We start from the raw sequence: 115,343 nt of genomic DNA on the forward strand, positions 1-115,343 counted from the left end.
CGTCGTCGAGACCCGCGCCGTGCTCGTCGCGGGCGTCGAGCAGCATGGACAGCACGTCGTCGCGGGCGGCGCGCCCGGGCCGGGCGGAGCGGCCCGCCACGCCCCCGCCCCGGCCGGCCGTTCCGCCGACGCGGCCGGCGCCGCCGGTGCTTCCGGACTCCGCCCGGCGCAGCGCGATCTCCGTACGCGTCAGGTCCCGGACGGTCGCGCGCAGCCGCGCGAAGCGGCCGCCCGGGGAGAGGGGGCCGAGGTCGCGCTGCAACGGCCGCGGCAGGAACAGCACGGCGACGTTGTCCATCGCCACGAACGCGGTCAGCGCCCGCCGGAAGACCGCCACCCGCCCGGGGTCGGTCAGGCCGAAGACGACCCGCAGGATGACGTCGAGGGCCAGCCGCTGGGCCCACGGGCGTACGGCCACGCCGTCGCCGGTCAGCAGGTCCGGCAGCCCGGCGCGCACCAGTTCCCGCATCCGCTCGGCCCAGCGGGTGACCCGCTCGCCGTGGAACGGCGGCAGCAGCAGCTTGCGGTGCCGCAGGTGGCGGGGCGGCGGGGTGCAGATGAGCGATCCGGCGCCGACCGCGGGCCGCAGTAGGGCCGCGCCGTGGCCGCCGACGAACCGCTCGTGGTCGGTCAGCACCTCCCGGTTGGCGCCGAGGTCGGCCGCGCACACCAGCGCCGCCCGGTACGGGTGGGCCCGCAGCGAGAACACCGGGCCCAACTGCTCCCGCAGGGCGAGCCCGTAGCCCTGCGGGTCGTACAGCATCCGCAGCGTCTGGACGGCGCGGGGCGCGCGGGGCGCGGGCGGGAAGCGCCGCGGGTCCCACGAGGGCTCACGGGCGAACGCATTGCTCATGGCGGACGTCACTCCTCACATGGCCTGCGGCTGGCGGTGTACGCCGCCCCGCCCCTCCCCCCGATCGGCGCTCCCGCCGCCCCGCCCCTCAGCCGACGACCACCTCCTGGTGCCACGGACCCGCCGGGTCGTCGTAGACCGCGCCGAAGCCCTCCGTCGCGATCGGTGCCTCCAGGACCTCGTCCGGGATGGCGAAGGCGTCCACGAGCGTGAGCGCGTGCGGCGCCAGTTCGGCGGTGATCCGGTCCACGGCGGGGCCGATGCCGCGCACGGCCTCGGCGGTGAGGTGGCCGTCCGCCAGGAGTTCCCCCGCGTGGGGCGCGAGGCGTTGCAGCGCGAACAGTTGGAAGAGGCGGTCGAGCGTCCCGCGCGTCGCCGCGTCGCCGATCCGGTCGACCGCGGCAAGATACGCCTCCGCCGCCCGCCGGGTGGCGTACGCGTCGACGAGGTCGAGCGCCGGGTTCACCGCGTGGTTCCAACGGTCCATCGGACCGGTGCTGGGGCGGCCGAGCCGGTCCCGGGCGCGCCGCAGGCACTGCGCCTCATGGCGCGACAGCACACCGAGGAGCAGGCGCGAGTCGGTCAGCGTGCCGGTCGGCGGACCGGGCGGCACGGCGGCGCCGGCGGGTGGCCGGTAGCCGCGGCCGGTCAGCATGTCCGCGGCGGCCTTGGTCCAGATGACGAGGTTGTCCCCCTCCGCCGTGATGGTGCTCTCGATGGGAGTGATCAGGTCGACGATCCGGTTGGCGGACAGCAGGCCCTGGGCGCCGCAGCGTTCACGGCACTCCATCGCGATGTCCCGTGACTGCCAGGTGATCCAGCCCTTCGCCGCGGCGACGAGCACGTCCACCTCCGCCGAGTCGACGGAGTCGCCGGGGCCGCCGGAGCCGCGGGAACCGCCGGGGCCGCCGTCCGGCTCGTCGATCCCGGTCGGCTCGCCGGGGACCGTATCCGCCGTGCTCCCCGTGCCCGTGCTCCCCGCGCCCGCCCAGGTTTCCGCGAACTCGCCGTCGTCCCTGCGGCCGCAGTCCCGCACCGCCTCCCGCAGCAGGAACGTCGCCGCGTACGCACGCGCCACCGCTCCCAGCAGCCTGGTCTGGTGGCAGCGGTAGGCGAACACGCTGACCCCGGCCCGGCCGGCGGGGGCGAAGGTCTGCCGGTGGTGGGCGTACCGCACCGCGATGGCCAGCGCCGACCGGGCGCCGCCCACCGCCGCCCCGCTGAGGCACAACTTGCCGGTGGTGACGCGCTGGATGGACCGGAGGAACCGGCGGCGCCTGCTGCCCACCGCGCTGTGGAAGGCTCCCTCGGCGGTCAACTCCGCGTCCTCGCCCGCCAGCAGCGCCGACCTCGGCAGCACCACCCTGTCGAACGACGTGATGGCGTGGTCGACGGCGGAGCCCGGGATCTCCGACAGCCTGCGTATGCGGATGCCGGGCAGCGGTCCCCGGTCGTCGCGCAGCGGCACGAAGAACAGGTGGATGCCGCAGTTCTGGCCGCGGACGATCAGCCGGGCCGCGACCAGCCCGCTCTTGCGGCCGCCGGAGGGGCCGGTGTTGGGCATGAACTTCTGCGCGCCCGCAGTCGGGGTGTGCAGGACGAGGTCGTCCGTCTCCGGGCGGTAGGTCGCGGTGGTCTCCAGGTCCGCCGCGTTGTTGCCGTAGCCGAGTTCCGTGATCAGGACCGCGCCGTAGTCGTGGAGCCGGACGAACGGGGCCGGGTCGAGCGCGCGCCCGGGGTCCAGCCGGAGGAGGCTGCCCAGGAAGAGGTTGTAGTGGATGGTCGCCAGCGTGGTCACCGATCCGTCGACCATTCCCAGCCATTCGTGCAGCGCGACCAACCGCGTGGTCGAGCCGACGAATTCCTCGACGGAGCCGATCGTGTCGTTGACGACCCGCAGGCGCTCGTAGGCGAGTTCGGAGCGATCGGGCAGCGACGAACCGTCGCGATAACGGAACACCTTCCGGCGGAGCACCTCCGCCCAGTGGCGGTGCGCCGCGTCGAAACGCCCGTCGAAGAGCACGTCGGTCAGCGGCTCCGCCAGCACCGGGCCCACCGGTTCGGCGTCCCCCGCACCGACCGGAGTGTCCGGGGCGCCCGGGGCGCCCGGCGGATCCTGCGCGTCAGGCGGGCCCTGCGTGTCCGGCGGGCCGTCCCCACCGCGGGGCATCGGCATCCACGCGGTCGCGGTCACCGTGCGGTCCTGGCTCACAGGGGGCCGAAAAGCTGGTGGCTCGCCCCGTTGGCCGGGTCCTCGTCGCAGTAGTACTGCGCGGCCGCGGTCATCAACTGCTCCAGGGTGAGGGTGCCGCTCGGCCCCGACAGCAGGTCGAAGGTGTGTCCCGCGTGGTCCGCGGGGACGCCGACGGCCGCGACGACCGCGGCGAACTCGCCCCTGTCGACCAGCCCGTCGTCGTCGCGGTCGGCGAAGTGGAAGCCCGCTGAGTACAGCGGGCCGATCAGCGTGTCGAAGTTGTCGCTCACGTGCCGCACGGCACGGCGGAACTCGTCCTTGTCGATCCGGCCGTTCCCGTCGGCGTCGGCCGTCGCGCGCAGGGCGTGCCAGTAGTCCGCCATCGCGTCGGAATACCGCTGCCCCTTGGCGAGGCTGCGCTCATCACCGAACGAGGCGCGCACGCGATCGGCCATCGCCACGAAGTCGTCCTCCGCGATGGCGCCGTCGCCGTTGACGTCCAGGAGCGAGAAAAGCCGCTCGTACTTCTGGTCCAGCAACTCCCCCATCAATCCCCTCCACCCTCCCAGTGCGGCCGCTCGGCCACATCAGGAATTTTCCCCGTGCATACCCGGGAATAATCACACTCGATCGAGTGAATCGGATTTTCGCCACACCTTGTTGACGATTAATAATCTCTTCCTATTTACATCCGGGAGAATTCGACGGGCGCCCGACCGCGCAGCGCCACCAGTGCGGCCAGTTCGCCGTCGCCGAGTTCGCTGAACGCCGCCTCGCCCGATCCCAGGACGGCGTCGGCGAGTTCGCGCTTCCGCCGGAGCAGGGCGGCGACCCGCTCCTCCACGGTGCCCTCGGTGATCAGCTTGTGCACCTGTACCGGCCGGGTCTGCCCGATCCGGTAGGCGCGGTCGGTGGCCTGGTCCTCGACGGCCGGGTTCCACCAGCGGTCGTAGTGCACGACATGGCTCGCGCGGGTGAGGTTCAGCCCGGTCCCCGCGGCCTTGAGGGACAGCAGGAAGACCTTCTCGCGGCCGGACTGGAAGGCGTCCACCATCTGCTCGCGCCGGGCGACCGGGGTGCCGCCGTGCAGGAGCAGGCTGGGGACGCCGCGCCGCGCGAGGTGCCGTTCGATCAGCCGCGCCATGGCCACGTACTGCGTGAACACCAGCACCGAGTCGTCCTCCGCGAGCACCACGTCGAGGAGGTCGTCCAGCAGCGCCAACTTCCCCGACCGGCCGCCGAGTCGCCCGCCGTCCGGCTCCTTCAGGTACTGCGCGGGGTGGTTGCACACCTGCTTGAGCCCGGTGAGCAGCCTCATCACCAGCCCGCGCCGCGCCATGCCGTCGGCGGACCCGATCTCGGCCATCAACTCCCGTACCAGCACGTCGTAGAGCGCCGCCTGCTCCTTCGTGAGGGGCGCCGGCCGGTCGGTCTCCGTCTTCGGCGGCAGCTCGGGGGCGACCCCGGGGTCGGACTTGCGGCGTCGCAGCAGGAACGGCCGGACGAGCGCGGCCAGTTGCCGGGCCGCCTCGGCGTCGCGGTCGCCCTCGACGGCCCTGGCGTAGCGGTCCCGGAACACGCCCAGGGGGCCGAGCAGTCCGGGCGTGGTCCAGTCGAGCAGCGCCCACAGCTCGGACAGGTTGTTCTCGACCGGGGTACCGGTCAGCGCGACCCGGCCGCGCGAGGGGATACGGCGCAGGGCGCGGGCGGTCTGCGCGTGCGGGTTCTTGACGTGCTGGGCCTCGTCGGCGACGACCAGCGACCAGTCGCGTGCGGCGAGGAGCTCGGCGTCGCGGCGCATCGTCCCGTACGTCGTCAGCACGAAGCCGCCCGTTTCGAGCCCGGCGAGGTCGCGGCCGGGACCGTGGTGGCGGCGCACGGGCGCGGTCGGCGCGAACCGGCCGATCTCCCGCGCCCAGTTGCCGAGCAGCGAGGCCGGGCAGACCACCAGGGTCGGGCCCGCGGTGGCCCGCCGCTCCTGGCGGCGCAGGTGGAGCGCGATGAGCGTGACGGTCTTGCCGAGGCCCATGTCGTCCGCCAGGCAGGCGCCGAGGCCGAGCGAGGTCATCCGGTGCAGCCAGTTCAGGCCGCGGAACTGGTAGTCGCGCAGCGTCGCCGCGAGGGCCTTCGGCTGCCGGCGCGGCTCGCGGGCGGCGCGCGCCTCGGGGTCGGCGATCCGCGCGCGCAGTTCCTCCAGTTCGGCGCCGGCGGTGACCGCGACCTGCTCCCCGTCCACCTCCAGGCTGCCGGTCAGCGCGGCGCGCAGTGCCTCGACCGGCGCCGGCGACGGCGTGCCGCGGTGCGCCGCCGTCCTCAGCCGCCGCACCAGGTCCGGGTCGAGCAGCACCCACCGGCCGCGCAGCCGTACGACCGGCCGGTGGGCGCGGACCAGCCGCTCGATCTCCGCGCCGGTCAACTCCTCACCGCCGAGGGCGATCCTCCAGCGGAAGTCCACCAAGGCGCCGGAGGACAGGAAGGACCCGGCCGCGGACGTCGTGATCCGGCGGCGGTCGGGGGCCGGCTCCAGGACGCCCGTCGCGGTCAGCGCGCGGACCAGGTCTCCGGGCCAGTGCACCGCGACGCCGGCCGCCGCGAGCCGTTCGGCGGCCCCGCCGAGCAGGTCCCGCGCCTCCCCGTCGGACAGGTCGAGCCCGGTCGGGGCGGCGGCCGCCGACAGCCGTGCGAGCGGCGGCCACGTACGCGCGGCGCCGCGCAGCAGCCTGCGTGCGTCCGACCGCGCGCGCGGACCGAGGAGTTCGGGCGCCGCGGCCGTCCCCGCCCACACGTCGGCGGCGTCGGCGAGCACCGACGGGTCGGCGAGGCCGTGCAGTTGGACCACGGCGCGGAAGGAGGCGTCGTCGTCCCCGCCGGCGACCTCGACGCGCAGCGACACCCGCAGCCCGGGGGCGAGGCGTTCGGGTACCGCCTCCCGAGGTGCCTCCTCCCGAGGTGTCTCCCGAGACGCCCCCTCCCGAGGCGCCAGCACCGTCCGGGGCGGTCGCCCGTCCCGGTCCCGCACGGTTCGCGGGCCGCCGGCGACGTACGGCGAAGCTCCGGCCCCGTGCCGCGCGGGAGGCGTGCGCGTCAACGCGTCGGCCATGGCGTCGAGGAACGCCCGCAGCGTCGCTTCGGCGGCCGGGAGGACCGAGGGCGGACGGCCCGCGACCGGTACGGCCCTGGCGCCCGGCGGCATCGCGGCGGCCAGGGACACCACCCGCTTCTCGTCCGCGCCCTCCAGCCGGCCGATCCGCCACGCACCGTGTCCGGCCGGCGTCACCCAGGACTCCGCCCGCCCCTTGGCCAGCAGGCCCAGACCCAGCGTGGCCGCGGCGCCCCAGAACGCCATGCCCGACGACGCCCGCCCGCTCGCGCCGAGGCCGCGGCAGCGGGTCAGCACCGGCACGGCCCACTCCACCGGCACGCTCACCGCCGGCACCGTCTCCTCCCGCAGTCCGTCCCCGTCCGGCAGCACCACGGTCACCCACTCCGGCGCCACCCCCAGGTCCGGAACCGCGCCGCCTGCCGCCCAGAACGCGACCCGCCCCCGCCGCGCCGGGTCGCCGGCCACGAACAGGGCCTCCCCGCCCGCGAGTTCCGTCACTCCGGCCACCAGCCGCCCGCGATCCACCTCCACCTCCACCGACGCGAGCACCCCGTCCGGGCCGACCGGTACCGCACCCGCGCCACCGTCGCCGCCCGCACGAACCCCTGCCACCACCTACCACCCACCGCCTCGAAAGCCCGACCGTCCCGCCGCCCGGCCGCCGCACCACGCCGCCGCCCGGCCCGTCCAGGCTATCCACGGCCACCGACACGTCCCGCCCGGCCCCGCCGCCCCACGGGACCGGCACGTGCGGTAGACCTGGGAGCCGGCGACGACGAGGGGGACGTACGGTGCGGGCGGCGACGGGGGCGTTGGTGGGGCTGGCGATCGGGGACGCGATGGGGTTCCCGACCGAGTTCAACACCATGGAGCAGATCGGGGCGAAGTGCGGCCCGTGGCGGGAGATGCCGCTGCCGGTCGCCTCAGGACGGGCGTACGTCACGGACGACACGCAGATGACGCTCGCGCTGGGTGAGGGGCTGGTGGAGGCGCTGGCCGAAGGGCCGTTGACGGCCACGCGGTTGGAGGGCCCGGTCCGCGCGCGCTTCGTCGAGTGGTGCCACTCGCCCGAGAACGACCGCGCACCGGGCAGGACGTGCCTGAGCGCGTGCGAGGCACTGGGCCGGGGCGGCAGGTGGCAGGAGGCGAGCGAGGTCGGCTCGAAGGGGTGCGGGGCGAACATGAGGGTCGCCCCGCTCGGCCTGGTACCGGGGCTCGATCCCGCACAGCGCGCCGGTGCGGCCCAGTTGCAGGCGGCCCTCACGCACGGCCATCCGACCGCGCTGGCCGCGAGCGACCTGACCGCGCACGCCGTGTGGCTGCTCGCCGCCGGCCTGCGGCCGGACGCGCTGCCGGCGGAGTTGCGCGCGTACGCCCGGGCGGCGCGGGGCCGGTACCCGGCCGACTGGCTGGGCGACCTGGCCGACCACGCGCAGGACCCGGACCGCGCGTCGTTCGCCACCCGGGGCTGGGACGAGTGCCTGGCCGCGCTGGACCGGCTGGAGGCGGCGCTCCGCCGCCCCGACCCGGAGGCCGATCCCTGCGCGGCCACCGGGGCCGGATGGGTGGCGGAGGAGACGCTGGCCACCGCGCTGCACTGCTTCCTCCTGCTGCCCGACGACCCCGTGGCGGTGGTGCGCCGGGCGGCGTTCTCCTCGGGGGACTCCGACTCGGTCGCCGCCGTCGCCGGGGCGTTGGCCGGCGCGCGCCACGGCATCGCGGCGTGGCCGGACCGGTGGGTCGAGGTCATCGAGTACCGGGAGCGCCTGCTCGCGCTGGGCGCCGCCTGGGACGCGTGATCCCGGGAAGGCGGCGCCGCGCGCGGCAGGTCAGAGGGTGCGCTCCAGGCGGTCGGCCATCAGCTTGACGAAGCGGGCCGGGTCGGCCAGTTCGCCGCCCTCGGCCAGCAGCGCCATGGAGTGCACGAGTTCGGCCGTCTCCTTGAGCGCCGGGTCGTCCTCGCGCTCGCCGTGCGCCCGGTTGAGGCCGGTCACCAGGGCGTGCTTGGGGTTGAGTTCGAGGATCCGCTTCACCGGGGGCAGTTCCTGCCCCATGGCGCGGTAGATGTTCTCCAGCGCCGGCGTCATGTCGTTGGTGTCGGAGACGATGCAGGCCGGCGAGACGGTGAGGCGGGAGGACAGCCGCACCTCCTTGACGCTGTCGCCCAGCTCGGCCGTCATCCAGGTGAGCAGGCCGGCGAACTCCTCCTGCTGCTTCTCGCGTTCGGAGCCGGCCTCCGCCTTCTCCTCCTCGGTGCCGAGGTCCACCTCGCCCTTGGCGACCGAGCGGAACTTCCGCCCGTCGAACTCGGGCACCGCGTCCACCCACACCTCGTCGACCGGGTCGGTGAGCAGCAGCACCTCGATGCCCTTGGCCTGGAACGCCTCCATGTGGGGCGAGTTCTCGATGGACTGCCGGGACTCGCCGGTGAGGTAGAAGATGTGCTCCTGGCCGTCCTTCATGCGCTCCACGTACTGCGCCAGGGTGGTCGGGGCGTCCTTGTCGTGGGTCGTGGCGAAGGAGGACACGCCGAGGATCGCCTCGCGGTTGTCGGCGTCGTCGAGCAGCCCCTCCTTCAGCACGCGGCCGAACTCCCGCCACAAGGTGGCGTACCGGTCGGGCGCGGAGGACATCAGGTCCTTCACCGTCGACAGCACCTTCTTGGCCAGGCGGCGGTGCATCAACTGGATCTGGCGGTCCTGCTGGAGGATCTCGCGCGAGACGTTGAGCGACAGGTCCTGCGCGTCCACGACGCCCTTGACGAACCGCAGGTAGGACGGCATCAGCGCTTCGCAGTCGTCCATGATGAACACGCGCTTGACGTAGAGCTGCACGCCGCGCTGGTAGCCCTGCATGAAGAGGTCCTGCGGCGCGTGCGACGGGATGAACAGCAGCGCCTGGTACTCGAAGGTGCCCTCCGCCTGGAGGCGGATGACCTCCAGCGGGTCGACCCAGTCGTGGCTGATGTGCTTGTACAGCTCGTGGTACTCGTCGTCGCTCACCTCGTCGCGCGAGCGGGCCCACAGCGCCTTCATCGAGTTGAGCACCTCGGGCTCGGCCCCGGACTTCCCGTCCTCGGGAGCCTCGGCGTCGGCGTCGGTGTCGCCCCCGTCCGCCGCCGCGCCCGGCGCGGGCTGCGCGGCCATCCTGATCGGCCACGTGATGAAGTCCGAGTACCGCTTGACGATGTCGCGGATCTTCCACGAGGACGTGTAGTCGTGGAGCTGGTCCTCGGAGTCCTCCGGCTTGAGCCGCAGCAGGATCGACGTGCCCTGCGGCGCGTCCTCGACGGTCTCGACGGTGTACGTGCCCTCGCCGTCGGAGGTCCAGCGGGTGCCCTCGCTCTCACCCGCCCGCCGGGTCAGCAGCGTCACCTCGTCGGCCACCATGAAGCTGGAGTAGAAGCCGACACCGAACTGGCCGATCAGGCCCTCCGCCGCCGCGGAGCCCTCGGCCTCCTTCAGCTCCCGCAGGAACTTCGCGGTGCCCGAGTTGGCGATGGTGCCGATGAGCTGCACCACCTCCTCCCGCGACATGCCGATGCCGTTGTCGCGCACGGTCAGCGTGCGCGCCTGCGGGTCCGTCTCCAACTCGATGTGGAGGTCGGAGACGTCCGCGCCGAGGGAGTCGTCGCGGAGTGCTTCGAGCCGCAGCTTGTCGAGTGCGTCGGAGGCGTTGGAGACGAGTTCCCGCAGGAACACGTCCTTGTTGGAGTAGATCGAGTGGATCATCAACTGGAGGAGCTGGCGCGCTTCCACCTGGAACTCGAACGTCTCGGTCGGCATTGTCCGTTGGTCCTTCGCAGATCACCGGGTGACAGGTACTGACCGAAGCACTGTAGATCAGCCGGGCCGCCGGTGGCCGGCCCACCGCGCAACGGCCCCGCGGGCGGGCGCCCGCGGAGCCGCTCGTCGCCCGGTCGGCTCAGGTGTAGATCCCGAACTCGTAGAGCGAGTAGCCGTACCCGGTGCCGCGCTGGGTGCCCAGGACCCGGACGTAGCGGCCGGTGCCGTTCACGTCGAGGTCGTCGATGTTGCCGTCCCCGTCCGTGACCGACCTCACCGTCGTCCAGTTGGTGCCGTCCTGCGAGGTCTGGACGGAGTACGCCTTCGCGTACGCGGCCTCCCAGTAGAGCTGCACGTGGCTGAACGTGGTGCTCCGGCCCAGGTCGACCTGGAGCCACTGCGGGTCGCTCCAGTCGCTGGACCAGCGGGTGCCGGTGTTGCCGTCGACCGCGTCGGCCGCGGTGCAGGGGCAGCCGCCGGTCGGGTCGGTCTGGTACGACGACGCCGTCGCGGGCCTGCCGAGCGCCACGTTCGTGCCGTTCTCCTTCGGAGGGACCACCTTCAGCGACCTGGAGCCGTAACTCACGTTGCCGTGGCCGTCGGTGGCCTTGACGTAGACCTTCCACACACCCGGCCGGTCGGGGGCCTTGGTGGTGAGGGTGTTGCCGCTCACGGTGGAGGCGGCCGGCACCAGCGCGCCGTTGCCGTCGATGGAGATGCTGCTGAAGAGCACCTGGTAGCCGATCGACTCGTGCTCGGGGTCCGTGGTGTCCGTGGTGATCGTCACGTCGCCGCCGGCCGGCACGCCGGAGGTGGCGTTGCCGACGGTCATGTCGGAGACCAGCGGTGCCTGGTCGTCGCCCGAGGTGTCGCCGCCGTACGCCCGCTTCACCGCGTAGTACGACGGGCGCTTGAGGCCGTCGGGCACCAGGTTGAACCAGATGCCGCCGAAGTCGTCCTCGTTGCCGTAGTGGAAGAGGGTGGCGCCGAGCGCGACACCCGGGTGGGCGGTGACGCAGTTCCAGGCGGTGGTGTAGCCGTCGGCCTTCTGCTGGTCGGTCGGCTCGTCGGGCACCCCGTTGGCGTCGTTCGGCACCTCCCAGGAGCCGGCCGGACCACCCTCGGTGACGATGTACGGCTTGTCGTAGCCCCCGGCCTGCCAGGCGGACTTGACGTTGCACACGTCCTTGTACGAGTTGACGGCGTACAGGTCGAGGTGCGGCGCGTACTTCTTGAAGTACGGCCAGGCGCCGGTCCACGCGTCGGTGGAGGTCACCGGGTGGTTCGGATCGACGGCGTGGATCTTCTGCGCGATCTGGTCGACGAAGCTGACGTACGCGTCGCGCTGCTGCTCCAACGCGTCGCCGCTGTAGCAGTTCTGGAGGCCCAGCACCGACTCGTTGCCGACGTCCCACATGAGCACGCCCGGGTTGTCCTTGTAGGTGTCCACCCACTTGGGGAACTCGGCGAGCATGTCGTTCTTGTAGGTGTCGTCGGTCAGGTAGTTGACGCAGCCGCCGGAGCCGGGGCCGCCGCCGGGCTGGAGCCAGAACCCGGCGATCACCTTGATGCCGTTGGCCGCGGCGGCGTCGAGGAGCGGCGCGCTGGTCGCGTCGGTGCCCCAGGTGCGGACCGTGTTGACACCCATCCTCTTGAGGTCGGGCAGGTCCTTCGCCGCGTCGGTCGCCGCCGGCCCCCAGGTCAGGCCCTTCACCTCGTACGGCGCTCCGTCCACGGTGAGCTGCCAGTCGCCCTGCGCGCCGGTCACCTTCACCACGCTCCCCGCCGCGTGCGCGGCCGGCGCCTGGATCGCGGCGAGCCCGGCGACGGCGAGCGCGGTCGCCGCGAGCGGGGCGAGGACGCGGCGCGCCCGCCCCTTCCGGAAGGGTCGCTGCATGTCTTCCTCCTTGGTGCGAGCGGTGCGGGCAGTGCGGGCAGTGCGAGCGGTACGGGCACCACGGGTGGGCGCGGTGCGGGTGGGCGCGGTCCCGGGGTCGCGGCCGTCGGAGGACGGCTCGTCCGGCACCCGGGGAGGTGAGGAGGACGGCGGAGCCGGGGACGTCGGGGTGCGGTGCGCGCGGCGTGGGGGGGTTCGCATGTCTCACCTGCGGTGTCGAGGGGGGAGGTGTCGGGCGGAGAACTGGGAGAGCGCTCTCCCAGCGGGGCGCGGGGCGGCCCGCCGGGAGAGGCCCGCGGACGGGTTACGGGATCAGCTCGTAGTCGTCGTCAAGCACGGCGCCCTTCCCGGGCTGGCTCTGGTCGTAGCCGTGGTCGTCGCACTGCAGGCCGCCGTTGATGCAGTGGGCCACCATCGCGGACAGCGTCGCGTCGTCCCAGTCGGCGAAGAAGTCGTAGTGGAACGAGAAGCCGGCCCCGCTGGACAGGTGGACCTGCGACATGTCCCCGTTGACCGGGAACGCCATCTTGAACTCGATCATCGGCAGCGCGACCGGGTGGTCGGCCGGGCAGACGTTCTCGTTGGCGCCCGACGCGACCGGGTACGCCATGTGGCTCTGGTGGTCCGGGGTGTCCAGGTGGACGCCGTCCCAGCAGCTCGGCGCCTGGAGGCGGATGTTGAGCTGCACGTCAGGGGTGTCGGGACAGGAGACCGGGATGTCGAAGTTGCCGTAGCTGTTCCCGCACTCCCAACCCTCCACCGTGCCCTTGAGGTTCCTGAACTGGTCCTCGGTCTGCATCGGGTTGCCGACCACGAACCGCAGCCCCTTGGGGAACGGCCGGACGCTGGTGTAGTCGTTGACGGCCGACTTGTAGTAGATCGTCTGCGGGCCGACGGGCAGGACCTTCCGGGTGCCGTCGAACAGGCTCGGCATCCAGTAGGCCGACTTGTCGCCGGGCGCGTTGCACGTCGTCCCGCTCGCCGCCTCCAGCGAGGCGGTGGTCGAGTTGCCGTCGGTGCCGACGTTGCCCATGAACGTGTGGTCGTGCGACTTGCCCGGCTGCCCGGGGAAGACGATCGGGTCGTCCGGCAGGGTGTGGGACGGCGCGCACTTCGCCTGGAACTCGTGGAAGTACGCGTGCGGCGGGTCGTACGTCGACGGTGTCACGCCGGTGACCGGCGGATCGGCCATGACGTAGCCGTCCCCGTCGGGGTCGTCGCCCGACGTCTTCGTGGACACCGGCATGTCCATCGGCATCGCCTGGCCGCCCTGGTGCGTGGAGGCGGCGGGTGCGGTGTGCGACGACGGGGCGGCGGAAGCGTTTCCGGTGAGTACCACCGCACCGCCGACCGCGGTCATCGCGAGGGCTGTGAGCAGCCCCGGAAGTGTCTTCGACCTGCGTGCCACGGAGACCTCCTCGTTCTCCTGGCTCCGGCGGATGTCAGGCGGCGGCCGTTCCGCTTCCCGGTGCGCGCGGGGGCCTGCCGCCAGGCCGCGGGAGGTTCGGAGAGCGCTCTCCCGCGTCACGGCATGTTGCGCTTCCGGTTCGGGAGTGTCAACAGTTCTTGAAGTGGGTGGAGCGCGGAGGGCAGTCGTGCAAGGGCGTCCGGAGCGGGCTGGCCTGGCGCTTCACAGGTCGTGGTGATTCCGTGGAGAATGTGGGGGAGATGTGTGCTTCCCACGCCTTGGCACGTGGCCGGGCGGGCCGGTTGCGGGTGGGGCGGAAGGGACCGCGGGGGGGCGGGAGTTGCGGCGACGCGCCGTCCCGCCGCGCGTGCCCGTGCCGGGCATTTACGGGGGCCCGGTGCAGGATGGGAGTGGACGTCCCGCCGCGCGTGCCCGTGCCGGGCGGGGTGGGGCCGGGCGCGGCTCGGCGCTCCCTGAACGTCCCCTGCGCGACGTGCCGTTGGCCGCAGGCGCCCGCAACGCGCCCGCCACCGAGCCCGCGGCGGGCCCCTGCGGGCGTCCGGGGTCCGTTCCCGGCGCCGACGGGCGCGGCGCCGGACCCGTCCTCCCGCGGTCTCCCCGGCACACCCCGCGCACCCGGGCCGTGGGGGTTGCCGACGCGGCGACGAATCCGTTCGGGTTACTCCGCCGCGGTCGCCACCGCCAGGGCCGCGTCGCGCACGTCGGGATCGGGGTGGCGGCGCAGCGCGCGCAGACGGGCCCGCCAGTCGTCGCCCCAGCCGGTACGGGCGCCCAGTGCCCTGGTGAGGGCCACCGCGAGATGACCCGCCGCGGCACCGGTGCCGGCCGCGGGGCCGGTGCCGGCCCTGGTGCCGGCCGCGCCGAGCCGGTCGACCGCGGCCAGCAGGACGAGCGGGTCCCCGGGACGGCGCGCGCTGGTGAGCCGTGCGTACAGCACCTCCGCGGTACGGACGGCGAGCGCAGGACGGTCGGTGTGCAGCGCCGCGAGGCGTTCCAGGGCGTCGGCCGGCCCGGAGCACCGTCCGGCTGCCGAATCGGCGCCCGGGTCGGCGTCCGGGTCGGCGTTCAGGTCGGCGTCCAGGTCGAGCGCGGTCGCCAGGAGCCGGGTGCCGTGCGGCACGAAGTCGCCTTCCGCCGCCAGGAGTTCGCCCGCGGCGCGGACGGCGGCCCGCCGCGCCCGGCCGCCGACAACGGCGACGGTGCCCGACAGCCGGCTGACGACGTGCCCGATCCGTTGCCGGGCGGGGCGGTCCCGCTCGCCTCCCGCGTCGAGGTCGGGCGCGGCCGCCCGCGCGTCGTCGGCCATGAGGCGGGAGAGGGCTTCGAGGAGCGGGCGGGCGCCGTCGGCGGCGGAGGCGAGCGTCACCAGCCCGTCGGCGGCCGCCCGCCAGGACGTCCGGTTGTCCGGGTCGACCGCCGCGGCGACCAGGATCTCCGCGGCCCCGGGGTACCAGGGTGCCCAGGCGCCGAGCCGCGCGGTGGCCGCGTCGGCGGTCTCCGGGTCGGCGCTGTCCCGTACCCGCGCCACCAACCGCGCGTAGCGGGCGCGTTCGGGCTCGGCGAGCTCGAAGGGCATGGTCCGCAGGACGGCGGCTGCGGTGGCCGGTGTCCCGCCCGCGGCCTGTTCGAGCAGGTCCCAGGCGGCCGGGGCGCGCAGCAGCCGCCCGGCCGCCAACGGCACGCAGGCCGCCCGCACGTCCGGATGCTGCCCGTCCAGGCGGTACGCGGCGGCGACGATCGCGGCCGCGGTCCCGACGGGCAGCCGGGTCGCGGCCAGCCGGACCATCTCCTTGCGGCTGGTGACCTTGGCCGCGGGCGGGGGCGTGCCGTCGGCCGCCGGGAGCAGCGCGGCCCGCAGCAGGGCCTCCAGCCGGGACGGCGGCACGAACCGCGCGACGCGTCCCGCGGCGTACAGCGCGCCCCGGGCACGGTCGTCGGCGGCGTGCGCGAGCAGGATCGGAAGCGCCTCGGCGGGCCGGTCGGTCCAGGCGAGGGCTCCGAGCGCGGCCTCGGCGAGAACCGTGTCGGTCGCGTCGAGGTGCCGTCGGACGAGGTCGAGACCGGCGTCCGGGAGGGCGGCCGCCGCGCGGATGTGGTGGGCCCGCCGGTGGCGGGGCAGGGACGCGTCGCCGGCCGCGCGCCGCAGCAGCCGTGCCGCGTCGGCCTGTTGTCGCGGAAGCCACCGGTCCGCGGCGTCGGTGGGCGGCAGCCAGCGGGTGCCGGAGGTCAGGAAGCGGCCGTAGGGCGGCCGGTCCGAGAGCAGCATGTCGAGCAGGTCGGTGCGCCGGCGGGTGAGGACGCGCAGCACCGGGTCGAGGACGGCGGCGGACGGTTCGACCTCCAGCACCCGGACGGCCCGCTCGTCCCGGGTCCCCGGGTCGTCCAGCCAGAGGGCCACGGCGCCGCGCACCGTCACGTCGTTCCCGAACCGCACGGCCCGCCACAGCAGTTCCTGCAGTTCCGGCAGCCCGCGCGCCCGGCGGCCCAGCGCGTGGGCCAGCACGAGGGTCAGCGAGTGGTCGGCCCGGTCGGCGCCGGACTCCAGCCAGGGCCGCAGCACCTTGAGGACCTCGGCCTCCTGTCCCCGCCGCAGCACCGTGTCCAGCCGGCCCAGGTCCGCGCCCCCGGTGCCGCCCGACAACCGTCCGAGCGTCCTCAACGCGAAGGCCACCAGCGGTTCCCCGCCGCCGACCGCGTGCTCCCGCAGCAGCGCGACGGCGAGTCGGGACAGCGCGTGGCGGGTGCCGTACGAACTGTCGCGGGCCTCCACCGCGTCGGTGGCGATCCGGTCGAGCGCGGCGGCGTCCGCCCCGGCGAACAGCCACGGCGGGACCTGCGCGAGCGCGGCGAGCGCGGGGGTGCGCACCGGCTCCTGCTCGTTGCGCAACCGCCCCAGTTCGTCGATGAGTTCCGCGACCGCCGCCGGCCGGTGCGAGCGAGCGGCATTGGCCACGAGCATCGGGTACGCCTGTGCGCGGTCCTCGGCCGCGGGCCGGCGGACGGCGGCCAGCAGCCGGGGGCGGGCCTCGGCGACCGGCAGGTGGGCCACGGCGGACAGCACCACGTTCCAGGCCGCGCCGCCGCGTTCCAACTGCTGCGCCATGCGCCGGGCCTCGGTCCGGGCCCGGGAGCGCGGCAGCACGTCGAGCAGGGCGTCGGACAGTTCGGCGCGGGACATGTCCCGGCCGGCCGTCGCGGCGTCGTAGCAGGCTTCGCGGCGCGACGGCGGCAGGGCGCGCAGCAGGTCGGCGAGGGCGCCCTGGCTGTGGCTCCATGCCCGGCCGAGGTCGGCGAGTTCGGGCGGCGCGTGGCGGGCGACGCGCGCCAGGGCCGTGCGGGAGAGCAGCCCCGGGGCGGGAGGCGCGCCGCGCCCGGACGCGGTGATCAGCCGGATCGTACGACCCGGTGCGGACCTGGCCAGCAGGCCGACGGTGTTCCGTACCGGCAGAGGCAGTTGGGGCGGGCAGTGCGCGTCCAGCAGGTCGAGGACCCGCAGCGGACGGGCCTCGGCGACCGCCGGGAAGACGTCCGCGTTGCGGGCCCACCAGGCGGCGCGGGACGGCCGCGGCAGCGCCGCGAGTTGGCGGGCGACCTCGGCCAGCACCTCGTCCGGGTGACTGCGGCCGAGCGCACGCCAGTTCGCCACCGCGCGGAACAGCTCGGGCAGCATCCGCGCCACGGTCGCGCCGCCGCAGGCGGGCAGCAACCGCGCGGCCTCCTCGTCGTCCCACTCCTCCCGCAGCACCGGCAGCAGCCGCTCGGCGAGCGCGGTCCGCCCGCTCGCCACCACCGCGTGGACGAGCTGCCGGCGTGCGTTCTCCGGGGCGTCGTGCAGCGCGCGTTCCAGCGCGTCGTCGTCCAACGGCAGCCGGGCCGCCGCCTTCAGCGCGTGGCGCCGCACCGCGGGGTCCGGGTCGAGGAGGCGTCCCTCCAGGAAGGCGAGGTCGCGCCCGACCACGGCCGCGACCCCCGCGAGCCGGCGGCCGTGGCTCCCGCGCCCGTCCAACTCGCGGAGCAGGGCGCCCAGACCGGGTGCCGTGGCCGGGTCGCCCTGCGCCCGTCCGCGCGCCCAAGCGGCCAGCGCCCGCATCCGCTCGCGGTACGGCAACGGTTCGAGGGAGGCGAGCAGTTCGTCGACGGCGGCGCGTACGTGCCGGGGTGCGGTGGGCATGTCCTCATCCTCCCGGCACGGCGCCTGGTCGTCGTACGGGTTTTCGGCGGTGGACGGGCGGGGGCCCTGAGGGGCGGGCTCCGCGGAGGGGCGGGCTCTGCGGAGGGGCGGGCTCCGGGGCGAGGCGAACTGCGGGGCGGGGCGGGGCGCTCGGGAAGGCCGCCTCGCCGCGGGCTCAGTGGGCCGGCGTGAGGGTGAGGTAGGCGATGCCGAGGTAACCGCGGTACCCGCGCAGCCAGTTGGCGCGGTGGGTGTCGAGGCGGGTCCGGGTCTCCGCGGCGAGCGGATGGCCGGGGTGCGCGGCGAGCCAGTCCTCGGCGCCGGACTGGTAGCCGGACTCGAAGTCGTGCCACTCGTCGCAGGACGCGGTCTCGATCCAGGACGGGCGGAAGCCGGCGGCCACCGCCAGGTCCACCAGTCCGGCGAGGTCCGGGAGTTCGCCGGCGAAGGCTCCGGGCCACATCGCGGCCAGGCGCTCGGGCGGCGGGGGCTGCTCCCAGAAGCCCTCGCCGAACAGCACGCGTCCGTGCGGTGTCACGAGACCGCGCAGGGCCTCGAGCGCCGCGCGGATGTGGTCGGGCGGGCTCTGGTCGGTGAGCGCGTGGCCGGCGCTCAGGCACACCACCAGGTCGGCGGGGCCGCGGGTGGTGCCGACGCCGGACTCCTCGACGAAGGCCACGCGGTCGGCCAGCCCCCGCCGTTCGGCCTCGGCACGCCCCCGGGCGGTGTCCTCCGCGTTCAGGTCGACGCCGACGCCGGTCGCGCCGGGCACGGCTTCGAGGAGGCGGAGCATGAACGCGCCCCAGCCGCAGCCGATGTCGAGCACGGTCCGCGGCGGCGCGGTGCCGGCCAACCGGTCGATCATGCGCGCCGCCCGGGCCTCGGAGAGCGGGCCGTGGAAGGTGAGCCTGTCCAGGCGCGGTGGCGTGTTCCGGTCGTCGTCCATGGGGCGGCACGTTAGGCGGTGGGCGACGGTGGCCGGAAACGGTTTTCCGGGTGGCCCCGAGCGCGACCCCGGCCGATGAGCGCGGGACGGCGGGACGGCGGGACGGCGGGACGGCGGGACGGCGGGACGGCGGCCGGGAGGATATCCGCCGCCGCGAGCCCCGGCAGCCGCGAGCCGGCGGGGCCGCGGCCGGGAACGGCCGGTGGGGCGCGCCGCGGTCAGGAGGCGACGGTCCCGGTCGCGGCCCGCGACTCCGCCGGTTCCTCGCCCCGCGCCCCGGTCGGGGCGGGGTCGCGCGGCTCGTCCCGCGGCTCGCCCCGGGCCTCTCCCTCCGCCCGCGTCCGGGCCTCGACGGCGCGCAGCACCGCCACCATGTCCTCGCCGCCGTGGCCGAGTCGGGCGGTCTGGGCGAAGAGGGCGTGGCAGACGTCGAGCAGCGGCGAGGCGACTGCGGCCCGTCTGGCGGCGGACGCGATCAGCTCGTTGTTCTTCAGCACGTCCCACACCCCCGCCTGGACGGCGAAGTCGTGGTCCTTGAGTTTCGGAGCCTTCATCCGGGACACCCCGCTCGCCATCGGTCCGGCATCGACCACGGCGAGGAAGCGATCGAGGTCGAGCCCGTGCCGCTCGGCGAAGTGGAACGCCTCCACCAGGCCGGTGACGGTGGTGATCAGGAAGATGTTGACCGCGAGCTTCGTCAGCAGCGCCTCGGGCACGGCGCCGCACACGAACACCTCGTGGCACATCGGCGCGAGCAACGGCCGTACGGCTGCCACGGCCCCCTCGTCGCCGGCCAGCATCGCCACCAACCGCCCCTGCTCCGCGGGCACCCGGGACCCGGACACCGGCGCCTCCGCGTAACCGCCGCCCGCCGCGCGGATGTCGGCCGCCAGCTCCCGCGAGTACTCCGGCGACGTCGTGCCCATGTGGACGATCACCCGACCGGCCACGCGCGCGGCGAACCCGGGGGTGCCGCGGCCGAGCACGGCGTCGATCGCGGCGCCGTCGGCGAGCATCAGCAGCACCGTTCGGCAGCGGTCGAAGACCTCGGCCGGGTCCGCGGCGACGCTCGCCCCGGCCGCGCGCAGCGGCTCGCAGCGGGCCGGGGTGCGGTTCCACACGACGAGCGGGACGCCGGCCCGGGCGAGGTTGAGAGCCATCGGCCGACCCATGACACCGAGGCCGACGAACCCCGTGGGGCCGCCACCGCCCCCGCCCCGGTCGGCGCCGGCACCGGCACCGGCGCCCGCACCCGCACCCGCACCCGCACCCGCACCGACCACGGTCTCGCCGCCCCGGTCGCCGGCCTCCGCCGTACCACCCGTGCGGTCTGCGTCCACCACGGTCCACCCCGTCTCGTCCGCCATCCCTTGCGATCTATGACAGCCGTCATAATACTGGTGGCCATGACGACTGTCATAACGGGTACGCCGCAGTTCCCACCCGGCCCGCCGCCGTCCGGACGGGCCCCCGGCGGCAGCGCCGAATACGACGGCGGACCCGTCGGCGCGCACGACCCGCGCCCCGCGCCGCGCTGGCGGATCGAACCCGTACGGCCCGAGGACGGGCCCGCGCTCGCCGCGCTGTTCGACCGCTGCTCCGCCGAGACCGTCCGGCTGCGCTTCTTCGGGCTGCCGAGGGAGTTGCCCCGCCCGTACCTGGACGCGGTGCTCGCCGGCCGCCCCGCGTCGCACGACGCGGTCGTCGCGTACCCGCGGCCACCCGGCGGGCCCGATGCCCCCGCCTTCGAGGGCGGCCGCCCGGCGCCGGTGGGCCTCGGCAGCTTCGCGGCCGATCGCGGCGACGAGGCGGCAGACCCGCACCGGACCCCGGGCACCGACCTGGATTACGGCCGGCACCCCTGCCCGGTCGGCGAGTTGGGCCTGCTCGTCGTCGACGGCTGGCAGCGGCAGGGCGCCGGCGCGGCCATGCTCGACGTGCTGCTCGACCGGGCCCGGACACGCGGCGCGCGGCTCGTGTCGGCGTCGGTACTCCCGGGGCGGCAGGCGCTGTTGGGCGCGCTGGCCCGCCGGCTGCGGCCGGTGCGGACATCGTGGGAGGCGGACGCGCTGACCGGCGTCTATAGGCTGGACCCGGAGCGGCGGACGGAGGCGGCACACCATGGGAGCGACGGACGGACCGGGAACGGACGGCGGCCCGGCAACTGACCGGGCACCGGCGGACGATGGCGCTCCGACCCCGAGCGGAACGCGCCCGGAGGGGAACACGCCGGCGCCGACGCGGGCGTACGGCCCGCGCGAGCGCATGGTGTTCAGCGCGGCCCAGCTCATCCGCCGCGACGGCGTGAACGCCACCGGGATGCGCGAGGTCGCCGTCCACGCGGGCGCGCCGCGCGGCTCGCTCCAGCACTACTTCCCCGGCGGCAAGGAGCAGTTGGTCAACGAGGCCGTGGCGTGGGCCGGCCGCTACGCCGCCGGGCGGATCGGCCGTTTCCTGGCCGGGATGCCCGAGCCGACGCCGAGCGCCCTGTTCACCGCGATGGTCGGGCAGTGGACGCGGGAGTTCGACGCCGACGGGTTCCGCGCGGGGTGTCCGGTGGCCGCGGCCACCGTCGACTGCGCGGACTCCGCCGCCTCCACCCGCGAGGCCGCGGCCGCCGCCTTCGCCACCTGGAACGCGCCGCTCGCCGCCGCCCTCGCCGACCTCGGCGTACCCGCCGTGCAGGCACCCGCCCTGGCCACCCTCATGATCAGCGCCCTCGAAGGCGCGCTGCTCATCGCCCGGGCCGAGCAGTCGTCGGCGCCGCTGCACGCGGTCGCCCGCGAGCTGGGCCCGCTGCTCGACCTGCGCGCGGGCCTGCCGGCCCGTCCGGCCGCCGGCTGAGCCGCCCGAGCGCGCCGGGCGGTCCGTTCCGCCCCGCGCTCCATCCCGTCCGACACCACGTCCAACACCACGCCCGTTCCGTCCGGCAATGCGACGCGATGTCCCCTAGGGTGCTGCGTGCAGGGGCCGGACAGCGGTCCGGGTGCGGACCTCGCGGCGCGGCCGCGGAACGTAGCGCGTGAGGAGCAGGCCATGACGGAGCCGGTCGCCGGGCAGAGCGAGGCCACCAGTGCGCCCACCAGCGAGTCCGCGACGGAACACGGCCGGATCGTGGTCGGCGTCGACGGCTCCGACCCCTCCCTGCACGCGCTGCGCTGGGCCGACCGCCAGGCCGCGCTGACCGGGGCGTCCCTGGAGGCGGTGATGGCGTGGGAGATGCCCGCGTCGTTCGGCTGGGGCGGTGCGGTGCCCGGCCTCCCGGAGGACTACGACCTGGGCGGATCGGCGGCGCGGGCGCTCGGGGAGGCACTGGAGAAGGCCCTGCCGCCCGAGCGCGCCGCCACCGTGAACCCGGTGACCGTCATGGGCAACCCGGCGCAGGTCATCCTCGACCGCGGCGAGGGGGCGGAGCTGATCGTGGTCGGCGTCCGCGGCCACGGCACCTTCCGCGCGACCCTGCTCGGCTCGGTCAGCCACACCGTGACGCTGCACGCGTCCTGCCCGGTCGTCGTGGTGCGGGGCGAGGCGGAGCAGTCCGACTGAGGGGCTCGCGGCATCGGGGGCCGGCGGCGCCCGGGCCGGCACACGTCCCACCTGCGGCGTCACGAAGTTATCCACAGGCTGTGCGGGGAGCGGCACCGAAGGCGGGCCCGGCGGAGCATGATGGGGTCATGAACGAGATCACCGGGTCCGCCGTCGGGCCCATGTCGGAGACCGGCGCCATGCCGGCGTGGGAGACGCGGTTCCGCGCACCCCGGGTGGGGCTGCCGGAGTGGGCCGAGGACGCCCCGGACCGCAGCCTGTTCGTGTCGAACGTCACGGGGACGTACGAGCTGTACGCGTGGGACCGCACCACCGGCGGCCGCCGCCAGGTCACCGATCGGCCGAACGGCACGACGGACGGCACCCTCAGCAGGGACGGCGCCTGGGTGTGGTGGTTCTCCGACACCGACGGCGACGAGTTCGGCGTGTGGATGAAGCAGCCGTTCGGCGGCGGTGACGACATACCGGCCGCGCCCGGCCTTCCCCCCTCCTACCCCGCGGGCCTCGCGCTGGGCGTCGGCGGACTCGCCGTGATAGGCCGCTCCAGCGACGACGAGGGCACCTCCGTGCACGTCGTGCCCGAGTCCGGCGAGGGATACGAGATCTATCGGCACCCGGAGTCCGCGGGCGTCGGCGACCTGTCCGAGGACGGCACGCTGGTCGTGATCGAGCACACCGAGCACGGCGACGCGATGCACAGCGCGCTGCGGGTGCTGCGCGTCGCCGACGGCGGCGCGGTCGCGGAACTGGACGACACCGACGGCGGGCGGCGCGAGCTGGGCCTCGACTGCCTCGGCTTCGCCCCGGTGCCGGGCGACACCCGGCTCCTGGTCGGCCACCAGCGCACCGGCCGCTGGCTGCCGATGCTGTGGGACGTGGCCGACGGCACGCAGACCGAGCTGGCCTTCGACCTGCCCGGCGACGTGCACGCCGAGTGGTACCCGGACGGCTCCGCGCTGCTGGTGGTGCACGACTTCCACGCCCGCGGCGAGCTGTTCCGGTACGACCTGGCGGAGGGGACGCTGACCCGGCTGGACACCCCGGCGGGGTCGGTGAGCGGGGCGACCGCGCGGCCCGACGGCAGCGTGGAGTACCTGTGGTCGTCGGCCCAGTTGCCCCCGGCGGTGCGCTCGACCGCGGGCGGCGTCGTCCTGGAGGCGCCGGGGCTGCGCGCCCCCGAGTCGGTGCCCGTGGAGGACGTGTGGGTCGACGGACCGGGCGGGCCGATCCACGCACTCGTGCAGCGGCCGCCACGGCGGCCGGGCGAGGAGGGCGCGGCGCAGGCCCCGTTCCCGACGGTGTTCGAGATCCACGGCGGCCCCACCTGGCACGACTCGGACTCGTTCGCCGCGGGCCCCGCCGCCTGGCTCGACCACGGCTTCGCGGTCGTCCGGGTCAACTACCGCGGCTCCACCGGATACGGCCGGGAGTGGACCGACGCCCTCAAGCACCGGGTCGGCCTGATCGAGCTGGAGGACATCGCCGCGGTGCGGGAGTGGGCGGTCGGGTCCGGCCTCGCCGACCCGTCCCGGCTGGTGCTCACCGGCGGCTCGTGGGGCGGCTACCTGACCCTGCTCGGCCTCGGCACCCAGCCCGAGGCGTGGACGGTCGGCATCGCGGCGGTCCCCGTCGCGGACTACGCGACGGCGTACGCGGACGAGATGGAGGCGCTCAAGGCCCTGGACCGCACCCTGTTCGGCGGCTCCCCGCAGGAGGTCCCCGAGCGGTACGAGGCGTCCTCCCCGATCAGCCACGTCGAGAAGGTCGCCGCTCCGGTCTACATCAGCGCGGGCATGAACGACCCGCGCTGCCCGATACGCCAGATCGACAACTACGTGGAGCGGCTGCGCGCCCTCGACAAGCCGCACGAGGTGTACCGGTACGACGCGGGCCACGGCTCGCTGGTGGTCGAGGAGCGGATCAAGCAGGTCCGGCTGGAGCTGGCCTTCGCGCTACGCCACGTGGGCGGCTGACCCGACCGGCTCGGCGTCCCGGGTGCCCGCGGCCTTCCCGGGCTCCCGCTCCCCCGGGTCCCCCGGCCCGCCGTCCACGGCGTGCGGGGCGGGGGCGGCGGGGCCACCCGGCCGGCCGGAGCCGCCGGGTCCGCCCGGGCCGTCCGGTCCGTCCGGCTGGTCCGGAAGGATGCCGAGCGCGGCGTCGGCACGCGCCTCGGCCTCCCGGCGGACGAACCGGAACCACATGAAGACGACGAAGCCCGCGAAGACGAACCACTGCCCGGTGTAGCCGAGGTTCTGGAACGCCTTGAGGTCGAGGCCGCTGTTCGGCGCCGCCGCCGGGGGCACGGCGACCAGCGGCTTCGCGGGGTGGTTGGCGGTGATCCATCCGTTGTAGACGGAGTAGGGCAGCACGTTGACCAGGGATGCGCCGCTGATGATGCCGATCTGGTCGGTGGGCAGCGCGCCGCTGGTGTCCACGCCGCTGGTCTCGGTGGTCTCCGGGTACTGCACGGCTCCGGTGACCGTCACCTGCCCGGCGGGCGGGGCCGGCACGCTGCCGGCGCGGGCGGCGGTGCCGGCCTTGCCCGGCAGCCAGCCGCGGACCACCGGGAGCGCGGCGCCGTCGGACAGGCGCAGCGGGGTGAGGACGTAGTAGCCGTCGCGGCCGTCGAGGAGGCGGTCCGGGACGAGGAGTTGGTGGGCGGCGTCGTAGCGGCCGGTGGCGCTGACGATCCGGCCGGTGTCGTCGCTGCCGACGGTGGAGCCGGTCGTCGGCAGCACCCGCGCCAGGGGCACCGGCGCCGCGGCGGCGGTCCGCTTCTCGTCGTGCTCGGCGGTCTTGTGCTGGTCGACCCGCATGTCGAACCGGCTGAGCTGCCAACTGCCCATGAACACGCAGACCGGTACGGCCAGCAGTGCGAGCAGGCTGACGGCCAGCCATCGCGGGGTGAGCAGGAACCGGTACACGCCACCACGTTACGGGGCGGGCCCGGGCGGGCCGCAACCGCCCCCGGCGGCCCCGGGCGGGCCTGCCGCCGCGGCCGGCCCCGCGCCTGCTCACGGGCGTGACGGCCTGATCCGCCGCCCCGACCGTGCCCCGTCCCGCCGCTCGACCCGCCGTCCCGACCCGCCGGCCGGGACCGCCGCCCCGACCCCGCGGCCGGGACCGTCCCAGACCGGCGGCGTGGGTGGAGCGCGTGCCCGGCGCGGGGGTCAGGTTCGTGCCTGCCCTCCCGGCGGGCCGGGAGGAGGCCGGCTACGGGACGACCCCGCCGCTCGGCTCGGCGATCGGGGGCGTCGTGTAGACGGTGCCCGCGCAGGCGCCCTGGATGACCGGGCCGACGACCAGGGGCGCGCCCGCGGCCGGGGTGTGGTCCAGGGTGACGCTGGGCGGGGAGGACGTGGGGGGGACGCCGTCGGCGGGCAGGGCGCTGCCGCTGGAGGAGCCCGTCCCGGTTCCCTGGTCGCTGCCCTGCGTGCTGGTCGTGGTCGGCGTCGGGGTCGAGGAGGTGGGAGGCGTCGAGGTGGCGACGCACCCGGCGGCGCTCCCGGTCGGCACCCAGGCGAAGGCGACCTCGTAGTCCTGGCCGGGGCCGAGGACGATCGGGGTCCCCGACATGGCGGCGGGCAGGCCGGACGCCGGGTCGCCCTGGGTGTGGCTGACGACCTGTATGGCGGCCTGCTCCGCGGAGCCGTGCGCCACGGCGCGGACGACACCGGCGCTGGGCACGGTGCAGGACGTGGCGGAGACGTTGCTGACGCGGAACCAGCCGTAGACGCGGCCGTCGGCGTCGGGGCTGTCCGCCGCGCTGGCGCCCTGGCCGAGCTGGCTGCTGGAGCAGTCCGGCACCGTGGAGCCGGTCGTGGACGGGGGGCTGCTGGGGCCGGTCGGCTCGTCGGAGGGCGTGGGCGAACTGCCGGGCGCGTGCGTGACCGAGCCGGACGGGTTCACGGAGCCGCCCTTGTGGTGGCCGCCGGTGCCGGGCACGACCGTGTAGGAACTCCCGACGCCGACCGGGGCGGCCGCGGTGTGGTGCGTGCGGTCGGCGACCCGGAGGACGGCGGGCACGGACACGCACACCAGCAGCACGGCAGCGGCGGCGCCGAGCATCGCCTGGCGGCGGCGCTGCCGGCGCAGCGGGACGGCCCGCCGCAGGTGTTCCAGGGCGTCCGGGGAGGCGTGCAGCCCGTCGACGGCCTGGTGCATGAGGGCCCGCAGCGCGGCCTCGTCCGAGGTCAGGTCGTCCAGGTCGGTGACCGCGCCGTCGGGCGTCACGTCATGGGTGGCGGGTGCGGCGGGTGCCGCCGGTGCCGCGGGAGTGGCCGGGGTGGCGGACAGGGCACGGGCCGGGGCCGGCTGCTCCGACTTCGGAGCCGTCGACTCCTCCCGCGCGGTCGCCTCGTCGGGCCGCGCCTCGTCCGGCCGGGCGCCGTCCGACTGTGCCTCGGCCGACTGTGCTTCGTCCGGCCGCGCCTTGCCCGGCCGCAGGCCGGAGGGCATCGCCTCGTCGGGCTGCGCGTCGTGCGGGTCTCGGGGGGTCTGCTCGTCCATCTCGGGTGCGTCGTCGTCGGGGCCCTCGGGGCCGTGGGTACCGCTGGGGCCGCCGGAATCGCCGGAATCGCCGCAACCGCCGGAGCCGATCGGCCCCTTGAGGTCACGGGGCTCGCCGAGCACGCGGGGTTCGCGGGCGTCGCCGGGCTCGCGGGATTCGTGCCGAGGTGTCATGACGTCGCCTCCATCGCGACCCTCAGCGCGGCAAGACCACGCGAACCGTACGCCTTCACCGAGCCGAGCGAAATCCCCAGGGTCTCCGCGACCTGCGCCTCGGTCATGTCCACGAAGTAGCGCAGCACGAGCACCTCGCGCTGGCGCCGCTGCAACGTGCGCATCGCGGCCTTGAGCTGGTCGCGCTCCAGGATCTCGTACGCGCCCTCCTCCGCGCTGGCCATGTCGGGCATCGGCTTGGCCAGCAGCTTGAGGCCGAGGATGCGGCGGCGCAGCGCCGAGCGGGAGAGGTTGACCACGGTCTGCCGCAGGTAGGCGAGGGTCTTCTCGGGGTCGCGCACCCGGCTGCGGGCGGAGTGCACCCGGATGAACGCCTCCTGGACCACGTCCTCGCAGGAGGCGGTGTCGTCCAGCAGCAGCGCGGCCAGCCCGAGCAGCGAGCGGTAGTGGGCGCGGTAGGTCTCGGTGAGGTGGTCCACAGTGGTGCCGACGGCCGTCGCCGCGTCCGTACCGTCCCGGCCGACTCCGTCCTGCTGGGCACCGGCCACCCGTACCGGCCAGGGCGCGATCACCGGCAGACCGCCGGTCGCCGCACGCGAGGGCCGCGGAGGCGCGATCGTTCCCCCGCGCCGCCCGAATCCCGTCTCGATCCCCCATGCGTCCGCCACGCCAGTTGGACACGCATCCCCCGGCGAGGGTTGTACGGGCACGGCACTTCGCTCGACGGAGTGCCACATATCGCCATGCGTACCAGCTCTTCCTCAATGCCGCGCGTCGCCGCGTGGTGCTCCGCGTCGCCACACCTCACCACGCGATGCCCCACCCGCACCGACCGCCCCCGGGCCGGCGTTCGGTGTGCACCACCCTAGGGGAGCCGCTGTGCGCCCCGCCGGTCTCCTGAGCCCCAGCACCCCTACGGCCGTGCGTCGACACAAAGACGCTCCCCCGCGGCCATCGGTTGCGGCCGCGGGGGAGTCGATCGTCCGGCAACGCGCCCCGGACCGGCCCTAGCGGCCGGTACCGCCGTACACGACCGCCTCGTCGCTGTCGCTGTCGAGCCCGAACGCCGAGTGCACCGCCTGCACCGCCGGCTTCACGTCGTCGATCCGGGTGACCACGGAGATCCGGATCTCCGAGGTCGAGATCAGCTCGATGTTCACCCCGGCGTTCGACAGCGCCTCGAAGAAGGTCGCCGTCACGCCCGGGTTGGTCTTCATCCCGGCGCCGACCAGCGACAGCTTGCCGATCTGGTCGTCGTAGCGCAGGGAGTCGAAGGCGATCACCGTCTGCGCCTTGGTGAGCGCCTCGATCGCCTTGTGCCCCTCGGCCTTCGGCAGGGTGAAGGAGATGTCGGTGAGGCCGGTGGCCGCGGCCGACACGTTCTGCACCACCATGTCGATGTTGATCTCGGCGTCCGCGATCGCCCGGAAGATCGTCGCCGCCTCGCCCGGCTTGTCCGGAACGCCGACGACGGTGATCTTCGCCTCGGTCGTGTCGTGGGAAACGCCGGAGATGATCGCCTGCTCCACTGGCCTGTCTCCTTGGGGTGGTTCGTTGCTGACCCAGGTGCCCGGAAGCCCGGAGAACGAGGAACGGACGTGGATCGGGATGTTGTAGCGGCGGGCGTACTCCACGCAGCGGTGCAGCAGCACCTTCGAACCGGAGCTGGCCAGCTCCAGCATGTCCTCGAAGGCGATCCAGTCCATCTTGCGGGCCGTCTTCACCACCCGCGGGTCGGCGGTGAACACCCCGTCGACGTCCGTGTAGATCTCGCACACCTCGGCGTCCAGGGCCGCGGCCAGCGCCACCGCGGTGGTGTCGGAGCCGCCGCGCCCCAGCGTGGTGATGTCCTTCTTGTCCTGCGAGACGCCCTGGAAGCCGGCCACGATCGCGATGTTGCCCTCGTCGAGCGCGGTCCTGATCCGGCCCGGCGTCACATCGATGATCCGCGCCTTGTTGTGCACCGAGTCGGTGATCACGCCCGCCTGGCTGCCGGTGAAGGACTGCGCCTCGTGGCCGAGGTTCTTGATCGCCATCGCCAGCAGCGCCATCGAGATGCGCTCGCCGGCGGTCAGCAGCATGTCGAACTCGCGGCCGGACGGGATCGGCGAGATCTGCTCGGCCAGATCGATCAGTTCGTCCGTCGTGTCGCCCATCGCCGACACCACGACGACCACGCGGTGGCCGGCCTTCTTGGTGTCCACGATGCGGCGGGCGACCCGCTTGATGCCTTCGGCATCGGCGACTGAGGAGCCGCCGTACTTCTGCACGACAAGGCCCACGTGCGCTCCTCGCTCAGGGTGGATCAAGGGTGAATGCGGTCGGCCCAGTTTAACGAGCCACCGCCGACCGCCCCGCCCTTATCACATACTGAGACATGAGGTTCACCTGTTGATCAGGTTCGCGTGGCCGGGCCGCCCCCGTACACCGGCCCACCGGCTCACCGGTCCGGCCTCGTCCACCGGTAAGCCGGTCAGCCGGTGCGCCGGTGCGCCCGCCCCTCAGCGGCCGCCGCGGCGGCGCAACCCCATCGTGCCCAGCTCCGCCTCCATCACCCGGCCCGCCTCGCGCGCCAGCTGCTCCTCGTCCTCGTCACCGCCCGTGTCCAGTCCGTCCAGCTCGTCCAGCGGGCTGTCCTGCCGCACGTGTGCCACCAGCGACTGGAGGGCCCGCAGCGACGCGCTCGCCGTCATCCCCCAGCTCGACAGGTAGGAGAACTGCCACCACCACAGCGCCTCCGACACCCGGCCGGCCCGGAAGTGGGTCAGGCCGTGGGCCAGGTTCGCCACCACGTCGGCGAGGTCGTCGGAGATCCGGCAGGCCACCGGCGTCGACCTCGGGACGTACGGGTCGAAGACCTCCGAGTACACGTCGATCGGCTCCAGCAGCGTGGCCAGCCGCTGCCGCAGGTCGTCCTCGTCGGGCTCCGGTCCGGCGTCCGGTTCGTACCGCTCGTCCGGCACGATGTCCTCGTGCGCGCCGAGCCGGCCGCCGGCCAGCAGCAGTTGTGAGACCTCCAGCAGCAGGTAGGGCACCGCGCTGTCCGGGTCGTCGCCCTTGGCGACCTCGCGGACCGAGAGGATGAAGCTCTCGATCTGGTCGCCGATCTGCACGGCGAACTCGTCCGGCTCCTGCGGCACCGGCACCGGTCCCGGCGCGTCCGGCCGCCCCAGGGCGCCGCCCTGGTCCGCGCCCGCGCTCCCGGTCCCGCCCTCGGCCGTCGCGCCCGCGCCCGTACCTGCTCCCGCCACGCTCACGTTCCCACCGCTCCCGTCTCCACGGCTTCCCTCTCCACGGGGGCCCTTCCCGGGCGTCCCGCTCCTCCTCGCCCGCGCGCCCTCGCCCACCGTCGCGTCAGACATCCAGCAACCGCCTTCCTTCGAAGGCCCGCCCCAGCGTGACCTCGTCCGCGTACTCCAGGTCGCCGCCCACAGGAAGCCCACTGGCCAGTCTCGTGACGCGCAAACCCATGGGTTTCACCATGCGGGCCAGATACGTCGCCGTCGCCTCGCCCTCGAGGTTCGGGTCGGTGGCCAGGATCAGCTCGGTGACGGTGCCGTCGGCGAGGCGGGCGAGCAGTTCCCGTATCCGCAGGTCGTCGGGGCCGACGCCCTCGATCGGGCTGATCGCGCCGCCCAGCACGTGGTACCGCCCGCGGAACTCCCGGGTGCGCTCGACCGCCACCACGTCCTTGGGCTCCTCGACCACGCAGATCACCGCCGGGTCGCGCCGCGGGTCACTGCACACCCGGCACCGCTCCTCCTGCGCGACGTTCCCGCACACCGCGCAGAACCGCACCTTCGCCTTCACCTCGGACAGCGCGTGCGCCAGGCGGCGCACGTCGGCCGGGTCGGCCTGCAGGATGTGGAAGGCGATCCGCTGCGCACTCTTGGGACCCACGCCAGGCAGCCTGCCCAGCTCGTCGATCAGGTCCTGCACCACGCCTTCGTACACGCCGTGCCTTCCTTCGGATCTGCCGGGCCCGCGGGCCTGCGGGGCGGGGAAACGGTGAGGGATGAGTAGGGGTTCGGGGTTCGGGGTTCGGGGGTCGGGAGCCGGAGGTCTGACGGGGCGGACGCGAAACGGGTTCCCCGGGTCCGGTGGTCGGGTCCTCCGGATCCGTCCGGGTCGGGTCCCTCCGGATCAGGTCCGCCCGGGTCCGTCCGGGTCCGGTGGCCGGTCACCGGCAGCCGGGCGGCCGACCGGTCAGGCGGCACCCGGTCGCGGAGCCCGCGGCCGGACGCCCCGCGAGGTCAGAACGGCAGCCCGGGCATCCCGCCCAGCCCCTGCGCGAGCGGGCCGAGCTTGTCCTGCTGGAGCTTCTGCGCCGACTCGTTCGCGTGGTGCACCGCGGCCACCACCAGGTCGGCGAGGGTCTCGGTGTCGTCGGGGTCGACCGCCTTCGGGTCGATGACCAGTCCGCGCAGATCGCCCGCCCCCGTCACCGTCGCCCGCACCAGGCCGCCGCCCGCCGTGCCCTCCACCGTCGTCTCGGCCAGCTCCTGCTGGGCCGCCGCGAGATCCTGCTGCATCTTCTGCGCCTGCTGGAGCAGTGCCTGCATGTTCGGCTGACCACCACCGGGGATCACGGAATCGCTCCTGCCTGTGCCGTCTGTTGTCGACGCCCTGCGAGTCCTACGGCTCTACGGGCGACCACGGGACTGCCGCGTGTTTTACGTGACAGGGCGAGCCTACGTGCTCGTACGGCCCAGCGCCCTACGCCGTACGGAGGATCGGCGCGGCGCGCACCCCTCCGCGGGGCGCGGGCACGCCCCGCCCCGTGTCGCACCCCCGGGGCGGGAGCCGTACCGCGCTCCGGGGTGGGAGCCGTGCCCACGTCCGCGCCGGGCCCGGGCGGACGTCGGCTCAGTCGTTGCTGATCTCCTCGATGACGGTCGCGCCGAGGCCCTTGATGAACAGGTCGTGGCCGCTGAGCACCGTCTCCACCAGCTCCGGGTCGTCCTCCTCGGGGATGTCGTCCTCAAGGGGCGGGGGCTCGCCGAAGGCGGGACCGCCGGCGTACGACCGCGCGTCGCCCGCTCCCGGGCCGCCGCCCTGGCCGCCACCGGCGGGGCCGGGCGCGCCGCCCCCCTGGCCCTCCCTGCGGGGCGCGGGCGGGGCGGGGGACGTCGGGGCCGAGCCGTAGCCGGAGGAGCCTCCCGGCGCGCCGCCCTGGCCGTACGGTGCCTGGCCCGCGGGAGGCTGGCCGGGTGTCTGGGCCGCCGGGCCGGGGCCTTGCGGCTGCCCCTGCGCCTGGCCCTGCTGCTGACCGGGGCCCTGGCCCGGTGCGCCCGGTGCGGGACCGCCCGGGCCGCCCCCCTGGCCGGGGCCACCGGGTGCCTGCGTCCGCGGGGAGCCGCCACGGCCTCCCCCGCCCGCGGGACCACCGCGCCCGCCGAGGTCTCCCCCGCCGCCCGGGTCCACCAGGGTCTCGATCTTCCAGTTCGCCCCGGTCACCGTGCCGATCGCCTGCTTCAGCACGTCCTCGCTGTCGCCGTTGGCGAAGCTGTTGCGGGCACCGGGGTTGTCGAAGCCGAGTTGGAGCGTCTCGCCGTCGAAGCCGACGACCCGGGCGTTGTTGAGCAGCAGGATCCAGGTGAGGCGGCGGTGCTTGACGGCGTCCAGGATCTGCGGCCACAGCTCGCGGACGCGCGTGGGGTCGCCGATGGGGGCGCCGGACGCCCCGGACGGGGGCCCGCCGGCCGGCGGGCCGGAGGGCGCCGGCCGGTACGGCGCGGGCGGGGGCGGAGAGGAGGGGGAGGACGGGGAGGACGGCTGGGACGGGCCGGCCGTGGTCGGCCACGCGCCCGGGCGGGCGGGGCCTGACGGGCCGGCCGGACCGGTGGGGGCCGCGGGCGCGGCCGGGGCGCCCGGGGAGGCGGCCGTCGGCCACGCGCCCGGGCGGGGGGCGGCGGGAGCGGGGCCCGTCAGCGCGGAGGGCTGCTGGGGTGTTTCCTGCGCGGGGGCCGGAGCCGGAGCCGAGGCCGGGGTGGGGCTCGGCGCGGGGGCGGCGGGCGGGGGTCCGGTGGGTGCGGGCGCGGTGGGTCCGGGCGCGGGCGCTCCTGGGCCCGCCGCCGTACGGCCCAGGGCCGCCCTCGCCGCGGCCGGGCCGGAGGGACCGGCGGGGACGGACGGAGCGCCGCCGTATCCCGCGCCGCCACCGCCACCGCCACTGCCAGCGCCACCGACATCGCCGCTGTCGCCGCCCGCGCCGTACACCCCGCCGCCGGGCGCCGCCGGGCCGCCGCCCGCGGGGGCACCGCCGCCGAGGCTGACCCCGCGTTCCAGCCGCTCCAGCCGCGCCTGCAACGAGCGCTCGTCGTCGTACGCGGCCGGGAGCAGCACCCGGGCGCAGATCAGCTCCAACTGGAGCCGGGGCGAGGTCGCGCCGCGCATCTCCGTCAGCCCGGTGTTGACCAGGTCGGCCGCGCGGCTCAGCTCGGCGGCGCCGAAGACCGACGCCTGCGCCTGCATCCGCTCGACCACGTCCCGGGGCGCGTCGATCAGCCCCTTCTCCACCGCGTCCGGCACCGCGGCGATGATCACCAGGTCGCGCAGCCGCTCCAGCAGGTCCGTGACGAACCGGCGCGGGTCGTGCCCGCCCTCGATCACCCGGTCCACGATCCCGTAGACCGCCGCGCCGTCGCCGGCCGCGAAGGCGTCCACCACCTCGTCGAGCAGCGCGGCGTCGGTGTAGCCGAGCAGCGCCGTGGCCATCGCGTACGTGACGCCGTCGGCGGCCGCGCCGGCCAGCAACTGGTCCATCACCGACATCGAGTCGCGCACCGAGCCGGCCCCGGCGCGCACCACCAGCGGGTAGACCCCGTCCTCGACCCGGATCTCCTCGCGCCCGCACACCTCGGCGAGGTAGTCCCGCAGGGTCCCGGGCGGCACCAGCCGGAAGGGGTAGTGGTGCGTCCGCGACCGGATCGTGCCGATGACCTTCTCGGGCTCGGTGGTCGCGAAGATGAACTTCAGGTGCTCCGGCGGCTCCTCGACCACCTTGAGCAGCGCGTTGAACCCCGCCGACGTGACCATGTGGGCCTCGTCGATGATGTAGATCTTGTAGCGGCTCCCGGCCGGCCCGAAGAACGCCTTCTCGCGCAGGTCGCGGGCGTCGTCCACACCGCCGTGCGAGGCCGCGTCGATCTCGATCACGTCGATCGACCCGGGGCCGTTCCGCGCCAGGTCCCGGCAGGACCGGCACTCACCGCACGGCGTCGGCGTCGGCCCCTGCTCGCAGTTCAGGCAGCGGGCCAGGATCCGCGCGCTCGTCGTCTTGCCGCAGCCGCGCGGACCGCTGAACAGGTACGCGTGGTTGACCCTGTTGTTGCGCAGCGCCTGCTGCAACGGGTCGGTGACATGCTCCTGCCCGATGACCTCGGCGAAGGTCTCCGGCCGGTAGCGGCGATACAGAGCGAGGGACACGCTCCCGAGGGTATCCGGGCCCACCGACACCGCGCCCCACCCCGCGTCCCGCCACCCACACGAAGCGGCTGCGCCGCGGCTTCCCCACCCCCCGCGGCCCCGTACGAGCGGACCGCGTCGGCGCCGCCTCCGCGCGGGTACGAGGTATGCGGGTACGACATATACGGAGCGGCCGCGCGGAACCGTACGGGCGTGTTCCCGCGGCCTTCCCGGGTCGGTCGTTCCGCGTGCGGCGCCCTGGCAGCCAGGCGTCCCGTCCATCCGGCACCCGGTTCGGGAACCCCGCGCCCGCCGGCCGGCACCCGCCACCAGCATCCGCCGCCGACACCCGGCACCCACCGGCACCCGGCACCCGGCACCCGGCACCCGGCGGCCCTCATCGACCCCCGGACATGCGAAGACCCCTCACGCACCCGCCAGAGCTCACCTACCCTTGCTGCCTTCCGGCCCTGGGGGAGTTCAGCGAGATAGCGCCACGCGAGGGGCTGTGCCCACCCTACCCCACCCGCCCCCCGCCGAACGAGTTCGCAACCACCCCCGTCCACCCTGTAATGTCTCCCCCGGAGGATTCGCCTAGTGGCCTAGGGCGCACGCTTGGAAAGCGTGTTGGGGGCAACCCCTCACGAGTTCGAATCTCGTATCCTCCGCCAGTGCCTCACCGGGCACGACGTCGAAGGGCCCCACCGCTCGCGGTGGGGTCCTTCGACGTCGAGGGTTGCAGTTTGGGTTGCAGTTGGCCTTCGGGGAAGCCGCTGCTTCCAGGCGTGAACAGCAGCTACGGTCCAGCCATGGAAATCCGCTCAGAGGTACAGCTGGCTCCCGTTGCCGACGAGGTGTCGGCGATCACCGCCGTGGTCCGGCCGATTCTGGAGGGCATCCTCTACTCCCTGAAGCAGGACGTCGTAGCAGAAGCCGGTGGCTACGACGAGCTCAAGTTGCACATGCTTGCTCGTCTGCAGCGCCCTGGTGACGGCGACTGCGGGATCTGCTTCGAGTACGCGGTTCACGACGCCCTCAACCGCCAAGAAGCGGGGGTGGTCGAGCGAGTATCTGACGCCTTGGGCCTGTGCAAGGTGCCGGGGCAGACAATCGACTCGATCCTCTTCGGAGCCGAGAAGACGGGCTCTCTGCAGTTGATCGACACCGTCGAAGAGCGATTGACCTGGGACTCCTCGCTTCTCTCGGGAACGAAGGGCCGACCCGTGAAGCTCAAGCGGCACATCAATGCGGTAGCCGCCGCCCTCCGTAAGAAGTCGGCCCGCGACTTGCTGCCCCAGAGCATCGCAGGGTTGTGGAAGGCTGACCTGTTCCTGGGGTCAAGCGACTCTGACAAGTGGGTCGGGACGACGGTGAAGATCAACCCGAGCGCACTAGAAGGGGCTCGCGGGCTGCGCATCGGGGTCGTGCCGTCCCGGCAGGGCACTTCCGATGCAATCAAGATAGACGCAGGAAAGAACCTCGTCGTCTGCCCCATACCTTACGACGGCAGCTTCATGGAGGTCTTCTACCAAGGGTGGGAAGTCGTGCGGCAGTTCATCGCAGCCGACGCACGGCTGCCGCAGGAGGTTAACCTCCCTCGGCCAGCACAGCGCGAGGTGGCACGGTACTTGGCGGATCGTCGGGCGTACCCCGTCCTCGCAGTAGTCCAGGCGCTTCAACCGCTCTCGCAGCCACATCTGCTGGAAACCAGTGAGTCGGCCGCCAGGCTCGTTCGGGCCGGCGGTGTCTCTGACGTGATCGAGACGTCGTCATTCATTGCCCCAGTTCCGAAGTCAGACTGAGCCGCGGGGTGCGCGAACCTATCTCACCCATAGGCACACGCACCCCGTAACATCCGCCGGAGCAAGGTCAGCGGACTTCTGACCACAGCAGTCCGCCGACCTTGGCGGCGGTGTCCTTGAGGACGCGGTTGGTCAGGTGCTGGTAGCGGCGGCGCATGCGGGCGGACTGGCCGGGTTCCCAGCCCATGATCGCGTCGACGACGGTGTCGGGGACGCCGAGGATGAGCAGGATGGTGCCGGCGGTGTGGCGCGCGTCGTGCAGTCGGCCGTCGCGGAGACCGGCCGCCTCCAGCAGCTCTTTCCACTTGTGGTGGTCGGTGTTGGGGTTGAGCGGCTCCCCCGTCGGTGAGGTGAAGACGTATCCCTTCTCGACCCACAGGTCGCGGGCAATGCTGCGCTCCCTGTCCTGTTTGTCGCGGTGCTGGAGGAGGAGCTTCATCAGCTCGTCGGGGACGCCGACGGGCCGACGTCCGGCGCGGGACTTGGTCTCCTTCGTCTCGCGCCGGACGTTGATCTTCTGCGGGCAATAGCCGGGCTTGCGACCGCACGTGTCGCCGCAGCCGTGCTGGTAACGGGGCCGCAGCCGACCGCGGTGGACGACGAGCACCCCGTGGTCGAAGTCGACGTCCGTCCACTTGAGGCCGAGCACCTCGCCCTGCCGAAGCCCGAGCGCGAGGGCGATGACCCACCGCGCGGCGTTCCGCTGTCGGCCAGCCACCTCCAAGAGGCGCTGCACCTCCTCCACGGTGTAGGGCACCACCTCTTCCTCGACCAAACGAGGTGCCTTGGCGATGGTGGCCGGGTTCTCGGTCAGGTGGCGGCGGCGCCTGGCCTCGTTGAGGGCGGCGCGCACGGTCCGGTGAACCTGGTGGGCGGTCCCTGCCGAACTACCGTTGGCCTGCATCTTCTTGTAGAAGCGCTCCAGGTGCTCAGGCTCCAGCTTCGCCAGGCGGTGTGCGCCCAGGCCGGGTATGAGGTGGTGATAGACGGCGACGCGGTAGCCGTCGATGGTGTTCTCGGAGACGTGAAGGGCCGCGATGTTCTCGACCCAGTGGGTCAGCCAGGACTCGACCGTCCAGGTCTGGCCGGCCTTGCGGACACGGCCCGCGTCGCGCTCCTTCTCCAGCGCGCGGACGGCCTTGGTGGTGTCGGCGCGGGTCTTGCGCTTGATGTGGCGGCGGTCGGGCTTGCCATTGTCCTTGACGCCGACGGTGACGTAGCCGTGCCAGTTGCCGTCCTTGCCGAGGTAGATGGATGAGGCGCCGTTGGGCTGTCGGGACTTGGTCATGACAGCCCCCTCAAGCCGCGAGGGCGACGGTCGAACGGGCAGGCTGCGTGCGGGCGGCGACGTACTCGTTCAGCGCCTCGGCCGGGATACGGCACAGGCGGCCTATGGTCACGGACGGGATCTCACCGGAGGCGAGGAGCGCGTACATCGTGGTCCGGCCGACGCCGAGCCGACGAGCGGCCTCCTCGACGGTGAGCGCGACCAGTGTGGGGTCGGACGCGTCGGGAGCGCTGGCCCGGATGAGGTCCAGGAGGGCCTGCGGGCTGACGCCGAGGGCGTCCGCGAGCAGGGAGATAGGCAGAGGTGTTGCAGACATGGGGGTACCTCTCGGCGGCGCGAGGGCAACGCGCCGTCGTGGTTGCTGTGCGGGATGGGCGGTGTGGAAAAAGGTCCGCCGGTCGGCCCTCGGCGTTCGTAGCGCCGGGGGCCAAGCGGGAGCGGCTACTCGGAGGCGGAGGGACCCGCGTCCTTGCGGAGGGGGTCGCCGGGCGAGTTGGGGGCCGGGTAGAACGTCAGCGCGTCCCCGGAGGGCGTGACATCGACGCCGAGACGTTCGGCGATCTCGTCGTACTCGCGCTCGGCTTCTTCGAGGCGCCCCTTCGCGGCGTCCGCGAGGTCCTGGGCGGCTCTCCACTCCTTCTCGAGGTCCTGGAGGCGGAAGCCTGCCTCCTGCAGCTCGTAGTGGGGATCGTCCGGGTTGGCCACGGCCTGGGTCATGAAGTACTCGGCTGGCAGGTTCAGCGCCTTCGCCAGGCCGATGACCTCGTCGAACTGGATGGCCCGGGTGCCGTTCTCGATCTTGGCGACCTGGGTCTGGTGGAACTTGAAGCCGAGGCGCCTCATGCGCTCGGCGACATCGTCCTGGGACAGCCGGGCGGCCTTCCGCATGACCTTCAGGTTGTGCGCCACCAGGGCCTCCCCCTCGCTGGGGATGAGGTGGCGCTCCTTGGGCTGTTTCATGCTCGCCTCCTCTCGGTCGAACCGACGCCACACTGGATGATCGTCAAACTGTACCAGCATGGAATTGCCAACCGCAAGTCGCATACACCGATAAGCGACCCAGATCACACACACATCCCACCTGCTTATATGCGCTGTCGGAAACGTAGAGTCAACCGCTCATCGGTTTGACTGGCGGACGTCGGTCGTGATAGAAATGTTCTCACAGCCTGAAAATCCCAACCTGAAGGAGGTTGAACGCGGCGGTCCCGCCGCCGGAGAACGACAAAACCCCCGGCGCTACGAACACCGGGGGCCGATCGGAAGCCTCGACACCGCCCATCCCTGGACAGCAGAACCAACGACGGACCGGGTTGCCCCCCGGAGCCGTCGGGTGAGGAATCTCCATGCACGACGATACCCGCCCCAAGCCCGTCCGCCCAGACGAACCGGAGCACGCGGCCACCACCGGCCACGGCGCGGTCCTCCTGGACCAGCTCAAGGCGGCGATGGCCGACTTCGTGATCCTGCCCAGCGAGGAGTCGCTGGACGCCGTCGTGCTGTGGGCCGCCGCGACCCACCTGCAGCCCTCCTGGCAGCACGCCCCGCGCCTGGCCGTGGTCGGCCCCGCGAAGCGCTGCGGCAAGTCCCGCCTCCTGGACATCCTGACCGAGACCGTCCACAACCCCGTCATCACGGTCAACTCCACCGCAGCCGCCATCTTCCGCTCCATCACCGAGGAGCCCCCGACCCTGCTCGTGGACGAAGCCGACACCATCTTCGGCAGCCCGAAAGTGGCCGAGAAGAACGAGGAGATGCGCGGCCTGCTCAACGCCGGGCACCAGCGCGACCGCTACGTCCTGCGCGTGGTCGGCAACGACCACACCCCGCACCGCTTCCACACCTTCGCCATGGCCGCGCTCGCAGGAATCGGCGACCTCCCCGACACGATCATGGACCGCTCCATCGTGGTCCGCATGCGCCGCCGCGCCGCAGGCGAGCGCGTCAGCCCCTACCGCACCAAACGCGACAGCCCCACCCTGCACGAACTCCGCGCCCGCCTCGCCCAGTGGGCAGCCTCCCTGACCGAGCATGCCCTCCGCCTGGAGCCGCCCATGCCGGTCGAGGACCGCGCCGCCGACACCTGGGAACCCCTGGTGATCGTCGCCGACCTCGCAGGCGGCCTCTGGCCCGACCGCGCCCGGCACGCCTGCGCCCACATGGTCGCGGCCGAAGCCGCAGCGGAGCAGGACAACCCCAGCAACGCCCGTATCCTCGCCGACATACGGCGGATCTTCCACGCCAAGGGCGAGCAGGAGCACCTGAGCACCGACGAGATCCTGTTCGCGCTGAACGGCGACCCCGAGGCTCCCTGGGCCGAGTACGGACGCGGCGGTCTGACACCGCGCGGCCTCGGCGCGATGCTGCGCGAGTACGGCATCAGCTCGGGCAACGTGCGCGTGGGCGAGATCCAGCGCAAGGGCTACACGCGCGGCAAGTTCACCGACGCCTGGAAGCGCTACTGCCCCGGCGTCCACCCCCTCGGCGCCCCGCAGGCCGACGCGGGCTGACCGGCCACCGGTTCCCCTGCCGCCCGAGCGACCACCGCGCGAGCGCGGCCGGGACCGGCCCGAGCCGCACACCCGTCTTCTGCCGTCCCAGCCGTCCCAGCCGCAAAACCGCAGCTCACAGGCCCCGAAGGCGGGACGGCTATCCGTCCCAAGACGGATGACGATCCGTCCCACCGCCTCGGCGGACAGCCCGCACGCACCGAGCCACCGGCTCCTCCGGTCGCGTCCGCGTGCCGTCCCGGACGGCAGCCGCACCGCTGGCCGTACCGCCCCTGACCTGCGGTTGCAACGGCAAGACGGCAAATACGGCACACCGCACCTCCCCCATACGCCTCCCCCGCAAGGACACCTTCATCATGCCCGACACCGCCATACCCACCGCCGATCCGGCAGGGCCGGCCAGCCCCCACCGAGCCACCTGGTGGGACCGGCTCGCGATCATCCTGCTCGGCTTCGCCGGTTGCGCCCTGTCCTTCGACGCGCTGCGGCAGATGGCCACCGCCGTCCACGTCCGCCCCCAACTGACCTACCTCTTTCCCATCGTGATCGACGGCTTCATCGCCTACGGCGTACGCGCCCTGCTCGTCCTGCGCGCAGCCCCGCTGCCCGCCCGCCTGTACGCCTGGTCCCTGTTCATCACCGCCACCGCCGCCAGCATCTGGGCCAACGGTCTGCACGCCCTCGACCTCAACCAGCCCGGCACCGTCAACCTCCACCTCGGCGACACCACCGTCACCGTCCTGTCCGCCATCGCACCCCTCGCCCTGGCCGGTGCCACCCACCTCCACATCCTGATCACCCGCTACGGCGGCGGCACCGCCCACGCCCACAACCCGGCGTACGGAACCGCCCCGCCGGTTCCGTACCAGCGCCACCAGGCCGACGAAACGCCCCCTCCGGCCGCTCACCAGGTACCGAAGCACCTCGCGCCGTACGACCCGCCGGAGCCCCGGCAGGCCCCGTCCGCGCAGACCGCCGACGTGGATACGGCGGCCAGCCGGAATGCCGGAGACGTCGATCAGGACAGCGCCGCGGGAAGCACAGCACCGGCCGGAACACCGCTGGACGAGCCCGAAGACGCAGATGGGGAGCAGGACGGGGATTCCGTACCGCGCGCCCAGCGGCAGGGCGGGCGCCCCCCGATGGCGACGCTGGAGCAACTGGCCGAGGTGATCGCAGCCGCCCACCCGGACCCCGACTCGATCACACGCGACAGCGCCCGCGCAGCCGTGATCGAAGCCCAACTGGGCGCCGGAACCAACCGCCTCACCGAGGCCATCACCCTGGTCCGCACCGCAGCCCAGCCCCGCCAGCACCCCGACCGGCCGGACGACCAGCAGCCACTCGCTGAACAGACCTGAACCCCATCCGGACCACCACAGCCCCCACGGACCAGTAGGCCGGCGCGGCTGCCGACACCTCGGCAGCCGCGCCCCCACCGGCCCCTATCCCACAACCCCGGTCTGGCCAAACCGTCGATCCCGGCAACCATCGCCAGCACCGCCGACCCACGAACGGAGCCACCTCGTGCGCAACCCCTTCCGCACCCAGCACGACACCCACGCCACTCCCCTCAACCCACAACGCCAGAACGGGGAGCAGGCCCTCAGCACTCCGATAACCTCCCGGAGCAGCAGTGGCGTTGACCTGGGGAACGACAACGACGGAGCAAGTTGTGCGATCGGACACTCCCCCGTAGGGGGAGCGCCCGGTACGCGGTCCTGCGCCCCGGGGGTGGCGCAGGAGTCCGGCCGCCAGGGGGCGGCCGGGGCGGGGTGCGGGGCCGAGGACGGCCCCGCACCAGGGACAAGCGCGACGCGTGCGCGTTCGCAGCGCCGTACCCGTGCGCGTCAGAACAAGCAGCGCGCCGCCGTCAGTGTCCGCCTGAGCACCACCGAGCGCGCTTCGGTGAAGGCTGCCGCCGACCACGTCGGTGCGAGCCTGGCGAAGTTCATGGCGAACGCCTCGCTCGCCGCCGCCCACGACATCGACCGTGTCGCGGCGAACCTCCTGGACCTGCGCGGCACCATCCGCGAACTCGTCGCCGCCCGCACCGACCTGGCCCGCATCGGGAACAACGTCAACCAGATCGCCCGCGCCTTCAACTCCGGCGCCGACCCCATCGGCGCCGAGGCCGCTCTCGCCGACGTCCGCCGCGCAGCCACCCGGCTGGAGGCCGCCGCCCAGACACTCGCCGAGCGCGCATGATCCCCTCCATCCACAAGGCAGGCTCCAACACTCCGGGGGCGATCGGCTACCTCTACCGCACCGGCCGCGGCCACGAAGCCCACACCGACCCCCACCTCATCGCGTCCCTCGACGGGCTGGCCCCCGACCCCGCATGCGACCCGAACACCACGTTCAAGCAGCTCGCCGACTACCTCGACCTGCCCGTCCAAGCCATCGACCCCGCCGAACGCCCCGCCCGGCACGTCTGGCACTGCTCCGTCCGTGCCGCCCCCGAAGACCCCCACCTCGCCGACGCCCAGTGGGCGGACATCGCGCGCCGCATCGTCCACGCCACCGGCATCGCCCCCGACGGCGACGACGCCGCATGCCGGTGGATCGCCGTCCGCCACGCCGACGACCACATCCACATCCTCGCCACCAAGGTCCGCCAGGACGGCACCAAACCCCGCGACTCCTACTCCTACAAACGCGCCCAAACAGAAGCCCGCCGCATCGAAGCCGACTACGGACTGCGCCGCGTCACCCCCGGCGACGGCACCGCCGCCAAACGCCCCACCCGCGCCGAAACGGAGAAGGCCCACCGCACCGGCCGCGCCCGCACCCCACGCGAGCAACTCCGCACGATCGCCCGGACCGTCGTCGCCGTGTCCACCAGCACCGAGGAATACCTGCACCTGCTGGCCGGAAGCGGCGTCCACGTCGAGGTGCTCCGCTTCCCGTCCGGCGACATCCGCGGCTACAAGGTCGCCCTCGACGGAGACACCAACGCCGCCGGCGAGCCCATCTGGTTCTCCGGCTCCACCCTCGCCCCCGACCTGTCCTACCCGCAGATCCGCGACCGTCTCACCGCTGCCGAACCCACCGCCGCCGCCGGCCCAGGCACCCGCCGAACCGACCCGTGGCACCAGGCCACCGCCGCCATCGAACGCATCCCCCACCACCTGGACGGCACCGACGACAAGGCGTCCCAAGCCCACATCGCGGCCTTCGCCGAAGCCCTCGACGCTCTCCCCATCACCGCCCCGGTGAACCTGCGACCCCAACTCCGAGAAGCAGCCCTCGCGTTCGAGCGCGCCAGCCGCTCCCGCATCGCTGCCGACCACCAGCACGCCCGCGCCCTACGAGGAGCCATCCGCGCCATCGCCCGCCAGCCCACCACCAGCGACGGCACCGGCCTGGTGATGTTCCTCGACGCCGCGATCCTCGCCGTCATCGCCATCCAGCGCTGGCACACCGCCCGCCACCACGACCAGCAAGTCACCGCCGCGCACCACACCCTCATCGAGTTGCAGACCGTGTACGACCACGCCGCCGCGGCACCGCTGACCGCCCTCACCCACCGCACCCCCGCACAGCCGACCGTCGAACGCTGGAACCACCTCATCCAGCAGGCCGTCCCCACCCACGCCGAACAGATCCTGGCCGCCCCCGTCTGGCCCGCCCTGGCCGCCACCCTCACCGACGCCGAAACCGCCGGCCACGACCCCACCCGACTTCTCCACCAAGCAGCCGACCAACGCGCCCTCACCGACGCCCGCTCCCCGGCCCACGTCCTCATCTGGCGTCTCCAGCGCCTGGCGCAACGCCCCGTCCCCAGCCCGCTAGCCCAAGCTGCGATGGCCCGCAGCACCCTCACGGCCCGCCGAACCCCGCCCGCAGCCAGCACGACGCCAACTCCCACCGGCAGGAGCGACGTCAACCACCAGCACCGGCATCGCTGACCCCTCGCTTGCGTTCCAGGACCACCAGGGGGCAGTTCAACGCCGCAGCGATCTTGACCAGGTTGGTGGGTGTGGCGTTGCGCCAGCCCGACTCGATGTCTCCCATGAGCTGCTCGGAGATCCCCACCCGACTGGCGAGGGCCCGCTTGGTCAGTCCTGCCTTCTCACGGGCCCACGTGACGGCCTCCGGTTCTTGGCACAGCCTTCTGGGCCGAGCCCGAGCACGTGACGGCATCCCTGCTCCCCAGATAATCGATCGCGGACCCCCGCGCAGCTGGTCTGCCGTGCGGAACAGAATCACGGGACGGGCTGGCCGGCGATGGCCAGGCCGAGGACAAGTCCACATGCGAGGGCCAGGAGCGCGATCAGCGCGATGCCGGTCCAACCGGCGATGAGGGCGGTCTTCCAGTGGCGGATCACGGCAGCTCGGCCTTGCTCGGGCTGCTCGCGGGGGCCGTGGGATGACGAGCGGCCCAGTCCTCGCGAGCGGCGATCAGGCCGGGGAGGACGGTGTTCTCGAAGTAATCGGCCTGAGTGCGGATCTGGGTAGCGAAGCGCGCCAGGTCAGCGGGGGCCAAGCCCTCGAAATCCCACGCGTCGACGACCGTCAGCGAGGCGCTGGGGACCCGTTCGTGCGGCTGCGGGGCGTGGGGGTGGCAGGCGATCTGGGCGGCGAACATCACTCTGGTCGACTCGCGGACGCGGGTGCCGTTGATGTCGATGTCGAGGGTGGCGGGCGGGAGGACCGGGTCGACGGGCAGCATCGTGTAGTGGGCGTAGCCGCGCAGGTAGTTCACGGCCTGGTCCAGCGTGATGTCGGTGTCGCTGGGGTTGTCCTCGGACCAGCCGGGCTGGTGGCCGGTCAGGGTGATGCCCTCAACCGTGGTGATCGTCCAGGTACGCGGCGCGTGCTCCGCCGGTGGCGGCGTCATGGTGGGGTCCGGTTCGGGGGGCCGTGTCGTGGTGGGTTTGGTGAGCAGGATCGTGGGGCTCATGGGCGACAGCTCCTGTTTGGAGATACGGGAGTTGGTGGGTCAGCAGGTGGTGGTGCGGAGGGTGTGGAGGTGTTCGATGGTCTGGGTGGGGGTGAGGGCGAGGTCGCGTAGTTCGTCGTAGAGGCGGCTGAGGTGTTCGATGTCGTCGGGGTCGTCGGTGATGTGGTCGGTGAGGGTGCCGTGGGTGTAGGCGAGGGTGGTGCCGACGCGGAAGGACAGCAGTTGGAGGGGGCCGCGTAGGTCGTGGGGGCCGGCGTGGAGGGGGAGGAGTTGGAGGGTGACCGCGGGCTCGTGGGCCGTGGCGATCAGGTGGTCGAGTTGGCCGTCCCAGGTCGCCTGGTTGCGGGCGCCGCGGTGGAGGACCAGTTCGTCGAGGACGGCGCGGTAGCGGACGGGACGGGGTGTGGTCGCGGTGAGGCGGGCTTGGCGTTCGCGGAGCGCGTTGAGCTGCGCGGCCAGGACTTCCGGTGACTGCGGGTGGGTGGTGGCGAGGTGCTCTTCGGCGTAGGCGGGGGTCTGGAGCAGGGCGGGGACGGTGGTGAGGGCGTATGCGCGGATGCTGGTCGCGGCTGCTTCCAGGGCGGTGAGTCCGCCGGCCGCGCGTTTCGCTTCGCGCTTGGCCAGCAGCCACAGCCCGGCGAGCAGGTCCCCGGTGCCGTAGAAGCGGTCCAAGGTCTCGGCGACGAGCATGTTGCCCAGCCGCCCTCCGGTCTCCAGGCGGTGGAGGTAGGACTGCTCGTAGTGACACCGATCGGCCAACTCAACCAAGGACAGGCCAGCCTTCGCGCGCAGGAACGCGAGATGGTGGGCATACAGGGCGCGAGCGCTCACCTGAAGTTTCCCCGTGATCTCGGACACTCGTTCTTACGCGGCGAGGGTGTGTCGTTGTCGGGTCTCTTGCGGGGTCAGATAGCCCCAGTCGGGGTGCTTGCGTAGCCGACGGCGGTTGTAGAAGGTCTCGATGTAGGAGAAGACCGCGGCGCGGGCGGTGGCCCGGTCGGGCCAGGTCCGGGTGCCGATCTCGGCTTTCAGGACTGCCCAGAAGCTCTCGGCGGCGGCGTTGTCGTAGCACGAGCCGGTGCGTCCGGTGCTTACCTTCATGTCCAACTCGGTAACTGCCGTTCGAAATTGGGCTGAGGTGTATTCGCTGCCGCGGTCGCTGTGTGCGATACAGCCGGGTTCCAGGCGGCCCCGGTCGTGGGCCATGTGCAGGGCGTCGACGACCAGGTCGGCGCGGTGGTGGTCGGCCATTGACCAGCCGACGACCTCGCGAGTGGCCAGGTCCAGCCAGCAGGCCAGGTAGAGCCAGCCCTGCTCGGTAGGCAGGTAGGTGATGTCGCCGACCAAGCGGGTCCCGGGGCGGTCGGCGGTGAAGTCGCGGCCGATCAGGTCCGGTGCGGGCCGGGCCTGCTTGTCCGGGCGTGTCAGCGACCTGCGGTGGCGGCGGGTGATCCCGGCGATGCGGCGTTCACGCATCAGCCGCTCGACCCGCTTGTGGTTCACCGCGTGCCCCAGTCGCCGCAGCTCGGCATGTACGCGCGGGACGCCGTAGGCGCCCCGGGAGGCGAGGTGGATCACAGTGATCTCGTGCGCGAGTGCGTCATCGGCACGCAGCCGCGCGCCCCGGGCGACCTGCCCCTCGGCCCACGCGTAGAAGGAGGAGCGGTGCACTCCGAGAATGCGGCACAGCAAGGTGACCGGGTAGGTGGCCTTCTCCGCCGCGATGAACCGGTAGACCTCGCTCACCGCTCGCTCTCCCGCGCGAAGAAGGCCGTCGCTTTTTTCAGGACCTCGATGGTCCTTTGCTGTTCGATGTTCTGCCGGCGCAGGCGCCGCAGTTCCTCGTGCTCGGCACCGGTCAGCTCGCCCGGGCCGCCCTCACCGCGGTCGATCTGGTCCTGCTTGACCCAGCTCCGCAGGCCCTCCGGGCTCACGCCCAGATCCCGGGCCACCTCGGTAACCGTCTTGCTGGAGGATCGGGCCAACGCCACGGCGTCCCGCTTGAACTCCTTCGAGTACCGCTTCCCTGCTTTGTTGCTCACCTGGCACTACTTCCTCTGGGACCTCACGTCCCAGTCTCCAGGTGTCCAGGTCCACGGGGAAGCTTCACACCTGCCCGGAGGCGAGCGCAGCCCGGAAGGCCGCGAGCCGATCAGCGCTGGTCGTCACGGAGTCCACGACGGGCGCGGTGTCGGTGCTCACGGGCGCGCTCCAGCACTGTGGTGGGCGGTCCATTCGGCGCGGACGGTGTTGAGCTGGGGAATGACCACACCGTCAAGCCGGTCGGCCACCGCGCGCAGGCCCGCGACCAGATCCGCCACCCCCGTCGGGTCGAGGTCGGTCATCCAGTACTCGCCGGCGACCCGCACCGTGACAACCGGGAGGGCCAGTTCGGGAGCCGGGGCGTAGGGCGTGCAGGTGATGCTGGAGGACATGACCTCCAGCTCCTCAGGGGCGTCGCTGGGGTTGCCGGGCGAGTACGCCCGCAGGACCTGCCCCGGGAACTCCCTGTAGTGGCAGACGTCCGCAAGCCGCGCGGCCAACTCCTGCGAGGCAACGTCCTGTTCGCTGGGGTCCTCGGTGGCCCAGGGAGGCAGGTAGCCGGTGATCTGCTTGCCGGCGGTCGTGGTGATCACCCACTGCGGCACCTGGCGGGCGGCACCGTCGGGGTCGGTGGTGGGTAAGGCGGCGGGCGAGGGGACCGCGGGGTTCATCGTGCGGGGTTCCTGTTCGTGGTGGGGCGGTGGAATCGGGTGGCGGCGTCGAGCACGCGTCCGTCGGGCGGCCGGTCCTGCTCGGCGAGGAGCGGGCCGAAGAGCGCGAGGAGAGCGGGAGGCATGACCGGGTCGGCCAACTCCCAGCCGTGGGCCCCGGGATGCCCGGCAAACTCGCTGCACCCCTCACCACCATCGGCGGTAGCACCGGGGCAGTCGGGAAGCAGGATGGCGAGGTAGGGCTCGGCGCCGTCGCGCCAAGCGGCCCAGACGGTGCCGGCATCCGGACCGCGCAGGTTCAGCACCACCCCGTGGTGGACCCGACCGCGGTGGGCCTGGAGCGTGCAAACCAGCAGCCTGCCAACATCGTCGGGGCTGTACACCAGCCCGTCCCACGCCGGAGGCACGCTGTTGGCCACGCCCAGGACCGCAGTGACGAGGCCGGGTGGCACGAAGGTCCGCTGCCCGCAGGTGAAGCCGCGCGGGTGAACGCTGGACATCCGGATCGACTCCTTCATCGGATCACTGCACACGGGGGTTGGGTGGGACCCGCTCCGGCCACGGGCAGGTGCCGCGAGTCCGTCCACACCCCCACGGGGAGACACGGGGACGTGGATGCCTGCTCGACTCGGCGTGACCAGAGCGGGGAAGGGACCGCTCCAGCGGGCAGTCCGCTGCCGCCCGCACGGGGACGGGAGTGCGTACGGCGACGTGGGTGACGCCTGCGAGCATGCCGCTGGAGCGGAGCAAAGGGGGCTACCGCGGGTGCATGTCGTGCGCAGCGGCGGATCGAACCCATGAGCGCCGTCGCAGATTCTCCAGAGCCGCGCGGTACCTGCCGTTCAGACCGAGCCGATGCACCGCGCGAACGCGCCCACGGAAGTCGGCACCCCACTTCCTGTGCCGCTCGGCGCCGGCCCGCCCAGGGACGTGACTGGTCGTGGGATGCCCGGCTTCGAGACGCAGAGCGGCCCAGACGACCTTCCCCGGACCATCCACGCGAGGGTAGAAGCCCCAGACTCCGTCGGACAGTTCGGCAACCAACCTCAGCCCGCGCCCTGTCTCGGCGTCTTCGGATGAGAGGCATACGACCGGGACCTGGTCACTGCCGTCATGAACCGCGACGTACAGAACGCCGGCCGCGACCCGCAGATCGAGGAGGAGCGGAGGCTCGCCGGCCGCCCTCACCCTCGGGACGAGACGTGCACCAGCGTGCCGCACCGCGTTCGTCGCCAACTCCGAGACGACGGTCAAGGCGTCGTCCACCGTGCCCTCGGCCAATGCCCACTCGGCGAACTTCCGCGAAGCGTCGGCCCGTACACCGCGGATCGCCGACGGCTCACAGCGAAAACGCACGCGGTACCGCTCGGTGGACGGTGGCCGGATCTGCACGTGCAGCTTCGACCGGAAGCCGGGGTGGCGGAACTGAGCGGGCATGACGTGCTCCTTCGGAACGCGTGACCGTGGCACCGCGACGCCCCCGTCACGCAGGAGCGCGGCGCTGCGTCGATGGTTGCCGAGCAGCGATCACGCAATCAGGCCACGGTGATTACCCAACGTGGGTAATGTCGTGAAGCAATCGGGAGAGGGGGTGACAGCCGTGCCCGAGAAGCAACCAGGTTTTCCCGCCACCGCTTTGGCGGACCCGCAGATGCAAAAGGCATGTAGGGAACGCGACTTCGGCCTGATCTTCCGGCTCGCGAAGGTCCGCGCCGGCATCTACCCGTCCCGCATCGCCTCGCTGTGCGGGATGACCCCGAGCCGGGTCGGCGAGATCATGTCCGGGCAGCGCCGCCTCGCCCACATCGACGTCATCGAGCGGGTCGCCGACGGACTCCGTATCCCAGGAGCGATGTTGGGCCTCGCCCATCGCCCCTGGGAACTGCCCCACAGCACCACGACACCTGTCCGCGAAGCCGACCCCACCCCGCCCGTTTCCGCGCCGGCGGCCAGACGCGCCCCGGACCGTGCGAACCTGGACGACCTCCTCACCGCCGTCGAAGGACCCGTCACACGCTCCTCGCTCGTGGCCATGCAGTCGTCGATCGAGGACTACTGGCGCAGGGACGACCAGCACGGCGGCGCATCGCTGCGCCCCGCGGTCGTCGGGCATCTGCGATACGTGACCAGCCGGTTGAACCACACCCCCGCCGGTCCCCTGGCCGACGACCTTCGCGCCCTTGCCGCCGAGTTGGCCCGCATGGCCGGCTGGGCGTACTTCGACGCACGGCAGTACAGCACCGCCCGCATCTACTTCCGCCAGGCGCTCGACCTCGCGCGCGAGACGGGCGACGCGTCCTTCACCGCGAACGTCCTGTCGTGCCTGAGCCTGCAAGCGACCTACGAAAGCAGGGAGAACGAGGCAGTCGCGCTGGCCTCGGCCGCACAGGACGTCGCACGGCGAGGGACCACGTCGCGACTCGTCGTCTCCATGCTCGCCATGCGCGAAGCGTTCGCCCACGCCGCACTCCGCGACGCCGCCGCCTGCCACGGCGCCCTCCGCCGCGCCAACGACGCCTTCGCCGCAGCGGAACCGCCCGCCGAAGCACCCGCCTGGGTGCGCTACTTCGACGAGACCAAGCTCATCATCGACACCGGCATCGCGCTCGGCCAACTCGGCGAGGCGAGCCGAGCGGAATCCCTCATCACCGAAGGACTACGGCGCGAACGCATCGACCAGCAGCGCGGACGAGCGTTCCACACCGTCTGGCTCGCCGACGTCCAACTCCAGCAGGGCAAGCTCGACTCCGCGGTCGCTTCCGCCACGGCCGCACTCGACCTGACCGCGACCCTCGACTCACCACGCGTGGCCGGGCACCTGCGCGAATTCCACACCCGGCTCGCACCGTTCGCACGCGAGCCGACCGTGCTGGGCTTCGAGGAGCGCATGCGCTCAGCCCTCGCGTGACGGTCAGGCGCTGGTGCTGTCGAGCAGCAGGTGCAGCAACCCGACCAGGCTGCCGCTGCTCACGATCTCCCGGCGGTCGATCATCCCCCGGATGTCCTTCAACGGAATCCACTCGATCCGGTCGGACTCGTTCTGCTCCGTGGGCGGCCCGGCGTACGTAGCCCCGTCCGCCCGGAACACGTAGTGCTCGGAGTCCGTGATGCCGTTCGCCGGCTGCGCGTACACCAGCGGCTTCATCGACTCCACCTGCCAGCCGGTCTCCTCCAACACCTCCCGCGCCGCAGCCTCTTCCGGCAACTCATCCGCCTCGATCAACCCCATTGGCAGCTCCCACGCCCACGTGTCCGTGATGAACCGGTGCCGCCACATCATCAACACCCGCTGCTGCCCATCCACCACCGCAGCGACCGCCAAATGCCGCATCCGCACGACATGGTGCTCCCACCGGCGCCCATCAGGCTGCTGCACATCGACCAACCACAGGTTGACCCACGGGTTGCCGTAGATCTGCCGCTCACCGTGCACCTGCCACCGCATCCCGCCAACTCCCCACCTCATCGACCGGCTTCCAGGATGACACCTGCAACGTGGCAGCAGGCAAAAACGATCACCCGTCCGGATCGGCTGAGGAAGGCGCCGCACCTCGAACGCGAACGGATACTCGTTGCGCCACCTTCCAGATTCGACTCCTGAGAGGGCCCGCCAGTCTGTGGAACGTCCGATGTCACTGACGGCCAGAACGCCTATGTCGTGCATGTGATGCCTTATGGATCAGTACGCATGTCTACGTAGAAACAACCGTTTTCAGCCGCGTAGCGCTGCGAATCCGCCGTATTTCGCTCCGTGACCATGGGAGTGAGGGCGCGCAGGGAACGGATGAGTCTCGTCACTGTTGCCGACTGGGAGGGGACGACATTGGACGTATCCGGAGAACTGGCGACCGTGGGCATGGCCGGCGCGTCAGCGCTCGTCGCGTCCATGACGGCGGATGGATGGCGTGGCTTCCGGGACTGGATCGCACGCTGGCTGGGGCGTGGACAGCCACAGAACGAAGCACGCCAACTCGCCCGTCTCGACGCCGACAGAGGTCTGTTGCTGGCCGCCACGGCGGGTGAAGCAGCGGACCAAGCCGGCGTGGTGTCGGCCTCCTGGGCCGTCCGGCTGCAGGACTTGGCCGACGAAGATCCAGAGGCGGCGCGTGAATTACTGGAGTTCGTCACCCGGTGGAGGGTGGAGAACCCCGAGAGCGCCCAACGCGCAACAGCGATCCGGCAGAACGCGAAGGCCAGTGGCAAGGCGCGGATCACCCAGGTCGGAGGCAACCAGACCATCATCAACCCGGGGCAGTCATGAGCGGGGAGGGGGAGCCCCCGGAGGTAGGGGTCCACCTAGAGGCGGGGGCGTCCGACCATGCCACAGTCACCCAGGTGGCCGGTGACTACGAAGAGCACCACCACACCTACGTCCGCGGATGGCAGTACCTAGGGGCCGTCAGGGTCGATGAGGCCGAGGCCGCGCTGGTGGAGCAGACATACGTCCATGCTGACACCGAAGCCGGCCAAGAGCGGCAAGTGGAACGGGCGGTCCGACTGTTGAAGCGGCCGTCCGGGCAGCACAACGTCGTGGTACTGACAGGGGCCGCTGAGACGGGCCGGCGTACGACGGCGCTGCGGATCCTGCGCGATGCGGGCGTGAAGGGCAAGGACATCCACAGCCTTGCCCTGGACTGGGACCGCCCGCGCACCGAACAGATCCCCTACACACCAAACGCCGGCTTCCTCCTCGACCTTTCGGGTTACAGCACTCTGCCGGCGGACTTCTACCAGGGCCTGGGCGGCTATCAAAAGGATGCAGCAGCTTGCGGCGCCTTCTTGGTGGTCCTGGCCACGGCCAACACGTGGAGGCCGGGCACCTTGACCTCCGTCCCTCGCATCGAGCACACACAACCGCCAGCCATCCAGGTCGCCAGGGCGCACTTGAGGCATTACAACGCTGGACGTCTCGCGTGGCTCAGCGACGACTCAGAACTCGCGGGGCTCCTTGGCCCCACTGCCTCACCAACCGCCGCGGTCCGCCTGACCCGGATCATTGCCAATGAGCCCACTGATGACCCCGCAGCTGCCAAGAGCCAATTCGACAACTGGCACGACTATCTCGCCGACTGGTTCAAGAAGTACGAGGGCACGGAGAACCTCCGCGACCGAGCACTGCTGATTGCCACGGCCCTCCTCGAAGGGCTGCCCGCCGACGTCGTGATGACAGCTGCTGACAGGCTCTTCGATCAGGTGAAGGGCGTTCTTCCGCTCGGCGGCCCGCTGGCCGGGCCCGACCTGGAGACCAGGCTGGAGGTCATCGGAGCAGAACAGGCCGGTAGCGACGCACTCTCCCTGAGCAAAGCGCGACACGGCCTTCATGAATCGGTGCTGTCACATGTCTGGAAGCAACGGCCTCTTCTCAGAGAGGTGCTTCTGCGATGGGCCTCAGACATCACTGCTCCCGGAGATATCGCCGCGAAGTACCGTGAGCAGGTCGCAGAAGCGATCACACGGCTGGCCACTGCTCCAGGTGGGCAGAGTGTCCTTCGGATCGTCACTGAGTGGACATCCATGGGCAACGACGCCTATCGCAGGCTCGCGGTAGGCGTGCTGGAAAGTACGGCAACCCATCCCGGGATCGGGGTCTCAGTACGCAAGTACCTCTATGACGCAGCCAAGCAAAAGAGGCTCAGCGAGTCCCTGGCCACCACAATCGCTGAGGTCTGCGCTGGCAGCCTCGGCCGCGCCTACCCCCGCGTCGCACTCACCCGGCTGCGCCTCCTCGCTTCCCACCCTGATCAGCGAGGCGCTGCTGCCGTCGCCCGAGCCATTCGTGCTCTGGCTGCCGAAACCGCTCTGAGGGACCTGGTCCTGGGCGAGATCGTCGACTGGGCTGAGAACGATAACGCGGTGATCCGGCAGGCCGGGGCGACGGCCTTCCTCGCCCTGACCAGCCTGACCGGTGAGGCTCCCATCGCCCTGTCGCTCGTGGCCGAAGCGGACACGAACGATCGTGAAGGCGAGGACAGCCTGTTCGCCCGCGGCTGGCGCGCTGCCTGGAACCATGAGGCCACGGCCGACCGGGCTAAGGAGTCGCTGGCCGCATGGCTGGACTCGCCCGCCGTCTCGGACAAGCACTGCCTTGACATTGCCGAGGCCGTGCTCAGTGGGAACTTGCGTGATGCCGGAGTATCCGACCTGCTGGTCGGAGAAAGGGGAGTTATCACCGAGACAGGGCACCGGCGGCGCCCGATCCTACTTGAACGGCTTCTTCCCGAACCGGCACCTTCAACCATCTCTGCGCCTGCGTCCTCAGCACCCGCTCCCGCGCAACCACTGGCGGCCGCGCCCGGTCTCGCGACTAACGGTTCCGAAAAACCGGACGCTCCGTCGGCATGAGCCTGTTTGCCCGACGACGCGGACGTCCGGGTCCACCGCCCGCCATCAGCAGCCCGGCGGACGCCCCGGACGCCCCAGACACCTCGGCAACCGAAGGAATCGTAGAGCTTCACGACGAGCGCCTTCCCAGCCGAGTGCCCAGCATCTTCTTCACCGTGCACATCGACGGCGCCTGGTATGTGGAGACGGAGAGAGCACATCAGTACAGGGATCCCGTGGTGCTGGCCCGGCACCGATTACGTGAGCACGCCCGCCGTACTCTCAGCCGCTACACGGTGCTGGAGACCCCAGCAGCCCAAGACGTCTTGAACCAGGCCATAGCCCGACCGCTGAATCCGGGCGCCGGGCTCACCGCCTACGGTGTCGCCTCTCTGACAGTCGCCGACTCCGACCGGAACCTGGCTGAGGAACACCAGCACAGGCAGCAGCAAGGCGACCTCGAACGACAGGACGTGTTCCGTCGTCTCGCCTTCCTCCAGCGCATCCTCTCCGACCCTGGGTTACGCACAGTGTGGTGGATCGACCGCTACCCCGAGCGCATTGGCGACCTCAAGAATCTGGCCACCGCAGTGAGCGACGTAAAAGCGCCACACGACTCCGACCACGACACACTTCGCGACGAAATCGTCCGCTTCGTCGACCAGTTGCTTGCCGACATCCGCACCCCACAGCAGCACGAGGTCTTCCTGCGCGCCCTCACTTCGACCCTTCAGGCGCTCGGCAGCACCGAACTCCAACGGACGGCTGCCCACTGGCTACCCACCGGCCCGACCGACCCCGGAGGCGACACTGCATGAACCTGGAGACTACGCGCTGGCTCCTCGCCCCCGTCCGTCAGTGGCGCGCTCACCAGCTCATGAGATACCACGGCCCCTCACTCGACTACACGACCGCATGGTCCCTGATCGCGCTGAGCCACACCCCCGGCGAATTCGACTTCGTCCAACAGGCCGCACACGAGGCTGGCGCCGACAGCGAAGCAGGCGTCCACCACGACGACTGGAATCTGCTCAGTCCTCATGAACGCGATCGCAGAAGCCGCTGGCTCTTGCGCAAAGGACAGTCCCCGATCGAGCAACTGGGTCTCAGCCACGACGTGCTCGTGCGGGCAGGAATCAGCGTCACGGACTGGGGAAGACCGAACCGCTGAGCGTGGCGTCTCGATCTACCCCGTTGCACGGATGCCACAAAGGGAACACCCGCCAACCGCTCCGGCTACCGAGGGCATGCGGTGCGCTGGTCTTAGTTCTGGTCTCATTCGCCTGCGTCCGTCCGCGTTCACCGCGCGGCCGCATGCGCTCCTGTGCCCGGTCAGAACTCTGCCGAGTCCTGCCGGATCCCATCGTGACCCGTTGGAAAGCGTGTTGAGGGCAACCCCTCACGAGTTCGAATCTCGTACCCTCCGCACCGGCTCACCAGCCGAAACGTGGCCCCGACCGCTCCACGGCCGGGGGCTTCGTCGTTGGCAGTTGCAGTTCCAGTTGCAGTTGCTTGTCCTACCTCGCTCGTTCTGGTGTGGCAGAGCGCGCAAGCAGCCAGGAGACCGTGCAGTGGCTGAGGCGCGCGCTGACGTAGAGGACCGGAGATGCAAAGGCCATGTGGCGGTGCTCACAGCGGTTTATCCACAAGGCTGTTGGTGAGTTCCACAGGAGTGACGCACTGGCCATGACAGGTCCAGGCGCTCTCTGTCCAACGTCCACCTCGGTACGCGAGGATCAGCGCAACGATGCTGTGGAACCCGAGTTCGGCGTCACCCAGAAGTCGGCGGTAGGTGGCCGTGTCGCGTGCACTGGGGGCTGGAGGGCCAGTGGGATGGGTGTGCCATTCGCCGATCCAGACGCTTGCGTCGGTTGTGAAGGCTTCGTCGGCGAGCGCTTGGGCGTGCGCGAGGTCGCGGAGGAAGTAGGTGGGGGTGCGAACTGCTGCGGGGCCTGGCGTTCCGGCGTGGCGGACCGTGACGGTGTCGCGGATGTGATGGCCAAGCAGAATCCCCCCGGTCTCGATGGTGTGGTCGGCGGTGCGCAGTTCGGTGGTGATCACCCGGGCTGCTTGGGCAGTGAGGAGCACGGCAGTCACGGGCTGCGGTGTCATGGCGATTCGCACGTGGGGCAGCCGGGCCTCGGCGGGGTGGCGGGAAGCCAGCGCAGTTCTCCGGTGCGGTCAAGGTCAAAGGGCGCGGCCCAGCCAGGCTGGCGGCGCAGTGCGAGCAGGGCGTGCTCGCCGGGCAGACGCTGATCGGGGTGGCCCACGCGTTCGAGGAGGGTGGCAACGACGGTCTTCGCCGCGAGGTGGGCCACGAGGTGGAGATCGGGGCCGACGGCAGTCATCGGCCGGTGCCGGGTGCCGGTGCCGTATCCGGCGTCCAGGGCGGGCTCGGGGTCGAGACCGCCGGCTTCGGCGAGGCTTTCGCGGCGGCAGGACAAACAGCCGTGCTGGGTCCAGGGGCGCAGCCGCAGGACCTCCCCAACCGCTCCGTCCTGCAGGACGCAGGCGAGGACAGCGGTACGGCCTGCGCGGCGGGCCAGGTGGCCGGTGACGCGGCGGGCAGCCACCCCGTCAGCCGCGCAGACGACAATGTCGGTGTCCGTCAGCAGGGCACGGATGCGGTCGGCGTGTTCGATGACGTCTAGGGCGAGAGGGGTGACGGCGGTGTCGGGGCGCAGCAGGGCGAGTTCCTCGGCCAGGGCGGTGACCTTGGCGCGGCCGATCTGTTTGCGGGAGCTCGTGTGCCGGACGAGGTTGTGCCAAAGGAGGCGGTCGGGGTCGACCAGGGTGAGGTGGCCGATGCCGTAGCCGGCCAGCGCGTGCGCGGTAGCTGAGCCGATGCTTCCTGCCCCGACCAGCATCACGCGGGCGCTTTGCAGTTCTTCGACGGGCCAGTGGTGCTGGAGTTGCCGGATGCCGGTGACTTCGGGTTCGACAGACGCGTCAAGCGGCCGGGCGTCCGTGCGGGTGACGTGCCAGGCCAGGAGGTCGGGCAGGCCGCTTTCGGGAAACTCGTCCTGCACGGCGGGGGTGTAGGTGATGGCCGCGTATCCGCTGCTACCCGGGGCCTTGAATCCGCTGGGCACGGCGCTCTTGAAGATGTCGAGCGGCAACGACGTGCCGCGCCGTGCCCGCACTTGGTACCAGTGTGCGTGAAGTTCACCGGCGGCCCGATACCAATAGCCGGTGGAAACAGGGTCGCATCCCGCCAGCAACCGGTTCCCGAGCTCGGCGGGATCTACCGATAGGACGGCTCCCTCCGTTCGCTCGGAGATGCCGCTCACGACGGCGAGGCCGTCAGGCCGACTGATACGCAGGGACAACCGGCCCCACGAGCCTGCAGTGCGGAATCTGCCCGCGGCTGCCGTCGGGATGAGGATCAGCACGCCGAGCCCCCCTGCCCAGCAGCATCCGGCTCCCCGGGCCTGGCAGTGTCCCCGGGTTCCGGGGGGCAGACCAGCAACTGGTCGAGGCTGTCGTCGGCGACGATCCCGCTGCTGGTCATCTGCTCGATCGCCCGGTGCTTCATCAGCGCGTACTCGATCCGCCAGCCAGCGGCTTTCAGCAGGAGGTCGACCACGGATTCGCGGCCCGTCCACACGTCGTCCCGCAGCAGGCACAAGCTGGCGTCACCGTTGAGATGCCAGCAGTGCTGCGTCCACTCCCACGGCTCCGGCAACGGATCCACGGGGAAGATCCGCGGGGCCACGATGGGATATGCCTGACCGTATTCCAGGAGTAGTTCGAGACCGCATCCGCCGATCCAGTCGGCCAGACGGGCGGGCTCCGGCCGGTCGAACGGCCAGCGGGGAAGAACTCCCTGCCATCCTCCCGCTCCATCATTCCTGAACAGAAGGTCAGGGAAGCAGGCGCGGATCTCCTCTTGGTCCCGTCGTAGTCGGCGTGCCTCGCACTCCCACCAGGCGATAGGGGTGCGAGTACCAGCGGAAGGTGGGGTCGTCATCCCTGAGGTGCATCCTTGATGGGGCGGGCAGTGAGGAGCGCCGGTGCGCCGATCGTTGAGCCGGTCCTCTTCGGGGCCACCGCTGGCGCAGGGAAGTCATCGCCGAAGATTTCCTGCCACAGCCGCAGCGCCTCATCGGTGTTGCCCTCGTCCGCTGCCGTACATGCCCGGTCCGCCAGGTCCGCAGCTTCGGAGAGGGCATCCGATAGGCCCTGACGGTCAAGGTCGGGCTGGATCTCGCCGCACAGACCGGCTGGATCCCAGACACCCTCGTGGACGCGGACTGCGGCGGCGGTGAAGAACGTCTTCAGCCCCTTGGCGCGGTTGCCGGACTCCGGCAGGCACTGCAGGGCGAGCACCTCCATGACCAAGGACTTGACGCGTCCCTTGACCGGCACGCCGAGCCGCCACTGTTTGAGAAGCCGGACCAGCGGCCGGAAGTACGACCAGTCCCGCTGGCGTCCGGCCACCATATCGATCAGGAACTCCGGGTTAGCCGACACCCACCTGGCATTGAGCTTCTCGGGGATGAGCAGCGAGCCGTCGGGCTGCCGCAGCGCGGCCATGACGTCGACAGTGAAAGCCTCCGGGTCGTCGATGTCGTCGAGGAAGCACTTGACCGCGTGGTTGCGCACCAAGGTGTGCCGGATCACGGTGGCATGGGTACCGGCACTCTGGCTCAGTAGCCGGTTGACCTGGGAGCGAATGTACTCGAGAGCCTCCTGCGCGCTCGGCCCGCTGCTCCCCCACTCGGGGTGCTCGTCCGGGTCGTAGACGACTACGATGTCGACGTCATGGATTGGCTTGAGCTGCGTGCTGCGGCTCAAGGAGCCCGATCCGAACGTCTTGAGGACGTCGGGCTCCTTCCGCAGTGCCTCCTTGAACAGGTCCCGACGCTCGCGGGCCAGCCGCGTCTTTGCGATGTCCTCGTCGACGGTCTTCTGCAGCGAGTCGAACGCTTCGTTGATCCCCATGCAGTGTGCCTCCTCGGGCTCGCCGTTCAGCCCGGTGCACGCCCTCACATGCGGCCTCCGTGCGAGGAGGCAGCGAGAAACGGACGTTCAATGGCTGCTCATTTACACGGTAAGGGCGCCCACTGACAACGCCCCGCGGATCACAGCCCGTTGATCTTCATGGTGAGGGACTGTCCCGTTCCGCGCCGACGCACGACACAGCCGACACGCCCATGAGCATGGTTCACCGGCCGCAACTCTCTCCGGTGGTCTGGAGTGCCCTTCGCCCAGGGCCTGCTGCGATCGTTATCGCGCTGGGCCACCCCAGACAACGTGGCCGTGCAGAACAGGTCGGGTGTCTACGCATCGATGATGAACGCCTTCTCGTACACCTGCTGCCCGTTGATGTCCTCGTACACGGTGGTGGGGCGCAGACGGTTCCATCGGTTGCCCAGCAGCACAGCCAGACCCATCGGTCCGGCCTGGAAAAGGTGTATCGCTAGGTGCGCGCGGCAGGCACGGCGCAGCAGATCCCGAATGCCGACGGCCAAGGCGCTGGCCGTGGCCGCATCCGGGATGGAGTTGTCCTTCGCGCCACCGGGCGGGCGCAGCACCAGCAGCCGGGAGACGGGCACCTGCTGCTCCCGCAGGAAGTCCAGTACGTCCTCGGTGGGATCGATGGAGACCGCGATGGCCACCGCCAGGTCCGGTCCGAGACCGAGAGCGTGCTCCTGGACTTCCGGAGCCAGCGCAGCGTCGTACTGCGCAGCGGAGGACCACGCCTGTCCGCGCTGAGCCACGGCCAAGTCGACACCGGTCACCATGCGGAACGCTGTACCGACCGCGAACGCGGGCGCGAGACGCAGACTGCCGGTGACAGCGATGGAGGTCCTACCCGGTGGCATCCCAAGCGGTGCCGCCTCGATATCCGCCTGCAACTGCGCCCAGGTCGCCGGGGCCAGCGGACGCCGCTTGACATAGGGTGAGGCGCCCTCGAAACGGTCCACCCAATCCACCGAGTAGTCGGCGTCCTCTGCCAGCGGGTCCGGTTTCAACGTGGCCACCGAAAGCACCGCCCGTGACGAGCCGGCCTCCAGGCGCAGAGACCGGATCGCCTCCCTGACATCCGCCAGAGACAGCCGGCGCCTCCCGTCGGCAACCTGGCGCGCGACCCAGTCCGCACCGGCGTGCATGGACTCCTCATCGAACCGGAGCCCGGCGGCGAACATCAGCATCTGCAGGTGCTCGTATAGATGCACCACATCCCGTGCCAGGTCGAACCGCAGCACCTTGAGCAAGCTCAGCAGATCCTCCTCGCTCAGCCCAGTGCCGTCAGCCCAGCGGCCTCGTGCCTGCCCCTTCTTCGAGCGCGGTCCCTGCTGCGCTGCCCTCGGCACAAGCAGTTGGGTGCGGGAATCCCGCAGCGAGATCAGCGGATCCCCGGCATCTGGGGCCCGGTTGCTCACCAGGGCGAAATCGACCGCAGTGCCGTCACCGGCGAGCTTCTGCCAGGCTTGCGCCACCTTGCGCAGGATCGACGGGCCGCCCAGGTCGCTCGGCCTGAGCAAGTACTCCTCGTTGACGAGCGAGGAACTGTCCGCGGCGTACTTGACCTGCATGTAGGTGTGCGGCGGCGCCTGGCGGTACAGGACGACGTCATCCACGTTGCCCACGCCGTCCGCCTCAACGCCGACCGCCACCACCGGATTCGGCAAGCGAAGCGCCGCGTCACGTAACGCGCTGACACAGCCCTGCCACGCGACTAGCCACTGGTACCGGTCACCGGCGATACGGACACCGGTCGAGCTCGGAGCAGGCAAGGAGGGCACGGAACACGGTCTCCCACCCTGAGCGCTGAGCTGCAAGCGTTTTCCCAGAAGCCGCAGTCACCGAGTGGCCAATCAAGCGGCGCGCGTCTGCCTGTCACAGGCTATGGGCAGGCACTCGCATCAACAATGAGCCGAGCTCACTCGATTCGGAGACTGACCTCCGATAGAGGACGGAACTGGCTAACGTTCGGGTATGGATGACGCACTCTCCGGGCCCGGCCTCACTTCAGATCTGTCCCGTCTCCGCTTGCGCTTCGACTCCGAAACCTCACTTGTCGCCATGGACGCCGACGACGAACCGGCAGTACTGGAATGGCAATGCCACGCCGTGCTGCCGTTATGGGAGCCGGAGGACGAAGGCGCAGTCGCTGACAACATCAGGCTGTCCGTTCCAGATGCCTCGCTCTCACGGAGTTCACAGGGCGAACGCGAAGAACTGACCGTCTTCGCGATGTCCGGGCTCACACTGGACCTGGGGCGCATCGACCGCATCTACGACTCCTTGGACGCAAGGTCATCCGACTACGAACACTTCGCCCGACTGTTCGATCCGTCGGGAGACATGGGTCTCCACCCCGACTTCGAGGAAGGCTTGATCGTCGGCGCACATGTGGTCATCATCGACCGCGTTCGCCTCGCGCCGGCCTGGCGCGGCCATGGCGGTATCGGGCGACTCCTGATCGCCCGCTCACTGCGCTGGCTGGCAAGCTCCGCAGCCCTCGTGGCCACGCATCCCTTCCCGATCGAGATCCCCCTCGACGACCGCGACGACGAACCGCGAGTCGAACGGGAAAAGGCCAGCGTGCAACGTACCTGGCAGTCCTTGGGCTTCGAGCCCTTCCGCGAGGATCTGTGGGTGATGAAGCCCCACCTTCGGGCCCATCAAGACGCAGCCGAGCAATTGGAGGCAGCCTTCTCCCAATACCTGGTCTGACGATTCTGATACCAGGATCGGCGGTCGAAGTTGGTTGCAGTCTGAAGACACGCCTGGCACAGCGGGGACAGCGGCACCCGTGGCGCAGCCTATGCCGGTGGGCGGTTTTCCTATTGGTGCCGGTTTGCGGTGGCGCGCATCGCACGCCGGAGGGTTGCAGTTCGGGTTGCGTTCGCTCGCGTTCAAGACCGTCCGACGGACGTACTGATCACCGCTACGTCCCAGCTCAGAACGGTGACGAACCCCCGCGTACGCCGGAACGAAGAGTTGGAAAGCGTGTTGGGGGCAACCCCTCACGAGTTCGAATCTCGTATCCTCCGCCAGTGCCTCACCGGGCACGACGTCGAAGGACCCCCCCGCTCGCGGTGGGGTCCTTCGACGTTCGTAGTCTCATCCACAGTCTCAACGGGCCGTTCCGGGGGACTCCGGGTTGTCCTCGGGTCTCTCCTTCGCCACCTCCCAGATGAGGCCGCCGACGCGCTTCGGACATGAGCCGGGATGTCGGTGGCGACGGACTGGTGCCGAGCCTCGTTACACCGCTGACATCGGCCGGGTCACGCGCACCGGCGCGTCGGCGTACGAGGACGCGTGGAAGGTCACTCGGAACTTCCTCGGATGCCGCCTCTGTTAATTTCCTCGATGGTGCAATCATTTTCCCGGCAGCGAGCATGTTCCGGCGCGCCGAGCGAAGCTGCAAGGAGGCCGCCGACTTTGGCCCGTTGTAGCGGTGAGCAATCGATCATCAGTCGCTCCAGGCGGCGCAGCAGCAAGATGTCCCTGAAGAGCCGAATACCTTCTTTAACTAGTACGCAAAAAATCAGGCCAGCCAGGACCGATACGTAGTACATCAGTCGCAAACCGAGCACGCCATGGCGGCGAGATGGGCCTGGCCAACGTGAATCATGCAAGAATCATGCCGACGCAGAACAAGGCTGCGGTTTCCCAGCAGGGCCGTGTTTGAAGCGGGATACAGCTCGGCGGCTTCTGCCGGTGGCAGGCCATCGATCATGCCGTGCGCCAGTAGCGCACCGAACATCGAGTTCAGGCTGTCGCCGCAGCACCACTCGATCACCAGGTCTGTTGTGCCGTGGGTGTAGCAATTAGCTATTCCGTGGGTAGCGGCTGCTCGATTCACCAGCGTGGGGCGGCGGAGAATTCGGCTCAGCACCAGGTCGCGATGGGGCGCTCGGTCGCCCTTGAACGGGCTGTCCCAACTCTGAATGTGTGATAGTTCCTCGACGTGCGCGGTGTGTGGATGCAAATCCCACAACGGCATCTCTCCGGCACGAGGAGATGGTAGTCGTCATGGCGAACCGTCGTTTCTGGATAAGGCGATTTCCGCCGATCCGAACAAACTGCGCAGGACGACCGCGCCGCGTGAGCAGTGTGGGCGCACGCCAGGGACACAACGTAGTCCGCGGTAGCCGAAGTCCAGACGTGGCAAGAGTGCCGCGATCACTTCATCGGACATCTCGGGCTCAAGTTGGAGGACGACCCCTCGTGGTGTCGGCTGTACCCTCAGGATGCCTAGCAGGGCGCCATTGACTTGGCAGTCTTGGAATGCATTTGCCAACGTGTGAGCCACTAGCGCCTCAAGGCGAGGCTGTGCACCGCCGGCCGCGTCAGAGAGCGGTTCCTTGATGAACACATTGACTTGCTTCGCCAGATTCAGTGACTTTGAGTATGTGAACTCCGTCAGTTGGCTGATCCTCTTTGCCAAGCGCGTGACGTTGTCGGATGTAGACATACGACTCCCCTCATGGGCCGCCCGGCTACGGCTGGAGAGGCAGGTCGTAACGCCCTGCAGGTGACGAGATTCTGAAGCGCGGGCGACTCTCGAGAGCCCTCTGCTCACCCCAGTCCGCCGGTAACCGGGTGGTGTGAGACGTGCAGCCGCATCAACGTCGGAAAAGATACAGCACCGGGCTGCGTGGCGTGGCCGTTTCCTCGATGCCGAACACGGTCCGCCAGGCAGACCACGCCCTACCGCGCGTCGAGCGACGGGTTTCATGCGTCGCGAGCTCACACGCACGGGGTCCCGCATCGCCGGGCGAATCTCCGGCGCGGGCTGTCCTGACCGACCACGGTCAGACGTCGGCCGAAACTCGCACAGAGCCCGGCAGTCATGGGGGTCACGGCACCGCGGACCCCGCTCATCGGCGCCATCATCAGGGCTGCAAGAGGTGAAGCCCCAACCTCCCCTTGACTTCGGAATGTGTTCCGAAGTAGTCTCGACTCATGTCCCATCTGACCGTTTCGTTCTCCGATCTGTCGAAGAACTCCAAGCGGGTCGCCGACACCGTCGAGCGTGCCCAGCGCGTTCACGTGACGCGTCGGGACGGCGAGGGTCTGTACCTCACCACCGAGCGCCATGACCGTCAGCGGGAGGAGACCGCCGACGTCACTGCGCGGCTGTTCGCGGCCCTGATCAGCAGCGACGAAGGTGCCCGCGCGATTCTGCTCGCCCTGCCCGAGGTCTTCCCGTGGACCCGGCACCTGTCGGCGGACGAAGTGCGCGAGTTCGTCCTCGATCTGGTGGACGCGACCCGCGATGCCGCGGAACTGGACGTGCACACCAACCTGCACCGAGTCATCGTCGAGTGGCGTGCCACCGCCCGGATTCTCGCGGACCCGGAACTTACGGCGCAGCTGACCGCCCCGCTCCCGGACGAGGACCACGGCGAGGTACCTGCTCCATGAGCCCCAAACGGGGCGACGACGTCCCGCCACCGCCGATCGGCAGCGAATGGCGCCTCCGATTCGCCACGAACGATGCAGCCAAAGGCTGGGGAGACCTGTGCACGGAGGCTCCGGGTAACACCCGGCGCTGCTATGAGGCGCTGCGCGCCGACCCGGCCTCCATGAAGGACCCCGACCGCCAGCACAGACTCCGTGGCCGACTGGGCACTGCCACCCTCGGTGGCACCGAGTACCCGCAGTGGGAGTACGAGGTCACCGCCAGCGGCCGCGTCCGCTATCTCGTCGACCAACCGCGCCGGACCGTGCATCTCGTCTACGCCTCCACCCGGCACCCCAAGGACGCCGACAGCTGAATCCTTCGCATCGCACGCGAGCGAACAGTTTTCGACCCGATGCGTGATGCCCGGCGCCGCGCTTAACGGGCTTATCTCGTGGACGGCAGTGCGCTTCGGCCGCTGACCAGAAGGAATCTGCGAAGTCCGGTCTCAGTTCTGGTCTCGTTCCTGCCCGTTCATCGGCGTCCGTAATCCTTTCGCCCGACTACTCCATCGCTGGTCAGGACATCCCCGCCTCTCCGCGGATACCAAGGCGACCCGTTGGAAGGCGTGTTGGGGGCAACCCCTCACGAGTTCGAATCTCGTATCCTCCGCCAGTGCCTCACCGGGCACGACGTCCGAAGGGCCCCGCCGCGAGGTGGGGCCCTTCGAGGTTCCGAGTTGCACCAGCGGCGCGGGTGGCCGGGCGGGGGTTGTCGGTCTGCGGACGGAGCTCTCCTGACTCGACGACGAGATCACGGGTGGTGCTCGGGGTCACGTCCGTGGGAGTGGTGTATCGACGGCCACTCGGTGATCTCGTTGTGAGGCTATGCGGTGAGTGCGGTCGGCAGGTCCATCTTGTCGGTTTGTGACTCGTTCGGGGTGGGGCGGGTTTTGGCGAGCAGGTCGCGGCTCATGTAGCGGCGGGCTTCGGTCCATTCGTCGTTCTGCTCGGCCAGGACTGCGCCGATCAGGCGGATGACGGCGGTGCGGTCGGGGAAGATCCCGACGACGTCGGTGCGGCGGCGGATCTCCTTGTTCAGGCGTTCTTGGGGGTTGTTGGACCAGATCTGCCGCCAGATCTCACGCGGGAACGCGGTGAACGCCAGCAGATCGGCCTGGGCTGTGTCGAGGTGCTCGGCGGCCTTGGGGAACTTGGTCTCCAGGGCGTCCAGGACGTGCCGCATCTGGGCCTGGACGGCGTCGGTGTCGGGCTGCTCGAAGACGGTTCGCAGCAAAGTCGCCACCCAGGGCTGGGCAGATTTCGGGACCTGGCTCAGCAGATTCCTCGCGTAGTGGGTGCGGCACCGCTGCCAGGACGCGCCGGGCAGAACCGTGCCGATCGCGGCCACGAGGCCGGTGTGGGCGTCGGAGACGACGAGCTGGACACCGGAAAGACCGCGGGCGGTCAGAGATCGCAGGAACGCCAGCCAGCCGGCGCCGTCCTCGGCGGTGGCCACGTCCAGGCCGAGGATCTCGCGGTGACCGTCGGCGTTGACTCCGACCGCCACCAGCGCGTGGATGTTGATGATCCGGCCTTCTTCGCGGACCTTCTGTGTGAGGGCGTCGACCCGGACGAACGCGTACGGGCCGGCGTCCAAAGGTCGGTTCCGGAACGCGGTGACTTGCTCGTCCAGGTGCTTGGCCATCGCGCTCACCTGTGACTTCGACAGTTGGGTGACGCCGAGGGACTGCGCGAGTTTCTCCACGCGACGGGTAGAGACGCCCAGGAGGTAGGCGGTCGCGACGACCGAGATGAGGGCCTGTTCGGCCCGGCGGCGGCGTTCCAGCAGCCAGGTCGGGAAGTAACTGCCTGACCTCAGCTTGGGGATTGCGAGTTCTACCGTGCCGGCGCGGGTGTCCCACTCGCGCGGGCGGTAGCCGTTGCGGTGGTTGACGCGTTCGTCGCTGACCTGCCCGTATTCGGCGTTGCACATCGCGTCGGCCTCCGCCGACATGAGCGCGTCGGTGAACGTCTTGACCATCGCGCGCAGCAGGTCGGGACTCGCCGCGGTGAGGTTGTCCTCGGTGAGGGCGTGCAGGGGCAGACTGTTTGGTGCGGTCATCGTGCTGATCTCCTTCGAGGCTTAGTCACTTCGAAGATCAGCCGGTGGCCGTCTTTCTATGCAGGCACCCACCCGGACGCCGGGACAAACCCCCGGATCGGGTCCCACCCGCTACACCACTTCCAAGGACGCAACCGTGCTCGGACCGGGCCCGCCAGGTGAGCCCTATCGCGCCCGCCCTTCCCCTGCTCGCCTGGCTGACTGGCGCACTCGAGCCGCCCCGCTGGCGTTCAGAAGAAGGGCGGCAGGTGCCAGCCCCGCCAGCCGGGTGGGTAGGTGCCGTCGCGGATGAGTTCGGCGCGTGAGGCAGGGCGTCCGCCTGAGAACAGGTCGAGGTACTCGGCAATCGACCGGCGTAGATCGTCCGGGTCCGCGGCATGGCCCGCGTAGCGCTCCCAGGGCCCGTCGGCAGCGAGGAACTCCTGTGCGTGGTGGGCGTCGAGGCGGTCGTCGAGATGGAGCAGTGCGGCCAGGGCCATGCGCGGTCCTTCCTCGTCGCCCCGGGGCAGTGCGACGCGAAGGTACCGGACCAGTGTTGCGGCGTCCTGGTCCCCGCCGAGGCAGGCCGCGGTCGGCCCGAGGTCCGCCATGCCATGGTGTTCGTGCTCCGCCGCCATCTCTGCCAGGCAGTTCCGCAGGTCCACACGCCGGCCGGCGGCGATGAGCCACAGACCCACGCCCTGCTCACGCCGTCCCAGGCGGAGCAGCGTCTCCACCTCGCGTGCCGTGGCCCGCCGGGCGTCCCGGCGCAATCGCCGCTGGAAGAGCCGCAGGCGGGGAAGAGGCAGTAGCAGGGCCGCACCCGAAAGTACGTACCGGTACCGTCCGTGTGCCTTCACGTACCGACGGGTCACCCGCAGTTCCAACGCCCGTTGCGGATCCGGCGTGAGCAACTCCACCCCGAGGCCGTACAGCGCGTCCCACCTGCGCCGAAGGAGGTGGACAGGGTGGAGCAAGAACATGGCCCTCCTCCTTGCGCGCATCAGTCAGTTGCAGGATGAGCGGAAACGCAGCGCGGCGAACACCCGGCTGACAGCTTCGCCTGTCATGCCCGCACCGCCTTGGGCCACCACCGCGCATCGACGCGCCACGGGGGACCACCACCCATGTGCCCGCCCGCCCTGGTAGCAGGCTCGAAGCACCAGGAGTATGGTGAATTGTATGGCGAGTAAGAAGGTAACGGTGACGATTCCCGAGGATCTGCTTGACGAGATCCGAGCGGAGGCGGCTGAGCGCGGTCTGTCGGCGTACGTCGCCGAGGCACTGCGGGTCAAGCGCGACCGGGACCGGCTCGTGGAACTCGTCGACTGGCTCCAGGAGGAGCACGGCCCCGTCACCGAGGACGAACACACGACGGCCCTGGACGAGTTGCACAGCCTCGACGCCGAGCACGAGCGTCGTCGGACCAGCGGCGTCGGAGACGCCGCGTGAAGAGGCGAGGCGGCGAGCACGCACCCCCGCTCCGGGTCTTCGTGCTCGATTGCGAAGCCTTGTCCCTGGCCGTACGCGGTGACCGGAAGATGATCGCCTGGCTCGACCTGGCGGCCCGGGGCGAAGCCGAGGTGGTGACATCCCCGATGACGCTGGTCGAGGCGTACGACTGCCGCATGACCGAGCAGCGCTGGGACTGGGTGCTCTCCCGGCTCAAGGTCGCCGACATCGGAAAGGACGAGGCCCGACAGGCCCGTCGACTTCTGGCCGACACCAAGTTGCACGGGCACAAGTACGCGATCGACGCGGTGCTCGCCGTGGTGGCACGACAGCAGCAGGGCCAGGTCACCGTCTTCGCCTCAGACGTCGACGACCTGGAGAAACTGGTCCCTGACACCGTCGTCGTCAAGAAGGTATGACACCGACGTCCGGTCTCAGTTCTGGTGTCATTCACCAACGTTCAGCCACGTCCGCCCGACCGTCTGTCCATCGTTCCGCCGCAGGTCAGTATTTTTCCGTTCGGCTGCGATCGGCAACGTGACCCGTTGGAAGGCGTGTTGGGGGCAACCCCTCACGAGTTCGCATCTCGTGTCCTCCGCCTGTGCCTCACCGGGCACGACGTCCGAGGGGCCCCGCTGCCGCGCGGTCGTGGTCGTCCCCCGCCGCCGTTCCCGCATCCGAGTACTGGCGTATGTCGCGCCCCGGGCAGGTCGGACATTCACCCGTTGCGGGAGCCTTCGCGCAGGGAGCGGGCCAACTCGGCGACGTGCTGTGCCTGGGCGGCGGTGAGGCGTCGCAACTCCCACAGCAGCGCCGCGGCGTCCGCTCCCTCCGGAGAAGGCGATGGCACCTCGCCCAGATCGACCCCGGTGAAGCCGGCAAGTTCGCGGGCGTCGATCCCCAGCAGGGTGGCGAAGCCTGGGGGTGAGGTCCTGACGACCGGAGCCGATCACGCCGTACGTGGCCGCCGACAGGTAGGTAGGCGTCACGAACGCCAGGGCGTGCGCCATGCCTGACCAGCCCAGGTTGCGGTAGCGGAGCATGCGGATGACCTTGTTGCCCGGCTCATCGGCCAAGGGCGCGAGCCCTTTCGGCGTGAAGCCCGTCGTCCGTGGCTCCTGGGGCAGCGAGCGGGCTATTCCAAGGAGTTCACCGCGCGTCGGCCTTGGGATGTGCACCACATCCAGCAGGGCATGCCGCGCCCACTGCTCCGCTCCGGCGTCCAGCGGCGCCAGGTCGTCCGGGACCGCACGCCCCGCGAGGATGAACAGATCGACCGTGTGGAGCCCCAGCGCGGGAGCGAGCCGCCGCAGCAGTCCCCACCGGGCGCCGCCCCAGCAATCACCGCTCGAACATCGTCTGCGCTCAGCCCGGCGCGATCCGCCAATTCCCCCACGCCGAGTTCCCGATGGCCCAGCAGCCACGCCAACCTCGCGCCGAACCCGACAGGTTCCACCACGCCTCGCAGACTGACCACGAACGGACCTACGGCGTCACCGCCCCAGCGGAACCCGCCGCACCGGCACGCTCTTCCCCGACGAACTCCCGGTCACAGCGGCGGCTTGGAAGGGACGTCAGGAGGTGTAGTAACCCTCGATGTCGGCCACGGCGTTCACGGCGCCTTGGGCGTTGTGGAGGGTGAAACGGCCCTCGTAGCAGGGTACGTACGCGAGGACGGCGGTGGTGCGGCCCGCCATGAAGTTGAGGGTGGAAGCGCCAGGACTGGTGTTGAACTCGTCGGGGTCATCGGCGGTGAGGTGGCCGTTGGCGCTGGGGGTGACGGCGGTCAGGTTGACCAGGACGCCGGTGACGTCGGAGGGGATACCGGCGGTTCCCCCCACCCGGACCTGCAGGGTGGAGCCGCTGGCGAGCGCACCCTTGTGACCACCGGTACCGGAGCGCGTGTCCAGGACCCGGACCGGCGCGATCGGGTGGAGAGGCTTGTTGAAGGGCTCGGTCGTGGGTCCGAAGGGGACGTACACGCCCTCGACAGAGGCGATGAGGTCGACCGATCCGGCGTTGTTGTAGAGGGACACCCTTCCGTTGGTGTCGACGGGGACGACGACCATGGCCGCTCGCGTCTCCCCGGTGCCGAAGTTGAGGTTCGACGCCGTCGGCACCGCGTCGCCCGGACGGTAGGCGGTGACGTAGCTGTTCGAGGTCGCCCCGGTCTCGACGAGGTCGAGGACCACCGCGGTGGCACCGTACTCCGCGGAATTCGCGTTCCCGATGTTCCGGAGGGCGGTGAAGGTGAGGGAGGAGTGCGGGGCGACCTTGCCGAGCGCGGGCAGACCGTTCGTCTTGTCTCCCCGGGTGTCCAGCACCCTGATCAGACCGCCGTCGTCGTGGAGGACACTGCCGTCGTTCGCCTCAGGGGTGAGCGTGGTGTAGCCCTCGACATCGGCGACCAGGTCGGCGGAGCCGGCGGAGACGGAGAGAGAGACCGTTCCGTCCGGGCCGATCGGGACCGTCACCAGGTTCGCCGCCGTCTGGCCCTTGGCGTAGTTGATGATCGAGGAGGTGGGCTGGGAAGCCCCGCCCGGATAGGCGGTGATGTGCCCGCCGACGGTCGGACGCGTGACCGTGACGTTGAGGAGCACGGAGGTGGCGTTCGCGACGGGACCGGCGCCGTTGGCCTTCAGATGGACGACTTTCCCTGCGGCGACCTGCGCCTTCGGCGCGCCGAGCCCGGTGCGGGTGTCGAGGATGCGGCTGGGGCTGGTCGAGACGAATACCGGACCGACGGTGACCTCGGCCGTGGTACTCGACGTCCGGCCGCCCAGGTCGCTCTCAGTGGCGTGGACGGTGTAGGTACCCGCCTTCGCGTAGGTGTGCTGGTCCTCGCACGAGTAGTCCTGGGTGACCGCGGGCGTTCCGTCGCCGAAGTCGATCCGGCAGGAACCGAGTTCGAACGGGTCCCCCTGAGCGTCATCCCTGACGTGCACGGCGAGCGGCGTGCTCGCATCCAGTGCGAGCACAGCGATCTTGGCGGTGAAAGGGGCCTGCGGGCTGACGTACTCGACCAGTTGGCGTTCCCAGGCAAGGGCCCCTGGGGGTGTATCGGTGTCCACCGTGATCACGAAGCTGTCCCCGCTGCCGGGCAGCTTGGTGTACGTGTGCCGGACGGAGGCAGCCGTGGAGGTGAGCGGCGGGGTGCCGTCACCGAAGTCGTACGTGCGACTGACCGTGGTCCCCCACGGGTTCACGTCGTGCGGGGTGACCGTCACGGTGGCTCCGACCGCGATGCGGTTCGGAGAAGCGGTGGGGTAGCCGACCGAGAACGGGTTGCGCTGCTCGTTCGCCCCGCGGTCGAAGTACCCGGGCCCGGTACCGGTGTTGGGAGTCAGCGTGTCATCGACACGGGGGAAGCCGAGGATGTCGGTGGAGAGCTCACCGGGTGCGTTGGCGTCGGCCGAGTCGATACCGGGGTTGCCCTCGCCGTACCACTGGAAGCCGCTGGTGCCCCCCGCCGTTCCTCCGACGATGTCGTGGCCGCCCTGCCCGGTGGCGGTCTGGAACGAGGCGACCTCGGTGTAGTCGGTGCCCGCCCAGCCGTAGACCGCGCCCCCGGCCCGGGGGTAGTAGAGGTTGTAGCCGATCGTGGTGGTAGCCGTAGAGTCCGCGCCCACCTCGATCCGGCCGCGGTCGAACCCGTTGTTCTCCACGGTGGTGCCGGTGGAGGCGCCGTCGATCGCGACGAGGTCGGCGAGACCGCCCAGATTGTTGCTGGTGACGGCGGTGTCCACGGCGCCGTCGAGCGCGATATCCCGGTCGGCGTATTCGCCTTCGTCGATGTCGTTCGTGGTGACGACGGTGCGCCGTACGCCCACGCCGACGCTGATCACCGGATTGTCCTTGTCCACGGGGAGAAGGTTGTTTCGACTGATCGTCACGTCGCTGCTGCTGCCCGACACCGCGATCACGGACGCGTCCTCGGCGCCGTTGAGGTTGAACTTGTCGATCGTGACGTCGTCGGAGTCCTGCACGCGTATGGAACCGGCGGACAGCATCATGGTCCCGTCCCGCAGGGCCACGTCGTGGACGCCAGCGAAGGTGAGACCGGCGACCCTGAAGTTGCCCTCGATGGTGAGGGGAGCGTCGGACGTGCCCGACGACGTCACCGTGGTGGCCGGATAGTCCCCGTAGCCCGACACGACCACCGTGTCGCCGGGCTGCGCGGCGTCCACCGCGGCCTGGAGCGTGCAGTACGGCTGTGCCTGCGTGCCGGTACCGGCAGCGGTGTCGGAGCAGGACGCGTTCTGGATGTCGACGTACCGCGTGCCCGTGTCGGCGGACGCGGTCAACTCTGCCCCCGGCAGGAACCCTCCGCCGACAAGAAGCGACAGCACGGCAACGCCGACCACACGTGATCTGTGCACAGTTCCCCCCAGGGACCGCGCTCCACCGCTCGACGCGGGCGGGGTCGCCCTGGTACCGAGCGAGCGTGAGGAGAGCGCGGTAAAACTTAGCAGCAGGCCGAAGGACGGCGGGAGTTGCCGAGGACGCGACTCGGCGGCTGCGAATGCGGCGCTCCTAGCCGAGGCGTGATGTAGCGCGGGCGGTGTCCTGTCGGTCTACCCGCACGGAACGACGTACCCGGGCACCGCGAACCTCAACTGGGCCGCCGGCCAGACCGCTTCGAACCTCACGGTGGTACCGCTGACCGACGGCAAGATCGCCGTCAACAACGGCAGCACGGCCTCCGCCGACCTCTTCGCCGACGTCGTCGGCTACTACCGCCGGTACGGCACCGCCGCCGTCATCGTGCCCCACGCCGTCCGTCTCGGGGCAGCCTCCGCACTGCCCGCTCGGGGTCACGGTAGGACGTTCGCGCCGGCGACGCGCGGGGTGATCTCGACGGGGGGCTGCGCGCTCCTCCGTGTCCGCCCTGCGGCGTGGGGTGGAACGCCTCGGCGATCTTCGAGGTACGGGCAGGGAAGTCCCCGCCACACCCGTGTGGGACGCATGCCCAAGCGAGGCTGCGGCCGTCGCCGATGTCCTCGCCGGGAGTCGGGTCTCCCGGGGCCCGTTCAGAACAGTTCCAGCCCTCCGCCGCTGGTGTCCTCGATGACCGGCCGGAACTCGGCGGGGAGGCCGTCCAGGCGGTCGGGGCCGGCTGCGGCGGCCACGGCGGGGGCCGTCTCGGTCAGCCAGGCACGAAACCGCTCGGCGGCGTCGCGGTAGCCGACTCGCGCCAGGACACGGTGCTCGCCAGCGGGGCAGAAGTCGACGGCGACGGTGAACAGGCAGGAACGGGGAGCGTTCTGACTGCCCGTCCAGGACACGCGCAGGACACCGCAGGGCGTGCGCCCGCGGGCAGCGGGGTGGGTCGGGCGCAGCGATCGGCAGGCTGTGTGAGCGGTCCATGCGGCGAGGTGCGGCAGGGGCAGGGTGGTGCGGGCGCGGCAGCCGGGACAGCGGTGCCAGTGGCGGAGCCAGTCGTCGGCGTCGGTGTGGAACAGGCGGTCGTAGCGGTTCGCCACGCGGATGTCGTTGCTGTAGAGGTGGTCGGGACGTTCCTGTGTGTTGCAGGACTGGCAGACGGGGGCGCGGACGTAGCCGTGTTCGTGGCAGTGGTCGAGCACGGTGGCGGGCGCGGCGCGGCAGACGGCGCACGCCCACTCGGCCACCTTCCGGGAGGTACCGGGCTTCCTGCTGAGCACCGAGTACAGCCTGCCTTCCAGTTCCTTGGTGTACGGCCGGAGGGAGGCGGTGGGGCTCTCAGGGCCCGTCGTCCGCCGACCGCCCGCCTCGTCGGCCGGCCGGGGGTGGGAGGGCGGCCCGGTGATGGCCGCGCTCCCCCGGCGGGTCCGCGCGGCCTGCGTCCACTGCCTCTCGGCGTGCTCGGCCGCGTCCAGCAGCCTGACCACAGCGCGCGGCAGCCACCACGTGCGGTGCGTCCCGTCGCGGGTCCGCTCCACGAGCACGTGTCGCCAGTCGATTCCCGCCAGGGGGTGGGGCCGGCCGGCTCCGTGTCCTGCCACCCGGTCAGGGCAGCCCGGCTCCTGCAGTTCCGCCGCGACGCGCCGGCGCCAAAGCAGCGGCGCCTCCTCGGTGTTCTCCCGTCTCGGCGCCCCACGAAGCGGACCGACACGCACCAGGTCCCGCGGATCCATCGCCACCGCGTGCAGTTCCGCTGCCGCCCGGCGCACCTCGGCCTCCGGCACACTCCACCGACCGCCGCTCGCCCTCACCGTCGCCACCACATGGCGACCCAGCAGGACGTACCCCACCCGATCACGAGCAGGAGAGCCGGTGAACGCCCCGGCAGCCGTCGGCACCGCACTGTCGGCCGTCAGATCGACCCACAGAGCGTCCGCGGCGGCCATGGTGATCAGGCCGCCGGTGCGACCGGGGGTGACACGCTCCGACATGACGAAAGGTTAGCGGCCTCCAGCGCGGCAACGGGCCCCCGTCGCTTCGTTCAGCCCGGCCGCCGCCCCCAACTGCCCTTTCCGGAGCCCTTCCTGGGTCCTTCGGGGCCCTTCCGGGGCCTTCCCGGGCTTCTGGTTCGTCACCGCCTCCGGCGGCCGAACCGGTTCCTCGCGGTCTCAGCCGTGGTTGGACCTGGGTACAATCCGCGGTCGTCGTCGGCTCTCTCGGGCCGACCGGGTCCTGTGGGGGGAACCTTCCGATGTCGCTCCGTCTCCGTGCCGTCCGCGCGCTCGTCCTGCTGGTCGGCTTCTACCTGATGGGGGCGGTGCTGCTGGCGGCCATGGCCGTCTTCGACTGGCTCGCGGTGACACGGCTGTTCTCCCGCGTGGTCGAGTTCCAGGGCGCGGTACTGGCCGTCACCGCCCTGGTGGCCGTGGCGATCCTGCGGGGGATGTTCAGCTTCCTGCGGGCCGGGCGCCTCGGCCCGGTTCCGCACGCCGTACCGGTCACGCCGGAAGAGCAACCCGAGCTGTGGGAACAGGTGAACGCGGCGGCAGAGGCTTCGGGGGAGGCGCCGCCGGACGAGCTCTACCTGACGGCCGAGGTCAACGCGGGGGTCGCCGAGCAGAGCCGTCTGCTGGGGCTGCTTCCCGGACGGCGCCGCATGCTGCTGGGAGTGCCGCTGCTCGCCGGGTTGACCGTCCCGCGGCTGCGTGCCGTCCTCGCCCACGAGTTCGGGCACTACGCCAACCTCGACGCCCGGCTCGGCGGCGTCACCATGCGCGGTCGGCAGGCGGTCCTGCACACGGTGAAGGTGTTCAGCCAGGGCACCACCCGGCTGCACTACGTGATCGGCTCCCTGTACGTCGGCTACGCCCGGATGTTCCTTCGCACCTCGCAGTCCATGGCCCGCCACCAGGAGCTGGCCGCCGACCAGTTGGCCGCCCGGCACGCGGGTCGGGACGCGACGGCCGCCGCCCTGCGCGCCCTCCCGGTCCTGCACGCCGCCCACGCCCATTATCTGGAGGCGTACGCCGGGATGGGCGGACCGCTGGGTGCGCTGCCGCCGGTGGGCGAGATCCACGGAGGTTTCCGGCGGCTGATCGCCGCCCGCCCCGGTGAGCGGCTCGCGGCTCTCTCCGCCGGGCAGCGGCCGCCGCGGCCGCACCGGTACAACTCGCATCCCCCGACCGCCGAGCGCCTCGCCGCGATCGAGAAGCTGCCCTCCGATGACCGGGACGACGTGTCGGCCGACGACCCGGCCGCGCTCACCCTGCTGCGCGACCCGGACCGGTTGTTCGCCGCGTTGGAGGCGCGCACCCTGACGCCGGGTGCGGCGGCGTTGCGGCGGTTGAGCTGGGACGACCTCGTCATGGCCCGCGCGGTCGCCGACGCCGAGGGCTGGTCCCGGCCGCTGCGGCTCGCCGTGGCCCGGGCACTGCGCACGGCGGCGCAGGGCACCGCGGTCCGGGGCACCGACAAAACGCCCGCAGGCCGAGGTGCCAGGGCACGAGACGCGGCACTGGAGGGGGAGGGGACGGACACCGGGTTGCCCGGCTTGGAAGAGGTACTCGACGCGTTCGACGGCGGCCTGCTGTGGATGGACGTCGCCGACCGCATGCCCAAGCCGCCCCAGGCCGCACGGCTGACCGGGGCGTCGGCCCGCAACTTCATCCGGCCGAGGATCTTCGACGGACTCGCGGGCATGGTCCATCTGCGCCTCGCCTCGACCGGCCAGGCCACCCCGGACATCGCGTGGTCGGGGCGGCCCGGCCTCGCCCTGCCCGCGGAGTGGGAGAAGGGCATGGACGACGCACTGGACGCGGCCGTCGCCGACGTGCCCGACACCGCGCCCCTGCGCGCCCTGCTCGGAGGAACCCCCGGCCCGTCCGCGTGACCACCGGACCCTGGTTCCGCAGGGCCCGCCCGGTCGGACGGAACGGCGGTCAGGACGGGGCGGACGTCAGGACGGGGCGGGCGGGGCGGAGGGGCCGCCCGGTCGGGCGGACGTCAGGACGGGGCGGACGTCAGGACGGGGCGGACGGGGCGGAGGGGCCGCCCGGTCGGGCGGACGTCAGGACGGGGCGGAGGGGGCGATGTTCTGGTTGGCGTGGAAGAAGTTGCCGGGGTCGTAGGTCCGCTTGACGTCCGCGAGCCGGTCGTAGTGGTCCCGGTACGTGGCCCTGACCCGGCCCTGGCTCTCGCCGGTGCCCATGAAGTTGACGTAGCCGCCGCCCATCGAGTGCGGGTGCAGCGCCTCCCAGTACTCCACGCACCACTGCCTGATCGCCTCGGCGTTGGCCGGGTCCGGGTCGATGCCCGCGACGATCCCCGACCACACCGCGTCCCGGTAGGCCCACGCCGTGTCCCCCGGGGCCACCTGGTGCGCGGCACCGTCCACCGGGTACAGGTGCATCGTCGACAGGCCGGTCGGCAGCCGCTGCGCGTACTCGGCGTGCACCTCGACGGCCTCGTCCGTGATGCGGTCGAAGAAGTCCCCGCGCCAGTACCACTGCAACCCGGCCGGCATCAGCTCGTCGAACATCGACTGCACCACGGGGTAAGGCATCCGGGCGGTGAAGCGGAAGCCGGGCGGCCCGGGCTCGTCCACCGCCGCGAGCGCCTTCTCCGCGCCCGCCGGCTCACCGGTCACGCACCACACGACACCGCACATCTTCCGCCCGTGGATCTCCTCGGGGAAGGGCGGGGCCGGCGGCACGGTCAGCTCCGCGAAGAAGCCGTTGACGTCGTTCGGCGCCTGCGGCAGGAACTCGCGGTACCAGCGCAGCACCTCCCGGATGCGGTCCAGCGGCCACAGGGTGATCCCGAGGAGGACGGTGTCCACGGGGTGCAGGCCGAAGGTGAACGAGGTGACGACCCCGAAGTTCCCGCCGCCGCCCCGCAGCGCCCAGAACAGGTCCGGGTGGTCACGCTCGTTCGCGGTGACGAACTCGCCGTCGGCCAGCACGACGTCGGCGGACAGCAGGCTGTCCGCCGTCAGGCCGTACTTGCGGGTGAGGTGGCCGTGTCCGCCGCCCAGCGTCAGACCCGCCACCCCGGTCGTCGACACGATCCCGGCCGGCACGCCCAGGCCGAAGGCGTGCGCGGCGTGGTCGAGGTCCGCCAGGACGCTCCCTCCGGCGACCTGGGCGGTCCGTTCCACCGGGTCGACGCGCACCGCGCGCATCGGCGACAGGTCGACCGTGACACCGTCGTCCACCAGGCACAGTCCGGGGCCGCTGTGCGCGCCGCCGCGCACCGCGATCTCCAGTCCCGCCTCGCGGACCGCGGTGACCGCGTCGCGTACGTCCCCCGCGTCCCGGCACCGCACCACGGCGGCCGGCCGCCGGTCGATCATCGCGTTGTAGGCCCTGCGGGCCTCGTCGTACGCGGCGTCCTCGGCGGTGATGACCGGGCCGCGCAGCGCCGTCCGTATCCCCTGAAGCGTCGTGCCGTCCATGACGAACTCCTCGCGGGGGCGCGATGACGGTCGGTGACCGGCCCCGCCCTTCCGGCCGGCCGGTGCGACGGCGCCCCCGCAGGGCCGCACAGCCACCCGAGGCCGCGGAGCCACTGTTTCCAGCCTCTCGCCACCCGGCCCCGCCCGCATCCCGGCGCCGCCCCGTCCCGGTCCCACTCCTCCCGGCCCCGCTCCTCCCGGCCCCGCCCGCATCCCGGCGCCGGCGCACCGAGGCACCCCTCCGCGTCCGCGTCCACCTCCGCGTCCACCCGACCGGTGGTCCGCGGGAACAGCCGGCCCGGCCTGCACGGTTGCACGGGTCGGGGAACCGGCGCCGCACGGGCGGGGGAACGCGGAGGCCGCGCGGTCGCCCGGCCCGCCGGGTCCAGAAGCCCGGGCCCCGACATCGTGGTGCGCCCGTTCCATACTTCGGACCAAGACGTATTCCAACAGGAGGACTCCTTCATGACCGACCGGCCCTTGACGCTCATGGCAGTGCACGCCCACCCCGACGACGAGGCCACCGGAACCGGAGGAGTCCTCGCGCGGTACGCGGCGGAGGGCGTCCGCACGGTTCTCGTGACATGTACCGACGGCGGTTGCGGGGACGGACCGGAAGGGGTCAAGCCGGGTGCCCCCGGGCACGATCCGGTGGCGGTCACCTCGATGCGCCGGCGGGAACTCGACGCGAGCTGCGAGGTCCTGAAGATCAGCGAGCTGGAGACGCTGGACTACGCCGACTCCGGGATGATGGGCTGGCCGAGCAACGACGCCCCCGGGTCCTTCTGGCGGACCCCGGTCGAGGAAGGCGCCGCCCGACTCGCGGAACTCATGCGGCACTACCGGCCCGACGTGGTCGTCACCTACGACGAGAACGGCTTCTACGGCCACCCCGACCACATCCAGGCCCACCGCATCACGATGGCGGCGCTGGAGATGACCGGGCTGACGCCGAAGGTGTACTGGACCACGATGCCCCGCTCGATGATGCAGCGGTTCGGCGAGGTCATGCGCGAGTTCGGGGAGGAGATGCCCGAACCGGATCCCGCCGAGGCCGCCGCGATGGCCGAGATCGGCCTCCCCGACGACGAGATCACCACGTGGGTGGACACCACCGCGTTCAGCGGTCAGAAGTTCGACGCGCTGGCCGCGCACGCCAGCCAGGGCGAGAACATCTTCTTCCTCAAGATGGGCAGGGAGAGGTTCGGCGAGTTGATGGGCGTGGAGACCTTCCTCCGGGTCCGGGACACCACCGGCGCGGCCGTACCCGAGAACGACCTCTTCGCCGGTCTGCGCTGACCCGCCCGCCGCCACGGTGTCGGCGCGGGTCGCCGAACGGTGGTGACGCAGGCGAGCGAGGGCGTTCCGGGGGCGCCGGAGGCGTGGGACCAGTTCGGGGACGCCACGGCGAGCGCGGACCTGGACGGCGACGGCTACGCGGACCTGATCGTGGGGACTCCCGAGGAGGGCGTGGGCGACACCGCGGGACGCGGCACCGTCAACGTCGTCCGGGGCGGTCCGAACGGGCTTTCCGGCGGCGGCACCCTGTCCGCCCCCTCCGGGTACGGAGCCGGGCGGACGTCATGCATGTTCGGCGCGTCGCTGGCGGTCGGCGACGTCGACGGCGACGGCACGTCCGAGCTGTTCTGGCTGCCGGGCCTCACGGACGGCGCCCTCACGCGGCCCCACCGCGGGAGTGACCTCGCTCGACGCCTCCCAGCCGGGCCTCGGCTTCTCCTTCACCAGCCCGCACAGCGCCGAATGACCTCCGCCACGGACGCGCCCCGGCGGCTCGGCGGGGGCCGGGGCCGACCCCGACACGGCGGAGGACCCCGCCCGTAGAGGGTGGGGTCCTCCGCCCGAGCCGTTCGGGATCGCCCGGCCTACGCCAGGCCGAACTTCTGCGCGGCCGTGCCGTTGCAGTCCCAGATCTCCAGCCGCGTGCCGTTCGCGGTGGCCCCCGACGGCGAGTCGACGCACCGGCCCGTGGTCGGGTTGGACAGCGAACCGTCGGAGTTGGCGACCCAGTTCTGGTAGCCGCCGCCGTTGCACGTGGCCAACTGGAGCTTCGTCCCGTTCGCGTTGACGCCCCCGGCGATGTCCAGGCACCGGCCCAGCGTGCGCAGGGTCTGCCCGCTCCAGGTCCACTTCTGGTCGAGGGAGGTCGCCTGCTGGCAGTCCCACAGTTGGACCGCGGTGCCGTCGCCGCCGGTGTCGTCGCCCGCCACGTCCACGCACTTGCCGCCCGGACCGTAGATCGGGGTGCCGATGGCGTACTGCTGCGCGGCCGAGCCGTTGCAGTCCCAGATCTGGAGCCGCGTGCCGTTCGCGGTGGCGCCCGACGGGGAGTCGATGCAGCGGCCCGTGGTCGGGTTCAGCAGCGATCCGTTGGCCTGACGCACCCAGTTCTGGTAGCCGCCGCCGTTGCAGGTGGCCAACTGGAGCTTCGTGCCGGCCGCGTTGACGCCCCCGGCGATGTCCAGGCACCGGCCCAGGGTCTGGAGGGTCTGGCCGCTCCACGTCCAGTGCTGGTCCTTGGCCGCCGCCTGGCAGTCCCACAACTGCACCGCGGTGCCGTCGCCGCCGGTGTCGTCGCCCGCCACGTCCACGCACTTGCCGCCGGGGCCGGTGATCGTCTGGCCGCTCACGGTGCCGCCACCGCCGCCACCGCCGGTGCCGGGCGCCTTGTTGTAGACGGCGACCGAGTCGACGACGAGCTTGCCGCCGGAGACGGTGGCCGCGTTCGGGCCGCCGCCGAAGGCCGCCGGGAAGCCGCCGCCCATCGCCAGGTCGTAGATGATGAAGAACGGGTGGTCGATCGCGTTGGCCCAGGTCGTGGCGTCCACCTGGTTGGCGTTGACCGTGTAGAAGTTGTTCCCGTCGAGGTAGAACCTCACCTGCTCCGGCGAGGTCGAGCGGTCGATCTCCACGGCGTAGTCGTGGAAGCCGGTCTGGCAGCCCGAACAGGCGCGCTCGCCCGAGCCGATGCCGGTCGACTCGTTGCACGGGCCGCCCGGGCTCACCCCGCAGTGGATGGTGCTGAAGTCGGAGCTGCGGCCGTTGATGTCCTCCATGACGTCGATCTCGCCTGAGGTCGGCCAGGTGGTGCCGGTGCGCAGCGTCGAGCCGAGCATCCAGAACGCCGGCCAGTAGCCCGCGCCGTTGGCGGTGGTGACGTTGGGCTGCTGGAGCACGGACTCCATGCGGACCACGCCGCCCGCCGGGGCGCCGAAGGTCGCCGCCTGGGTCTCCACGCGCCCGGACGTCCACCCGCTGCCCGGGTCGGAGCCGGAGTGGTTCGCCTGGAGCACCAGGTGACCCTGACCGTCGTAGTAGACGTTCGAGGTGCTGTTGGTCATGGTCTCGATCTCACCGGTGCCGAAGCTGCTGCCCGGGCCGGTGTCGTACTTCCACAGGCTCTGGTCGATGCCGGTGCCGGACGCGCCGTTGAAGTCGTCGCTCCAGGTGAGGGTGAAGCCCGACGGCGCCGAGGGCACCGTCGCCTCGGCGTTCGGCGTCATGACGGCGGTGGCGGCCACCATCGCGCCGACGACGGGAACCAGGGTGAACACTCTTTTCCACCAGCCGCGGCGCGGCTTCGCGAGGTGTGAGCCCATATGTCTGACCTCCGGGAAGGGCATGGTTCTGCGGGTCCGCTACGCCGCCCCTGGCGGGATGCCACGGGTGCACACGATGACGACGTGCGTCAGCCTGTTCCGCGGGACAGACACCATGTGAATGTCATGTGCACAGCATGTCGATCGTCCCGGCGTTCGACAAGACGGCTGACGCGGTTCACCCGCGCGAAGCGCCCGCGGACCCGCCCGCGGGTGCGCCGACCAGGGCGGGGACCGGCTCACGCCTCCCGATCCGCGTCTCCGCGGGAGCGAACACATGGGGGAACAGTCACGGGTTCTTCCGGGTTCGGCGCGGCCGGCGTTCACAAGTCGCACACAGGCGGCGGTGCGCCGACCGCCTGTGGGGAGTTGGGCGCGTCGGGGAGCAGTGCGCGTCCGGGGCCGGGCACGTCAGGGACCGGGCGGGGCGCGTCAGGGGCCGGGCGGGGGCGCGTCAGGGGCGGTCCAGCCAGCGGTAGTGCAGTTCGGGGCGCCCGACCTGGCCGTACAGCGGGCTGCGGTCGGCCCGGCCGGCCTCGACCAGGTGCTCCAGGTACCGGCGGGCGGTGATACGGGAGATCCCGGCCGACGCGGCGGTCGCGGTCGCCGTCAGCCCGGCCGGGGCGGCGCTGAGGGTGCGGACCACCGTCTCCAGGGTGGGGGCGCTCAGCCCCTTGGGCAGGGCCGCGGGCCGGGACGGGCGCAGCGCGGCCAGCGCCCGGTCCACCTCGTCCTGGCTGCCCGCCTCGCCCGCCGCGGCGCGGAACCTGGCGTAGCCGGCCAGCCGGTCGCGGAGCGTGGCGAAGGCGAACGGCTTGAGGACGTACTGCACGACGCCGAGCGAGACGCCCTCGCGCACCACCGCCAGGTCACGCGCGGAGGTGACCGCGATGACGTCCACCCGGTGCCCGGCCGCCCGCAGCGCGCGGGCGAGTTCCAGTCCGTGGCCGTCGGGCAGGTAGAGGTCGAGCAGCAGCAGGTCCACCGGGGCGCGGAGCATCAGCAGGCGGGCCTGCGCCGCGCTGTGCGCCGTGCCGACCACCGTGAATCCCGGCACGCGTCCGACGTAGAGGGCGTGCGCGTCGGCGGCCACCGGGTCGTCCTCGACCACGAGGACGCGGATGGCCGGGCCGCCCGGGTCCGCGTCCGTCCCCCCGCGCCCGTCCCCGTCCACGTCCACGTCCCCGTTCGCACCCGTGCCCATGGCTCCGTCCCTACCCGCGCGCGTGTCCGCGCTCCCCTCCCCGCTCACACCGGCGCTCCCGTCCCGGGGCGGTCGGCGGCCGCACGTGCGGGCGGCGCGGAGCCGGGGGCGGAGCCGGGGGCGGAGCCGGGCGGCGCGTCGGGTACGGGCGGCGGCCGCAGGGGCAGCCGCGCGGTGAAGACGGCGCCGCCGTCGGGTCCCGCGGTCAGCGTGAGCGTGCCGCCGTCGCGGGTCACGGTCTGCCGCGCCAGGGCCAGGCCGAAGCCGCGCCCGCCGGGCGGCGCGGGCTTCGTGGACCAGCCCCGTTCGAAGACCGCGTCGGTGTCGCCGGCGGGAACGCCGGGGCCGGTGTCGGCCACCCGCAGCAGCAGTTCGTCCCCCGTCCCGCGGGCGGTGACCGTGACCTCGACCCGGGCCGCAGGCAGCCCCCGCGTCGCGTCGACCGCGTTGTCGATCAGGTTGCCCAGGACCGTGACCAGGTCACGCGGTACCAGGCCGGCGGGCAGCAGGCCGTCCTCCAGCCGGCTGTCGTCGGTGATCACCAACTCCACGCCCTGCTCGTTCGCCTGTGCCGCCTTGCCCAGCAGCAGCGCGGCCAGCACGGGCTCCTCGACCGCCGCGACCACCTGGTCGGTGAGGGCCTGCGCCGCCCGCAGTTCGGACGTGGCGAAGTCCACCGCCTCGCTCCCGCGGCCCAGTTCGATCAGCGAGACCACCGTGTGCAGCCGGTTCGCGGCCTCGTGCGCCTGGGCGCGCAGCGCCCGGCTGAAGCCCCGCTCGGAGTCCAACTCCCCCAGGAGGACCTGGAGTTCGGTGTGGTCGCGCAGGGTCACCAGGGTGCCGCGCTGCTCGCCGCCGGAGACCGGGGCGGTACTGACGACGACGACCCGCTCGGAGGTCAGGTGGAGTTCGTCGACGCGGGCCGCGGGGTCCAGCAGCGCCGCCGTCAGGGCGTCGGGCAGGCCGAGCGCGCCGACCGGCCGGCCCACCACCTCCCCTTCCAGGCCCAGCAGTTCGCGCCCGCCGTCGTTGATGAGCGCGATGCGCTGCCCACCGTCGAGCAGGAGCAGCCCCTCCCGTACGGCGTGCAGCGCGGCCTGGTGGTAGTCGTGCATGCGGTGCAGGTCGCGGGCGTTCATGCCGTGGGTGTGGCGGCGCAGCCGGGCGTTGACCAGGTAGGTGCCGACGCCGCCGAGCGCCAGCACACCTGCCGCGACGCCGACCAGCGCGGCCAGTTGCCTGCGGGAGCGCGCGCTGATCGCCTGGACGGTGATGCCGGCGCTGACCAGCCCGGTGATCCGGGTGCCGGACCGGATCGGGGTGATCACCCGCACCGACGGCCCGAGCGTGCCGGTGTAGGTCTCGGCGAAGGTGCGGCCGTGCAGGGCCGGGGCGATGTGGCCCAGGTAGCGGCGGCCGATCTCGGCGGGGTCGGGGTGGGTCCAGCGGATGCCGTGGGTGTCCATGATCGTCACGAAGTCGACCCCGGTGTCGCGCTGGACGGACAGCGCGTACGGCTGGAGGGCCGCCGCCGGCTTCCCGCCGGCGCTCGCGGCCCGCTCCACCGCGGGGGTGTCCGCGACGGCCCGGGCCACCGCGGTGGCCTGCCGGCGGGCGGACGCCTCCGCCTGCCGCTCGTCGCTGACGTAGCTGAAGATCGCGCACGCGGTCACGGCCAGCGCGACCAGGACGGCCTGCATCGCGAACAACTGCCCGGCCAGGCTGCGGGGATAGGGCACGCGTGGCGCCTCCATGGCATCGGCCCGCCTCTCGGTTCGGCGTGAACTCAACTCGGCGTGAACTCAACGAACACAACCGTGACGCACGTCACGCGGACCGCGATAGTCACGGGGACCGCCAGGACGTGAGCCGCACGCACTGCCGTGTCCCGGACGACCGCCGCACCGCCGCGCCCCCGCGACCGGACCCCGACCCGGGACCCCGCGGCCCGGGAGCCGGCGACCCGGGCGGCACGCTCCGGACGCCACCGACGCCGTCGAGGAGACCAGCCATGCCCGAAACGCCCGTGGGGACACCGCCCGCCAGCCGGCGGGACCGCACACAGTACCTGTACGTCGCCGTGATCGCCGCGGTGCTGCTCGGCATCGCCACCGGGCTGCTGTGGCCGCACTTCGGCAGGGAGCTCAAGCCGTTGGGGACGGGCTTCGTGGCCCTGATCGAGATGATGGTCTCGCCGGTCATCTTCTGCACCATCGCCCTCGGCGTCGGCTCGGTCCGGCAGGCGGCGAAGGTCGGCCGGGTCGGCGGCCTCGCGCTCGGCTACTTCGTGGTGATGTCCGCGGTCGCGCTGGCCATCGGCCTGGTCGTCGGCAACCTGCTGCACCCGGGCTCCGGTCTCCACCTGACCGAGGCGACGCGGCACATAGGCCACACCGCGGCGGCGGACGCCCATGTCGGGGCCGTCGACTTCCTGCTGGGCATCATCCCGACCAGCCTGCTGTCGGCGCTCACCGACGGCGAGGTGCTCCAGACGCTGCTGGTCGCCCTGCTGGTCGGCTTCGGCCTCCAGGCGATGGGCCGCTCCGGCGAACCGGTGCTGCGCGGCATCGGCCACCTCCAGAAGCTGGTGTTCCGGGTGCTGTCCATGATCCTGTGGGCCGCCCCGGTCGGCGCGTTCGGCGCGATGGCCGCCGTCGTCGGCGAGACGGGCACGGACGCGCTCAAGGCGCTGGCCACCATCATGATCGGCTTCTACACCACCTGCGTGCTGTTCGTCGTGGTGGTGCTCGGCACCGTGCTGCGGCTGGTCACGGGGGTCAACCTGTTCCGGCTGCTGAGGTACCTGGGCCGGGAGTTCCTGCTGATCCTGTCGACCTCGTCGTCGGAGTCCGCGCTCCCGCGGCTCATCGCGAAGATGGAGCACCTGGGGGTCAGCCGCCCGGTCGTCGGCGTCACGGTGCCGGCCGGCTACTCCTTCAACCTCGACGGCACCATGATCTACCTGACCATGGCCTCGCTGTTCATCGCCGACGCGCTCGACCGCCCGATGGGGCTGGGCCAGCAGATCGGGCTGCTGCTGTTCATGATGGTCGCCTCCAAGGGCGCGGCCGGGGTGTCGGGTTCCGGGATCGCCGTCCTGGCCAGCGGCCTCCAGTCGCACCAGCCCGCGCTGGTCGACGGGGTCGGCCTGATCGTGGGGATCGACCGCTTCATGAGCGAGGCGCGGGCCCTGACGAACTTCGCCGGCAACGCGGTCGCCACCCTCCTCGTCGGGACCTGGGTGCACGAGGTCGACGGCGAGCGGGTCGCCCGGGTGCTGGCGGGCGACCTGCCGTTCGACGAGCGCACGCTGGTCGACGCCGAGCCGGAACCCGCCCCCGAGGTCCCCGCTCCCGGGGGAGCCCCGGACCCCGCGTACGGATGACCGCCGGGAGGCGGCCTCCCGGCGGCCCCGCCCGCCCCGTCCGCCCGGTCCACCCCGCCCCGCCCCCGCGCTCGGGAGGTGGGGCGGGGTGCGATGTCGTACGTTGGACGGAGGGGGACGAGAGCGGCAGACGGCCCCGGGTCCGCGTACACCGGGGCCGGGAAGGGCCGGCGATGGAGGCGACCGACGCGGGAATCGTCACCGTGGGCGGGGCGGCCATGCGGTCGCCCGAGGAGCGGGCCCGGCAGGGAAAGGCGGCACGTGCTCGGGCACCGCGGTCCGCGCACGCGCAGTTCGCGCCGCCCGCCGAGCGCACCGACCCGGTGGACACCGTCGAGCGGCAGTCGGCGACCCGGCTGCCGGAGCTGGTGCCGCTGCGCTACGGCCGGATGCTGGAGTCGCCGTTCCGCTTCTACCGGGGTGCCGCCGCCGTCATGGCCGAGGACCTCTCACGCACCCCCGTCTCCGGGTTCCGCACCCAACTGTGCGGCGACGCCCACCTGATGAACTTCCGGCTGCTCGCCTCCGCCGAGCGCAACCTGCTCTTCGACCTCAACGACTTCGACGAGACGCTGCCGGGCCCGTGGGAGTGGGACGTGAAACGGCTGGCGGCCAGCATGGTGATCGCCGCGCGGGAGAACGGCTTCACCGGCGCCGAGGCCCGGGGGATCGTGCGCGCCACCGTCCGGTCGTACCGCGAGCAGATGCGGCGCTTCGCCGGGATGCGCGACCTCGACGTCTGGTACGCCCGGGCCGACGCCGACCTGCTCCGGAAGCTGGCCGCGGGCCGGTTGCAGGCACGCGGCCGCCGGAAGCTGTCGGCGGAACTCGCCAAGGCGCGCGGCCGCGACAGCCTCCAGGCCGCACGCAAACTCACCGAGGTCGTGGACGGGCGGCAGCGGATCGTCTCCGACCCGCCGGTGCTCACCCGCCTCGACGACCTGCTGCCCGGCGCGGACGCCCGCCAGGTCGAGGAGCTGCTGCGCGGCCTGCTCACCGGCTACCAGCGCTCGCTGGCCCCGGACCGGCAGCACCTGCTGGAGCAGTTCGGGGTGGTGGACATGGCGCGCAAGGTGGTCGGTGTCGGCAGTGTCGGCACCCGCTGCTGGATCGTGCTGCTGGTCGGCCGGGACCGCGGGGACCCCCTGTTCCTCCAGGCCAAGGAGGCGACCGCGTCCGTGCTCGCGCCGTACGCGGGCGCCAGCCGGTACGACATCCAGGGCCGGCGGGTGGTGGCCGGTCAGCGGCTCATGCAGTCGGCGGGCGACATCTTCCTCGGCTGGGAGCGCACCCACGGCCTGGACGGTGTCCGACGCGACTTCTACGTACGCCAGTTGCGCGACTGGAAGGGGGTCGTGGACCCCTCGCGGATGGTGCCGCGCGGCATGCGCGTCTTCGGCGAGCTGTGCGGCGCCACGCTCGCCCGCGCCCACGCCCGGTCCGGCGACCGGATCGCGATCGCCGCGTACCTCGGGAGCGGTGACGTGTTCGACCGCGCGCTCGCCGCCTTCGCGGAGTCCTACGCGGACCAGAACGAGCGGGACCACGCCGCGCTCGCGGCCGCCGCCGGGTCCGGCCGCGTCAAGGCCGCGCAGGCATAGGGGCGTTGCCGCCCGCCGCACCCCCGGACCGGACGTGCGGACCAAGGCCGCGCGGGCGTAGGGGCGTTCGCGCCTGGTGGCGGTACGGGTCCCGCACCGCCACTCGTACGGGGTTCCGGTCCCCGTCGGCCCCCGCCGGGAACCACCGGGGGCCGCCGCCGCGACTTTGCCGGCTCTTTACAATCCCTTCCGGCCCCGCCTCGTCCTTCCAGTCGATCCGCAACCGAGCCCGGCGCGTCACCGCGCGGGCGGACCGACGAAAGAGAGCGATCCATGCGCCGAACTGTCCTGAGCGCCCTGGCACTCGCGTGCACCGCCGTGCTGGCGGGCACCGTACCCGCCTTCGCCGACGGGAGCGCCCCGTCCCCCTCGCCGAGCACCGCGCGGACCGCGACCACCGCGCCCTCGGCCGTACCCGCGCCCACCCGGAGCGCCACCACCGCGCGCCCGACCGCGGCCCCCGCCCCGACGCGGGCGACCCGGCCCGGCCAGGTCGCCGCCGTGCCGAAGGGCGCGCCGGACACCGGCCTGGCGCCGGTGGCGTCGTCCTCGCACGGCGGCCCCGACGGCGGGCTGATCGGCGGCGGCGCGGCCGTGGTGCTGGCCGCCGGCGGAGGCGCGGTCCTGCTGGTGCGCCGCCGGCGGGCGACCGGGGCGTGACGCCGCTGTCCAGGCGGGCGTTCGCCACGGCGGTGACGGCGTCGCTGCTCGCCGGATGCGGCGGCCGGCAGGCGGACCGCGGGGCCGGGCGCGGCACCGCGGCCGCCCGTCCGGCGGGCACGGACCCGGCGGCCACCCGCCTGGCGGGCACGACGGCCTCCCCGCGCCCCGCCGCGAAGTCCGTGCACCCGCTGGGGCGTTCGGTGCCGGTGCGGCTGCGCGTCCCGGCCATCGGCGTGGACACCCCGGTCATGTCCCTGGGGCTGGCCGCGGACGGCAGCGTGCAGGTCCCGCCGATCGAGGCGCACGACCGCGCGGGCTGGTACCGGAACTCGCCGACGCCGGGCCAGACCGGACCGTCGGTGATCCTCGCCCACGTCACGGTCGGCGCCTACGGCGACGGCGTCTTCCGCCACCTCGCGCGGCTGCGCCCGGGCGACCGGATCACGGCCGGCCTGGCGGACGGCGCCGCACCGGAGTTCAGCGTCACGGACGTCACCACGGTGGCGAAGTCGGCGTTCCCGACGGGCGCGGTCTACGGCGACGTGGACCGCCCCGAGCTGCGGCTGATCACGTGCGGCGGCCCGCGTTCGGGCACCGGCTACCTCGACAACGTGATCGTCTTCGCCGAACTGGTCCCGACCGGGCCCTGACCGGGTGCCGGCCCGCTCCTGACGCCGACCGCGCCCGCGGGTCCCGGACCGCCCCGCACGCCGCGCCCCGCACACCGCGCCGCGCACGCCGCGGGTGAGGCGGCCCGGGCCCGCACGCCAGCCGCACGGGCCCGCCGGTCCGACCAGAGCCACCACGACATGGAGAGCGTTGAAACGGTCCCGCGAGAAGGCAGCGTCCGAGCTGTTCAGCGCCTTCTACCCGCGCCTGGCCGGCTGGTGCCGCCGCCTGGTCGACGACGACGAGACGGCCCACGAGATCGCGTCGGAGGCGTTCACCCGGCTGTGGGCCCGCTGGACGGCCGTGGCCGAGCCGCGCGGGTTCCTGTACGTCACCGCGACCAACCTCGTCCGGGACCACTGGCGCAAGCTGGAGCGCGAGCGCCGGGCGGTGCGCCGGGCCACGGTGGAGGCCGCGGTCCGGCCCCGGCCGGAAGAGGCCGACCCGTCGCTCCGGCTGCTCGTGCAGTCGCTGCCCGAACGGCTGCGCGTGCCCATACTGCTGCACTACTACGCCGACCTGCCGATCCGGGAGATATCCCAGCTCACCGGTCGGCGGGAGGGGACCGTGATGTCCGACCTCCACACCGCCCGGGAACTGCTCCGCGCCCACCTGAGGAGAAGCCTTGATCACCCAGTCTGACGACGGTCAGGACTTCGACCCCGACGACCCGCTCACCGTCATCCTGCGGCCGGGTCCCGCCTACCTCGGCATGCCCCCGGGCCGGTACGAGAAGGTCCGGCGCGGCGCCGCGCGGCGCCGGCTGCGGCGGATCGCGCTCGGGGCCGGCCTGTGCGCCGCCGCGGCCGCCCTCGCGGTGCTGCCGCTGCGCCTGGCGGGGTCCGGCGCGCCCGCCGCCCCCGCGGCGCCGCTCGGCCCGCCCCCCGCGACCGGGCCCGCGACCGGGCCCACCGCGCCGCCCTCGCCCGTGCCCACCACGCACCGCCCCAGCGCGAGCCCGCGCCCGCCCCGGCAGGCCCCGTCCCGGCCCACCGCGTCCACCACCGCCAGCACAGGGCGGACGGTGCCGAGCACCCGGCTGCGGCCGACGGCCGCCGTTCCCACCGCCGCTTCCCCTTCCGGGTCCGGCCGGCCGCTCTCCGCCCGCGGGGCGGCCGCCGCCCGCTGAACGCACGCACCCGCCCCGCGGAGCCGGGTCCCGTACGGTGCGTACGGGACCCGGCCGCGGGGCGGGTCGGCCGGTGCGCGGGCTCAGTGCCCGCCGGTCACCTTCATCACCGCCGGGAGTGCCGGGACGGTGTACGGCGAGTCGGTGACGACGGTCAGCCCGCTCGTGTACGTGCCGGCCGGGTCCGCCTCGCCCGCGTCCAGGGTGACCCGCACCGTGACGGCGGCACCCGGGGCGACGGTGACGGTGTGGGGCGCCGACAGCCAGGCCGCGTCGCCCGAGCTGCCGCAGTCGCCGTATCCGGGCAACTGCTCGACGCCGGTGACCGGTTCGTTGCCGGCGTCCGAGCCGCCGACGACGTACAGCCCGCAGGAGCCGCTGCCCCGGTAGACCAGCGCGTCGGCCGCCGGCAGGGCCGACCAGGAGTCGGTGTCCGGGTCGTACTCCTCGGCGCGGTTGGTCAGTTCCCCGCCGCCGACGCCGCCGACGAGTTGCAGCCGCCCGCCGGAGGAGGCGGACGCCATGCCCCAGGCGGTGTAGGGCAGGGCGGCGCGCGCCGTCCAGGTGCCCGTGGCCGGGTCGAGGGCGTACGTCGCCGCCGTGGCCTGCCCGGTGACCGGGTCGGTCCCGCCGGCGCAGACGACCTGGCCGCCGATGCCGGCGCAGGACAGCCACGAGTCGGTGGTCGGGTAGTCCGCCGCGCGGCTCCAGGAGTCGGCCACCGGATCGTAGACGTAGGTCGCCTGCGAGACCGGCACGCAGTTGCCGCCGCATCCCGCCACCACGTAGAGCCGGCCGCCGAGGACGGCCGTGCCGCCGGCGACCACGCCCGAGGGGAGCGGAGCCACCGCGGTCCAGGTGTCCTGCCGCGGGTCGTAGCGGTACACCGAGGCCGAGACGTCGCCGGCGCTGTTCCAGCCGCCGGCCACGTAGATCTGCGCGCCGACCGCCTCCACGCCGGGCTTCTCCAGCTTCGCCGGCATGGGCGCGAGCCGCTGCCAGCCCCCGGTGGCCGGGTCGTGGGCGAGGGCCTCGGACAGCGGGCCGGACCCGTCGGTGCCGCCGAAGACGTACACCTTGCCGTCGATCGTCACCGAGCCGCTGTCCTGGAGCGGCTCCGGCAGCGCGTCGGCGGTCGTCCACGCCGTGCCGCCGGCCGGCGAGGCGGAGGCGTCCGGGGACGCGGCGGCCGAGCCGGCCCTGCCCGCGGGCAGCGGCCCGGTGGTGAAGTCCCCGGTGGCGTGCCGGACGGGCGCGCCGGTGCCGGGCTTGCCGCCGTGCGACGCCGGCGTGTACGAGCCGTCCTGCGGGTTGAGGACGACGTGGACGGGCGCGGTGCCGGTGTTGCGGAGCGTCACCGTCCTGGTCGTCGAGCGGCCCGGTGACAAGGTGGCCTGCAACGGGCCGCCGGACACGGTGATGTGGCCCGCGCCCAGGCTCCAGTCCTTGCGGGTGACCCGGTCGGCGGCGACGGACACCTTCGCGGTCGCGCCGGTGTAGGCGCCGTCGACGACGCCCAGCGTGGTGCGGCCGGAGCGGTCGGCGGCCGACGCGGGCACGAACAGCTCGTAGGCGCCGCCGGCCGTGGTCGCCGCCGGGGTGCCCGCGACGCTGACGGTGGCGCCGGACAGGGCGTCGCCGGTGCGCGCGTCGTCCACGGTGCCGGCCACCAGGCCGCCCGCGGTGGCGTCGCAGGAGCGGTCGCCCACGAAGACGTCGTCGACCTTCCAGTACCAGGAGTGCACCGCGTCGTAGCGGAAACGGACCCGCACGTCCTTCTCACCGGCGGCCTGCGGGAGGGTGACGACCTCGGGGCCCTGGGAGATCGTCCTGGCCATGTGCCAGACCGCGGTCCAGGTGGCGCCACCGTCGGTGCTGACGTCCACGTAGGCGTTGGAGTTGTACAGGGCCGTGCTGAAGGAGTTGGCGAAGGAGACGATCGGGGTGGCGTCGCCGCTCAGGTCGAGCACCGGCGAGACCAGGCTGGTCGTCTCGTGGGTGGAGGTGCCGGCGTCGAGGGAGTCCACCTCGGCGAACTGCCCGGTGGCGCCGGTGTCGTTGCCGGTGCCGGACGGGTCGTCGAAGCGCCAGGTGACGCCGGAGCCGCTGTCGTCGGTGACCGTCCAGCCGTCCTGCGGGGTGGCGCCGGGCCAGCCCTCGAAGTCGGTGGTGGTGCCCTGGTAGCCGAAGCGGTAGCCGGCGGCGGTGCACAGGGCGGCGTCCGCCGGCAGCGACACGTCGTGGGTGACGTCGCGGGTGCCGACGGCGACGGTGGAGTCGGCGTTCTGGTACCCGGTGAGGCCGGACGCCACGTGCAGCGTGTAGGTCCCGTCGTCCGGGAGCCGCACGGAGTACCGGCCGGTGACCGGGTCGGTGGCGACCGCGCCGCCCGGGTAGCCGTCGACCGTGATCGACGCGGCGAGCGGCCAGCCGTGCCCGGAGGCGTCGGTGACGGTGCCGGAGACGACGTGGCTGGGCAGGGCGCGCAGCGTGAAGGACTCCTTCAGCGTCCGTCCCTGGGCGACCTTCAGCGTGGCGGTGGCCTTCGCGTAGCCGAACCGCGTCACCGTCAGGGCGTAGGAGCCGACCGCGGGGGCGAGGGTGAAGGCGCCCGACGCGTCCGTGGTCGCGGTGTAGCTGCGGCCGGCCGCGTCGGTGGCGGTCACGGCGACGCCCTGGAGCGGGCCGGCGGCCGCGCCCTGGCCGGTGCCGCGCACCGTGCCGGTCACCGTGCCGTGCGGGCCCTGCCGGAGCGCGCCGACACCGGCGGGGCTGCCGAGCCCGGTCGGGCCGTCCCAGCCGGCGCGGGCGGTGCAGAGCTGGTCGCCGCAGGTGCCGTCGGAGCCGGTGGTGACGTCGGTGAGGTCGGCGGCGTTCGTGTCGGCGTACGGGTAGGTCACCGGGTAGGTGCCGGGCGTCGGGGTGCCCGCCAGGGCGTACATCGCGGCGATCAGCGGCGACGACAGCGAGGTGCCGCCGACCTGCTCCCAGCCGCCCACGGCGCTGGAGTTGTAGATGCCGAGCCCCGTGGCGGGGTCGGCGTCGGCGGAGACGTCGCCGATGGCGCGGTTGTCGCAGCCGGTGTCGAGGGCCTGCTGGTAGGCCGGCTTCGGCTCGGTGCCCGAGCAGCCCGAACCGCCCGAGGCCCAGGCCGACTCGGTCCAGCCGCGCCCGGTGGAGGCGTCGCGGTTCAGCGTGGTGCCGCCGACGGCGACGACGTCCGGGTTCGACGCGGGCCAGTTGACGACGTTGCCGTAGTCCCCGGTGGACGCGGTGACGGCGATGCCCGGGTGGTCGTAGTACTGGTCGTAGGCCGCCGGGTCGCTCAACTCGCCCGGGACTCCGTAGGAGTTGGAGATGGCCACCGGGTGTGCGGCGGCGGCGGTGTCCACCGCCTGGCCGAGGTCGTCGATGCTGGCGGAGTCGGCCTCCACCAGCAGGATGCGGCAGTCCGGACACGCCGCGGAGACCGCGTCGAGGTCGAGCGCGGTCTCCAGGGACCAACTGGCGTCCTCCGGCGGGAAGCTGTGCCCGCCGTCCTGGTCCAGCTTGGTGAAGCAGCCGTTCGCCGTGGTGCACGCGGACAGCCCGTAGGTGGCGCGGAAGACGGCGAGGTCGGCCTCGGCGGTGGCGTAGCCGCCGGCGTCGACGATCGCGACGGTCTCGCCCGCGCCGCCGGAGGGCAGGTCGTACGCCGCCTTCAGGTCGCTCGGGGTGAGGGCGGCGGCGGGCGGGGTCGGCGAACTGCCGGCCGCGGTGCCGTGGCCGGCGGTCACGTCCATGAGGTCGCAGGTGGCGTAGGGCGCGTCGCCCTTGCGGTCGGCGGCGGGCACCGGGACGGCGCACGCCGCGGGCTGGTAGCCCAGCGTGCTCTGCGGGGTGGCGCCGGCGGCGGCCGGCGCCGCCTGCGCCGGGGCGGCGGCCGTCAGGCCGAACGCCACCGCGCAGGCGGCCGCCACGGCGGCGGCACCCATGCGTATGCGTCTGTGCATCGGACTCCTCGGGAGGATGCGCCGGCCGGGCCGGCGCGGTGGGGTGCTGGTCAGACCGGCCGGTACTCCACGCCGGCCTTCCGGTGGCGGGTACGCGGCGGGTCCGCGCTCGCCTCCGGGGCCGGATCGACGGGGGTGTCCTCGCCGTCGACGGCCCCGCCCTCGGGCTCCGCGCCCTCGGTGGGGTTGTCGGCGGAGGTGTCGAGGGCGCCGTCGCCGTGGTCGGCCGCCGGCTGCCCGCCTGACGGTTCGGCGCCGTTGCCAGAAGTCATCGCGGCTGCTCCGTTCTGTCCCAGGGCAAGCAGTGAACGCCGCGCGGCGAGCAGGGGGCAATGCGCAGAACTACCCGGGAAATCCCGGAACCCCCTTCCCACCTGCGACAACGGCGCCCCCGCCGCTCCCCGCGGCCGGGTCCGCCCGCCCCCGGGCCCTGCCCGTACGGCGCCGGCACCCGCCCGCCCCCGCACCCGCCGGAGGCGGGCGGCCACGGCACGCGCACCCCAGCGAGATCCGTCGGGTGCCCCCGTAGGCCACCGGCCGCGGCACCACCGGGTCGGCGCAGCGGGCTCCCCACCCGGGCCGCCGACTTGGTCCCCGCGCGCCGCCGCGCGCGGCCCGGCGGGGGGCGGAGTCCGCCCACGCCCCCGCAGCCGTACTCCGTGCGCAAGCCCGCACGGCCGCGGTCGGGTCGGCCCACCGGACGCGGACCCGCGGCGCCACCCCACCGGCGCCGCGCTCCCCACCTGGCACCCGGCCCGGCAGGAACGGCAGGACGGCAGGACGGCAGGACCAACCGCCGTATCCGGCCCGTCCGTTCACGCGTGCGGGGCGGCCCCGCATGAGAGGGGACGGGCGAGGTGAGCCGTCAGGCGGAGGACGGCGGGGGCCGGCGGCGGGCGGCCGGGGGGACGTCGCCGGACTCCACCGCGGCGACGGCCAGCGCGGTGCGCGAGGGGGCGCCGCGCTTGCGCATCGCGGCCTGGACGTGCTTCTCGACGGTGCGGGGCGAGAGCCCCAGCACGCGGGCGATCTGGGCGCTGGTCCGCCCCTCGACGAGCAGCCGCACCACGTCGAGTTCGCGCGGCGAGAGCCGGTCGCCGTAGCCGGGCCGGCCGGCCCGGCCGCCGACCCTGGCCCCCGCCTCCGCGAGGGCGCCCCGCACCCGTTCCGCGTCCCCCGCCGCACCGAGCGCGGTGAGCCCGGCGAAGACCTCCCGGAGCGCACCGACCGCCGGAGCGCCCGCCGGACCGCCGGGACCGGCGGCGAGGCGGCACCGCGCCGCCGCCTCCCGGGCGAGCAGCGCGTCGTAGGGCCGCGGCAGCACCTCCCACGCGGCCGCCGCCTCCTCGAACAGCCCGGCCGCGGCGAGGGGTTCGCCGCCGTCGCGGGCGAGCAGCGCCTCGGCGAGCAGCCGGGCCGCGGTCGCCATCGGCGCGTCGAGTCCGCGGGTCCCCGCGGCGAACGCCCCCGCCGCGTCGGCGGCTTCGCCCGCGCGGCCCTCCTGGAGCAGGGCGCGCACCCGCGGCGGGGCGATCTCGGCGGCCCACAGCCACAGCCCCTTGGCCTCGACGAGCCGCCAGGCGGCATCGGTGGCGGCCAGCGCCTCCGCGGGGCGGCCGGCCGCCAGCGCCAGCCGCGCGAGCACGGCGGACGGGTCGCGGAACCCGTCGGCGGGGCCGCGCGGCCGCCCGGTCGCGGCGGCGGAGCGGGTCTTCTCGGCGGCCTCCCGGTGACGGCCGCGGGCGGCGTCGAGCTGTCCGGTCAGCAGCAACGCGTCGGCGCGCAGCACGGGTTCGCCGGCGTCCAGCGCCGTCGCGGCCCACCGCCCCAGGCCGGTCCAGCCGCCGGTGAGCCAGTCGAGGTGGGCGAGGGTGCCCCCGACGAGGTCGCGCAGGCGCAGGTGCCGGTGCTCCTCGGCCAGCGCGGCGGCCGCGTCGAGCAGCCGCCGGGCCTCGTCGTACCGGCCCCACAGCATCGCCGCCTCACCGAGGTTGGCGAACCCCCGGGCCCGTTGCAGCAGTTCCCCGGGGGTCTCCCCCGCGTCCGGCAGGTCGCGCGCCGCCGCCCAGCCGGCGGGGTCCCCGAGGACCAGGAGGGTCGCGGCGCGGTCCATGAGGAAGGAGAGCCGCTCCTGCGGGGAGCCCGGACAGGTCCTGGACAGCCGCCCGGCCCGCTCCAGCCAGGCGCGGTGCCGCGCGGCCGGGTGGGTGGTGCCCAGCGGGCGGGCGAGCATCATCATCGCGTGGACCGCGGCGACCGGCCGGTCCCGGACCAGCCCCGGCACGGCCCGCTCCATCGCGGCCGCCGCGTTCCCGGGGTCGCCGACGTGGAACATCAGCCGGGCGAGCTGCCAGGTCGCCTCCGTCCGCTCCTCGTCGCCGAGTTCGCCGGCGGCGGTCTCGCGCAGCACGGCGACGAGCGCGCGCAGCGGGTCGTCGCCGGGGGCGGCGTACAGCGGCATGCGCTGCACCACCGGGGCGACCGCCGCGCCGCGGACGGCGCCGCCGACCAGCAGGTCCAGCAGCAGCCCGAACGCCGTGCGGGGGTCGCCGGAGGCGATGGCGTCGTCCGCCGCCCGCCGGGCGTGGGCCGCCCAGCGCGCCGGGTCGCCCGCCTCCCGGAAGTGCCGGGCCAGTTCGGCGGCCCGCAGCACCGGCTCGCGCTCCAGGGCGCGCCCGGCGCGGCGGTGGAGGCGGCCGCGCTCCGCGGCGCCGAGGTCGTGGTAGACGCTGCGCGCGGCCAGCACGTGGCGGAAGGACACCCGGCCCTCGCGGTCCTCCTGGAGCAGCCCGCCGGCCAGCGCCTCGGCCAGGCCGGCCGAGACGTCCGCCGGGGGCGCTCCGGCGACCTCCGCGACCAGCGCCGGCGGCCGTTCCCCCTCCAGCACCGCAAGCGCGGCCAGTGCCCGGCCGACCGCCGGCCGCAGCCGGGATATCCGCTCCAGCACCGCCTCGCGGATGCCGGGCGGCACGTCGAGTTCGGCGACGTCGCGGCGCAGCCACGCGCCGTCCTCGTGGACGAGGTCGGCGCGGTCGTGCAGCAGCCGGACGGACTCCTCGATCGCGAGCGGCAGCCCGTCGGTGTGGGCGCGCAGGAACTCGGCGAACTCCACCGAGACCGGCTCCCCGCCGAGCATCGAGGACACCAGGTCGGCGGTGCCGGCGGTGTCCAGGGGCGCGGGTTCCAGGCGGGTGACGCCCGCCTGGGCGACCAGCCGGCGCAGCGGCGACCGCGGGCGGACGTCCTCGGGGCGGTAGGTGAGGACCAGGCGCGGGCCGTGTTCCCACCGGGCCCGCAGCAACAGCAGCAGTTCGAGCGTGGTCTCGTCGGCCCAGTGCGCGTCCTCCACCACGAACAGCCCGACGCCCAGGGCGTCGACGAGTTCGGCGAGCGCGCGCAGCAGGCGGTGCCGCGCGGCGGCGTCGTCGGGCAGCGGCTCGGGCGCGGGCGGCAGGTGCTCGGCCCACTCGGGGAAGAGCGGCCGCAGCGCCCCGGCCAGCCCGGTCAGCGGCAGGCCGGCGACGGACCCGGCCAGCCGGCGCACCGCGTCCACGACCGGGCCGAGCGTGTACGGCTCCCGGAACGGCGGGCAGACGGCGACCAGCGCGGTCTCCGGGCGCCGCGGCAGGAGTTCGTGGAGCAGCCGGGTCTTCCCGATGCCCGCCTCGCCGGCGACCACCACGAGCCCCGGCCGCCCGTCGAGGGCCTGCTCGAACAGCGCGAGATCGCGGTCGCGCCCGGCGAGGCGGGGGACGGCGAGGCGGGGGACGAGGTCGGGCCGGCGTGCCGGGCCGCCGGCACTCTTTGCTGCACTCATCCGCGCCTCCGCTCCGCCGGGTGCCCACATTGTGCCAAGTGGCCCGCGACCTCGGGGTTCCCGTACCGCCCCGCGGGCCGACGATCCCGGCCGCGCCCCCGGACCCCTCGTACGCGGACGGCCCCTCCGGGCGGACCGCGGTGGTCCGCCCGGAGGGGCCGGACGGCGCCGCGGGAAGCCGGCGCCGGGCTGGTGGGCCGGTCCCCCCGCCGGGTGGCGGGGGGACCGGCGGGGTCAGTGCCCCTTGCCGCCCGCGGCGGAGGGACGGCCGTCCCGGGCCGTGGGCGCGAACCCGACCGTGTACGTCCGGGTGACCGAGCCGTTGGCCGACGTCACCGTGACGGTGCGGGTGGTGAGCTTCGACCCGGTCGAACTGAGCACCGGGCTCCCGTCGGTGACCTTCACCCGCTCGCCGGGCTCGGCCGGCACCGCGGTGACGGACGGGATCTTCGTGCCCTTCGGCCAGTCGACCACGTACGTGGAGACGTCGGCGGAGAACCCGTCGATCGCGACGCCGCCCACCGTGAGGGCGCCGGCGTCCGCGACGCTGGCCTTGGTGGCGTCCGCGACGTTCGTCACGGTCACCGACCCGTCGGCGTTCACCACGACGTGCGCCGTCAGGGCCGCCGCCAGGTTGATCCGCTCCCAGCTCGCCTGGCCGTCCGCGGTGAGGTCGAGCGGGTAGCCGGAGTCCGTCGCGGTCTGCTCCAGGACCTGGGTGCGCTGCGCGGTGGTGAGGTCCGGGAAGGCCGTGACCAGCAGGGCCGCCGCGTCGGACGGCACCTTCACCGCCTGTCCCGGGGTGCCGGTCCTGGAGAACCCGTAGCTCAGGCGCTGCGTGTAGACGTCGACGTCCTGCGCGGTGCTCAGCCCGTCGTACGCGTCGCCCTCGCAGGCCGTGAGCGTGTCGCCGTACCCCTCCTTCTCGCACTGCGCGAGCAGCACGTTCTCGATCTCGGTGTGGGCCTGGGCCAGCAGCCCCGCGAAGTCGGGGTCGGCCCACCGGTGGGCCACGGTGGCCTGTCCGGTGATGCGGCCGCCCATGACGTCGAGCGGGTAGTGGAACCCGAGCACGATGCGGTTGTCGCCGTACTCCGAGGTCCGCGCGAGGATCGACGGCGCCAGCTCCGGCAGCAGCGTGGCGAGGATGGTCCCCGCCTCGTAGCCGCCGTAGGTGTGGCCGCTCGGGTACGAGCCGCTGGTGGCCAGGCTGCTGTACGAGCCGTCCTGCGACTCGTAGACGTCGCCGCCGTCGCCGACGAACCCGAGCCGCACGTAGGGGCGCAGGTAGCCGTAGGTGTTCTTCGCCGCGTCGTGGGTGTCGATGTCCTGGGTGACACGGCCGAACAGGGCGTTGGTCTTCGGCAGGTCGCCGTTCTTCAGGGCGTCGCTGTAGATCTGGCCCAGCCGCGAGCCGAGGCCGTCGGCCATGGTGACGGTGGGGCTGTTCGTCGCGTCGATTTCGGCCCGGTCCACCTGGGCCTGCGAGGCGGCGTTGTTGATGCCCACCGCGATCTCGTCGTTCTCGGCGGTCAGCGGACTGCCGGCCGGCACCTTGGAGTTGGCGCCGAGGATGTCGGAGTCCAGGTCCTTGATGCCGCTGAGCAGGTCGTCGAAGTAGTCGCTCCCGTCGTCGGTGGCGGGCCACGCGTCGGACGCGTAGTCGGCGTCGAGGGTGGAGTCGGGGAAGGGTGTCGGCGTGTACGACGACGGGTCGGAGTCGTCGGCGGCCACCGCGGTGGCCGCCGACGGCGTCGCCGTGGTCGCGGGGTCGGCCGTGGAGCCGGTGGCGTCCCCGGTCTCGTCCGAGGTCCCGGCCAGGGTGACCGCCGTCACCGTCGCCGTGTGCGTCTTCTCCTTGGTCCTGGCCGTCAGCAGCGCCGTGGTCGCCGTCCCGGGGACGTGCGCGGTGGTGCCGTCGTCGAGGGTCACCACGTAGCCGAGGACCGGGAAGCCGCTGCTGCCGGCCGGCTTCCAGGTCACGCGGACCTGCTTGCCGTGGGTGACGACACTCGTCACCGTCGGCCGGCCGGGCTTGCCGCCGCCGACGGCCACCGGCGCCGTGGCGGCGCTCTTCTGCGAGACGCCGACCGCGTTCACCGCCTGGACCCGCGCCGTGTACGACCGGTCGGCGGTCAGCCGGGTGAAGGTGGTGCTGCGGCTGTCCGGGTCCTTGATCGCGATCTGGTGGCCGTCGTCGAGACTGACCCGGTAGCCGGTGACCGGCGAGCCGCCGTCGTCAGCGGGTGCGGACCAGCGGACGGTCACGCTCGTGCCGGACGATGTCGCCGACACCGCCGCGGGAACGTCGGGCACCGCCTTGGGCTTCGTGGTGAGCCCGGTCCGAGCGCGTTCCAGTGCCGTGTACGCAGCGGTGAGCGCCGCGTCCGTGGCCGTGTCGTCCGCGACCGCGGTCTTCGCCGCGGTGAGCGCCGCGGTGAACTTCTTCCACGACCCGTCGGTGTAGCGGGCGTCGTCGAGCGCGGAGGCGGTGGTGACCAGGTCCTCCAGCCGCAGCCGCGGCAGCGGGATGAGCTGGTCGGCGGCGAGGGTCAACGTCCGCGTCTGCGTGTCGACTTCGAGCTGCGTCGCGCCGTCGGCGGCCACGAGGTCACGGGCGGCGGCGAGTTCGCGCTGGTAGACCGCGAAGTCGATCGCGTCGTAGCGGGACGCGTTGCCGGCCAGCCCCGCGTACTGGTCGATGGCCTTGCGCAGCGCGGTGGTGTCCGTCGCGGCGGGCGCCTCCACGTGGCTGAAGGTGACCCGGCCCAGGTTCGCGACGTAGGGGTGCGAGGCGTCCGGGGTGGTGGTCAGCCGCAGGTAGACGGCGTGCTTGCCGGTGAGGGACGTCGGGAGGGTGAGGCTCGTGGTGCCCCCGGACGACCACGCGCTGCCGGTGACCGGCAGCGGGACGGTCGCGTACGGCGTGCCGGGGTTGGCCGGGTCGAAGGAGTCCAGGTAGAGCTGGACGGTCGAACCGGTGCCGCAGCGCGCGGAGTTGTTGACGTAGGTGAGGGTGGCGGTGTTCTTCCCGGAGGCGCCGAAGTCGATGTCGCCGTAGGCCAGCCAGGCACCGTCGTAGGTGCCGCCGAGGTCGGTCGCCGAGCCGGCGTCGGTCCAGCCGGCCGCCTCGCTCTTGAGGGTGCCGCCGCTGCTGGTGGTGAACGCGGTGGCGTCGAAGCCCACCGGCGCGTCGGCGGTCCGGGTCAGGGTCAGCGCGTAGACGTTCGCGACGTACGGCAGGTCGGAGGTCTGGGTGCTGGAGACGAAGTCCGCGTACACGTCCTGGACGCCGGTGAAGACGCTCGGGTCGAGCTGCACGGACGTGGTGGAGACGGTCCCCCAGCCCGAACCGGTGTAGTCCAGCGGGATGTCGACCTTCTTCTCACCGTCCTTCGCGGCGAGGTGGAGTTCGATGTGGGAGTCGGACGCGGCCCGCGACTGGGGCTTGTCGTAGCTGACGGTCACGGTGTCGGCGCCGTCGCCGAGGTCCGTGCCCTTCCACTCCGCCCACGCGCCGTTCGTCACGTTCTCGAAGATGCCGTTCGTGACGTTGAGGGCGAGCGAGCCGTCACCGGTGGCGGTGGCGGTCGGCGCGGTCAGCGTGGCGAGCGTCGTGGTGGGCGAGGAGGTGACCGGGCTCGGCGAGAACTGGTACCAGTCGAAGTTCGACACCCAGCTCTGCCCGGCCGGCGCGTGGAAGACGAACGTCGCCGACGACGCGCTCAGCAGCAGGTCCGGGTCGGTGATGGTCGCCTGCACCGTGGCGTAGTACTGCCAGCCGCCGGTGCCGGGCAGCGAGACGGACCCGACGACCGGCCCGTCGGCGCCGCCGGCGTGGATGTCCACGCTGCTCGGCTTCGCGTCCGCGGCCTGCGAGTTGGCGTAGCGGACCGAGATGCTCTGCGGTGCGACGCCGCCGAAGTCCAGCTTCCCGTACTGCTCCCAGGCGCCGTCGGTGACGCCGCCGAGGTCGCCGTCGGAGTAGTACGCCTCGCTGACCAGGCTGGGGCCGTCCTTCTGGTCGGGGCTCTCGGCCTGAAGGACGGCGTAGCCGCCCTCGTCGATGGTGAGCGCGTCGGCCGCGGAGTCGAGCGCGTCCTGCGCCGCCATCAGTGTGCCGGTACCCGAGGAGGTGTCCGCCAGGACGCTGCGGGCGTGCTCCAGCGCCGACTGGAAGGCGGTCCAGGAGCCTTCGGAGTAGTTGCCGCTGCGGACCACGGACGCCTCGTCGACGAGTGTGCCGAGGGAGGCGCGGTAGACCGCGGCGGCGGAGACGATCAGCGGGTCGGTCGCCGAGACCCCGGCCCCGGTCAGCGTCGAGGCCCGCGTGCCGTGGGCGAAGGCCGCGTCGGCGAAGGTGATGCCGAGGCGCGCGTCGACCTTCGCGGTGCCGCTGAGCGACAGCGTCGCCGTACGGGAGCCGCTGACGCGCAGGTCGGCCGTGAGGCCCTTCGGCAGGCCGGTCACGCTCGCCGCGCCCGAGGCGGTGAGGCTGGTGCCCTTGCGGGCGGCGAACGTCGCCGGTCCGGACAGGGTCAGCTGCATGCCGCCCTTGACGGTGCCGTCCGCGCCGGTGGCCAGGGTCGCCGGCGCGGCGGAGACCACGGTGGTGCCCTGCGCGGTGCCGGTGCCGGTGCTGCCCGTGTCGGTGTCCAGCGAGTAGGCGGGCTTGGTGCCGGTGCCCCACGTGGAGGGCTTGGCGCCCATGGTGAAGTCCAGGGTGCCGCCGGCGATGATCTGCGAGTAGTCGAGCCACGTGTTGTCGAACCGCGCGCCGTTGAGGGTCGCGTGCTGCACGTAGTAGTCGCTCGGCGAGACCCCGTCGGCCTTCACCGTGAACGAGGTTCCGCCCGCGTAGGTGATGGTGGTCGAGTCGAAGAAGGGGCTGCCGATCTGGAACTGGCTGGAGCCGGCGGTCACCGGGAACAGGCCCAGGGCGGCGGCCACGAACATGGTCGACATGGTGCCGGCATCGTTGTCCATGGTCGGCAGGAAGCCGTTCGGGGCGAGCTTGTAGACCTGGGTGTCGACCGGCGGGGTGAACTCACCGTTCGCGCTGGGCGCCTCGCCGGTGGAGCCGGTCGCGATGTAGCGGTTCCAGGTGGTGCCGGTGTAGATGGAGCGCACCCACTTCTGGGTCAGGCTCGGCTCTCCGACGTAGTTGAAGAGGTAGGGCGCCTGGAGGTCGATCTCGTTGGCGTTGGAGTGCAGCATCGTGGAGCCGTCGGCGGCGGTGGAGTCCTCGCCGAACATGTGCTCCACGGCGTCCTTGCCCGCCTTGGCGCCGCCCATGGCCTTGATCAGGCCGCCCATGTCGTAGGCGTCGTACCAGTTGTACTGCCACAGCGTGCCCTGGTAGAGGCCGGCCGCCTCGAACTGCTCGTAGTCGGCGCTCTGCCAGTCGCCGCCGGTCGCGCGCGGGGTGAGCAGGCCCACCTCGGTGCCGTCGGGAGCCTTCCAGGCTCCGGACTTCGTGAGGTTGTCGATCGCCATCGTCGACTGGGTGCGCAGCTTCGTCGCGTCCGCGTCCTTGCCGAGCGCGCCGGCGATGATGGACAGCGCCCACTGGTCGTAGCCGCGCTGCACCGTCGTGCCGGGGTCGCCGCTGACGTACCCCTGCCGGAGCTGGGCGCCGGTGTAGTACCCGGCGTACGCCATCAGCGCGGGGTACGCCTCGTCGAGACGGTCGAAGTTCTTGTAGCCCTTCGACAGCGCGTCGGCGATCACCACCGCCGAGCGCTCCCAGCGCACGGTCGGCACCGACTGGGTGAGGCTGCCGAGGCTCTTGCCGGAGGTGTGCGCGTCGGCGAAGAGCTCGATGAGCGACTGCACCATGTCCCGGTAGGTGGCCGGGTCGACGTACGCCTCCACGGAGTACTTGCGGAAGTCGTCCCAGGTCGACCAGCCGTCGTAGTACGTGAACCCGTTCGTCCGGTGCACCGCCCCGTCGACACCGCGGTACGTCCCGCTGGTGCTGGTGGCGTTCACCGGCAGCCCGTACATCCGGTACAGGTGGGTGTAGAACTCCTTGGTGAGCGTCGACCCGGGGTCGGACGTCGCCGAGGAGTGCACGGCGACGGCGCCGAGCGTGCTGTTCCAGGCCGCCTTCGTCTGCGCCCGCGCCTGGTCGAAGGTGAGGGAGCCGACCTCGTTCTGCTGGTCGGTCACCGCCTGGTCGGCGCTGATCGGCGAGAGGGTGATGCGCAGTTCGACGTCGCTGCCGGCCGAGGTGTCGAACCCGAGCACGGCGCCGGTGTCGGTGCCGTCCTGGGCGGTCGCGTCGGTCAGCTTGCCGTCGTTGCCCCAGCTCTTCAGCGAGGTGACGGGGACGTTCGTGGTGGCGGCGTAGTACATCTGGTACGCGGCGCCGTTGAAGGAGCCCGCGACGAGCCCGGTGATCCGGGTGGTGCCGTCGGCCAGCGTCGTCGCCTTCATCGTCGCGCGGGTGCGGCTGGTGTAGTTGTTGGCGAGGTCGAGGACGAGTTCGGGGTCCGACCCGGCGGGGAAGCTGTACCGCTCCAGCGCGGTGCGCGTGGTGGCGGCCATCTCGGCGTCGATCTTCCCGGAGCCCTGCGTCACCGCGGAGTCGGTGCCCGAGACGGAGCCGAGCCCGACCTGGTAGTAGCCGGGCGTCGCGGTCTCGTCGTCGTGGCTGTACGGGTGCGCGTAGGTGCTGGCCACGGGGCGCTTGCCGTACTGCACGGACGTCGGGACGACCAGCAGGTCGCCGCCGCCGCCCGAGCCGCCGACACCGTCGAGGTCCGTGGCGGTGAACCCGGCGATGTGGTCCTCGTCGTAGTCGTAACCGGAGTGGTTGCGGTCCGGCGTGGTCATCGGGTTGACCTTGGCGAGGCTGTGCGGTGCCTCGGCGCCCGGCAGGTCGTTGCCGTCGTCGCCGGCGGTGGAGACGAACGGGTCGACGAGCTTGGTGTAGTCGGTGCCGGAGCTCCCGGCGGACGTGGTGGGGGCCGCGGGGGTGGCGGCGGCCGCGCCGGCACCCGCGAGGGCGGCGGCGCCGAGCGCGCCGGCGACCAGCGCGGCGACCGCCGCGCGCAGGGTCCGGCCGCGGCGGCGGCCGGTACCCGGTGGTGTCGCGTCGGGCAGGGGTGGACGGGATCTGGCGGGCATGGGCCTCTCCGGCGTTGCGGCACGCCCGGACGTCCCGGCAGCGGCGAGGAGTCTGACAGCGTTGTCAGCTCCCTATCCGGAACGTGCGGAACGCGACGGGTGGTGGGCACGCGGGATCGCCCCCGCGGCTAGGTGGACGACGTCATCAGACACGGAGAAGGAGTACAGCGTCTATACAGAATCCGCACATTGGGTGCCCGTCTTCGCCTGCGGCGTGTCTCCTGCTCCGTGAGCGCCCCCTGCGCCTGGTGCGCCGCGTGGGCCCCTCACCAGCCCCTTTGCCGCCCCGACCGCCCCCGACGGCGCGGCGGGCGCCGCGCGGTACCCGGAGGTGCGCGGTGGGGGCGGCGGCCGTCGCCGCGCCGACGACATCGGCCCGGTCCCGGACGGCCGATCACGACAAGGTCTCGGTATACATGATTTTCCCTGCTTCGGACGGAATTCTCCGGGAGCATGTCCCTCTCCGTGCCGCGCTGTTCACGAGTCGGGCCGGCGCGGGGGTCGAGCGGGTCGCGCGCGGTGGTGCGCGGGGAAACCGGAGGGACTTGCGATGGAGCAGCGTTTCAATCCGCCGCCGGGGTGGTCCGCGCCGGACAACGGCGCCGGGAACACCTGGGGATCACCGAACGGTGGACCGGCGGCCGCTCCGCCCCCGGCTCTTCCCCCGCAGCGCGGCGGGCTGTTCGGTCGACTGCGCCGCAACGACCCCTCGGAGGCCGCCGAGTTGCGCGCCTGGATCACACGGACGCAGGGGGTGGACGCCGCCCAGGTCGCCGGCCTCGTCCACCAGGTCCGCGCCGAGGCGGCGGCGCTGAGGGCGCAGGCGGAGGAGGAGGCCGAGGGTGTCCTCAAGGACGCCCGGGACGTGGCCAAGGACATCCTGGACGACGCCCGCCGGACGGCGAAGGAGACCAGGGATCTTCAGAAGGAGGCGGACCGGCAGCGCCGCGAGCTCCACGAGGCGCAGGCACACCTCGCCGCGACGAGGGCCGTGATCGTCACCACGGACGAGACCGCGCTGCTCCAGGAGGTCGGGATCTACGCCTACCGGCACCAGTTGCACGACGCCGTCGCCTACCGCAGCCGTCTCGACTCCCTCCAGGCGGAGATCAAGGACCTGGCCCGCACCAAGCGCGCGGTACTCGCCGCCACGGACTGGTCGGTCAACGGCTCCAGGCGTGAAGGCCAGAAGATGGTCCGCGATTTCTCGAAGCTCATGCTGCGTGCGTACAACGCGGAGGCGGACTACGCCGTGCGCAGCATGCGCCCCCACCGCCTGGACTCGCTCGTCGACCGTCTCCACAAGAGCCGGGAGACCATCGCGAAGCTCGGCGCCACCATGCACATCCGCATCGCGGACCGGTACCACGACGCCCGGGTGCGGGAACTACAGCTCACGTCGGACTATTTGCAGAAGAAAGAGGAGGAGAAGGAGGAGCAGCGCGAACTGCGGGCCCGAGAGCGGGAGGAGGCCGCGGTACAGCGGGAGCTGGATCGCGAGCGGGAGAAACTGCGGAAGGAACAGGGCCACTACGAGGCGGCCCTCCAGCGCCTGCGGGAGCGGGGCGACCACGCGGCGGTCGGTGAGATGGAGGCCAAGCTGGCCGAGATCGAGGACGCTCTGCGCAACGTGGAGAGCAGGGCCGCCAACATCAGGGCGGGCTACGTGTACGTCATCTCCAACATCGGCGCCTTCGGTGACCGGATGGTCAAGATCGGCCTGACCCGCCGACTCGAACCCCTGGAACGCGTCCAGGAACTCAGCGGCGCGGCCGTACCCTTCCGCTTCGACGTCCACGCCCTGATCTTCAGCAAGGACGCCGTCGGTCTCGAGACCCAGTTGCACCAGGAGTTCGCGTCCCGCCGGGTCAACCGCGTCAACGGCCGCAAGGAGTTCTTCCACGTCACCCCTGCCGAGGTGCGTGACGCCCTGCGCCGCTACGCCGGGCAGCACCTGGTCGAGTTCACGGAGGAGCCCGAGGCCCTGGAGTGGCGGGCGAGCACCTCCTCGGCCGGCGCGTAGGGCCGGGCGGCCCCGGGCCCGGCCCGGGGCCGCCCGGGGATGGCCCGGAGTCAGGACGTGGGGCGGCGGAGGCGGAGGGCGGAGACGAGGAAGAAGACGCCGCCGAGGAAGGCGTAGCCAGCCAGGGTGTGGAGGGAGGCGTCGTCCTTGCCCGCCTGGGCGACGAACGAGGCGCCGGCGAGGACGGAGATGCCGCCGCTGGCGATCATCGCCCACTGGCCGCCGAGTTGGCGCCGGTTGAGGCCGACGACGAGCTGGACCAGGCCCGCGGTGACGGCCCAGGCACCCCAGACCCGCAGTACGGCGGGGATGCCGGAGGTGGCGGCCACGGCGAGGCCGACGGTGGCGAGGGCGCTGAGCGCGACGTTCAGGTGAAGGCCGCGCGGCGGCTGGCCGCCGCCGCGGGCGGCGCGGATGTCCACGACGGCGCACGCCACGTCGAACAGCGGATAGACCACCAGCAGCGTGGCGGCGGGCGCGCCCAGCGTCCCGGAGGTCGCGAAGAGCAGGGCCGCCCAGACCGCCGCGAACGCGAAGCGCAGGAGGTACAGCCTCCGCAGGGCCGCGGGAGCACCCGCGGGGGTCGCGGAACTGGTGGGGGTGGTGCCGACGAGGGTGTCCACGGGAGTGCCTTTCAGCGGGAGCGGGTCGGGGTCGTTCGTCCGGTTGCGCGGGGGCGCCATGGGGCACCGCCTCCATGAGGGAGAACGTTCGGTCTCATCACCATGAAAGGGCGCCGGGCCGCCCTTGTCAAGACCGAACGTTCTCCCTCATGGCTGGAGTAACCTGGTCGCAGGAGGAAGGAACAGGAGTGAGCAGACATGGCGAGTGAGCAGGCGGGAGGCGGCAGGCGCACGTCCGCGGCCCGGGCGCGGCTGCTCGGCACGGCCACCCGGATCTTCTACACGGAGGGCATCCACTCCGTCGGCGTCGACCGGATCATCGCGGAGGCGCAGGTCACCCGCGCCACGCTGTACCGGCACTTCACCGGCAAGGAAGAGCTGGTCCTCGCCTACATCGACCAGGCCGACCAGGGCATGCGGGCGGGGATCGAGGCCGCCCGGTCGGGGAAGCGGACGGCGGCCGGGCCGGGGGACGGCGAACCGGCGGACGCGGGACTCGCGGACGCGGGACCAGCGGACGCCGGACCGGCGACGGGCGCGCCGGCTCCAGGCGAACCGCCGGCAGGCGAGCCGTCGGCGGCCGACGCGGTCCGGGCGGTCGCCCGGTTCATCACCGACGGCATCCGGAGCCCCGGTTTCCGCGGGTGCGCCTTCCTCAACGCGGCGGCCGAGTACCCGGACCCCGCCCACCCCATCCACCAGGCGGTCCTGGCCCACCGCCAGTGGTTCCTGGAGACGGTCACCGGACTGCTGGCGCGGGTCGGCGACGAGCCCGCCGACGAGGCCGGCCGGCACTTCGTCATGCTGCGCGACGGCGCGATGGCGGCGGGCTGCCTCTTCGACCCCGAGCTGATCACCGAGACGTTCCTGCGGGGCGTCGAGGGCATCCTGCGGGTGCGCGGCGACCGGACCGCCCGGGCGACCTGACGTCGGGAGCCGCCCGGCAGCCCGCAACACGAGCGGAACAGGCGGAACACGCGGACGGCCCGGCCCCGGGAGCGGGGCCGGGCCGTCCGGGCCGCGGAAGGGAAGGAGGGGTCAGCAGGCGCCCTGGTCCGACCAGACGCCCCACTCCCCGGTGGTGCCGGGCTCCTCGCCCTGGGTCCACCACTTGGCCAGCCAGTCGTGGCCGTTCCAGGAGACGGTGTCGCCGCCCGTGTAGACCTGGGAGGAACTCCAGGACGCGGCGGTGCAGGTGGTGCCGCCGGAGCCGCCGGTGGTCCCGGTGCCGCCCGTGGTCGTACCGCCGGTGGTCCCGCTGCCGCCCGTCGTCGTACCGCCCGTCGTCGTACCGCCCGTCGTGGCGCCACCGGTCGTAGTGCCGCCGGAGCCGCCCGCGAACGGGAGGAACGCGTCGGTGAAGGCGAAGCTGTTCTGGCTGATCTCGCTGCACGTGGACAGGGAGTTGGCGGTGCCGCTGCACGGCTGGTCGCGGTTGACCGACCAGAACGCCAGCCGCCCGACGCCGTGCTGCGCGGCGAAGCTCTCCACCGTCTGCGCGTCCGCCAGGGTGAACGTGGAGCCGTCGTCGTTCTTGCCGATCATCGGGGTGATCCCGAGATTGCCGTACGTGTAGCCGGAGTCGACGGACTGCATCTGGGCGAGGGTGGCCTCGGCGGCGGAGACCGAGCCGTCGCCCATCTCGGTGCCGGTGCCCTCGTAGAAGTCCATGGTCATGATGTTGACCGTGTCGATCCTGATCCCGGCGGTCTTGGCGGCCTTGAGGATGTTGACGCCGTCGGAGGTCAGCCCGCTGGTCAGCACCGGCAGCGTCACCGAGAACTGGAGGTTGGGGTTGGCCGCCTTGAGATCCTTCATCGCCTGCATCTGGCGGGCCGCGGCGGCGGTGTCCGCGATGGCGGCGCCCTCGATGTCGAAGTCCAGCCGGTCGACGCCGTAGTCGTCGATGATGGCCTGGTAGCCGGCGTCGATCGAACTCTGCGTGGAACAGGTCCAGGCGAGCGGCAGCCCGCTCGCGCCGCCGGAGGAGATGATGACCGACGCGCCCTCGGACTTCGCCTTGGCGATCAACGGGTCGGTGAAGGAGTCGGCACCGATCGGGAGGGTGTCGCCCCAGATCTGGTTGCATCCCGAACCGAGCACGAAGGCCGCGGTGTAGGACGTGAGGCCGTGTCCGGTGATGGCGGTGTCGAGCAGGCCCTCCTGGCCGTTCGACATGTCGACGTAGGGAGCCACGGAGTAGTCGCCGGCCGTCGCGGCGTTGCCGGCGGGGGCGAGGGCGATGACCGCACCGGCGGTCGCGAGCGTGAGCGCGGAGGCCGAAGCCGCCCATTTCGCAAAGCGCATGAAAGCCCCTCAAGCTGAAGTGGTGGGGGGAAGGTGCATCTCGGGCCTGAGTTGGTACGTACCAAACCGCGCGCAGGCGCGCCGCGTCAAGAGGACTAGACCAACTTTTCCCGTTGGCACGGCTGTTCACCGGCCCCGCGGACGGATTCCGGTACGCGCCGTACCCGCGCCGTGCCGGATGATGGAAGGTGACGGTGGGACGGCGGATGTGGCGGATGTGAGGGGCGGCGCGGTGGCGGAGAACGAATCCACCCGGTCGGGAACGGACCTGCGGACCGGCGGTGCGGAGCCGGGGAGCGACGCGGCCGGAGGCGGGAGCACGACGGCCGGAGGCGGGAGCACGGCGGCCGCCGCGCCGGCACCGGAGGCCGGGGACGGGTCGGGGGCACGGACCGGGGACGACGGGTCGGGAGCCCACGTCGAGGCGGACACCGGGGCCGAGCCCGCCGCGGCGACGGCAGCCGGGCCCGAGCCCGCCGCGGAGATCGAGGCCGTCGCGGCGTCCGTGTCCGGGGCCGACGCCGGAGGCGGGGAGGCGGTCCGGCCCCGGGGCTCCCTGCGCCGGCGTCTCGGCGGCACCGTGTTCTTCCTCGTCCTCGCGCTGCTGTTCGTCCTGCCGTGGTGGACGCTGTTCGGCTCCGGCACCGACTGGCCGCTGCCGGTCTTCCTCGCCGGCACCGTCGTCTTCGGCGCCTCGCTCGCCTCCTTCCCGTTCCTGATGGCCGCAGGCCACGGGCGGCGGCGCAGCGACCGGGCGGCCCGCGTCGCGGACAGCACGCTCGGGGCGGTCTGGGTGCTGTTCACCTGGTCGGTGCTGGGCGGCCTGGCGCACCTGGTGCTCATCGGGTGCGGAGCGGCCGGCGGCGACCGGGCCAGGATCGTGGCCGTCGCGGTCGCCGCGGTCGCCGCCGTCCTGCTCGCCTGGGGCCACTACGAGGCCATGCGCGTGCCCCGGGTGAAGCGGCTGGACGTGCGGCTGCCGCGGCTCGGCGCCGGGCTGGACGGGACCCGCGTGGTGGTCCTGGCCGACACCCACTACGGGCCGATCGACCGGGCCCGCTGGTCGGCGCGGGTCACCGAGGCGGTCAACGCGCTCGACGCGGACGTGGTGGTGCACGCGGGCGACATCGCCGACGGCACCCCCGTCCAGCGCCGGGAGCAGTCGGCGCCGCTCGGCACGGTGCGGGCCCGTCTGGCGAAGGTCTACGTCACCGGGAACCACGAGTACTTCAGCGAGGCGCAGGGCTGGCTGGACCGCATGGCGGAGCTGGGCTGGGAGCCGCTGCACAACCGGCACGTGGCGGTCGAGCGCGGCGGCGACCTGCTCGTCCTCGCGGGCGTGGACGACGTGACGGCGGAGTCGTCCGGGCTCGCCGGACACCGCGCGAACCTGGAGGAGGCCCTCGCGGGCGCGGGCCCGGACCGCCCGGTGCTGCTCGTCGCCCACCAGCCCAAGTACGTCGAGCAGGCCGCGGCCGCGGGGATCGACCTCCAGGTCTCCGGGCACACCCACGGCGGGCAGATCTGGCCGTTCAACTTCCTCGTCCGGATCGACCAGCCGGTGGTGCACGGGCTGAGCCGGCACGGCGAGCGCACGCAGTTGTACACCAGCCGCGGCGCCGGCTTCTGGGGCCCGCCCTTCCGCGTCTTCGCGCCGAGCGAGATCACGCTCCTCACCCTCCGGCCGGCCCCGGAGGAGGGCGCCGGGCGCGCGCCGGGCGCCGACCCGGCCTGAGCGCCGGGGAGGTCCCGGCCCCGTACGCCCCGCCCCTCCGCCGGACCAGCCGCGCCGCACCCTCCGCCGGACCCGTACGCCCCGCACCCTCCGCCGGACCGTCGCCCCCGCGACGCCCCGCCGAGCCCGCGGGTACGCAACGCCCGTGCCGCGCCGGGAACATGCCCGCCGCCACGTGACCCCCGCGGCGCCCCGGCGCGCCCGTCGGCACGCGGCCCCCTCGCCGCGCGCACGCCGTTCCGCGGCTCCCCGCCGGCGCCCGCTCCCCGCCGGCGCCCGCTCGGCACCGCGCGTGCACTCGGCCGCCGGCGCCGTGCCAGGTGCGGTGCGCCGGCTTGCGCGGCGCGCGTACCCCGGCCGTGCACCAAGCGGAGCGCCACGCGCCGGTGTGCGCACCGGCCCCCGCCGTGGAAGGTGGCCGCTGACGGCCGTCGCGCCGGTTCGGTGCGGCCTGCCGTGCCGCGCCGCGCGCTTCGTTCGACGGCCCACCCGTGTGCCTGAGCGAAGGGGTTCTGCATGAGAAGCACCGATGTCGGCGGCGCCGACGCGACGTTGGGACACCGGCCGCGCGCCGGACGCCCGCAGGGGCGGTGGAGGCGGCGGGCCGCCACCGCGCTGCTGGGCGTCGGCGCACTGGCCGCCGCCTCGCTCGCCGCGATCGGCCCGGCCGCGGCGAACGCGCCCGGCAGTCCCGGGACGCCGAGCGCGCCGGCCACCGTGTTCGCCGAGGACTTCGAGCACGGCCAGGGCGCCGCGGTGACGCCGCTGCCCGACTACACCGGCGCGCCGCCGCTGGCCGAGACGTACACCGCCGACCCGGCGTGGCTGGCCAACTGCAACGGCCTGCTGGTCTCGGAGCAGGCAGGCGCCTCGGCCCCGGCCGGCGCCAACTGCGGCGGCTACTGGGCCGCGAACAAGCAGATGGCCGCCGCGCTCGGCACCTGGGCGGGCGGCGACGCGGCCACCAACCACTCGCTCACCGCCTACACGTCCGGCGATCCGGGCGCCGGGCGCACCGAGTTGGAGACCGCCGAGCCCGTCCCGCTGAGCGCGGACCACCGGTTCCTGACCTTCTCCGTCGACGCGGCGGCGCAGAACTGCTACGCCAACCACCCGCTGCTCGCGTTCTACCTGCTCGACGACGCCACCCCGCGCGCCGCGTTCAGCACGCCGATCGACCCGTGCCTGAACCCGGGCGCGGTCATCGGCGGCACGTCGGTGGGCACGTACACCAGCGACGGCTCGGTGCTGTTCAGCGGGGACTCGGCCGGCATCCGGCTGGTCAACGAGCAGGCCAGCGGCGGCGGGAACGACGGCGCGATCGACAACGTCCGCCTGCTGGACGCCACTCCGCAGCTCGACCAGGACTTCGCGCCGGCCGACCTGCCCGTGGGCGCGCCCACCACGCTGACCTTCACCGTCACCAACACCAGCGAACTGGCCGCCAAGAACGGCTGGTCCTACTCCGCGCACCTGCCCGCCGGTCTACGACTGGACGCCGGCAGCGCCACGACGGACTGCGGCTCGGGCACCGCCACCGCGGACGCCGCGCAGGGCACCGTGACCGTCAGCGGCGACCTGGCCGCGGGGCAGCGGGACTGCACCGCGACGGTCCGGCTCACCTCCTTCACCGGCGGGACGTACCAGGTGTGCGCCGACCGGATCGCCGACCCCGTCGGCGTGGACCTGCCCGGCTGCACCTCGGTGACCTTCACCGCGCCCGTCTTCGACGCGCGCTCGCACGGCGTGCTGCTCGCCTCCCCGCTGCTGGACGTCGGCCCGCTGCCGGCCTCCGCCCACTCCTGCACGCCGCTGCCGGGCGAGGACGCGCACTCGGTGCTCGACGCCGGGCTCGGCGCCGTGGGGCGGGTCGGGGTGCTCACCACCGACGCCTCGGGCACCGTCGGGGACGACGGCTCCCGCACCGCCGCGGCCCACGCCCAGGTCACCGGGCTCGACCTGCTGGGCGGGCTGATCACCGCGGACCTCGTCGGCACCTCGGCCCGGGCACGGCAGGACCTCACCGGCACCGGGCCGGGTCCGGTCGCCTCGACCGGCGCGACCACGCTCACCGGCCTGCGCGTCGCCGGGGTGGCGGTCGCCGCCGACGCGGCACCGAACACCGCCATCGCGCTGCCCCTGGTCGGCTCCCTGGTGGTCAACCAGCAGACTCCCGTGGCCGGGAGCAAGGGCGTCACCGTGACCGCGCTGTCGCTGACCCTCCTGACGGGCGTCCACCTCACGATCGCCCGGAGCACCGCGGCGCTGCTCACCGCCACCGACCCCTGTCCGGCGGCCACGTCCTGAAGCCGCGCGCGACCAGCCCGGGGCGCCGGGGACTCCGCTCGCACGAGCCCGCCCTGCCGCCCCGGGCGACGCGCGCCCGCCCCTCCCGGCACGGGCGCGCCCGCTCCGCGCACCCGTGTCGGCGCCCACGACTACGCTCACAGGTCATGGACTGGCTGGAGCGTGTCGCCGAGCTTCGGCAGTGGACCAGGAACGGGACCCGCGCCCCGCACAAGCCACTGCTGCTGCTGTACGCCCTCGGCCGCTTCCAGCAGGACGCCGAGGGCGAACTGCCCTACAGCGCCGTGGAAGCGGACCTCGCCCGGCTGCTGACCGAGTACGGGCCGCCCCACCGCACCACCCCCGCCTACCCCTTCCACCACTTGGTGAGCGACGGCGTGTGGGAGGTGCGCACCGACCGCGGTCCGGGCAGTCCCGGCACCGGGGTGCTGGAACTGCGGCGGGCCGGCGCCCGGGGCCGGCTGGCGCCGGAGCTGCGGACGGCGCTGCGCCGGCAGCCGTCGCTGCTCGGCCGGATGGCCCGGGTCCTGCTCGACCTGCACTTCCCGCCGTCCCTGCACGGCGACCTGTGCGAGGCCGTCGGGCTGGAACTGGTGCCGGCGGAGACCGAGGGGCTGCCGGCCGTCCCCAGACGCCAGCGCGACCCCCGCATGCGCCAGGCGGTGCTGACGGCCTACGAGTACCGGTGCGCCTTCTGCGGCTACGACGGCAGGATCGGCGCGGTCCCGGTCGGGTTGGAGGCCGCGCACGTGCGGTGGTGGGCCTTCGACGGGCCGGACGACGTCGACAACGGGCTGTGCCTGTGCTCGCTGCACCACAAGCTCCTGGACAAGGGCGTGCTCGGGGTCGGCGACGGCCACCGCGTTCTGGTCTCGCAGGACTTCGTCGGTGGCAGCGAGGCGGCGCGCGCCCAGGTCACGGCGCTGTCCGGGCGGCCGCTTTTCGGCCCGCAGGCGGGTGCGCGGCCCGTCGCCGCCGCGCACCGCGCCTGGCACGCCGCCCAGGTCTTCCACGGCGACCCCCGCCCCGCCACGGCCGCTTGAGGCGGCGGACGACCGCTCCCGCGCGGGCGGCGAGGGCGGGGCGGGGCGGGGCCGCGGCACGGCGGAACGCGGCGGGGCGGTGCGCCCGGCGGGGGCGCCTGGGTCAGCGGGACGCCGCCAGGACCGGGGCGGTCCAGACGTCGACGACGGTCTGGCGGTGGTCCGGGCGGACGGCGGCCGAGCCGCCGTCCGCGTAGTTCTCGTCGACCTGCGCCGCCTCGGCGGCGGACGGCAGCGCGTTGGTGCACGACGTGCCGGGGCCGTGTCCGGACATCAACTCCGAGCAGGGGCCGGTGTAGTCGTCGAGCAGCCCGAGGATGTGGCCGGTCTCGTGTGCCGCGATGCGGGTGACGTCGTAGCCCTCGTCCACCGCCTCCTGGCCGAGTTCCACCTCGCCGCTGCCGCCGGGGAGGATCGGTCCCAGCGTCGTCTCGGGCCACCCGCTGGTCGCCACGTAGACGTAGTCGGCCGAGCCGGGCGAACTCGCCGGCACCAGGTGCACGTTGTGCACCGCGTCGTTCCAGTTCTGCACGCCCTGCGTGATCGCGGCCGACCACTGGCCCGCGCGGCTGGCGTCGTAGGTCAGGGTGACGACCGACGAGGGCGCCTTCGGCGCGGGCTGCGCCGAGGCGACACCGCACGTCGTGCCCAACAGGGCCGGAACCAGCACCGCCATGGCGACTATTCGCTTCTTCATGGGACTCGTGCGCCTCCTCGGCATCAGTTGCACCAGAAGGAACAAGAGCACCACGCGGGCGGTGCCTCCACAAGTACGCCGACGGCGGCCCT

The 115,343-nt window shown here is 72.7% G+C and carries 89 protein-coding genes, 1 tRNA gene and 1 other RNA gene (1 of these 91 running past the window's edge); 35 read left to right on the top strand and 56 right to left on the bottom strand.

Annotated features, from left to right (window positions below; translation table 11 throughout):
* The 4 genes from RVR_RS16485 to RVR_RS16500 form a co-directional block, all read right to left on the bottom strand.
* Positions 1 to 853, bottom strand: the 5' portion of a protein-coding gene (locus tag RVR_RS16485; RefSeq protein ID WP_202234585.1) for a cytochrome P450. The gene continues 578 nt to the left of window position 1, outside the view; the window shows 853 of its 1,431 coding nt (coding positions 1–853); the start codon lies at positions 851 to 853; the stop codon falls past the left edge of the window.
* Between the two features lie 88 nt (positions 854 to 941).
* Positions 942 to 3,047: an acyl-CoA dehydrogenase family protein gene (locus tag RVR_RS16490; RefSeq protein WP_237404787.1), complete on the bottom strand. Its 2,106-nt coding sequence runs from the start codon at positions 3,045 to 3,047 to the stop codon at positions 942 to 944.
* Between the two features lie 14 nt (positions 3,048 to 3,061).
* The gene (locus RVR_RS16495; protein ID WP_202234586.1) at positions 3,062 to 3,595 is read right to left on the bottom strand and encodes an EF-hand domain-containing protein; all 534 of its coding nucleotides are present in this window, start codon (positions 3,593 to 3,595) and stop codon (positions 3,062 to 3,064) included.
* A 137-nt stretch (positions 3,596 to 3,732) separates the two neighbouring features.
* Complete coding sequence (locus RVR_RS16500) at positions 3,733 to 6,681, bottom strand: DEAD/DEAH box helicase (RefSeq protein ID WP_202238705.1); 2,949 nt, start codon at positions 6,679 to 6,681, stop codon at positions 3,733 to 3,735.
* A 260-nt stretch (positions 6,682 to 6,941) separates the two neighbouring features.
* On the opposite strand from RVR_RS16500, the gene RVR_RS16505 reads away from it, so the two are divergent.
* A complete protein-coding gene (locus RVR_RS16505) occupies positions 6,942 to 7,949 on the top strand; it encodes an ADP-ribosylglycohydrolase family protein (protein ID WP_202234587.1) in 1,008 nt (335 codons plus the stop codon).
* Positions 7,950 to 7,979: 30 nt separating this feature from the next.
* Here RVR_RS16505 and htpG read toward each other — a convergent pair whose 3' ends face one another.
* The 6 genes from htpG to RVR_RS16535 all read right to left on the bottom strand — a co-directional run bounded on the left by htpG (position 7,980) and on the right by RVR_RS16535 (position 19,550).
* Positions 7,980 to 9,935, bottom strand: coding sequence for a molecular chaperone HtpG (gene htpG / locus RVR_RS16510; protein ID WP_202234588.1), 1,956 nt, complete (start codon positions 9,933 to 9,935; stop codon positions 7,980 to 7,982).
* 139 nt (positions 9,936 to 10,074) lie between these two features.
* Positions 10,075 to 11,832, bottom strand: coding sequence for a discoidin domain-containing protein (locus RVR_RS16515; protein ID WP_202234589.1), 1,758 nt, complete (start codon positions 11,830 to 11,832; stop codon positions 10,075 to 10,077).
* A 304-nt stretch (positions 11,833 to 12,136) separates the two neighbouring features.
* Positions 12,137 to 13,240, bottom strand: a complete 1,104-nt coding sequence (locus RVR_RS16520; protein WP_237404788.1) for a DUF1996 domain-containing protein — start codon at positions 13,238 to 13,240, stop codon at positions 12,137 to 12,139.
* A 679-nt stretch (positions 13,241 to 13,919) separates the two neighbouring features.
* Positions 13,920 to 17,432, bottom strand: coding sequence for a hypothetical protein (locus RVR_RS16525; RefSeq protein ID WP_202234590.1), 3,513 nt, complete (start codon positions 17,430 to 17,432; stop codon positions 13,920 to 13,922).
* Between the two features lie 175 nt (positions 17,433 to 17,607).
* Positions 17,608 to 18,378, bottom strand: a complete 771-nt coding sequence (locus RVR_RS16530) for an SAM-dependent methyltransferase (RefSeq protein ID WP_202234591.1) — start codon at positions 18,376 to 18,378, stop codon at positions 17,608 to 17,610.
* A 218-nt stretch (positions 18,379 to 18,596) separates the two neighbouring features.
* Positions 18,597 to 19,550 (bottom strand): NAD(P)-dependent oxidoreductase, encoded by a 954-nt coding sequence (locus RVR_RS16535; protein ID WP_237405324.1) that lies wholly within the window; start codon positions 19,548 to 19,550, stop codon positions 18,597 to 18,599.
* 234 nt (positions 19,551 to 19,784) lie between these two features.
* On the opposite strand from RVR_RS16535, the gene RVR_RS16540 reads away from it, so the two are divergent.
* The 4 genes from RVR_RS16540 (at position 19,785) to RVR_RS16555 (ending at position 23,897) form a co-directional block, all read left to right on the top strand.
* The gene (locus RVR_RS16540; protein WP_202234593.1) at positions 19,785 to 20,546 is read left to right on the top strand and encodes a GNAT family N-acetyltransferase; all 762 of its coding nucleotides are present in this window, start codon (positions 19,785 to 19,787) and stop codon (positions 20,544 to 20,546) included.
* A 97-nt stretch (positions 20,547 to 20,643) separates the two neighbouring features.
* Entirely contained in the window at positions 20,644 to 21,222 is a 579-nt protein-coding gene (locus RVR_RS16545; protein ID WP_202234594.1) for a TetR/AcrR family transcriptional regulator, read from the top strand.
* Between the two features lie 192 nt (positions 21,223 to 21,414).
* Positions 21,415 to 21,924, top strand: coding sequence for a universal stress protein (locus tag RVR_RS16550; RefSeq protein WP_202234595.1), 510 nt, complete (start codon positions 21,415 to 21,417; stop codon positions 21,922 to 21,924).
* A gap of 128 nt (positions 21,925 to 22,052) precedes the next feature.
* Positions 22,053 to 23,897, top strand: a complete 1,845-nt coding sequence (locus RVR_RS16555; RefSeq protein WP_430393139.1) for a S9 family peptidase — start codon at positions 22,053 to 22,055, stop codon at positions 23,895 to 23,897.
* On the opposite strand, the gene RVR_RS16560 is transcribed toward RVR_RS16555, so the two are convergent.
* The 9 genes from RVR_RS16560 to ffs form a co-directional block, all read right to left on the bottom strand.
* Positions 23,877 to 24,848 (bottom strand): SURF1 family protein, encoded by a 972-nt coding sequence (locus tag RVR_RS16560; protein ID WP_202234596.1) that lies wholly within the window; start codon positions 24,846 to 24,848, stop codon positions 23,877 to 23,879. The genes RVR_RS16555 and RVR_RS16560 overlap by 21 nt on opposite strands.
* A gap of 289 nt (positions 24,849 to 25,137) precedes the next feature.
* Complete coding sequence (locus RVR_RS16565) at positions 25,138 to 26,607, bottom strand: hypothetical protein (protein WP_202234597.1); 1,470 nt, start codon at positions 26,605 to 26,607, stop codon at positions 25,138 to 25,140.
* On the bottom strand, positions 26,604 to 27,179 hold the full coding sequence (locus tag RVR_RS16570; RefSeq protein ID WP_346731457.1) for a SigE family RNA polymerase sigma factor: 576 nt from the start codon (positions 27,177 to 27,179) through the stop codon (positions 26,604 to 26,606). The genes RVR_RS16565 and RVR_RS16570 overlap by 4 nt, the downstream gene beginning before the upstream one ends.
* 435 nt (positions 27,180 to 27,614) lie before the next feature.
* Positions 27,615 to 28,889, bottom strand: coding sequence for an aspartate kinase (locus tag RVR_RS16575; RefSeq protein WP_202234598.1), 1,275 nt, complete (start codon positions 28,887 to 28,889; stop codon positions 27,615 to 27,617).
* A gap of 219 nt (positions 28,890 to 29,108) precedes the next feature.
* Positions 29,109 to 29,753, bottom strand: a complete 645-nt coding sequence (locus RVR_RS16580; protein WP_202238709.1) for a DUF5063 domain-containing protein — start codon at positions 29,751 to 29,753, stop codon at positions 29,109 to 29,111.
* Between the two features lie 208 nt (positions 29,754 to 29,961).
* Complete coding sequence (gene recR, locus RVR_RS16585; RefSeq protein ID WP_202234599.1) at positions 29,962 to 30,561, bottom strand: recombination mediator RecR; 600 nt, start codon at positions 30,559 to 30,561, stop codon at positions 29,962 to 29,964.
* Positions 30,562 to 30,860: 299 nt separating this feature from the next.
* Positions 30,861 to 31,196, bottom strand: a complete 336-nt coding sequence (locus RVR_RS16590; RefSeq protein WP_202234600.1) for a YbaB/EbfC family nucleoid-associated protein — start codon at positions 31,194 to 31,196, stop codon at positions 30,861 to 30,863.
* Positions 31,197 to 31,473: 277 nt separating this feature from the next.
* Positions 31,474 to 34,035, bottom strand: coding sequence for a DNA polymerase III subunit gamma and tau (locus tag RVR_RS16595; protein WP_237404789.1), 2,562 nt, complete (start codon positions 34,033 to 34,035; stop codon positions 31,474 to 31,476).
* A 393-nt stretch (positions 34,036 to 34,428) separates the two neighbouring features.
* Positions 34,429 to 34,525: signal recognition particle sRNA small type (ffs, locus tag RVR_RS16600), an RNA gene on the bottom strand.
* A gap of 72 nt (positions 34,526 to 34,597) precedes the next feature.
* On the opposite strand from ffs, the gene RVR_RS16605 reads away from it, so the two are divergent.
* Both RVR_RS16605 and RVR_RS16610 read left to right on the top strand, forming a co-directional pair.
* A tRNA-Ser gene (locus tag RVR_RS16605) sits at positions 34,598 to 34,685 on the top strand.
* Positions 34,686 to 34,823: 138 nt separating this feature from the next.
* Positions 34,824 to 35,816: a hypothetical protein gene (locus RVR_RS16610; protein ID WP_202234602.1), complete on the top strand. Its 993-nt coding sequence runs from the start codon at positions 34,824 to 34,826 to the stop codon at positions 35,814 to 35,816.
* Between the two features lie 67 nt (positions 35,817 to 35,883).
* Here RVR_RS16610 and RVR_RS16615 read toward each other — a convergent pair whose 3' ends face one another.
* The 3 genes from RVR_RS16615 to RVR_RS16625 all read right to left on the bottom strand — a co-directional run bounded on the left by RVR_RS16615 (position 35,884) and on the right by RVR_RS16625 (position 38,064).
* Positions 35,884 to 37,104, bottom strand: a complete 1,221-nt coding sequence (locus RVR_RS16615) for a tyrosine-type recombinase/integrase (RefSeq protein WP_202234603.1) — start codon at positions 37,102 to 37,104, stop codon at positions 35,884 to 35,886.
* A gap of 10 nt (positions 37,105 to 37,114) precedes the next feature.
* Complete coding sequence (locus RVR_RS16620) at positions 37,115 to 37,420, bottom strand: helix-turn-helix domain-containing protein (protein WP_202234604.1); 306 nt, start codon at positions 37,418 to 37,420, stop codon at positions 37,115 to 37,117.
* A gap of 125 nt (positions 37,421 to 37,545) precedes the next feature.
* Positions 37,546 to 38,064, bottom strand: coding sequence for a helix-turn-helix domain-containing protein (locus RVR_RS16625; RefSeq protein WP_202234605.1), 519 nt, complete (start codon positions 38,062 to 38,064; stop codon positions 37,546 to 37,548).
* Between the two features lie 386 nt (positions 38,065 to 38,450).
* Here RVR_RS16625 and RVR_RS16630 point away from each other — a divergent pair, with 386 nt between their 5' ends.
* The 4 genes from RVR_RS16630 (at position 38,451) to RVR_RS16645 (ending at position 43,525) form a co-directional block, all read left to right on the top strand.
* The gene (locus RVR_RS16630; protein WP_202234606.1) at positions 38,451 to 39,614 is read left to right on the top strand and encodes a DUF3631 domain-containing protein; all 1,164 of its coding nucleotides are present in this window, start codon (positions 38,451 to 38,453) and stop codon (positions 39,612 to 39,614) included.
* A 356-nt stretch (positions 39,615 to 39,970) separates the two neighbouring features.
* The gene (locus tag RVR_RS16635; RefSeq protein WP_202234607.1) at positions 39,971 to 40,975 is read left to right on the top strand and encodes a DUF2637 domain-containing protein; all 1,005 of its coding nucleotides are present in this window, start codon (positions 39,971 to 39,973) and stop codon (positions 40,973 to 40,975) included.
* Positions 40,976 to 41,348: 373 nt separating this feature from the next.
* Positions 41,349 to 41,822, top strand: a complete 474-nt coding sequence (gene mobC, locus RVR_RS39155; protein WP_430393140.1) for a plasmid mobilization relaxosome protein MobC — start codon at positions 41,349 to 41,351, stop codon at positions 41,820 to 41,822.
* Positions 41,819 to 43,525, top strand: a complete 1,707-nt coding sequence (locus RVR_RS16645) for a relaxase/mobilization nuclease domain-containing protein (protein ID WP_202234609.1) — start codon at positions 41,819 to 41,821, stop codon at positions 43,523 to 43,525. Before mobC ends, RVR_RS16645 begins: the two co-directional genes overlap by 4 nt.
* Here RVR_RS16645 and RVR_RS16650 read toward each other — a convergent pair.
* The 9 genes from RVR_RS16650 to RVR_RS16685 form a co-directional block, all read right to left on the bottom strand.
* Positions 43,500 to 43,760, bottom strand: coding sequence for a helix-turn-helix domain-containing protein (locus RVR_RS16650; protein WP_202234610.1), 261 nt, complete (start codon positions 43,758 to 43,760; stop codon positions 43,500 to 43,502). The genes RVR_RS16645 and RVR_RS16650 overlap by 26 nt on opposite strands.
* A 62-nt stretch (positions 43,761 to 43,822) precedes the next feature.
* Positions 43,823 to 43,945 (bottom strand): hypothetical protein, encoded by a 123-nt coding sequence (locus RVR_RS38610; RefSeq protein WP_272933086.1) that lies wholly within the window; start codon positions 43,943 to 43,945, stop codon positions 43,823 to 43,825.
* The gene (locus RVR_RS16655) at positions 43,942 to 44,520 is read right to left on the bottom strand and encodes a DUF6907 domain-containing protein (RefSeq protein WP_202234611.1); all 579 of its coding nucleotides are present in this window, start codon (positions 44,518 to 44,520) and stop codon (positions 43,942 to 43,944) included. Before RVR_RS16655 ends, RVR_RS38610 begins: the two co-directional genes overlap by 4 nt.
* Positions 44,521 to 44,559: 39 nt before the next feature.
* Positions 44,560 to 45,351 carry a helix-turn-helix domain-containing protein gene (locus tag RVR_RS16660; RefSeq protein WP_202234612.1) on the bottom strand — a complete coding sequence of 264 codons (792 nt, stop codon included), beginning with the start codon at positions 45,349 to 45,351 and terminating at the stop codon, positions 44,560 to 44,562.
* 33 nt (positions 45,352 to 45,384) lie between these two features.
* Positions 45,385 to 46,266 carry an IS3 family transposase gene (locus RVR_RS16665; protein WP_202233659.1) on the bottom strand — a complete coding sequence of 294 codons (882 nt, stop codon included), beginning with the start codon at positions 46,264 to 46,266 and terminating at the stop codon, positions 45,385 to 45,387.
* A complete protein-coding gene (locus RVR_RS16670) occupies positions 46,263 to 46,562 on the bottom strand; it encodes a transposase (RefSeq protein ID WP_202233660.1) in 300 nt (99 codons plus the stop codon). The genes RVR_RS16665 and RVR_RS16670 overlap by 4 nt, the downstream gene beginning before the upstream one ends.
* Positions 46,563 to 46,718: 156 nt before the next feature.
* Positions 46,719 to 47,234, bottom strand: a complete 516-nt coding sequence (locus RVR_RS16675; RefSeq protein ID WP_202234613.1) for a DUF6907 domain-containing protein — start codon at positions 47,232 to 47,234, stop codon at positions 46,719 to 46,721.
* Complete coding sequence (locus RVR_RS16680; protein WP_202234614.1) at positions 47,231 to 47,734, bottom strand: hypothetical protein; 504 nt, start codon at positions 47,732 to 47,734, stop codon at positions 47,231 to 47,233. The genes RVR_RS16675 and RVR_RS16680 overlap by 4 nt, the downstream gene beginning before the upstream one ends.
* A 256-nt stretch (positions 47,735 to 47,990) precedes the next feature.
* Entirely contained in the window at positions 47,991 to 48,671 is a 681-nt protein-coding gene (locus tag RVR_RS16685) for an ATP-binding protein (RefSeq protein WP_202234615.1), read from the bottom strand.
* Between the two features lie 154 nt (positions 48,672 to 48,825).
* Between RVR_RS16685 and RVR_RS16690 the strand changes: the two genes are divergently transcribed.
* Positions 48,826 to 50,142 carry an NsdA family TPR-like regulatory protein gene (locus tag RVR_RS16690; protein WP_430393141.1) on the top strand — a complete coding sequence of 439 codons (1,317 nt, stop codon included), beginning with the start codon at positions 48,826 to 48,828 and terminating at the stop codon, positions 50,140 to 50,142.
* A 3-nt stretch (positions 50,143 to 50,145) separates the two neighbouring features.
* Here RVR_RS16690 and RVR_RS16695 read toward each other — a convergent pair whose 3' ends face one another.
* A complete protein-coding gene (locus RVR_RS16695; protein WP_202234616.1) occupies positions 50,146 to 50,679 on the bottom strand; it encodes an NUDIX hydrolase in 534 nt (177 codons plus the stop codon).
* A gap of 339 nt (positions 50,680 to 51,018) precedes the next feature.
* Between RVR_RS16695 and RVR_RS16700 the strand changes: the two genes are divergently transcribed.
* The 4 genes from RVR_RS16700 to RVR_RS16715 all read left to right on the top strand — a co-directional run bounded on the left by RVR_RS16700 (position 51,019) and on the right by RVR_RS16715 (position 54,726).
* The gene (locus RVR_RS16700; RefSeq protein ID WP_202234617.1) at positions 51,019 to 51,495 is read left to right on the top strand and encodes a hypothetical protein; all 477 of its coding nucleotides are present in this window, start codon (positions 51,019 to 51,021) and stop codon (positions 51,493 to 51,495) included.
* A 74-nt stretch (positions 51,496 to 51,569) separates the two neighbouring features.
* Complete coding sequence (locus tag RVR_RS16705) at positions 51,570 to 53,576, top strand: hypothetical protein (protein ID WP_202234618.1); 2,007 nt, start codon at positions 51,570 to 51,572, stop codon at positions 53,574 to 53,576.
* Positions 53,573 to 54,373, top strand: a complete 801-nt coding sequence (locus RVR_RS16710) for a hypothetical protein (protein ID WP_202234619.1) — start codon at positions 53,573 to 53,575, stop codon at positions 54,371 to 54,373. Before RVR_RS16705 ends, RVR_RS16710 begins: the two co-directional genes overlap by 4 nt.
* Positions 54,370 to 54,726 (top strand): hypothetical protein, encoded by a 357-nt coding sequence (locus RVR_RS16715; protein WP_202234620.1) that lies wholly within the window; start codon positions 54,370 to 54,372, stop codon positions 54,724 to 54,726. Before RVR_RS16710 ends, RVR_RS16715 begins: the two co-directional genes overlap by 4 nt.
* Before the next feature lie 458 nt (positions 54,727 to 55,184).
* Here the strand turns inward: RVR_RS16715 and RVR_RS16720 are convergent, their stop codons facing one another.
* From RVR_RS16720 to RVR_RS16735, 5 genes are all read right to left on the bottom strand, one after another.
* A complete protein-coding gene (locus RVR_RS16720) occupies positions 55,185 to 55,616 on the bottom strand; it encodes a Mov34/MPN/PAD-1 family protein (RefSeq protein ID WP_237404790.1) in 432 nt (143 codons plus the stop codon).
* 47 nt (positions 55,617 to 55,663) lie between these two features.
* Positions 55,664 to 56,947 (bottom strand): HesA/MoeB/ThiF family protein, encoded by a 1,284-nt coding sequence (locus RVR_RS16725; protein WP_237404791.1) that lies wholly within the window; start codon positions 56,945 to 56,947, stop codon positions 55,664 to 55,666.
* Positions 56,941 to 57,249 (bottom strand): hypothetical protein, encoded by a 309-nt coding sequence (locus tag RVR_RS37630; RefSeq protein WP_237404792.1) that lies wholly within the window; start codon positions 57,247 to 57,249, stop codon positions 56,941 to 56,943. Before RVR_RS37630 ends, RVR_RS16725 begins: the two co-directional genes overlap by 7 nt.
* Positions 57,250 to 57,521: 272 nt before the next feature.
* Complete coding sequence (locus RVR_RS16730; RefSeq protein WP_202234621.1) at positions 57,522 to 58,499, bottom strand: SMODS domain-containing nucleotidyltransferase; 978 nt, start codon at positions 58,497 to 58,499, stop codon at positions 57,522 to 57,524.
* Between the two features lie 338 nt (positions 58,500 to 58,837).
* The gene (locus RVR_RS16735; RefSeq protein ID WP_202234622.1) at positions 58,838 to 60,307 is read right to left on the bottom strand and encodes an SAVED domain-containing protein; all 1,470 of its coding nucleotides are present in this window, start codon (positions 60,305 to 60,307) and stop codon (positions 58,838 to 58,840) included.
* Between the two features lie 193 nt (positions 60,308 to 60,500).
* Between RVR_RS16735 and RVR_RS16740 the strand changes: the two genes are divergently transcribed.
* Complete coding sequence (locus tag RVR_RS16740; protein WP_202234623.1) at positions 60,501 to 61,241, top strand: hypothetical protein; 741 nt, start codon at positions 60,501 to 60,503, stop codon at positions 61,239 to 61,241.
* Positions 61,242 to 61,837: 596 nt separating this feature from the next.
* Here the strand turns inward: RVR_RS16740 and RVR_RS16745 are convergent.
* Genes RVR_RS16745 through RVR_RS37635 form a run of 3 tightly spaced genes read right to left on the bottom strand, consistent with a single transcriptional unit; the run spans position 61,838 to position 62,988 of the window.
* The gene (locus RVR_RS16745) at positions 61,838 to 62,089 is read right to left on the bottom strand and encodes a hypothetical protein (RefSeq protein ID WP_202234624.1); all 252 of its coding nucleotides are present in this window, start codon (positions 62,087 to 62,089) and stop codon (positions 61,838 to 61,840) included.
* A complete protein-coding gene (locus tag RVR_RS16750; protein WP_202234625.1) occupies positions 62,089 to 62,517 on the bottom strand; it encodes a hypothetical protein in 429 nt (142 codons plus the stop codon). Before RVR_RS16750 ends, RVR_RS16745 begins: the two co-directional genes overlap by 1 nt.
* A 27-nt stretch (positions 62,518 to 62,544) precedes the next feature.
* Positions 62,545 to 62,988 carry a hypothetical protein gene (locus RVR_RS37635; RefSeq protein WP_237404793.1) on the bottom strand — a complete coding sequence of 148 codons (444 nt, stop codon included), beginning with the start codon at positions 62,986 to 62,988 and terminating at the stop codon, positions 62,545 to 62,547.
* 491 nt (positions 62,989 to 63,479) lie between these two features.
* On the opposite strand from RVR_RS37635, the gene RVR_RS16755 reads away from it, so the two are divergent.
* Together RVR_RS16755 and RVR_RS16760 are read left to right on the top strand one after the other, a co-directional pair.
* Positions 63,480 to 63,941, top strand: coding sequence for an HhH-GDP family DNA glycosylase (locus RVR_RS16755; protein WP_202234626.1), 462 nt, complete (start codon positions 63,480 to 63,482; stop codon positions 63,939 to 63,941).
* On the top strand, positions 63,938 to 64,294 hold the full coding sequence (locus tag RVR_RS16760) for a hypothetical protein (RefSeq protein ID WP_202234627.1): 357 nt from the start codon (positions 63,938 to 63,940) through the stop codon (positions 64,292 to 64,294). Before RVR_RS16755 ends, RVR_RS16760 begins: the two co-directional genes overlap by 4 nt.
* Before the next feature lie 509 nt (positions 64,295 to 64,803).
* Here RVR_RS16760 and RVR_RS16765 read toward each other — a convergent pair.
* Complete coding sequence (locus RVR_RS16765) at positions 64,804 to 66,042, bottom strand: IS256 family transposase (protein ID WP_202234628.1); 1,239 nt, start codon at positions 66,040 to 66,042, stop codon at positions 64,804 to 64,806.
* Between the two features lie 230 nt (positions 66,043 to 66,272).
* A complete protein-coding gene (locus tag RVR_RS16770) occupies positions 66,273 to 67,004 on the bottom strand; it encodes a DUF6000 family protein (protein ID WP_202234629.1) in 732 nt (243 codons plus the stop codon).
* 199 nt (positions 67,005 to 67,203) lie between these two features.
* Here RVR_RS16770 and RVR_RS16775 point away from each other — a divergent pair, with 199 nt between their 5' ends.
* Positions 67,204 to 67,473 (top strand): ribbon-helix-helix domain-containing protein, encoded by a 270-nt coding sequence (locus tag RVR_RS16775; protein WP_202234630.1) that lies wholly within the window; start codon positions 67,204 to 67,206, stop codon positions 67,471 to 67,473.
* A complete protein-coding gene (locus RVR_RS16780) occupies positions 67,470 to 67,892 on the top strand; it encodes a hypothetical protein (protein WP_202234631.1) in 423 nt (140 codons plus the stop codon). Before RVR_RS16775 ends, RVR_RS16780 begins: the two co-directional genes overlap by 4 nt.
* Before the next feature lie 299 nt (positions 67,893 to 68,191).
* Here the strand turns inward: RVR_RS16780 and RVR_RS38615 are convergent, their stop codons facing one another.
* The 3 genes from RVR_RS38615 to RVR_RS16790 all read right to left on the bottom strand — a co-directional run bounded on the left by RVR_RS38615 (position 68,192) and on the right by RVR_RS16790 (position 73,847).
* The gene (locus RVR_RS38615; RefSeq protein ID WP_272933087.1) at positions 68,192 to 68,323 is read right to left on the bottom strand and encodes a hypothetical protein; all 132 of its coding nucleotides are present in this window, start codon (positions 68,321 to 68,323) and stop codon (positions 68,192 to 68,194) included.
* 724 nt (positions 68,324 to 69,047) lie between these two features.
* Entirely contained in the window at positions 69,048 to 71,837 is a 2,790-nt protein-coding gene (locus RVR_RS16785; RefSeq protein WP_202234632.1) for a PKD domain-containing protein, read from the bottom strand.
* A 666-nt stretch (positions 71,838 to 72,503) separates the two neighbouring features.
* Positions 72,504 to 73,847, bottom strand: a complete 1,344-nt coding sequence (locus RVR_RS16790; RefSeq protein ID WP_202234633.1) for an endonuclease domain-containing protein — start codon at positions 73,845 to 73,847, stop codon at positions 72,504 to 72,506.
* A gap of 260 nt (positions 73,848 to 74,107) precedes the next feature.
* On the opposite strand from RVR_RS16790, the gene RVR_RS16795 reads away from it, so the two are divergent.
* Positions 74,108 to 75,745 (top strand): M48 family metallopeptidase, encoded by a 1,638-nt coding sequence (locus RVR_RS16795; protein WP_202234634.1) that lies wholly within the window; start codon positions 74,108 to 74,110, stop codon positions 75,743 to 75,745.
* 177 nt (positions 75,746 to 75,922) lie between these two features.
* Here RVR_RS16795 and RVR_RS16800 read toward each other — a convergent pair whose 3' ends face one another.
* A complete protein-coding gene (locus RVR_RS16800) occupies positions 75,923 to 77,308 on the bottom strand; it encodes an FAD-binding oxidoreductase (RefSeq protein ID WP_202234635.1) in 1,386 nt (461 codons plus the stop codon).
* 465 nt (positions 77,309 to 77,773) lie between these two features.
* Here RVR_RS16800 and RVR_RS16805 point away from each other — a divergent pair, with 465 nt between their 5' ends.
* Both RVR_RS16805 and RVR_RS16810 read left to right on the top strand, forming a co-directional pair.
* Entirely contained in the window at positions 77,774 to 78,607 is an 834-nt protein-coding gene (locus tag RVR_RS16805; protein ID WP_202234636.1) for a PIG-L family deacetylase, read from the top strand.
* 42 nt (positions 78,608 to 78,649) lie between these two features.
* Positions 78,650 to 79,150 carry an FG-GAP-like repeat-containing protein gene (locus tag RVR_RS16810; RefSeq protein ID WP_202234637.1) on the top strand — a complete coding sequence of 167 codons (501 nt, stop codon included), beginning with the start codon at positions 78,650 to 78,652 and terminating at the stop codon, positions 79,148 to 79,150.
* Positions 79,151 to 79,191: 41 nt separating this feature from the next.
* On the opposite strand, the gene RVR_RS16815 is transcribed toward RVR_RS16810, so the two are convergent.
* From RVR_RS16815 to RVR_RS16825, 3 genes are all read right to left on the bottom strand, one after another.
* On the bottom strand, positions 79,192 to 80,880 hold the full coding sequence (locus RVR_RS16815; RefSeq protein WP_237404794.1) for a ricin-type beta-trefoil lectin domain protein: 1,689 nt from the start codon (positions 80,878 to 80,880) through the stop codon (positions 79,192 to 79,194).
* A 499-nt stretch (positions 80,881 to 81,379) separates the two neighbouring features.
* Positions 81,380 to 82,129 (bottom strand): response regulator, encoded by a 750-nt coding sequence (locus tag RVR_RS16820; protein ID WP_202234639.1) that lies wholly within the window; start codon positions 82,127 to 82,129, stop codon positions 81,380 to 81,382.
* A gap of 44 nt (positions 82,130 to 82,173) precedes the next feature.
* On the bottom strand, positions 82,174 to 83,883 hold the full coding sequence (locus RVR_RS16825) for a sensor histidine kinase (protein ID WP_202234640.1): 1,710 nt from the start codon (positions 83,881 to 83,883) through the stop codon (positions 82,174 to 82,176).
* A 257-nt stretch (positions 83,884 to 84,140) separates the two neighbouring features.
* Here RVR_RS16825 and RVR_RS16830 point away from each other — a divergent pair, with 257 nt between their 5' ends.
* The 6 genes from RVR_RS16830 to RVR_RS16855 all read left to right on the top strand — a co-directional run bounded on the left by RVR_RS16830 (position 84,141) and on the right by RVR_RS16855 (position 89,576).
* Positions 84,141 to 85,514: a cation:dicarboxylate symporter family transporter gene (locus RVR_RS16830; protein WP_202234641.1), complete on the top strand. Its 1,374-nt coding sequence runs from the start codon at positions 84,141 to 84,143 to the stop codon at positions 85,512 to 85,514.
* A 173-nt stretch (positions 85,515 to 85,687) separates the two neighbouring features.
* Entirely contained in the window at positions 85,688 to 87,115 is a 1,428-nt protein-coding gene (locus tag RVR_RS16835) for a DUF2252 domain-containing protein (RefSeq protein WP_237404795.1), read from the top strand.
* A gap of 273 nt (positions 87,116 to 87,388) precedes the next feature.
* On the top strand, positions 87,389 to 87,775 hold the full coding sequence (locus RVR_RS16840) for a Tat pathway signal sequence domain protein (RefSeq protein ID WP_202234642.1): 387 nt from the start codon (positions 87,389 to 87,391) through the stop codon (positions 87,773 to 87,775).
* Complete coding sequence (locus RVR_RS16845; protein WP_202234643.1) at positions 87,772 to 88,428, top strand: class F sortase; 657 nt, start codon at positions 87,772 to 87,774, stop codon at positions 88,426 to 88,428. The genes RVR_RS16840 and RVR_RS16845 overlap by 4 nt, the downstream gene beginning before the upstream one ends.
* Before the next feature lie 169 nt (positions 88,429 to 88,597).
* Positions 88,598 to 89,089 carry an RNA polymerase sigma factor gene (locus RVR_RS16850; RefSeq protein ID WP_202234644.1) on the top strand — a complete coding sequence of 164 codons (492 nt, stop codon included), beginning with the start codon at positions 88,598 to 88,600 and terminating at the stop codon, positions 89,087 to 89,089.
* Positions 89,073 to 89,576 carry a hypothetical protein gene (locus RVR_RS16855; protein WP_202234645.1) on the top strand — a complete coding sequence of 168 codons (504 nt, stop codon included), beginning with the start codon at positions 89,073 to 89,075 and terminating at the stop codon, positions 89,574 to 89,576. The genes RVR_RS16850 and RVR_RS16855 overlap by 17 nt, the downstream gene beginning before the upstream one ends.
* A gap of 83 nt (positions 89,577 to 89,659) precedes the next feature.
* On the opposite strand, the gene RVR_RS16860 is transcribed toward RVR_RS16855, so the two are convergent.
* The 4 genes from RVR_RS16860 to RVR_RS16875 form a co-directional block, all read right to left on the bottom strand.
* Entirely contained in the window at positions 89,660 to 93,568 is a 3,909-nt protein-coding gene (locus tag RVR_RS16860) for a carboxypeptidase regulatory-like domain-containing protein (RefSeq protein WP_202234646.1), read from the bottom strand.
* 50 nt (positions 93,569 to 93,618) lie between these two features.
* Positions 93,619 to 93,840, bottom strand: a complete 222-nt coding sequence (locus tag RVR_RS16865; protein WP_202234647.1) for a hypothetical protein — start codon at positions 93,838 to 93,840, stop codon at positions 93,619 to 93,621.
* Between the two features lie 593 nt (positions 93,841 to 94,433).
* The gene (locus tag RVR_RS16870) at positions 94,434 to 97,385 is read right to left on the bottom strand and encodes an ATP-binding protein (protein WP_202234648.1); all 2,952 of its coding nucleotides are present in this window, start codon (positions 97,383 to 97,385) and stop codon (positions 94,434 to 94,436) included.
* A 234-nt stretch (positions 97,386 to 97,619) separates the two neighbouring features.
* On the bottom strand, positions 97,620 to 104,516 hold the full coding sequence (locus RVR_RS16875; RefSeq protein WP_202234649.1) for a glycoside hydrolase domain-containing protein: 6,897 nt from the start codon (positions 104,514 to 104,516) through the stop codon (positions 97,620 to 97,622).
* 550 nt (positions 104,517 to 105,066) lie between these two features.
* Between RVR_RS16875 and RVR_RS16880 the strand changes: the two genes are divergently transcribed.
* Positions 105,067 to 106,539, top strand: coding sequence for an SNIPE associated domain-containing protein (locus tag RVR_RS16880; RefSeq protein WP_202234650.1), 1,473 nt, complete (start codon positions 105,067 to 105,069; stop codon positions 106,537 to 106,539).
* A 50-nt stretch (positions 106,540 to 106,589) separates the two neighbouring features.
* Here RVR_RS16880 and RVR_RS16885 read toward each other — a convergent pair whose 3' ends face one another.
* Positions 106,590 to 107,162, bottom strand: coding sequence for a hypothetical protein (locus RVR_RS16885; RefSeq protein ID WP_202238714.1), 573 nt, complete (start codon positions 107,160 to 107,162; stop codon positions 106,590 to 106,592).
* A gap of 198 nt (positions 107,163 to 107,360) precedes the next feature.
* Here RVR_RS16885 and RVR_RS16890 point away from each other — a divergent pair, with 198 nt between their 5' ends.
* Positions 107,361 to 108,089, top strand: a complete 729-nt coding sequence (locus tag RVR_RS16890; RefSeq protein ID WP_202234651.1) for a TetR/AcrR family transcriptional regulator — start codon at positions 107,361 to 107,363, stop codon at positions 108,087 to 108,089.
* A gap of 111 nt (positions 108,090 to 108,200) precedes the next feature.
* Here the strand turns inward: RVR_RS16890 and RVR_RS16895 are convergent, their stop codons facing one another.
* Entirely contained in the window at positions 108,201 to 109,469 is a 1,269-nt protein-coding gene (locus RVR_RS16895; protein ID WP_202234652.1) for a chitinase, read from the bottom strand.
* 505 nt (positions 109,470 to 109,974) lie between these two features.
* On the opposite strand from RVR_RS16895, the gene RVR_RS16900 reads away from it, so the two are divergent.
* From RVR_RS16900 to RVR_RS16910, 3 genes are all read left to right on the top strand, one after another.
* Entirely contained in the window at positions 109,975 to 111,204 is a 1,230-nt protein-coding gene (locus RVR_RS16900; RefSeq protein ID WP_202238715.1) for a metallophosphoesterase, read from the top strand.
* Positions 111,205 to 111,720: 516 nt separating this feature from the next.
* Entirely contained in the window at positions 111,721 to 113,511 is a 1,791-nt protein-coding gene (locus RVR_RS16905; RefSeq protein ID WP_202234653.1) for a choice-of-anchor P family protein, read from the top strand.
* 146 nt (positions 113,512 to 113,657) lie between these two features.
* A complete protein-coding gene (locus RVR_RS16910; protein ID WP_202234654.1) occupies positions 113,658 to 114,554 on the top strand; it encodes a phosphorothioated DNA-binding restriction endonuclease in 897 nt (298 codons plus the stop codon).
* Between the two features lie 103 nt (positions 114,555 to 114,657).
* On the opposite strand, the gene RVR_RS16915 is transcribed toward RVR_RS16910, so the two are convergent.
* Positions 114,658 to 115,251: a snapalysin family zinc-dependent metalloprotease gene (locus RVR_RS16915; RefSeq protein ID WP_202234655.1), complete on the bottom strand. Its 594-nt coding sequence runs from the start codon at positions 115,249 to 115,251 to the stop codon at positions 114,658 to 114,660.
* Positions 115,252 to 115,343: the final 92 nt, after the last annotated feature.

Origin of the sequence: Streptomyces sp. SN-593 (genome assembly GCF_016756395.1) — a bacterium.
Classification (GTDB): domain Bacteria; phylum Actinomycetota; class Actinomycetes; order Streptomycetales; family Streptomycetaceae; genus Actinacidiphila; species Actinacidiphila reveromycinica.

What these genes read in the sequence shown, in the direction of transcription:
- RVR_RS16515 (WP_202234589.1), bottom strand. Translation starts at nt 11,832, where the DNA reads ATGCAGCGACCCTTCCGGAAGGGGCGGGCGCGCCGCGTCCTCGCCCCG.
- RVR_RS16620 (WP_202234604.1), bottom strand. Translation starts at nt 37,420, where the DNA reads ATGTCTGCAACACCTCTGCCTATCTCCCTGCTCGCGGACGCCCTCGGC.
- RVR_RS16840 (WP_202234642.1), top strand. Translation starts at nt 87,389, where the DNA reads ATGCGCCGAACTGTCCTGAGCGCCCTGGCACTCGCGTGCACCGCCGTG.
- RVR_RS16745 (WP_202234624.1), bottom strand. Translation starts at nt 62,089, where the DNA reads ATGTACTACGTATCGGTCCTGGCTGGCCTGATTTTTTGCGTACTAGTT.
- RVR_RS16870 (WP_202234648.1), bottom strand. Translation starts at nt 97,385, where the DNA reads ATGAGTGCAGCAAAGAGTGCCGGCGGCCCGGCACGCCGGCCCGACCTC.
- RVR_RS16625 (WP_202234605.1), bottom strand. Translation starts at nt 38,064, where the DNA reads ATGAAACAGCCCAAGGAGCGCCACCTCATCCCCAGCGAGGGGGAGGCC.
- RVR_RS16715 (WP_202234620.1), top strand. Translation starts at nt 54,370, where the DNA reads ATGAACCTGGAGACTACGCGCTGGCTCCTCGCCCCCGTCCGTCAGTGG.
- RVR_RS16695 (WP_202234616.1), bottom strand. Translation starts at nt 50,679, where the DNA reads ATGCGGTGGCAGGTGCACGGTGAGCGGCAGATCTACGGCAACCCGTGG.
- RVR_RS16685 (WP_202234615.1), bottom strand. Translation starts at nt 48,671, where the DNA reads ATGCCCGCTCAGTTCCGCCACCCCGGCTTCCGGTCGAAGCTGCACGTG.
- RVR_RS16675 (WP_202234613.1), bottom strand. Translation starts at nt 47,234, where the DNA reads ATGAACCCCGCGGTCCCCTCGCCCGCCGCCTTACCCACCACCGACCCC.
- RVR_RS16790 (WP_202234633.1), bottom strand. Translation starts at nt 73,847, where the DNA reads ATGTCGGAGCGTGTCACCCCCGGTCGCACCGGCGGCCTGATCACCATG.
- RVR_RS16495 (WP_202234586.1), bottom strand. Translation starts at nt 3,595, where the DNA reads ATGGGGGAGTTGCTGGACCAGAAGTACGAGCGGCTTTTCTCGCTCCTG.
- RVR_RS16910 (WP_202234654.1), top strand. Translation starts at nt 113,658, where the DNA reads ATGGACTGGCTGGAGCGTGTCGCCGAGCTTCGGCAGTGGACCAGGAAC.
- RVR_RS16540 (WP_202234593.1), top strand. Translation starts at nt 19,785, where the DNA reads ATGACGACTGTCATAACGGGTACGCCGCAGTTCCCACCCGGCCCGCCG.
- RVR_RS16860 (WP_202234646.1), bottom strand. Translation starts at nt 93,568, where the DNA reads ATGCACAGACGCATACGCATGGGTGCCGCCGCCGTGGCGGCCGCCTGC.
- RVR_RS16875 (WP_202234649.1), bottom strand. Translation starts at nt 104,516, where the DNA reads ATGCCCGCCAGATCCCGTCCACCCCTGCCCGACGCGACACCACCGGGT.
- RVR_RS37635 (WP_237404793.1), bottom strand. Translation starts at nt 62,988, where the DNA reads ATGTCTACATCCGACAACGTCACGCGCTTGGCAAAGAGGATCAGCCAA.
- RVR_RS16555 (WP_430393139.1), top strand. Translation starts at nt 22,053, where the DNA reads ATGAACGAGATCACCGGGTCCGCCGTCGGGCCCATGTCGGAGACCGGC.
- RVR_RS16545 (WP_202234594.1), top strand. Translation starts at nt 20,644, where the DNA reads ATGGTGTTCAGCGCGGCCCAGCTCATCCGCCGCGACGGCGTGAACGCC.
- RVR_RS16655 (WP_202234611.1), bottom strand. Translation starts at nt 44,520, where the DNA reads ATGAGCCCCACGATCCTGCTCACCAAACCCACCACGACACGGCCCCCC.
- RVR_RS16865 (WP_202234647.1), bottom strand. Translation starts at nt 93,840, where the DNA reads ATGACTTCTGGCAACGGCGCCGAACCGTCAGGCGGGCAGCCGGCGGCC.
- RVR_RS16635 (WP_202234607.1), top strand. Translation starts at nt 39,971, where the DNA reads ATGCCCGACACCGCCATACCCACCGCCGATCCGGCAGGGCCGGCCAGC.
- RVR_RS16700 (WP_202234617.1), top strand. Translation starts at nt 51,019, where the DNA reads ATGAGTCTCGTCACTGTTGCCGACTGGGAGGGGACGACATTGGACGTA.
- RVR_RS16525 (WP_202234590.1), bottom strand. Translation starts at nt 17,432, where the DNA reads ATGCCCACCGCACCCCGGCACGTACGCGCCGCCGTCGACGAACTGCTC.
- RVR_RS16730 (WP_202234621.1), bottom strand. Translation starts at nt 58,499, where the DNA reads ATGGGGATCAACGAAGCGTTCGACTCGCTGCAGAAGACCGTCGACGAG.
- RVR_RS16750 (WP_202234625.1), bottom strand. Translation starts at nt 62,517, where the DNA reads ATGCCGTTGTGGGATTTGCATCCACACACCGCGCACGTCGAGGAACTA.
- RVR_RS16630 (WP_202234606.1), top strand. Translation starts at nt 38,451, where the DNA reads ATGCACGACGATACCCGCCCCAAGCCCGTCCGCCCAGACGAACCGGAG.
- RVR_RS16775 (WP_202234630.1), top strand. Translation starts at nt 67,204, where the DNA reads ATGGCGAGTAAGAAGGTAACGGTGACGATTCCCGAGGATCTGCTTGAC.
- RVR_RS16805 (WP_202234636.1), top strand. Translation starts at nt 77,774, where the DNA reads ATGACCGACCGGCCCTTGACGCTCATGGCAGTGCACGCCCACCCCGAC.
- RVR_RS16825 (WP_202234640.1), bottom strand. Translation starts at nt 83,883, where the DNA reads ATGGAGGCGCCACGCGTGCCCTATCCCCGCAGCCTGGCCGGGCAGTTG.
- RVR_RS16795 (WP_202234634.1), top strand. Translation starts at nt 74,108, where the DNA reads ATGTCGCTCCGTCTCCGTGCCGTCCGCGCGCTCGTCCTGCTGGTCGGC.
- RVR_RS16835 (WP_237404795.1), top strand. Translation starts at nt 85,688, where the DNA reads ATGGAGGCGACCGACGCGGGAATCGTCACCGTGGGCGGGGCGGCCATG.
- RVR_RS16530 (WP_202234591.1), bottom strand. Translation starts at nt 18,378, where the DNA reads ATGGACGACGACCGGAACACGCCACCGCGCCTGGACAGGCTCACCTTC.
- RVR_RS16615 (WP_202234603.1), bottom strand. Translation starts at nt 37,104, where the DNA reads ATGACCAAGTCCCGACAGCCCAACGGCGCCTCATCCATCTACCTCGGC.
- RVR_RS16890 (WP_202234651.1), top strand. Translation starts at nt 107,361, where the DNA reads ATGGCGAGTGAGCAGGCGGGAGGCGGCAGGCGCACGTCCGCGGCCCGG.
- RVR_RS16645 (WP_202234609.1), top strand. Translation starts at nt 41,819, where the DNA reads ATGATCCCCTCCATCCACAAGGCAGGCTCCAACACTCCGGGGGCGATC.
- RVR_RS16915 (WP_202234655.1), bottom strand. Translation starts at nt 115,251, where the DNA reads ATGAAGAAGCGAATAGTCGCCATGGCGGTGCTGGTTCCGGCCCTGTTG.
- RVR_RS16535 (WP_237405324.1), bottom strand. Translation starts at nt 19,550, where the DNA reads ATGGGTCGGCCGATGGCTCTCAACCTCGCCCGGGCCGGCGTCCCGCTC.
- RVR_RS16740 (WP_202234623.1), top strand. Translation starts at nt 60,501, where the DNA reads ATGGATGACGCACTCTCCGGGCCCGGCCTCACTTCAGATCTGTCCCGT.
- RVR_RS16880 (WP_202234650.1), top strand. Translation starts at nt 105,067, where the DNA reads ATGGAGCAGCGTTTCAATCCGCCGCCGGGGTGGTCCGCGCCGGACAAC.
- RVR_RS16765 (WP_202234628.1), bottom strand. Translation starts at nt 66,042, where the DNA reads ATGACCGCACCAAACAGTCTGCCCCTGCACGCCCTCACCGAGGACAAC.
- RVR_RS16770 (WP_202234629.1), bottom strand. Translation starts at nt 67,004, where the DNA reads ATGTTCTTGCTCCACCCTGTCCACCTCCTTCGGCGCAGGTGGGACGCG.
- RVR_RS16820 (WP_202234639.1), bottom strand. Translation starts at nt 82,129, where the DNA reads ATGGGCACGGGTGCGAACGGGGACGTGGACGTGGACGGGGACGGGCGC.
- RVR_RS16760 (WP_202234627.1), top strand. Translation starts at nt 63,938, where the DNA reads ATGAGCCCCAAACGGGGCGACGACGTCCCGCCACCGCCGATCGGCAGC.
- RVR_RS16650 (WP_202234610.1), bottom strand. Translation starts at nt 43,760, where the DNA reads ATGCCGTCACGTGCTCGGGCTCGGCCCAGAAGGCTGTGCCAAGAACCG.
- RVR_RS16610 (WP_202234602.1), top strand. Translation starts at nt 34,824, where the DNA reads ATGGAAATCCGCTCAGAGGTACAGCTGGCTCCCGTTGCCGACGAGGTG.
- RVR_RS16905 (WP_202234653.1), top strand. Translation starts at nt 111,721, where the DNA reads ATGAGAAGCACCGATGTCGGCGGCGCCGACGCGACGTTGGGACACCGG.
- RVR_RS16755 (WP_202234626.1), top strand. Translation starts at nt 63,480, where the DNA reads ATGTCCCATCTGACCGTTTCGTTCTCCGATCTGTCGAAGAACTCCAAG.
- RVR_RS16550 (WP_202234595.1), top strand. Translation starts at nt 21,415, where the DNA reads ATGACGGAGCCGGTCGCCGGGCAGAGCGAGGCCACCAGTGCGCCCACC.
- RVR_RS16710 (WP_202234619.1), top strand. Translation starts at nt 53,573, where the DNA reads ATGAGCCTGTTTGCCCGACGACGCGGACGTCCGGGTCCACCGCCCGCC.
- RVR_RS16565 (WP_202234597.1), bottom strand. Translation starts at nt 26,607, where the DNA reads ATGACACCTCGGCACGAATCCCGCGAGCCCGGCGACGCCCGCGAACCC.
- htpG (WP_202234588.1), bottom strand. Translation starts at nt 9,935, where the DNA reads ATGCCGACCGAGACGTTCGAGTTCCAGGTGGAAGCGCGCCAGCTCCTC.
- RVR_RS16830 (WP_202234641.1), top strand. Translation starts at nt 84,141, where the DNA reads ATGCCCGAAACGCCCGTGGGGACACCGCCCGCCAGCCGGCGGGACCGC.
- RVR_RS16800 (WP_202234635.1), bottom strand. Translation starts at nt 77,308, where the DNA reads ATGGACGGCACGACGCTTCAGGGGATACGGACGGCGCTGCGCGGCCCG.
- RVR_RS16680 (WP_202234614.1), bottom strand. Translation starts at nt 47,734, where the DNA reads ATGTCCAGCGTTCACCCGCGCGGCTTCACCTGCGGGCAGCGGACCTTC.
- RVR_RS16895 (WP_202234652.1), bottom strand. Translation starts at nt 109,469, where the DNA reads ATGCGCTTTGCGAAATGGGCGGCTTCGGCCTCCGCGCTCACGCTCGCG.